Below are 115,343 nucleotides of genomic sequence, written 5' to 3'. Positions count from 1 at the left end.
GCCAAGTCTCTTGTTGTCAGCTCCGCGCCGGCTGTGTTCGTCGTGCTGTGGGCGACGGGCTTTGTGGTGGCCAGGCTTTCAGCCGGGCATGTGGCGCCCGTGTGGTTTCTGGCACTGCGGTTTCCGCTGGCCGGATTGTTCATGCTGGGGCTCGCACTGGTGCAGCGCGCTGCTTGGCCCAATGCGCGAGGGGTATTTCATGCCTTTGTGGCGGGGGCCTTGCTGCATGGGCTTTATCTAGCGCCAATTTACTGGGCGGTGGCCAATGGCTTGCCGGCCGGTGTGTCGGCCTTGATTGTGGGGTTGCAACCGCTGCTGACTAGTTTTCTCGCCAGCTGGATGCTGGGCGAAAAGCTGGCACCTAAGCATTGGCTGGGCCTGTTGGTGGGATTGATCGGCATCGTGCTGGTGATCGCGCCGAAGCTGCAATTCGCACATCTGGGCGGGATCACGCCGCTGACAGCTGGGCTTTCGGTGTTTGGCGCTTGTGCGATTTCGCTGGGCTCGGTCTATCAGAAGAAATTCGCCAGCCACATTCCTTTGGCCACCGGTGGTGTGTGGCAATATGTGGGGGCCAGTCTTGTCACTTTGGTGATCTCGCTGCTGCTGGGCGATTTCATGTTCGATCACAGCGTGGAAGCATGGACGGCACTGGCCTGGGCCGTGCTGGTGCTTTCGGTGATTTCAATCCTGCTGCTGATGATGCTGATCAACCAGGGCGAAGTGAGCCGCGTGTCGGGGCTGATCTTCCTGGTGCCTGCGGTGTCATCACTGATGACGTTTGTGTTGTTCGGCGAAACGCTGACGCTGGTTCAGCTGATCGGCATGGCCGTGTGCGCGGGTGCGGTGCTGATTGTGAACCGGGCTTAGTTCTCGCACCTCCCCACCCGTTCGTCATTCCCGCGAAGGCGGAAACCCAGCTTCTTCTCACAAGCTCGTTGTCAAACAAGCTGGGCCCCTGCCTTCGCAGGGGTGACGGAAATTAAAATGAAACTGAGTTCAAGACTTACTACGCAGCCAGACGATGGCGAGCACGATCAGGATGGCTGCGAACTGAAGCCCCACGCGCCAGCGCATCAGGTTCTGGCTGCGGCTGGCTGAGCCGCCGCGCATCATGTTGAACAGGCCCAGTACGAGCACGATGAAGACGGCACCGAGGGCTACGGCGATGATGAGATTGCTGGTCATTGGTCCGACATCTTAGCAACAAACCAGTCCAGCATCCGCTGCGGCATAATGCGCCGCGCCACACCCATGATATGGGTGGGGATGGTTACATAATAATGCGCGCGCGGGCGTTTGGCTTCCAGCGCATGGATCAGCTTTTCCAGAACGGCTTCCGGGCCAAGCTTGAAGCGGCCTGAACCGCCGCGCCCCAGACGCGCGCGCTGGCGGGCATAGGCTTCGGTATAATGCGATTTGGTTTCGTCGATGTTGCTCTCGAAAGCCTTCATCGCACTTTCCACAAAGCGCGACTGGATGGGGCCGGGCTCAATCGTCGAGACGAAAATGCCGGAGCCTTGCAGCTCAAGGCGCATTGTGTCGCTCAGGCCTTCGATAGCGAATTTCGAGGCGTTATAGGCGCCGCGCCATTTCATCGCGACGATGCCCAACACCGAAGAACATTGCACGATCCGGCCTGTGCCATGCGCGCGCATCAAGGGCAAGCAGAGCGTGGCCAATTCATGCCAGCCGAAGAAATTGGACGCGAATTGTTTCTCCAGCACGGCGCGGGGCAAATCCTCCACCGCGCCCACCTGGCCATAAGCGCCATTGTTGAACAGGGCGTAGAGCGTGCCGCCTGTACGGTTGGAAATGTCCTTCACGGCGGCTTTGAGCGAAGCGCTGTCAGCATAGTCAATCACCAGAACTTCAAGGCCTTCGGCCTCCAGGCGCTTCTTGTCGCCCAAATTGCGTACCGTGGCGAAGACGCGCCAGCCCCGGCTTTTTAACCCATGCGCGCAGGCATAGCCAATGCCGGACGAACAACCGGTGATGAGTATGGTTTTCTCGCTCATGCATGCCGCCCCAAATCAGCCCAGATTTCCGTGTGTACAGCGGATCATCCATTTGGCAAGTTGTTAACAATTGACGTGTGATTTACCGGGCATGACGTTCAAGACAAAAATTCTCTTCACGGCACTTTGTGCCAGTTTCGTTTTCTCCACCGCAGCGCGGGCTGAAGACCCGGTTTCGCTGGGCAAATCCGATGATTGGGAGGCTTTCACCTATCATCAGGATGGCGCACCCGTGTGCTATGTGATGTCAGCACCGAAGAAATCCGAATCTGACAAGAAGAATGCCAAGCGCGACCCGGCCTATTTCATGATCACGCATTTTGCGGGCAAGAAAGTGAAGGGGCAGATTTCCACCAACATAGGCTATGCCTTCAAGGAAAGCTCGATCGTGAACCTCAAGGTCGATGCCCAGAATTTCGAGCTTTATACCAATGGCGATTCCGCCTGGGCCGCCGATGCCAACACCGAAGTCAAGGTGGTGAAGGCGATGAAGACGTCCAAGTCCAGCACCTTTACCGTGGCCGGCACCAGCTTCCGCGGCACGCAGACGGTGGACACTTATTCCCTCGCTGGCATTGACCAAGCGCTGGCGAAGATCGATACCACTTGCAAATGACACTGATCCGGCTGGCCGTTGCGGCGCTGCTTACTCTGGCTTTCGCGGCTTCGGCCTCGGCGGAATGCAAAGGCATGTCGCGTGACGGGCAGAATTACACGGTCTGCACGTTCGATACGCGCAAGGAAAAAATCTCGATCTTTAATCTCGACGGCAATGGCCAGCCTTACGGCAGTTTCCTCAGCCTTGAGCGCGGGCTGGAAGCGCAGGGACAAAAGTTGTGGTTTGCCATGAATGGCGGCATGTTCGGCAACGACCTGAAGCCCGTTGGCCTTTACGTTGAAGGCGGAAAGGTGCTGCACAAGATCAACCGCCGCAATGGCGCGGGCAATTTCCACATGAAGCCCAATGGGGTGTTTTATGTGGCCGGCCAAAAGGCTGGCGTGATGGAGAGCGACGCTTTCATCAAGAGCGGCATCAAGCCCGATTATGCCACACAATCCGGGCCGATGCTGGTGATCAATGGTGCCATCCATCCGAAAATTTCGGCCAGCGGTACGTCGATGAAGATCCGCAATGGCGTGGGCATGATTGATGATCATACGATTGCCTTCGTGATCAGCGATGGGTTTGTCACTTTCCATGAATTTGCTGCCCTTTTTCTGGACGGGCTGAAATGCAAGAATGCGCTGTTCCTGGATGGCTCGGTTTCGAGTCTTTATGCGCCGGAAATCGGGCGCAGTGATTTCCTCGCACCGCTCGGGCCTATGGTGGCGGTGACAGCGGCGCAATAAGCCCCTATATGGGCCCCAATGGTTACACTTTTGAAATCAGCGGAACCTGTTGCCGCCTCCTATATCCCCAATGACACGCGCCGTTCGCTGGTCGGGCTGTCCCGCGAACAGTTGACGGAAATCCTGGGCGAAGTCGGCGTGCCGGAGAAGCAGCGCCGCATGCGCATGCGCCAGCTGTGGCATTGGATCTATAATCGCGGCTATACCGAATTTTCGCGGATGACGGATATCTCGAAAGATATGCAGCGCAAGCTGGATGAGATGTTCGTGATCGGAAGGCCCGAAGTGGTGACCGAGCAGATTTCATCCGATGGCACGCGCAAATGGCTGCTGCGCCTGGCCCCTGATGAGCGCGGCCAGCGGCATGAGATCGAAACGGTTTACATTCCGGAAGAAGACCGCGGTACCTTGTGCATTTCGTCACAAGTCGGCTGCACGCTCACTTGCACCTTCTGCCACACCGGCACGCAGAAGCTGGTGCGCAATTTGACGGCGGGCGAAATCGCCGGGCAGATCATGCTGGCGCGCGACAAGATCAAGGATTGGCCGGCGGACCTTGAAGCCAATCCGCAGCCGCCGTCTTCAGGCCGCTATGTCACCAATGTGGTGCTGATGGGCATGGGCGAGCCGCTCTATAATTTCGACAATGTGAAGGGTGCAATCGACATTGCCTCGGATGGCGAGGGCCTGTCGCTGTCGAAGCGCCGCATCACGCTGTCCACGTCCGGCGTGGTGCCGGAGATTGTGCGCGCCGGTGATGAGATCGGTTCGTCGCTGGCGATTTCGCTGCACGGTACGACGGATGAGGTGCGTAACAAGCTGGTGCCGCTGAACAAGAAATATCCAATCAAGGAATTGCTGGAGGCCTGCCGCAACTATCCGGGCTCATCCAACGCGCGCCGCATCACGTTTGAATATGTGATGCTGAAGGGTGTGAATGATACGAAGGAAGACGCCAAGCGGCTGGTGCAGTTGCTGAAGGGCATTCCGGCGAAGGTGAATCTCATACCATTCAACCCCTGGCCGGGCACGGCGTATGAGTGCAGCGAGTGGGATGTGATCGAGGCCTTTGCCGAGATCCTGAACAACGCCGGCTATGCCAGCCCGGTGCGCACGCCGCGCGGCAGGGATATCATGGCCGCATGTGGCCAGCTGAAAAGCGAGAGCCAAAAAGTGCGTGCCAGCGAGCGGACGAAGGCGGAAGCGTCGCTTTAAGCGGGGTTGTGGCGGGCTTTGAAGGCTGGTATCGACGCGCTGAAAATTCAGCGAGTTCTGTCATGGCTACCAAACCCAAGAAAGTCGTCCTTGCCTATTCGGGCGGGCTTGATACTTCGATCATTTTGAAATGGCTTCAGACCGAATATGGCTGCGAGGTTGTCACCTTCACTGCCGATCTGGGGCAGGGCGGCGAGATCGAGCCGGCGCGCAAGAAGGCCGAAGCGATGGGGATCAAGCAGATCTACATCGAAGATGTGCGCGAGGAATTCGTGCGCGATTTTGTTTTCCCGATGTTCCGCGCCAATGCACTTTACGAAGGTGTTTATCTGTTGGGCACGTCGATCGCGCGGCCGCTGATCGCCAAGCGCCTGATCGAGATTGCTGCCGAAACCGGCGCTGATGCCGTGGCCCATGGCGCCACCGGCAAGGGCAATGATCAGGTACGTTTTGAACTCACGGCTTACGCGCTGAACCCCGATATCAAGGTGATCGCACCCTGGCGTGAATGGCAATTCAAAAGCCGCACGGACCTGATCGACTTTGCTGAGAAGAACCAAATCCAGGTGACCAAGGACAAGCGCGGCGATGCGCCGTTCTCGGTCGATGCCAATCTCTTGCACTCCTCGTCTGAAGGCAAAGTGCTGGAAGACCCGTGGGTGGAGCCGCCCGCCATCGTCTATCAGCGCACCATTGCGCCGGAAGATGCGCCCGACAAGGCAACCTATGTCGAGATCGAATTCCTGAAGGGCGACCCCATCGCCATCGATGGCAAGGCCATGTCTCCGGCCACACTGCTGACCGAGCTTAATCGCCTCGGCCATGACAATGGCATTGGCAGGCTTGATCTGGTCGAGAACCGTTTCGTCGGCATGAAATCGCGCGGCGTTTATGAAACGCCGGGCGGCTCAATCCTGTCGGTTGCGCACCGCGCCATGGAAAGCCTGACGCTGGACCGCGAAGCGGCGCATCTCAAAGATTCGCTGATGCCGAAATATGCCGAGCTGATCTATTACGGCTTCTGGTTCGCGCCGGAGCGCGAGATGCTGCAGGCGATGATCGACAAGGCGTCTGAGAATGTCGAAGGCACGGTGCGCCTCAAGCTCTACAAGGGCAATGTGATCGTGGTGGGCCGCAAGTCCACGAAGTCGCTCTATAACAATGAGCTGGTGACCTTCGAGGACGACCGCGGTGCATATGACCAGAAGGACGCGGCGGGCTTTATTCGCTTGAACGCCCTGCGCCTGCGCACGCTGGCGGCGCGGAAGCGGAATACTTAAACTCAGACTCTTCTCACAGACGCAGATTTAGGCGCTAGAAGGTGGCAAACACCATCGTTTGCTTCTCCATGCTGCACATGCTAAGGGCGGCGCAAATCCGCTCAATTTGACAGAAAGTCCGCGCCTCCCATGAATTTGCGCAACATTGCCATCATTGCCCACGTTGACCACGGCAAGACCACTTTGATCGACCGCCTGCTGTCGCAGTCCGGCACCTTCCGCGACAACCAGAAGGTTGCCGAGCGTGCGATGGACTCGAACGATCTCGAAAAAGAGCGTGGCATTACCATTCTCGCCAAGGTCACTTCGGTGCAGTGGAAAGACACGCGCATCAACATCGTCGACACGCCCGGCCACGCCGATTTCGGCGGCGAAGTTGAACGCATTCTCAACATGGTGGACGGTGCTGCGCTTCTCGTCGACGCCGCTGAAGGCCCGATGCCGCAGACCAAGTTCGTGCTGCAAAAGGCCCTGAAGCTCGGCCTCAAGCCAATCGTGGTGATCAACAAGATCGACCGCCCGGACCAGCGCTTCCAGGAAGTGGTGAATGAGGTGTTTGATCTCTTTGCCGCACTCGATGCCACCGATGAGCAGCTTGATTTCCCGATCATTTACGGTTCTGCCAAGCTGGGCTGGATGTCGCACAAGCCGGAAAAAGAAGAAGACAACATGGCGGCGCTGTTCGACACCATCGTGTCGCATGTGCGGCCACCCATCGTGGAAGAAGGCCCGTTCCGCATGCTGGTGACGACGATTGAAGCCAATCCGTTCCTGGGCCGCGTGCTCACCGGGCGCATCCGTTCGGGTTCGATCAAGGCCAACCAGGCCGTGAAGGCCTTGGGCCGTGAAGGCAACATTGCTGAAAGTGGCCGCATTTCAAAAGTTCTGGCCTTCCGTGGCCTTGAACGCCTGCCGGTGGATGAAGCTTTTGCCGGCGACATTATTGCCATCTCCGGCCTCACCATCGCCACCGTGGCCGATACGATTGCTGACCCTGCCGTGACTGAGCCGATCCAGGCGCAGCCGATTGATCCGCCGACTTTGACCATGACCTTCCGCATCAATGACGGCCCGCTGGCTGGCAAAGAAGGCGACAAGGTGCAGAGCCGCGTGATCCGTGACCGCCTGCTGCGCGAAGCTGAAGGCAATGTGGCGCTGAAGGTCACGGCATCTGAAACTGAAACCGATGCTTTCGAAGTGGCAGGCCGTGGCGAATTGCAGCTTGGCATTCTCATTGAAGTGATGCGCCGCGAAGGTTTCGAGCTCACCGTGGGCCGCCCGCGCGTGGTGTTCAAGACCGATGAAGCCACCGGCGAAAGGCTGGAGCCGATTGAAGAAGTCGTCATCGACGTGGACGAAGAACATACTGGCGTGGTGGTGCAGAAGCTTTCCGAACGCCGCGCCGCGATGCGCGACATGCGCCCCTCGGGCCATGGCCGCCAGCGTATCGTGTTCCACGCGCCAACGCGCGGCCTCATCGGCTATCAAGGCGAATTGATGAGCGACACGCGCGGCACAGCGATCATGAACCGCCTGTTCCACGAATATGCGCCTTTCGTGGGCGACATTCCCGGCCGCCACACGGGTGCGCTGCTGTCGAATTCGGATGGCGAGGCCGTGGCCTATGCCATTTTCAACCTGCAGGACCGCGGGCCGATGTTCATTGAACATGGCACCAAGGTTTATCAGGGCATGATCATTGGCGAGCACACGCGCGGCAATGATCTTGAGCTGAATGTGATCAAGGGCAAGAAGCTCTCCAACGTGCGTTCCAAGGGTGCAGAAGAAGCTGTTGTACTCACGCCACCGATCAAGATGTCGCTGGAAAAGGCGCTGGCTTACGTGGGCGAAGACGAACTCGTGGAAATCACGCCGAAGTCGATCCGGCTGCGCAAGATCCATCTCGATCCGAACGAGCGCAAGCGCTTGAGCCGCGCCAAGGAAGCGGCGGAGTAAGGCGCCTTCTTACTCTCGCGCCAACCCGCTACAGGATTCCATGGTGATGCCCGGTGGGCCTACTTTGGAATCCACCGTGGGCACATCGGTCTCGCACTTGAAGTCCACCGCCAGGTCGTCGGCGGCCTTTTGCGCCTGTGCATTGGCGTTGGGATAAGAGCCCGACACATAATGCATGTGGCAGGCTTCGCCCTTTTCCAGCTTGCTTACCACCAGCCAGGTGGCCTGCTTGGTGGAATCTTCCGGATCGATTGAAACTGTCCAGCGCAGGATGGCAGCGAAAGGCTTGCCGTTCTTCACGCGCCATTCGACCGTGTTGCCTACCGAGTTAAAGCCGTTGAAGGTCTTCAGCCCGGCGCAATTGTTGCCCTTGACCTTGCCGAAGGCGGCGGATTCACGGTCATCGGCGGAGCTGACGAACACATCGTAGCCACCCAAACCTTTGCAGGCCCAAGTGCCGCCGAAGACATACTCGTCGGCTTTCTCGGTCTGCCGGCATTTCTTCAAGTCGATCTTGGTATAGACTGACTTCACCGCATCAGCCTGTGCGGTTGTGCTGATCGCTAAGGCACTCAAGGCGAGAACAAAAAATCTCATTTCTGTAACTCCGCAAAGTGCCGGATGGATTATTGCATCAGCGGCAATAGGTAGTAGATGACGGCCTGTTCAAGGAACGCCAGAAGAATGAACAGCACGATGGGCGAAAAATCCAGCCCCGAAATCGAAGGCAGGATGCGGCGGATGGGGGCCAGCACCGGCTCAGTCAGCACGCGCAGCACTTGGTCCACCTGGCGCACAAACTGGTTGCCGTAATTGATGATGTTGAAAGCCAGCAGCCAGCTCAACACGATGGTGGCGATCAACACCCAGCGATAGATCGAGATGATTTCGAGAAGCAGCCAGATAAAGGGATTCATGTACAAAGGGTCCTTGGGTTCAGCCTCGAGATTTAATCACAAGCCCTTGCACTTACAAGCCTCGGGCGGTGTTGACGCCGGATGGCGCCCGCGACTAGATTGCCGCCACCTTCAACGGCCATGTCGCGCGCCGCAGAATGGGGCGGTAGCTCAGTTGGGAGAGCGCGGCGTTCGCAATGCCGAGGTCAGGGGTTCGATCCCCCTTCGCTCCACCACTCATTTCAGTGACAATTCAAATTCGTCGCACTTTTTGGGAATGGCCCGGTTCTGCGGGGCTTTTGCTACGCTAATCTCACGGCTGTAGTCTCTGGCGGCGTCTCTGCATGGATTTTCCGCCCAATTTGTCGTCCTGGTCTCAGGCTCTCAGCAAAGTTTTCCAAATTCGGACTGGTGCTTGGGTGAATTAGCGCCGAAATTTGCCACTAACGCCACAAGTCATCGCACTTTAACTCATGGCTAAACTGGACAGCTGTCACAAGTTTTCCAATCAACTAAACTGTTTTTTTGATCCGTTAATGCAGAGAAGAACAAGTGTTCGCATAACCGGCGTTATGGAATGAGGTAAAGCGGCTTGCAGGACCGCTGCAAGCCGTAAGGTAAGATCACGAAAGCCAGCCGAGACCAACCGAAGCGCCAAGTGACGTAGCGCCACTGCCAAGAAGCGACTGGATCAGCAGGGCAAGAGCCCAGAAAGCCGGAAATTCCCAACCGCCACCTTCATTGCTGAACATCCAGCCCTTGGCGCCATGGACCGTAACGATTGTGCCAATGATGAGCGGGATGAGCGCGAGCGCGACCAGGGTGGTCGCGACCCCTAGGAGTAGCAGCATGCCGCCGCCGAGTTCGGCTGCGATAGTCATGTAAGCGACAAAGCCAGGCAGGCCCAGGGACTTGAAGTAGGCGGCCGTGCCGGCGGGCTTGAATACAAGCAGCTTCAGCAGGCCATGGGCCAGGAAGAGCACGCCGAGAGAGACGCGCAATAGCAGTGTCGCGTAGGGAATGAAGTCAGCATGTGTCATTTTGATTGATCCTTAAATTGAAAGAGCTGTTGGTTGCCGTAACGATCATTCGTCGTTCGGTAAAAAGTTGGTTAGGCTAAGTCTTCTTCGTCGGCCTCGGCAATCAGCTCATTGAGATTCAACGGGCTGTTCAGCTGGCCGATCTTCGCGCGTGTCAGATTGCCCCGCCAACGGGCCCAGGTTTCAGGGGGACGATCCCAGGCAAGCTCGATGCCGTTACCGTCCGGATCACGGAGGTAAACAGCGAGATGGCTGGTGTGGTCAGCACTGCCGTCGATCGGGTAGTCCTTGTCGACAAGGCGTTTGACGATGTTCGCGAGGTCTTTTCGTTCGGGATAATTCAGAGCGAAATGGTAAAGCCCCGACGTGTTGTCGCCGGGCGGGTTGCCATCTTTGCTTTCCCAGGTATTCAGGCCAATTTGGTGGTGATAGCCACCTGCCGACAAGAAGGCGAAGTCGCCCATGTTGAAGTTCAGATCAAAACCCAAAACATCATCATAGAAGGCGATGGCTCGATCCAAGTTGGCAACCTTCAGATGGACATGGCCAAGCTTGAAGTTACCGGGAATTCTGTATTTCGTCATGGTGTTCTCCTGCCCCTTGCGGGGCGCATTCCTGTTATTTGTTACCGCGCGAAAACTGAGTCAGCTCTTTCACCATCTGACCCACTTTCCATTTGATAGAATCCTCAAGCGGATCGCCGTTCGCATCGAAGGCACTGCTGGACGGCCCGATGCCGAGCAAAGTGGGTGCGAGAAGGGCTCCCAGCTTGCTAAGTGAGTCCCGCAGATGCTGGATGCCGGCGATGCCGCCATACTTGCCCGCTGAAACAGCGCCAATGCCCCAGACCGCATGGCCCCATTGGTCGTGCTTCTGTCGGGAAACCCAACTGATAGTGTTCACGATGAGCGCTGTCGCGCCGGCGTTGTGTTCTGGAGAAGCAATGAACACGACATCGGCCGCCGCAAACATTTTGGCGAGTTGGCCGGCTGCTTCAGGAGTGTGTTCTGCTTCCAGATCCTGATTGAAGATCGGCATCGGATAATCGGCAAGATTGAGATCAGTAACCTCGTAGCCTGTTTCACGCAGCTTCCGGCCCATGTGGAGCTGCAAAATGTGATTGTAGGAACCTTTGCGGATTGAACCAGAGAGAGTCAGAGCAGTTTTCACGATGGCCTCCAATGTGGAATTGAGGGCGCTCTCGCTGCCGAGGCAACAAGAGCGCTTGTTGTTACTGGATTTGCGACATCAGAGAGGCGTTGTCCCAGAAGAGGTATTCTTCATCCATCACGCCGGCCTTGGTCCAATGACCGATGGTCGACATCGAGAGGGTGAAGTGCTTGCCAGTCGGAGCTAGCGTCTTGCCGCCGCCAAGATCCATAGGCTGACTGAAGCTGCCTTCGATGGTGCCGATCACGCCGGTCCAGACGCCTGTGCCGAACTTGACCGGATGGGCAACAACCTTGTGATCAGGAGAGAACACGAAGAACGGCTTGAGCGCAGCGATATGAGCATCCAGGCCCTTGGTGGTGGAGCCGTCGGGATAATGTACGAGCACGTCAGCCGAATGGCTTTCCTTCAGGCGGTCCCACTTCTGGTTCGAATAGACATCGAAATCCAGGTTGTCGAAGGTCTTGATGTAGGACTTCGTAGTCGCTTCAGCGTTCTGGTAGGCCTTAAGCTGAGCCATGATTGAGGCCGGCACAGTCGTCTTGGCCATGACAGCTGCGGGAGCCATGGTGAGGGCCAGGGAAGCGACCAGGGTGGTGAGTGAGAGTTTCATATTGGATCTCCTTGTTAAGTAGTGGTCGCAATATGGATCTTTTCATGAAAGGTAATAATATGCTCAAAATTTGAAACACCTAACACCCTAGGTAGGAAATGGCTGACCGCTTAAAAGGCATTGAAGTATTCACCCGTGCGATGAATGAAGGCGGCCTTTCGGCCGCTTCGCGAAGCCTCGGCATATCACCAGCTATGGCGGCAAAGCATATGGACGCCCTTGAAGCCCGCCTAGGCGTAACGCTGGTTCATCGCACCACGCGAAAACTGAGCCTTACTGAGGCAGGCCGGCGCTTTCTGGATGAAGCCACCCGACTGCTCGCTGAACTGTCTGATGCGGAGGCTGAGGCATCAGCCAGCACCATGGCTGTTGAAGGCCTTCTGCGGGTCGCGGTCCCGGTTTCATTTGGAACCATCAACATTGCGCCCATCTTGCCCGCTTTCAGCGCGCGCTATCCATTACTGACGGTCGAGTTGGGATCGAGCGATCGTTTGGTCGATCTGATGGAAGAGGGCTGGGACGTCGCCATTCGTGCCGGCAGGCTCAGAGATAGCTTACTCATCGCTCGCAAACTGGCGTCGCTGACGGCCGTTGTCTGTGCTTCGCCGGACTATCTCAAAAAACGAGGCGTCCCTCGGACGATTGCCGACCTTAAGCATCATGTCTGCGTTGGATACACACTATCTGCCACAGGAGGCGGCAAGGTTTGGCGTTTCGGCACCAAGGGCGACATTGATGTGCCTGTCCAGGGCGTGCTGTATGCTGACAATGGCGACACTCTTGTTGCAGCTGCTGTTGCCGGCCAAGGGCTAGTGTATGGGCCAACCTTCATCGCGGCTCCAGCATTGGAAGATGGTCGACTGGAAAGAGTGGAACTGGAGGTTCCGCTGGTCGACATGGGAGCGGTCTATGCCGTAACCCATCCTAACAGGCGCCCAGCTGCCAAGACCCGCGCGTGGATCGAATATCTGGTAGAGGAGATGCCAAAGCAGCAGCACTGCTTATAGAACGCAGCGCCGCTCCGAGCTGCTGGTCAGCTAACCAGCCCTTCGCATAGGATAACATATGGAATACGCGTCTTAGATCGGTAAATGAGACCCGTTCACTCTGAACGCAATTGGCGTTAGTGACAACTGCTTGTGGCAAGTATCCACTTTACAAGAGGATGCTCCGTTGGCGAGTCCATCTGGCTCTCGCACCACCTAAAGCCCCGTGAAAGGGGGGCTTGCTGATCAGTCAAGGTTCGTCTCAATCTTGGTCACAGCAATGCTTGGTTTGCTTCGGAAATCCAGCGCCAAGTGCAACCAGTATATGATGCAGTGCATAAAGGTTGGATCAGCGAGCTTCGTGCATGCTGCATCTGTCTGACCTTTAGGATAAGCGGGTGAGCTTGCTCGCGCAACTCTTGGATGGTCATCTGGGCAAGTCATTTCCAATCGTCTAAACTGACGCATACGCGACGCGCTTACGCGTGTCGCCGAATAAGAAAAATTGTTTGCAAGGCAATCAGGTGATCAAACACAAAGTCGAGGACATTGCTAAACTGGCCGGCGTCGGGACAGCGACAGTTGACCGGGTGTTGAACGAACGTGGAAATGTCAGCCAAAAGACTCTCGAAAAGGTGTTGAGTGCGGCGCGGCGTCTGAAACTCAAACGCGTTTTACCGACTACCCATCGCCGTGTGTTGCGGATTGAAGTTTTGCTGGCTCGTGCCGAACTGCCACTTATAGCACGCATGAAGCACGAATTCGGCAGACTCTCAGAACGGATGGATCGCTCCGTGATCGTTCAGCGCACTATTCTCAAAACAGATGATCCCAAAGTGATTTCAAAGGCAATTTCTGACACAAAAGCTGATGGACTGATCATCTATCCGATGGATGATCAGATGATCTCCAACGCAATCGCCAAAGTCCATGCGCGGGGTGTGCAAGTCGTCACTATAATATCCGATATTCCGTCTTCACTTCGCCTGGCATATGCTGGCCCTGACCATTACGAAGCTGGAAGGACGTCAGGTTTCTTCATGGCGAAAATGGCAAGATCGCCAGGCGCTGTTGCAATTCTCTGCCATAACCAAAAAGTTCTTGGCCATGCCAGACGCATGCAAGGATTTAGAGACGCGCTGGCATTGCACAACAGTTCCCTGGAGATAGCCGCCGTTTTAGAAGGGGGCGATGATTCCAGAAAATCTGAATTTCTCCTAATTTCTGCCCTTAAGGGGCGGACAGATTTTGTGGGTATCTATAATGTTGGAGCTGCAAATGATGCCGTGGGTGCAGTGCTAAGGCAGACCGAAAAGCATGAGCACCCCATTTTCATCGGTCATGAACTGACGCCAGAATCTCGGCAACTTTTGCAGGAGGGCCTTATGACTTTGGTGATTGATCAAAATCCTGAGCATCAGTCTCGCTTTGCGGTTGACGTTCTCTTGCACCATTTCGGTTACACGGATCATCGTTGGCTTGAGGCACCTTACCGTTCGAACATCGCTTTCAAGCTTCACTGCTTGGAAAACATGACCGAATTCACTGCCGTAGAGCCGGCCAAAATCGCCTGATTAAAAACCATCAAAATTCTATTCGAATGCGCTGTTGACCGAAGCGCAAATCTGCTTGGTGGAGATTGGCTGCTGGGGTCATGCAGGTGTGAGGTTCGAAAATTGATGCGCTATCGTAGTTTTGGCCGGGCCGGATGGCAGATCAGCGAAGTTGGATTTGGCGCATGGCAGCTCGGCGGTGATTGGGGGCAGGTCGATGATGCCCACTCCATTGACACGCTCCACTACGCTTTTGACCAAGGCGTGAATTTTGTCGACACCGCAGAACTATATGGAAATGGACATTCCGAAGAGGTGATCGGCCAGGCACTGAAAACCTGGACAGGTTCGAAGATCTATGTGGCCACCAAAGTACGTCCAATACAGTGGCCGCGACCTGATGATGCTGCACCACAGATGCGTGGCCGCTTTCCGGAATGGTACCTCCGCGAGAATGTCGAACGCTCGCTGAAGCGTCTGGGCGTAGAGCGTATTGACCTCTACCAAATGCACAGTTTCATGGCTTCGGCCATGGTCGAGCTTGACTGGCTTGAAACGCTCCACAAGCTGACGCGCGAAGGAAAAATTGACCGGATAGGCGTTTCATTGCGCGATAATGAGCCTGATGAGGCCCTTGATGCGGCCGCGTACGGACTTGTTGACTCTTACCAGGTTATTTTCAACATGTTTGAGCAGCGCCCCGCTCAGCGGCTTTTCCCCGCTGGAGAGAAGTCAAACAGCGCCTTCATTGCGCGCGTGCCCCTGGATTCGGGCTCGTTGGTTGGCAACTGGGTATCGGATTCATACTCGCACTTCGAGCCTGGCTCGCAACAGCACAACATGTTCAGAGGAGAGCGCTTCGGCGAGACTTTGAGACGTGTGGAAGCTCTGAAGACGCTTTGCAAACCCTACTATTCAACACTGGCCGAAGCAGCCATGCGTTATGTCCTGTCGGAACCTCAACTCTCGACGCTTATCCCGGGAATGAAGAACCGCAGGGAAGTCGACATGAATATCGCCTATTGTGGCGGCCAAGTCTTTCCCGCTGAACTTAAAGCTCAGCTACAGGCTCATACTTGGGTCCGGAATTACTACCACTGACGGGTACTTGACCGCGTCCCGCAATCATTTCTGGTTTATCTTGGCGACTTTCTTTTCGTAGCGCGCTTCCATTTGGGCTTGCGATTCCTTGCTGCCGTCATGCCAAGTGCCGAATAGTTTATCCAGCGCTGTGGTGCCATCGGCATAGTTCACTTCGAAATACTTGTGATGCAGATAGTGGGCATAAGCATGCGTGTCGATGCCGCCTGCGTCGCCAACCTCTATCTTATCAAAACCGACGTGGCCGACGACCGCCCCCGTTCCAGTGACTTGCAGGCCGTACAAGAACAAGAGGGGATGGGAGGGAAGTATGAGATGGATGAGTGAGTCTGACCAATAGAGCAGATGCTCAATCGGATGCATCGACAATGATGACCAGGGGCTTGGATTGACCGAATTGTGATGCACGGAATGGATGTATTTGTAGAGCAGGGGAAAGTGAATGAGGCGGTGAATGCAGTAAAAATGGAACTCGTGATAGATAGGAATCACGAGGCCAAAAAATACCAGCCAATAAGGATGCTCTGCAAAAGTGGCCCATGGCCCGATGTGGTTGGCATAGGCCCACAGGCCCAGCACTTCATAGGCGGTCCAGATGGGAATGCCTGTTGCGAATGTCCTGATGATATTGTCAATGTTCTGGCTTTTGAACATGAACACATCGCTCGGCTGTTCTGCAGGGAACTTGCTGTTATATTTGAAATTACTTCCCTGGCCGCGCTTAATATAGAGGCGCAACTCCAGAAGGCCATAGATGATCAAAACAAGTGCGCTATTGCGCGCGAGCAGAAAGATAACCCAGCCGGGAGCCAAGGTCTTCAATGTTTCGACACTGGGCGTAAGATAGAACCACGTCAGAGCGGCCAGAGCCATGAACAGCAGGTTCCAAGGGTAGAAATAGCCCGGCAACCACTTCAAAAATTTAAGAGGACGGGGTGGAAAGACAAACAGGGGTGCGGTCTCCAGCTTGTCCTTCGGCGCCCAGTCGCCTCGCTTGTTTCGCGTTCCGAATCTTAAATCGTCCACTTTGGTTCTCCGAGGTGCATTTTGGAGGGCATCGTGTGCATTCGGCATGGATGCACAATCCGTGAATCCAGGCAGAGATTGATGTTCAACCGCTCACTGAAGGCGGATGGCCCTCATTGGCGGACATGTAGGTGGCAATTTCGGCTTCGAGTTCAGCCATGTGTTCGCCGCCGGCCATCAAGTCGGTGATTTCTTCGCGTGACCTTTCTCCTTTGCGGAAATCCGCAGCTTTGGCGCCCTTGATCAAAACAGCAAAGTGGTCACCCACGGTCAGCGCATGAATGACATTGTGGGTGATAAAAATAACCGCGATTCCCCGCTGCCTGGCCTGCAGCACGATGCGCAGCACATGTGCCGCTTCTTTCACGCCAAGGGCGGCAGTTGGTTCGTCCAGAATGAGCACGCTTGCGCCAAAGTGGACTGCGCGTGCGATCGCCAAAGCCTGCCGTTCACCACCCGAAAGGCCACCCACGAGGCGGTCCCCGTCGGTGATGCGGGTGATCCCCAGCTCACGCACGGCCTTGACGGCGATTTCATTTGCTCGAGAACGGTCATAGCGCTTGAAAGGCCCCCATCCCTTTTTGGGTTCTTCGCCAACAAAAAAAGAACGGCCGATACTCATGAGGGGGAATGTCCCGCCGAACTGGTGCACAGTGGCAATGCCCGCCCTGCTGGCATCGCGAGGGCTATTGAAGACCACAGCGCTTCCACTCATGGAAACGGTTCCGGATGTTGGGGCGTGACTCCCGGAAAGAATACGGATCAATGTTGATTTACCGGCGCCATTGTCGCCGAGCAGGCACAAGACTTCTCCGGCATGAACATCCAGTGAAATATCATGCAGAACGTCGATGGGCCCGAAGGACTTGTTGACGTTGGTCAACCTGAGCAGGGGCTGGGTCATTTTGCGGTCTTTCCCTTGGCCGGTGCGTAAGCCAGCGCAAGTCTACGGAAGGTGTTGTTCATCAAGACAGCGAGCAGCAGCAAAACGCCGATGATCAGGCTAGCCCAATTGGCATCAAAGGCCGTGTAGTAAATACCTTGATTGACGATGGCGAAGGTCAGCGTTCCCAGCACAATGCCAAACACCGATCCATATCCGCCCGTGAGCAGAACGCCCCCAACGACCACAGATATGATGGCGTTGAAGATGTAGGATTGCCCCGCGGAGACCTGCGCGCTGTTATAAAGGATGGCCTGGCAAAGTCCCACGAACGTTGCGCTGACTCCACTGCACATGAAAAGAATGATGGTAAGCCGTTCGGTAGGGATACCGGCGTTTCTCGCACTCACTTTGTCGCCGCCCATAGCGAAAATCCAGTTGCCATAGTGAGAAACATGCAAGACGAATGCGAAGGCGAGTGCGATGACCACCCACCACAGGATGATTACCTGATAGGCGCCGCCGATGAAGTGCCCAAGGAGCCATTTTGCCTCTGGAGGAGCCTTGAGTGCCACGCTGGTCGTACCAGTGAGGATCACGGACAGCCCCAACACCAGGCCGGCCACTGCAAAGAGCGTCCCCAGCGTTACAATAAATGAAGGAACCGCCGTTCGAACCACCAGCACACCATTGATGAATCCGACAATGGCACCAACCGCGAGGGCGGCAGCTATTCCGACGATGATGGAGATGCCAAAATGTCCTGAAATGATGGCGACGGTCATTGATCCTGCGGGAATGAGTGATCCGATCGAAATGTCGAGTTCGCCTGCAATCATCAGCAGGCCAATGGGAATGGCAATAATGCCCAGTGATGCGGCAACGTTCAGCCAGCTGGCAGCGCCGGTTGCGGAAAAAAAGTTTGCGCCGCCAAAGATCGTAAAGAAAATGAACACGGTCAGCAGGCCCAGAAACGAACCTGTCTCAGGTTTACGCAAGAGGCCGCCTAAAGAAAGTGGCCGCGTCAACTTTTCCATGGAGCTCTCCGGTTTCGAGGTTGCAAAATTCTCGCGGAATTCAATAAATGAGAGGATCACGCTGCAGAAATTCCGGCCCAAGCGCAAAGACTTGGGCCGGAGGGGAGTTAACGGTATCAGCGATAGCCGGCTTTCGCGCCAGCCAAGGTCGCATCAATCGTTGTCTTGTCGACAACGCCGGGGCCCGTGAGGATGGGGGCTGATGCAAGCTTGAGACCATAGTTGACGAACCCGTCTGCCAAAGTCACCGCCAGGAAGCCCTGTAGCCAAGGTTGTTGATCAATCGCGTAAGACTGCGTTCCAGCCTTGATGCGCTCGAGGCCGGCTTCGTTCATGTCAAAAGAGCCGAGCAGGATCTTGCCGGTGCCACCAGCTTGTTCGATGCCGGCAGCTGCACTGTCTGCGTCCGCGGCGGAAATCGCTGCTACGCCATCAATGGTCTTGTCCTTCAGCAAGGTTGCCTTGATGGCTTCGGCAACGGCGGTGGGATTGCCAAATGAACTTGCTGGCAGAGGCAGCTGGGTGGACTTGCCGCCACCCTTTGCAATGCCGTCGGCAATACCTTTGCAACGATCTTCGAGGTTTTGTGCGCCTGGGACGGTGTTGACGCAGATCACATTCTTTGAGCCTGTAGCCGTGAAGTGCTCGCCGCCCGCAACGCCAGCGGGATATTCTTCATTACCTACATAGTTGATGGCGCCCAATTCCTTGGCCTTGTCGCCGCCACCTGCGTTGAACAGAATGACAGGGATGCCAGCGGCCTGAGCGGCCTTGATCGCTTCGTCCTCTGAATCGGGAACCCAATCTGGAACCGCAATGACAGTGGCTTTCTGAGAAATTGCGGTGCGAACCAGATTGGCAGCATCACCGCCAATATTGTCATAGGTCTGCAGTTGCAGATAGCTCACCGTGCTGCCATGAGCCTTCGCCACAAGTGCGCCATCATCAATACCTTTTTTCACTTTGGCGAAAAAGGCGTCATCGGTTTTGCCGCCAATCACTGCGATGGTGGCACCCGCCACGGCAGCCGAAGCGCCCGCTGCAAACAAAGCTGCGGTCGCCGCAACGGTCATCAATATTTTCTTGGAATTCATGTCAGTTCCCTCCTGGTTGGCGTCTTGTGATCGATTCATGGCGTAGGGATTGGCTTGCCGTTTTGGACAGCGTGAATCATTCGCGCATGCCAATTGGGTCAATTTCTTCCCCGGGTGCGCTTACGCTTCTTCTGAGCTTTTACTACTGCACCGACCAGACGTAGAACATCTATTCCAAACCAGACGCAACATCGGACTTGATGGTTTTCAATCAAACCAAAACTGGTTGCGAAGCCATTGACCTGATAGCCACTGTGCTTTCCAAGGCAGAGAAAGATAGTCGTATGGCGGCTGGAATAGTCATCATTGGTGGAGGAATGGCAGCTGCGCGAGCCTGCGTCAGCCTTCGTGCCTCCGATTATCGGGGACCAGTGACGCTGATCTCCGAAGAAGCAGTGCTGCCTTATGATCGGCCACCACTTTCAAAAGCTTCGGTCACTGACAGCGGTGATCCTGATCCCATATGGCTTATTCAACCGGACACGCTGGCATCTCTCAATATCGACGCGCGGCTGGGCCTTGCGGCGGACCGGATTGATCGCGCGGCAAAACAAGTTCTGCTCAGTGATGGAACTTCAATCCCTTATGACAAATTACTGATTGCCACGGGTGCAAAGCCTCGCAGTCTCGGGCCTCATGCAGTGATCCTGCGCGACCACGGCCATGCGTTGGATTTGCGCCGACGGTTCCTGCCGGAAAAATCAATCGTGATCATCGGAGGCGGATTTATTGGTCTTGAACTTGCTTCATCAGCCGCCAAACTGGGCTGCAAGGTTACACTTATTGAGGCGCAGCCACGCATATTGATGCGCGGCGTGCCCGAGGCAATTGCCAGAATTGTTCATGACCGGCATCTCGCTGCTGGCATCAAGCTTCTGATCGGCACGGCTATCGCTGAGATTGGTGAAAATTCGGTCGTGCTGAAGGATGGCCGTGTGATCGAGGCGGACACGATCATCGCCGGCATCGGCGCCGCTCCCGAAGTGAGGCTGGCCCAGGAGGCTGGCCTTGAGATCGAAAATGGCATCGCCTGCAACAGTGAGATGCAAACTTCCGACTCGGATATCTACGCCGCTGGAGATTGCTGCTCCTTCATACACACTGGATTTGGAGCGCGGCGCGTTAGGCTTGAGGCATGGCGCAATGCTCAGGATCAGGCGGATACCGCAGTTGCTAACATGCTGGGCGAGCGAAAGCCGCATGCCGCAATTCCTTGGTTCTGGTCAGACCAGCATGATCTTTCACTGCAGATTGCGGGCATGCCTGATATGGGGCCTCATGTGGTGGAGCGCCGCCCAGCTGAGAGTTCCCTGATCCTGTTCCATTTGGCCGACGATGGCACCCTGATGGGCGTCAGTGGCATTGGCGTGGGCAATGCGATTGCGCGCGACATCAAGCTGTCTGAGATGATGATTGCCAAAGGCATGAAGCCAAGCCCCGATGCGCTCGCGAATCCAGCTGTGCAAATCAAATCGCTACTGAAGGGATAGATGGTCGACCTGCGCTGGCGACAAGACCCGCTGCCATAACAAAAATAATGGAGGAAAGTTTCTATGAAATTCAGTTTGAACCACATGGTCAGTCCGCATCTGAACTACGCCGAGTTCTTTGACCTGGCCTTGCGCCTTGGCGTCAACGCCGTAGAGATTCGCAATGATATCCCGACCGCCTTGATGGGGATAAAGAACGCCAAGGCCATCGGAAAATTGGCTCAGGATAAAGGCATTGAAATCATCAACGTCAACGCCTTGCAGCGCTGGAACCAATGGGACTTGAAAAAGTCCGATGAAGCCAAGCGGTTGGCTGAGTACACGGCGACGACGGGTGCCAAGAACCTCATTCTTGTGCCCACCAACGACAAGAAATTCAGTCCTGCAAGTGCTGAACGGCTGAATGGTCTCAGGGTCGCCCTTTCAGGGCTAAAGCAGATTCTGAAGGATAATAATCTGATCGGATGCGTGGAGCCTCTGGGTTTTGCGGAATGCTCTCTGCGCCTGAAGGCCGAAGCCATTGCAGCGATTAATGATGTCGGAGGCCACAAGCGCTTCAAGGTTACGCATGATACCTTTCATCACTTTGTGGCCGGTGAAGATGAGGTATTTGCCGATAGGACCGGGCTTATACACGTCTCGGGTGTGGTTGATCCCAAGCACACTGCTACCACGATGCGAGATCCTCAACGTGTGTTGGTGGACGCCAATGACATGATCGACAACAAAGGGCAATTGCGCCGTCTCTTTGCATCGGGATACAAGGGATATGTTTCCTTCGAACCCTTCGCCGCGCAGGTTCACAAGGATAGGGCCATTGCCAGGTCCCTTTCTCGCAGCATGGACTATCTAGAATCCTAATTTCGTCAAAAGGAAGAAACGATGAGCGACTGGATTGAAGCTTGTGCTGCAGATGACATCAACAATGAAGACGTCATCCGTTTTGATCACTCGGGCCGCAATTTTGCAATTTACCGGTCACCGGAGGACAATTATTACGCAACCGACGGCCTTTGCACCCACGAAAAGATAAATCTCTGCGACGGCCTTGTGATGGATCACATCATTGAATGCCCAAAGCACAATGGCCGGTTCGATTATACGACTGGCAAAGCCAAAGGTGCACCCTGTGTCGTCAATCTGAAGACCTATCCCACCAAAGTCGAGAACGGGAAAGTCTTCATCATGATCTCTTGATCGATAGCATTGCGAAAAGACAGTGGAATTCTTGATACTTTGACGGAGAATATTGATGATTAGATTTGGTGTGATTGGTGCAGGACGCATTGGCAAGGTTCATGCCAAAACCATAGCGGCCAATCCAAAAGCAAAGCTGGCTTACATTGCTGATGCAATGCCAGAGGCAGCTCAGGCGTTGTCGGATCAATATGGTGCGCGCGTTGCCACCGTTGAAGATATCATGAAGGCAAAAGACGTGGATGCTGTGCTGATTGGCTCGCCCACCGGTTTTCATGCCGAACAGATCCAGACCGCATCCAACGCCGGTAAGGCAATCATGTGCGAGAAGCCGGTCTCGCTGTCTGTGGATTTGATCACGCAAACGCTCAAAGTGGTAGAGAAAAACAAAACGACGTTGATGATCGGTTTCAACCGCCGATTTGATCCCAACTTTGCTGAGGTAGAACGGCGCATCCGCAACGGTGATGTCGGAACAGTGGAAATGGTCACCGTGATCAGCCGTGATCCGGCCCCACCTCCAGCCCAATACGTGAAGGGCTCGGGAGGCATCTTTGCCGACATGATGATTCATGACTTTGATATGGCTCGCTTCCTTATGGGCGAAGAATTTGTGGTCGTTCAAGCCTTAGGGGCTGCCTTGGTAGATAAGGAAATCGGTGAGGCCGGCGACGTTGATACGGCTGCCGTGCAAATGCAGACAAAATCCGGGAAAATTGCGGTGATCACCAATTCTCGCCGGGCCACTTACGGTTATGATCAACGCATGGAAGTGCATGGATCGAAGGGAATGGTCCACGCCAAAAATGTCCATAACAGCACCGTTGAAGTGCTCAGTGATCAGGGTTACCGCGCCGATCCAATTCAAAATTTCTTCCTGGAGCGCTACAGCGTTGCCTATGCCAATGAGCTGAATGCTTTCATCGAGGCCGTGGAGTCAGGCAATCACGATCCGAAGCCTAATGGCTTCGATGGCTTGCAGGCGCAAATTTTAGCAGAAGCGGCAACGCAGAGCTGGAAGACCGGCAAACCCGTCGCACTGTAACCGTAACCACTTTCAAGAAACGCGACGAATGAAAAAAGCATACGCACTCCGAGTGACTTGTTCTTCGACACGAGGAATTGTTGCAGCCGTTTCAGGCTATCTCGCTGGAAAAGGATGCAACATCACTGACTCTTCGCAGTTCGATGACATCCATACACGGCATTTTTTTATGAGGATGAGTTTTATCTCTGAGGAGGGCGCAGGCCTCGAGGACCTAGATCGCGACTTCATGCCAATTGCTGAAAGATTCGGAATGGCGGTCGAATTTTCTGATGAAAGCAAAAAGCGAAAAGTCATGATTATGGTATCCAAGTTTGGCCATTGTCTCAACGACCTGCTTTATCGGTGGAGAATTGGTGCGTTACCGATAGAAATCACCGGTGTGGTATCAAACCATTTCGACTATCAAAAGGTTGTCGCCAACCACGATATTCCGTTCCACCACGTCAAAATCACACCGCAGAACAAGTCGGAAGCCGAGGCCAGTCTTGTCAGATTAGTGGAGGAAACAGGGACTGAGCTGATTGTCCTGGCGAGGTATATGCAGGTTCTCTCCGACGAGCTTTGTACGAAGATGTCGGGGAAAATTATCAACATCCATCACTCTTTCTTGCCCAGTTTCAAGGGAGCGAACCCCTACAAACAGGCGTTTGAAAGAGGCGTAAAGCTCATCGGAGCTACATCGCATTATGTCACAGGAGATCTCGATGAGGGTCCTATTATCGAGCAGGATGTTATTCGAGTGACCCACGCGCAGAGTCCTGAGGACTATGTCAGCCTCGGCCGCGATGTTGAATCTCAGGTTTTGGCTCGCGCCATTCACGCTCACATACATGGCCGCGTGTTTTTGAATGGGAATAAGACAGTCGTATTTCCGGCCTCACCAGGTTCATTTGCATCTGAGCGCCTTGGCTAATGACTCAGCTATTTATTGATCTCTCGGTGTTCAGCCTCGCTACCTTTTTGGCATAGCGCGCGTCCATCAGCGCTTGGCCTTCCTTGCTACCGTCATGGAAAGTGCCGAACCATTTGTCGAACGGAATGAGGCCGTCACCATAATTCACCTCGAAATGCTTGTGGTGCAGGTAGTGGATATAGGCATGGGTATCGATGCCGCCATTGGCACCTACTTCCATCTTGTCGAAACCCACATGGCCCGGAATGGCGCCGAAGCCCGCGCGGTGCAGCTGATATAGAGCCAGGATCGGATTGGACGGAATGATCAAGTGCCAAAAGGCCATGCCCAGATAGAGCAAAAGTTCCACCGGATGCATCGCCAGCGAGGAATAGGGCGACGGATTGACCGAGTTGTGATGCACCGAATGCACATACTTATACATGAAGGGAATGTGGATCAGCCGGTGGATCAGATAGAAATGGGTTTCATGGATGATCGGCATCATTAGCAGCAGCGCGATCAGATAGACCGGGTGATCGGCAAAACTCAGCCAGGGCACGTAGCCATTGGCGAAGCAGCAGAGGATCGCCACTTCAATCGCTGTCCAGACCGGCATAGCGTTGAAGAGGATTCGCAGTATGCTGTCCACATTCTGGCTCTTGAACCAGAACACATCGCTCTTGTTCTCTGAAGGCCATTTGCCATTGTATTTGAAGCGGGTGCCTTGCCCGCGCAGAACATAAAGCCTGAGCTCGAACACGCCGAAGAAGGCAAACAGCGCTACAGTGTTGATCACGAAGAGCTTGAGGATCCAGCCCCAGGCCAAGGTTTTCATCACTTCCACATCCGGCAACACAAAGTGCCACCAAATGAAGGCCGAGGCGATAAACAGGATGTCATAGGGAAGGAAGTAGCTGGGGATCCATTTCAGCACCCTTATCGGCTGCGGCGGCCAGTGCCAGATGGGTGCGATGTCGGCGGGATTCTTTGGATCCCAATCGCCCCTTTTGTTGCGCGTGCCGTGAGCGAGTTCATCCATGTGCGTATCCTTCTGGCAATCGCCGCCAAATTGAGAAAAGATGTAAATATCTGTAATATTGAAACGCAGTCTACATTTTTATGTGGTTTTCGTGGACATATTTGCAGAATCTTCTTGCAAATTAAACTGCTTTTTGCTGCTATTTACAACTATGGACGACCAACCACGCAAGCAGGATACGCCTTTAGTGACCAGTGCCCTGGCTTCGCTGCGCGAGGTTATTTCTCTATTGCCGTTGTCCAGTGGCAACCGCCTTCCCTCAGAAACTGACCTTGCGGACAGGATTGGCGTTTCACGGCCGGTCCTGCGTCAGGCGCTTGGGGTCCTGAAGGAGGAGGGTCTGATTGAATCGCGCAAGGGTTCCGGAACGTACAAAAGTGCCAGCGCGCCTCCCGCCATGGCTTATGGCACGCCAGAAAATCTTTCTGACTTGGGCGACTGCCTTCGCTTCCGCATGGTAGTGGAAAGTGCTGCTGCTGCGTTGGCGGCCCAACGGGCTGACGCTGATAATATCTCCGAGATTCGCCGCTCAGTCGAAGCCATGGAAGACAACAGCGACAAATACAGTGTGGCCTTGGAGATGGACATGGCTTTCCACCTTGCAGTCGCGCGCGCGGCCCATAGCCGGTACTACGAAATGACGCTCGAATTCCTCATGCCGCATATCCTGTTCGGACTGAAGCTGGGGCGCCAAATGAAGCATGTCTCGCCCAACAGCACATCAAAGCGTGTAGCCAACGAGCATCGCGCCATTTTGACAGCAATTGAAAATCGGAATGCCGACGCAGCTGCCGACGCAATGAAAGAGCATTTGTCATCAGGCATTGAACGCATCTTTGGCAACCGGAGTTGGTGACTAGGAATCCACTGATTTCGACGACAGGAATACCAAGCTTTGTTCTGGATACGGCCACTGGAACAGCAGGAAATACATGGCCGGTTAGGGAGTAAAACGAAATGTCCATTATTAAGAAACTGCTTGCTGGAAGCATGATTGCCGGTGCGATGGCCTTCACGCTGCCGACAGCGTCGAACGCGCTCGACGCAGACCACAAGGACGAATGGAGCAAGATCAATATTCTCTTTGTGCCATGGTCACAGTCTTCGAATGCCTTCTTCGAAGCCGTTGTGAACGGTGCCAAGGATGCCGCCGCCCAGCAGGGTGTGAATATCGACGTGCAGTTCGGTGAAGAAGACCAGAAGCACCAGCTTGGCATTCTCGAAACCGGCATTGCCAACAAGGTTTCTGGCATCGCGGTGAACATTGCTGACGACAACGCCTATGTGAAGATGCTCTGCGATGCCGTGAATAGCGGTATTCCGGTTGTCACCTTCAATATTGACGACTCGCGTCATGGTGCACCGGGCTCGACCTGCCGTGGTGCCTTCATGGGCCAGAACTTCATCAATGCCGGCTATGTCCTCGGCAAGCGTGTGATTGCAGAAGGTCACCTGAAGAAGGGTGACGTCGTATTCACACCGGTTGAAGCGCCGCAGGCCACTTACGCTGTGGAACGTCATGCGGGCGTGGAGAAGGCGCTTGCGGAGATCGGTGCAACCACCGAGATCCTGGGCACTGGCAATGATCATGCGCAAGCCCTCAACTTGATGACCCAGTATCTGCTCGGCCATCCGAAAACAGCTGCTGTGATCGGCCTTGGCCAGACCCCGACATCGCAGGCTGTTCAGGCGATCAAGGATTCGGGCCTCAAGATCCCGGCTGGCGGCTTCGACGTCTCGAAAGAGATCCTCGACAATATCGCAGATGGCAGCTTGATCGCTACTGTTGACCAGCAGCCCTACAGCCAAGGCTTCTTCGCCGTGACCCAATTGGCACTGCAGCTGAAGTACGGCCTCTATCCGTCTGAAATGGATACGGGCGGCACGGGCTTGATTGATAAGAGCAACTACAAGTTCGCTGCAAAGTGGGCTGGCCCAGTCCGCTAAGCCGATAATTTTTCAAGAACCTGGGCTGGCGGCACCTCTGCCGCCAGCCATTTGAAACACATTCCATTTGGGGCAAACCATGTCACACAACCAGTCAGACCATATCCGCCAAGCCGTGGCGGCACGGGCCACGCGGCCTCTATTTACGAAAATTTCTGATTGGGTCAGAGACAAGCCTGAGGGCGGTATTGCCGTGATGTTTGTCCTTGTGCAGGTCATCTGCATCATAGGCGCTCTCATATTCCCTGAAGAATTCCGCTATCTGATCCCGGCCAATATCGCGGTCACCCTGAAATCAATCGCTGTCCCCGGTATCATGGCCTTGGGTGTTGGCGTGCTCATGGTTGCGGGTGAGTATGACTTGTCGGTCGGCGCACAATATTCGCTGCTCTCCATCATCTGTGCTGATCTCAGCAATTATCTGGGCGGCGACATTGCAGCCGATCCCTCGAATTGGTGGGCACCTTTCCTGTGCCTCGCCATTGCGTTGGCTCTGGGCACTATGATCGGAATTTTCCACGCCTTCATCACGCTACGCTTTGCCATCCCATCCTTTATCACCACGCTCGGTGGCATGCTGTTGTGGAAGGGCACAACGCTGCTGGTTCATGGCGCATCGGCACTTCGTTTTAAGCCCAACGAACCCTTTGCAACTCTTTTTGACAGCAGCGTTCTGCAGATTGGCAATGTCGGCGTGATCCATTCTTCGATCATCTGGTTCGCTCTATTCTCAGTTGTCTTTTACTTTCTGCTTCACCACCACAAGCTCGGCAATCATTTCTATGCTGTGGGCGGCAATCGCAATGCCGCTGTTGCGATCGGCATCAATCCGGCACGGACTAAGACGATCGCATTCGCCATTGCCGGTTTCATGGCGGCATTCTCAGGGGTTGTGGCGGCGACGCGCGTCGGCTCCATTCAGCCAGGCGGTGGTTTGGGCATGGAATTGCAAACCATCGCAGCCTGCGTGATCGGAGGTCTAGCTCTCACCGGTGGCCGGGGTTCCATTCTCGGTATCGTGCTCGGCACTTGTCTCGTCTTCACGATCCAGGACGTGCTGCTTCTCCTGCGCGCTCCCGCCTTTTACTTTGACATGTTCGTGGGAGCCCTGATCGTTATCGCAGTCATCATGAACACGGCCATCCGCCGTACCAAGGGTTGAGGTTACGCATATGAAAACCGCTCAGAAACTCCGCCAACCCAAAGCCGACGTACACATCCCGGCTGACAAGCCCATCCGGGGTGAGAAGCCTACGGAAGTGCCTTTGTTCGAAGCACGCAACATCACGAAGCGCTATGGCTCTTTCATTGCGCTCAATGACATGAATTTCCATATCGGCCACAATGAAGTTGTAGGTTTGCTCGGCGACAACGGCGCCGGCAAGTCAACTTTGGTGAAGATGATCTCTGGCATCAATCCGCCGACATCGGGCGAAATCTACGTGGACGGCAAGAAAACAGAGATTCGCAATCGTAGCGACTCCGAAGCGGCCGGCATTGAAACCATCTATCAGGACATCGCTCTGGTTGATTCAATGTCGATCACCCGCAACATCTTCATGGGCCGTGAGATCACCAACCGCTGGGGTTTTATGAACCACGCCAAAATGCAGGAAGTGGCTATCGATATTCTCGGTAGCGCTGTCCAGATTTCCGGCATCGATGACCCTGGCAAGGAAGTCGGATTCCTCTCTGGCGGTCAAAAGCAGGCCGTTGCCATCGCTCGTGCGGTGCATTTCAAGCGCAAGATGTTGCTGCTTGATGAACCCACTTCGGCCCTCTCGGTCCGTGAAACAGAACATCTGCTGGCCTATGTGCGTGACTTGAAGAAAGAAGGCACATCCAGCGTTCTTGTGACGCACAACCTCTACCACGCCTTCATGGTCTGTGACCGCTTCGTTGTGATGAGCCATGGCAAAAAAGTGTTCGAGGCGCGTAAGGAAGACACAACAATCGAAGAAGTCACCGATCACGTCATCCGCACCTAAGGCCTACATGGTTGGCGTATCAATCCCTGAGGAAAGTTTGAGTCTTTGTCCGCGTCCACACATATCAAATTTGCAATCAACCGCATGGTGGCGCCGCGTCTAAGTCTTGATGCCTTTCTGGCTCTGGCCGGGAATGTCGGTGCCGAAGGCGTTGAAATCCGCAATGATGTTGAAGGCCAGGAATTTGCCGACGGCATGAAGGCCTCCGAATTGTGCCGGAAGATCGCGGATGCGGGACTAAGTGTTGCGTCGATCAATGCACTGCAGCGCTTCAATGAATGGACGCCAGAGAGGGAATCCGAAGCGAAGTTCCTTTTCTCTTATGCGGCCGAACTGGGAGCGCCAGGTATCGTGATGTGCCCTGTTGTCGATGAAGCGCACGGTCTCAATAAGCCAGAGCTGTCGCACAAACTGCGCGAGGCGCTGCACGCTATCAAGAAGATTGCCACCGATACTGGCGTTATTGGCTATGTCGAACCGCTAGGTATGAAGGGCAGCACATTGAACAGCCAGCAGGTGGCCGCCGAAGCCATTTGTGAAGTTGATGGCCAAGGTGCGCTGCAAATCTGCTTCGATACATTTCAACATTTCCGCGCATCTGACGGTCCGTGGGTGCCGGAGCTGACCGGTCTCGTCCATATCTCCGGCATCACGCGCGACGATCTTGCACCGTTTGACTTGTCCGAGCCGGACCGGGTCTTTGTCGATGTGGCTGACCGTTGCGGCAATCTTGAAATGTTGAAGGCGTTTTACTCGGCCGGCTATGCGGGCTTTGTCTCAATGGAGCCGTTTTCTCCGGCCATCCATGCCGCCGCTGACGTAACAGATCCGCTCCGCTCTTCGTTTAATTATATACGGAGCCACTTGTGACCCAATTCTTCCCGAACTCGTTCCGCATTGGAGTGAAGCATGACCGTTGAAACTGCAGCCGCCGCATTCCCGCGCAACTATAGCCTTGAAGGCCCGCTCAATGAGCGCGCCAAGACAATCGGTCTCGCCAATGCTGAATGGTATAAGACTGATATTCCTCGCGCGCGCATGAAAGAATTGATGCAGCGTTCCGATGGCCCGGCCACGCGTGATACCATCATCTGGATTGTTGCCATGCTCGTCACTGGAGGGCTTGCCACCTATTTCTGGGGCACATGGGCTTGCGTGCCCTTCTTCATCATTTACAGCGTGTTCTATGGCTCGGGTGGGGATTCCCGCTGGCATGAATGCGGGCACGGCACGGCCTTCAAGACCTCTTGGAAGAATCAGGCTGTTTACCAGCTGGCCTGCTTCCTGACCGTGCGCAATCCCGCCGTCTGGCGCTGGTCGCACGCTCGCCATCACACAGATACGATCATTGTGGGCCGTGATCCGGAAATCATCCTCATGCGGCCACCCGATATCGCCAAGGGCCTTCTCAATGTCTTCGGCATCTTGATGGTACCGCAGGCGTGGTGGGCGATGCTGCGTTATGCTTCCGGCACCCTCACTAATGCAGAGAAGGATTTCATCCCCGAGGGTGAATGGCCGAAGGTATTCTTTGTCGCCCGCGTCTGGACCGCAATCTATGCAGTGGTGATTGCAGCATGTTTTTACTTGCATTCTTTCCTGCCGGTCATGCTGATTGGCCTGCCGGCCATGTATGGAGCGTGGCACATGGTGATGACCGGCTTCACGCAACATATAGGCCTGGCCGAGGACGTGCTGGATCATCGCCTGAATTGCCGCACCATGTATATCAACCCCTTCAGCCGCTTCGTTTATTGGAACATGAACTACCACGTGGAACATCACATGTTCCCGATGGTGCCCTATCATCGGCTGCCGGAGTTGCATGCCGAGATCAAGAATGATTGCGCGCCGCCCTACAACGGGTTCCTTGCAGCCTACCGCGAAATCATACCCACGCTGTGGCGCCAACGCAAAGACCCTGAGCACTTTGTGCATCGCAAGCTGTTGCCCACGGCACGGCCCACTCCACCTCTTCCCGCCGCCATGCGCGGCTAATACGAACAGGAAACATCATGGCCAAGAAGAAACCGACCCTCGCTGATATCCGCGCCAACAAAGGAAAATATCAGTATTCCAAGCTGCATATTGACACGTGGGATGAAATCGCCGCCTGCGAGGCAGCCGGCATTGACATGCTTTCGGTGGCCACAGAGTTCATCACCGATCCGCGCTTCCGGCAGATGACGCCTTCCACCTTTGCAGTCGTCGGACGCTCTCTTTACGACAATGAAGGCACCCCGGATGGATTCTTGCGGTGGGGGTATCAGGCGATGCGTCATGGTGCCGATGCCGTTTATTGCCCTACATCTTTCGGCAACATTCGCAAACTGGCTGATGAGGCCATTCCGGTGATTGGCCATGTTGGTCTGATCCCCTCCAAAGCCTCATGGACAGGCGGCTTCAAGGCCGTAGGCAAGACGGCTGAAAGTGCCATGCAAGTCTGGGATCTGGTACGCCGCTACGAAGATGCCGGCGCCTTCGGTGTAGAGATCGAAGTAGTGCCGCCCGACATTGCGGCGGAAATCTCGAAGCGCACATCATTGTTCATGATCTCAATGGGCTCGGGCACCGGCTGCGATGCGCAATATCTCTTCACCTGCGATGTGCTGGGCGAAACCCGTGGCCACATTCCAAAGCATGCCAAAGTCTATCGTAATTTCGCCAAGGAGATGGATCGGCTGCAAAATGAACGCATCGCGGCTTTCAAGGAATTCCACGGCGATGTGCAGACCAGCGCCTTCCCGGAAGCAACCCAAGTCACGCAGGCCCAGCCGGGCCAATTTGAAAAATTCCTGAAACTTCTCGAAAAAACAAAGCACGCGTGAATCATGAAGATTGCCCTCGATCCTCATATGCATCGGCATCTCAGCTTGACTGAACTGCCTCGTCTCGCTGCTGATATGGGATATGAATATCTCGAGCTCAGCCCGCGACCGGATTTTCTGGCCTGGTGGGTGCAGCCGCGCGCTTACCCGGAGCGCATGAAAGAGTTCAAGAAGGCCCTGAAGGATCACGGCGTGAAGCTTGCTTCGCTTCTTCCGATGTATCGCTGGGCCAGCCCGCACGAGGACGAGCGTAAGGCGGCGGTGCAGTATTGGAAGAAGGCTATCGAAATTGCCGTCGAGATGGATTGCAATGTGATGAATTCGGAATTCGGCCGGGGGCCATCGCCGGATCGTGCATCGCATTCCAATTGCTGCGGCGGGCACTATTCCGTCGAGGCCAGCGAGGCCGCCTGGTGGCGCTCGATGGAAGAGCTGGTTCCTGTGTTCGAAAAGGAAGGCATAAACCTTCATATCGAACCGCATCCTGAAGACTGGTGTGAAACGCTGCACCCGGCCATCGACATGATCAAGATGGTCAATTCGAAGAACGTAAAGTTCCTCTACTGCGCGCCACACACATTTTATTTTGGCGACAACATGGAACAGATGATCAGGGATAGTGCATCAGTATTAGCTCATGTCCATGTTGCGGACACGATGAACCATAAGGCGTCATCCGGGCTGCGCTACATTGTCAATCCACCGGGCGCTAAAGTCACGGTGCATCAGCATCTCGACATGGGGCAGGGCGAAGTGAACTGGGATGTCTTCTTCAAGACCCTGGCCGAGGTGAAATTCGATGGGATCATGACCGCCTGCGTTTTTGCCTGGGAAGAACGGGCCGAAGATTCTTCGCGCTTCATGCGCAAGGAAATGCAGCGCTACGTTGATCAATATTGGAAATAAACGCGCCGTTTTAGCGCCATCTGGCTAGGAGAGAATGATGGACGACATGCTGCTGGGCTCGCGCAACAAGCGCGGAGATTGGAAGCCAAATCGCAAGAATGAAATTGCACCGATCTGGCAATTTCCCTGGAAAGGAAGTGCCATCCTTGGTTTCCTGAAAGGGTATCTCTTCCCGTGGAACATTACTTGGTTTGCGACTGCAGTTTTCATGTGGTTTGTGGTGGTTCCTGATGCCTCGACCATGAAGACACTGGCTCCAGGGTGGATCGGGCTCATTTTTCTATGCAACTGCGCAGCAGCTCTCATTCTGTATGGATCGGTTGAGCTTCGCCTTTATGTGAAGCGGGCGCAGGGAAACAAATTCAAATACAACGGCCAATTTCCGGGCGACAAGAAGTCAGATGTTTTTTGGTTCAAAAGCCAGGCCATCGAGGGCGCGTTGAGAACTTTCTTGACTGCAGTTCCGATCTGGACCGCATACGAGGTGCTTCTCCTATGGTCTTATGCCAATGGTTTCGGGCACTGGACGACACTGCAGGATCATCCCTATCTGCTAGTTTTGGTGTGGGCGCTCATTCCGTTGTGGCATGAAACACATTGGTATATGGGGCATCGTTTTCTGCATCTGCCGTTCTTCTACAAGCATGTGCATTCCATTCATCACAACTCCGTAAATCCCAGCCCATGGTCATCGCTGTCCATGCACCCGGTTGAACAGATGATGTTCTTCTCGGCCGCCTTGATTCATCTTGTGGTCCCTTCTCACCCCATCTTAGCCATGTACTCGCTCATGTTTTCGGGTCTTGGTGCGATCGTCGGGCACATCGGTTACGAGAAAATTGAGACTAAAAGCGATGGCGCTGCGATCGATACACACGCCTATACCCATTACCTTCATCACAAATATTTTGAGGTGAACTACGGTGATGCTCTGATCCCGTTAGACAAGATTTTCGGAACCTGGCACGACGGAACTGAAGCGGGAGACGAGGCCCTTGATGCGCGAATGGAAAAGAAGAGAAAGCGAATCAACTCGTAGGAAGTGCGGGATTGTGGCTGATTTCATAATCAAGACTGAATTTTCTTCAACATGAGCCAGGGAGCTGGAATATGCGTATAGGCGTCGTAGGTTATGGGTCTGGAGGACGTTACTTTCACGCGCCATTCATAGCCGCGGCTCGCAATTGCGAATTATCGGGCATTGTGGCGCGCGCACCAGAAACCATTGCGGCGGCCAAAGCAGATTGGCCGAATGTGCCAATTTTCCGAAGTCTAGCTGCCATGATTTCTGCCGGTGTTTGTGATGCAGTAACGGTTACCACCCCACCGCAGACCCGTCGTGAATTGGTACTAGAGGCTATTGCTGCTGGATTGCACGTTGTTGCGGACAAACCATTCGCCCCAGACGCAACGGGAGCAATTGAACTTGATGCTGCAGCGAAAGCCAAAGGCGTGGTTTTAGGCGTCTATCACAACCGGCGCTACGATGCGGACATGCAGACTCTATCGCAGCTTGTGGAAGCAGGGCGCCTCGGGAAAATCTGGAGTGTCTATTCTCGAATGGATCTGGACGAGCCCGGTTCATTGGATCCCGGCCCGACCGGTGGCTTACTGAGAGATTTAGGCAGCCACGTGGTTGATCAGATGCTTTTTCTGCTTGGACCAGTTGCTTCAGTCGACGCGCAAATGGATTTTATCGACTTACCCGCCGGCCTGACCGATGCCAGCTTTAACATTACCCTGAGGCATGAAAGCGGCGCGCATAGCCACGTGTCCGCGAGCAAAGTGAATCACATCGCTGCTCGCGAGTTTCGAGCTTATGGCGCGCTAGGCAGTTACGTGTCATCGACTACCGACGTACAGGTGCAGTCAATCTTGGCAGGCAAACGGCCAATCGACAATCTCGCGTATTGGGGTTTCGAACCCGAGGCCAACTGGGGAACGCTGCACACATATGCCGGCGCGGCGCAAATCCCGTCTGCTCAAGGACGTTATCACGACTATTACGAATCGTTTGAATTAGCCGTGCGGACAGGCTCACCGCCTCCTGTAACTGCAGAAGCCGGTTCAAGAGTCCTAGCTGTTCTGGACGCAGCCAGGAAAAGTGCAAAAGAGGGCAACTCTGTTGAGCTGTAAAGGAAAAGATCTCGCATTGGACTTGAAAAGAAATCAGTTAGCAACGTGTATGGAATCAACGGACGCCTGCCGGTTTTGTTGAAATGGCTTGAAGAGCCACTGTGCTCATCATCCCTTGGACTGTGCAATTGTAGGTGGCATCGAGGCGCTCCATGACGATTGCCTTCCCGGAACCGCTGGATATCAAAAATCCGAGGCGCGCAACAGGCCAGTATTCGAGTTGATGGCCGCTAAGGAAGCTGCCGTGCGTGAATGTAATTTCGCTAATCGGCAGCTCATTGCCAAGCTTTGCAACATTCTTACCTGCTGAAAATCTCTGCGGCGTCGGAAGCCTAGATTTACCCTGCGCATCATCGCAATGAAATTTCAGAGGGGAGTTACCCAAAGCGGCAGTTGCACTGCGCAACACCACCTTTCAATGGTGCAAGATGACCTCTTCCTAGACGCAGCATTAGTAAGACGTGCAATGATTCTGATTGAGATAATGCTGGCAGTCGGTTGTGAGTGGCTTTGCTGGCGCCGGAATTTGATAGGTGGCAGGTGGAGGAGGGCGCCTCTGCGCATTGTTGATGGCCATAAGCGCGGCTGCGGCAGAAGCTCTATTGCTTGCTTCTCGTTGTGCCCACTCCTCGCTTAGTTGGTGCTTGTATTCTGCAATCTCAAGTTCACCCTGCGCTTTGCTGATCTGGCCGCTTTGAACCCGCTCCTGCACCGACGCTGCTTCAAGGGCTATCAGATCGTTGATCGGCCTTTCTCTGTTGTCACGTTCTTGATAGCCCGCCGTACCCGGTAAGCAATCATCATGGAGGGCACCGAGACTTCCACACATGGCACAGTCCACCGGGTGATGCGCACAGCCGTTCAGGCACAGGAGAGCGATTAGCATCAAAATGGATCTTAACATCCCTGAATCCTCATAAACCCAGTTCCAAGCCCGACATTCCTGTCACGTTGCCATAGTATAAATATGAGATCAACGGTCCGTGTATTTAGAGGGTCATTACTGGCGATCTGCCGGAATGAACGTCCGCAAAATCGTCGGCTTGAACCTGAAACGGATACGGGTGGAGCAGAACATCACCCAAGAGCGGCTTGCTTTGGAGGCCGTGATTGACCGTGCTTATGTTGGTAGGATTGAGCGTGGCCTCGAGAACGTCACCCTCGACCGCCTGGAAACGCTTGCGGGTGTTTTAAAGGTCCCAGTATCAGCACTGTTCGAGGCCGTTCAGCGCAAAACGCCGGTGGATGGTCTCCGAGCAGGGCGGAAGCCCATGAAGAAGCCGCGCTGACTGCCAGGCAGGTCGGCCATTGACCAAACTGCGCTATTTGTCTTCTTTCCCATCCCTTTCCAATTCTGCGATGAAAGCGGGGTCTGGTGACACAAAGCGGACATGGATCTCGTTGCGCGGCTCCAACCGCTGCTGTACTTTGTGTATTTCTGCCATGTGCAACAGCAGAGCGGCGGCGCGAGTATCACCTTTGAGCGCCTTGAAGCGCATCGCTTTGAAGATGCCATCTAGGGCGATGATTTCCTTCATCTCGCCGTTTTCTCGGATGGTGATTTTGCCGTACAGAACGTTCCCAAGGCTTTTGGCAAGCGATGGGCCATTTTTGGGGCGACCTTTTGGATTGCCTGACTTGCCAGGCTTAAACCGCGTTTCAACGGGAGGCTTCCCGTAGCCAATGTCAAAATCCGCCGGCAGCAACGGGTAAGCGCGATGCGGTTTCGGCTTCTCGGGGGTATCAGTCATGGCTGTTCACCTCGTTCAGCTTCTCTGGGCTGCTCCCACGCGGCGCCGGCGCCGCACCAGGTTCCGTGTTTCTGATCTTCAGTTGCATCGCCCTGCGTTGGTCGAAGGTTTCACCCGTGCTGACCAAAGTCGCATCATCCTTGGCGCATGCCTGGTAACGGCGGATGATCAGGTCGCAGTAGGCTTCATTCAGTTCGCAGAGAAAACCGCGGCGGCCGGCCTTCTCGGCCGCGATGAGCGTGCTGCCGCTGCCGCCGAAAAGGTCCAGCACGATGCCGCCACGGCCGGACACATCTTTGATGGCGTCGGCTATCATGGCCACGGGCTTGACGGTGGGATGAGACTCCAATGCGGCGTCGCGCCCCGCGCCGAAAGAGTTCATGCCGCGATAAGCCCAAACGTTGGTGCGGTATCGGCCGCGCTGGCCCAGCCCAAAATTGTTGATGTGTGGCGCTGTGCCATTCTTGAAGGCATAGATCAGCTCATGGCGGCTCCGATAAAAGCTGCCCATGCCGCCGTTGATTTTATCCCAGACAATCACGTTCTTGAGTTCACTATAGGTCCGCTTGCCGGCCTCCGAGATTTCGGCCTGATGCCGCCAGTCCATGCAAACAAAATGGATCGAGCCGTCAATGCTGTGTTTGACCAGATTTCTGAAGGCGGTTTCCAGGAACGAGGTGAATTGCTCTGGAGCCATCTCTCCTGAGGCCATCGCGAACTCAGGATGCTCGGTCTTGCCGAGCCCGCTGACGTTGGCGATTTTGACGTTGTAAGGTGGATCCGCAAAAACCATCTGGGCCAGGTCCCCAGCCATCAAGGTCTCGACCACTTCCGGGTCCAGCGCATCGCCACAGATCAGCCGGTGGCGCCCCAGGATCCAGACATCACCCTTCTGTGTGACCTTTTGGTCCGCATCCAGCGCAGGCAGTCTCTCATCTCTCGGATCCCCTGCTTCATCAACGCCGAGTCCCTCAATGACGCCGTCGATCTCCGCCAAAGTGAAGCCTGTGTCAGTAATGTCGAACGTGGCGTCTGTCAGGATGTCCTTGAGCTCTTGGGCCAGCAACTCCTCATCCCACCCGGCGTCGAGCGCGATTCGGTTGTCGGCCAATGCCAGGGCTTTCTTCTGCGTGAGGTTGAGGTGAGCCAGCCGGATACATGGCACATGCGCCAGCTGCAATTCTTTGGCGGCCGTCAGCCTTCCATGGCCCGCCAAGATGACATTGTTCTCGTCAATGAGAACCGGCGAGGCGAAGCCAAAGGACCTAATGCTTTTGGCAATTTGCTGGATCTGCCTGCGCGAGTGGGTGCGCGCATTGCGCGGATTCAGGACAAGCGATTCAAGTTTGATGGATTCGATTTGAAGACCGGGCATGACGATGCCTTTCCCCGCAGGGTGGAGTGCGCAACTTCCCGGTTGCTTCATCAGTGCGCGAAACCGCGCCCAACTTGAGTTTCCCTTAACTCGGTTTAGGAAATCCTGTCAAGCTGTTGTTTAATAGGAATAATATTATCAGGTCCCGGTTTGGAGGACTTTGCCTGTTTGCGTAAATGGGGTTCGCTGCATCTGTGGAACAGATCCCTGCTTGGGCTTCGAAAATTCCCTGTTCCGGTTTGGCGCCAACATCGGTGGGATTGCGCTATAATGGGCGAAAGCGCCCTGAAACTGAATATCCAGCCTGCACCTTCGCAGAGTTTCCCTGCTTTTTTCCCTGATACCTGGGAACAGGACGCAGAGACAGGTTCGTCACCGACTGCGTCCGCCACCATCTTCCCACTTCGATTATTTCTTCGCCCGCAATTCCGCGGTGGCCTTTTGCAAGGCGACCAGCATCTGGTCGCGTTGGTGAGACAATTCTGATTGCGATTGTCCGTGGGCTTCCTCTTGCACGCCTGAAACCAGCTTGGCTGCGATTTCTGGAGTGAGGTGTAACACGCCGAGATCGTCCCACCATCGGTTGAAGCTGGCGGTGTAGCGTTCGCAGAAGGCTTCGAGCCCGCCTTCGCCGGCACCCAGATGGAACAGCAGGGTTGGGCCCATCGCGGCCCAGCGCAGGCCGGGGCCGGCCCACATGGCCTTGTCCACATCGTCCACGCTGGCCACGCCGGTGGTGACCAGATGGATCGCAGCACGGAAGGGATCGATGAAGGCCATCGTCGCCGCGAGATTGAAGTTCGGAGTGACGATGACGAGAATCTGCAAGCGAAATCCATCTCGGTGAGAAGGTCTTGCGGTGCAGCCTGAACCAAGGCCTGTGCGCGGGCAAGAGCCACGCGCTTCAAAAAAACGCCCGCTCGTCACACGTCCTTTTCAGGGCGGGGAAGAGCGGGCGAATTTTAATGGATATTGAAAATCAGTGATGAAAGAAGATGGCCAGAAGAATGATCACCGGAATCGGCACACCCAGCAGCCAGAGCAGAATTCCACGTCCCATAGCATCCTCCTTGTTGGAAATTGTATGAGAAGGAAACGATTCAGATGGGCGAAAGTTCCTTGGCGATGGCAAGCGATGCAGTAAGGCCGGGGGATTCAATGCCGAACAAATTTACCAAGCCGGGCACGCCGTGGTGTGCGTCACGCTGGATGCTGAAATCCGCAAAACTCTTGTCGGGGCCGTGAGTTTTGGGGCGCACACCACAATAGCTGGGCGAAAGGGTGCGGCTGCGCACGCCGGGCCAATAAGTTGCAATGGCCTCAGTGAAGATTTCCGGCAGCCCGTCCTGCAATGTGTAATCTAGCGTGTCGATCCATTGGATGTTGGGGCCGAAGCGTACAGCACCCGCCAGATCCAGCGTGGCATGAATGCCGAGCGCGCCAGAGACGGGCACGGGATAAATCAGATGCTTGAAAGGTGAGGAGCCGGAGAGGCTGCAGTAATTTCCGCGGGCGAAGAATTTGGGTGGAAGGTGGCGTGCATCATAACCGGCGATTGCCGCAGCCGCTTCGTGCGCACCATGCCCAGCGCAGTTGAAAATGCTGGCGCATATGAGTTCGGTTATTTCGCCGTCAGCGCCTTGCGCGGTCACAACGAAATTTCCGTCCTGCCGCGCTGCGCCTTTGAAGCTGGTGTTGAACGCGATACTGGCGCCATGGGCTTCCGCCTCGCCCTGCAAAGACAGCATGAAGCCGCTGGCATCGACAATGCCGGTGGAGGGCGACAGCAACGCCTTGGTACAAGACAGTTCGGGCTCAAGCGCGGCAGTTTCCAAAGCCGAAAGCCAGCGCAGATCCGTCACGCCATTGGCATCAGCCAATGCCTTGATGCCTTGCAGCTTGGTTTCCTCGGCGGGGGAACAGGCCGCGATGATCTTGCCGAGGCGCTTTGTCTCCACGCCATGTGCTGTGCAATAGTCATAGAGCAGCTGGCGGCCTTCCACACAGAGCCGTGCCTTCAGCGTGCCGGTGGGATAATAAATGCCGGCATGGATCACTTCCGAATTGCGCGCCGAGGTTTCGGTGCCGGCGCGCGCCGCCTTTTCCAACACCAAAACCTGCTTGCCCTTGAGAGCAAGCTCACGCGCGACAGCCAAGCCGACCACGCCGGCCCCAATCACCAAGGCATCAAAATCAGGGCTCATGGCGCAGCTGAGTTCAATCCTTGATCTTGTTCAGCGCCAGCGCATTCATGCAATAGCGCAGGCCGCTGGGCGGGGGGCCATCGGGGAATACGTGGCCCAGATGGGCGTCGCACACATTGCACAGTGCCTCGATGCGCTGCATGCCATGGCTGAAGTCGCCCTCATAGGCTACAACATCCTTGGCAACGGGGTCGCTAAAGCTGGGCCAGCCGGTGCCGCTTTCAAATTTGGTGGCTGAGTCAAACAGCTCGGTGCCGCAGCAGGCACAGGCATAACGCCCGGGCTCGAACAGCGAGCACATTTCGCTGCTGAATGGCCGTTCGGTGCCCTTCAGACGAGTTACCTGAAATTGCTCCGGTGAGAGTTGCTTGCGCCATTCGGCATCCGACTTTTCTACCCGCTTCGGTGGTGGCACATTGCCGTTCTTTGCGAGGCCTACCACTTCGTTCCAACCGGTCATTGATCTGTCTCCTGCGTGCTTGGGTTCAATCTAGCCACGATGTGGGGCCAAGGCGATGGAAATCAATATGCACGCACTTTCACATGCGCGTGAGCAAGTTGCTTGAACTCCTACGAAAATTCTGTTGAGGTTCAGGAACGGCAACCTACCCAACAGGCAGGACACTATGGACGTTTTTACGCTTACCTTGATTCACACGGCACTCAGTTTTCTGGCCTTGGCGCTGGGTTGGGTGGCGCTGCGCGCCTACTTTGCTACCACGCCGCAAGTGTGGACCGATCTTTTCATTCTTGGTGTGATTCTAGTGGATGTGACTGGCTTCCTTCTGCCGATCAAAGGATTTACCCCCGCAGTTGGCACGGGGATTGTGTCTTCGATTATCATCATCCTGATGTTGCTGGCGCGGTTTGGCTTTGGTCTTAAAGGCTGGTGGGGCAAGCTCTACGCGCTGGGCATCGTGGCCAATGTGTTTTTCCTGGTGCTGGTCACCATTGCGCAAAGCTTCCTGAAACTGCCGGAGCTGAAAGCCATTGCTGCACCTGATGGCACCGGGCCTTGGTTCCTGCTGGCGCAAGTGATCAATCTGGTGGTCTTCGCCTGGATCGGATTCAAGATCATGCGGAAGCTGAAGCGCGCCTAAGGCATCTTCCGGCGGAATACCGAGACGAGCTTGTCGCCATCAACCTGCGCCTGGTAATAGAGGTCGTGGGTTTTCAGCATCGCCGTGTCATCGCGGCTGGGGACGATCTGATAATTGTTCAGAATATAAGTGGTGAAATCCGCATAGCGCAGGACGTGAATCCGGCGCTTCTGTTCGTCGGTCAGCATCAGCAGCGCGTTTTCCAGCGGCGTATTGCTCATCGGCGCGATGGAAATGAAGGGTGACGCATCATGCGCCAGGATGTATTCCACGGCGGCGCGATTGGAGAGGCCCCACACATCGTGCTCAAACCTGTCACCTGCACCCGGCCCGGCAAGCGCGTTGAAATAGACATGTTGGTTCGGATGGGTTTTCCACATCCAGATTCCCGTGACGGTAAAAAGGCTGGCGAGAATGACAAGCGCGGCGCCTGCGGCCATGCGGTGCTGGCGTAATCTATTCCAGATGATGAAAGCGCCGCGCACAGCGATGAGGATCATGAAGGGATAGATGAAATAGAGATGGCGCCAGCCATTATAGATGATCGCATGCAGCACGATCACGGCCAGGACGGGTGCCACGCACAGGCCAAGCGAGGTGATATCCTCCAGCGTTTCGTCAGTCCATTTGAGCAGCACGTTGCACGCGACAGCGAAAATACCTGCTGCGAATAACAACAGAACCAAGGGCGGCGTGGTGACGCCAATCCAGACCAGTGCGAAATGCCAAGGCGGCCTGGTGCCGTCGATCATTTCGCCCAGAAAGAGCTCCGGCCCAGTCCAGCGGAAATGCGCCATATGCTGGAACACCGCGATGAAATTGCCGAACGGATCAGCCCAAAGGAACGGGAAGGTCGCAACGTGGAAGGCAAAAGTGGCTGCCAACCAGCACGTGAACAGCACGGATAGCCTTGCAGCCAAGTCGCGCTGCTGGAATGCCCTCGCTGCCAGCACGAACAATGTGGCCGGAACCATCACTATGGCCATGATGCGGATATCCAGCGCCCAGGCCGTGGCCAAGGCATGCCAGAACGCACTTTTGAAATCTGGTTTGCGGAACAAAGCTAGCATCGTACAAGCGGCCAAGGCGAAGGCGGCCATGAAGATGATGTCCTTGTCGTTGTAAAAGGACTCAGCGAAAATTCTGGGGCTGAAATAGAGCAGCAACGCCGCGAGAAGCCCAGCCTGCCATGCACCATGCCGGCGCGCCGCCATGCTGTAAGTCGCGCCAACGCCGATCAGGAAAACCAGATAGTTCAGAAGGTGACGGAAGAAATAGATGCTTTGAGTTGAAGTGAGGCCGAGCAATTTCTCGGCGGCGAAGGCCGGGAGTTCAAAGCCCACACCATAGTCCCGATCGGCAAAATCTTGCAGATCAGGCAATTGCTGCAGATCACCGGTCATCGCTTGGGGTGCAATCAATGACAGCACATATTTTAGGGAGACAGCGCCAATGTTGCGTTGCTGCGGCTCGTCCCAGGAAATGCCGTAATCCCGGAACACCAGCAGGCCGATCGCCAGCATTGCCAGAAAGGTGAAAGCCGGAACGGCTGTCCTTAGGCTCAGCCGAATTCTTTCCACCAATGCTTGGCGATGTCGATGCGGCGGGGGATCCACACCTTTTCCTTCGCGCGGATGTAATCGATGAACTTTGCAAGCCCCAGCGCGCGGCCTGGCCTGCCGACGAGGCGGCAATGCAGGCCGACACTCATCATCTTCGGCGCGCCCTGTTTGCCCTCTTCATAGAGGCAATCGAACGAGTCCTTCAGATACTGGTAGAAATGCTCGCCGGTGTTGAAGCCCTGCGGGGTGGCGAAGCGCATGTCATTGGCATCGAGCGTGTAGGGAATGATCAAGTGCTTCTTGCCGTCTGGCTTTTTCAGGAAATAGGGCAGGTCATCGGCATAGTCGTCGGACGTGTACAGAAAGCCGCCTTCTTCGACGACCAGCTTTGTCGTGTGCATCGAGCAGCGGCCGGTATACCAGCCGAGCGGGCGCTCACCAGTGATCTCGGTATGGATGCGGATCGCTTCGGCCACACATTCGCGCTCCTGCGCCTCGGTCATGTCCTTGTGTTCGACCCATTTCAGGCCGTGGCTGGCGATTTCCCAACCGGCGTCCATCATCGCCTTCACCTGCACGGGTGAGCGCTGCATGGCGGTGGCCACGCCATAGATGGTGACAGGCACATTGCGTGAGGTGAACATGCGGTGCAGGCGCCAGAAGCCGGCGCGCGCGCCATATTCGTAAATCGATTCCATGTTCCAGTGGCGCTGGCCGACCCAAGGGGCGGCACCAACGATCTCAGAGAGAAATGCCTCCGAAGCCGCATCGCCGTGGAGGATGTTGTTCTCGCCGCCTTCTTCGTAGTTCAGCACGAATTGCACGGCGACATGCGCCCCGCCCGGCCATTTGGCATCAGGCGGGTTGGGGCCATAGCCCAGCATGTCGCGCGGATAAGGCGTGTTCTCAGTCATGCTTGGCATTCATTGCCCAGGGGCCGTGATGTGCGCCTTCTTCGCCGATGCGCTCGAAGCCATGCGCGCCGAAGAAATCGCGCTGCGCCTGAATGAGATTGGCGGTACCGCGGGACTGCCGGTAGCCATCGAAATAAGACAGCGCGTTGGCCAGGGCGGGAGCAGGGGCACCACTCAACGCGCTTTGTGCCACCACGGCGCGCAGGGACGTATGGTCCTTCTGCATCATCTTGGCGAAGGCCGGGGCCATCAGCAGATTGCCGCCCTTCTTGGAGAACGCCTTGGTGATCTCGCCCAGGAATTGCGAACGGATGATGCAGCCTTCGCGCCAGATCGCGGCGATGGTGCCCAGCGGCAAGTTCCAGTTGAATTCCTTCGAGGCGGTTTCCATCACCGCAAAGCCCTGCGCGTAAGCGGCGATCTTGCCGGCATAGAGCGCACCTTCGAGCTGCTTCAGGAAAGCGGCACGCGAAGTGACCTTCAGTTTCTTCTTCGGAATCTTGTAGGCCTTCTCGGCCTTTTCACGCTCAGCCTTCAGCGACGACATGATGCGCGCATCGACAGCGGCTTCGATGGCGCTGGCATTCACGCCGAAATTCTGCGCCTCGATCACTGACCATTTGCCGGTGCCCTTCTGGCCGGCCTTGTCGAGAATGATATCGACGATCGGCTTCTTGGCTTTCTTGTCGGTCACGCTCAGCACCTTGTGGCTGATCTCGATGAGGTAGGAATTCAGGCGGCCCTTGTTCCAGTCGCCGAACACCTTGGCGATTTCGGCGGCTTTCATGCCCAGACCGTCGCGCATCAGGCCATAGATTTCCGAGATCATCTGCATGTCGGCATATTCGATGCCGTTATGGATGGTCTTGACGAAATGGCCAGCGCCATTGGGTCCCATATAGCCCGCACAGGACTCGCCCTTGTATTTGGCGGAGATGGCATGCAGCACCTTGGCGATGCGGTCGAAGCTGGCTTGCGTGCCGCCGGCCATGATCGACGGGCCGTGGCGGGCCCCCTCTTCGCCACCCGACACGCCCATGCCAATGAAGGTCAGGCCGGTGCCGTCAAGTTCACCGAAGCGGCGCATCGTGTCGCGGAAATTGGCATTGCCGGCATCGATGATGATGTCGTTGCCCTTGAGCAGCGGGCGCAAAGCCGCAATCGTCTGGTCAACGGCCTCACCGGCCTTGGTCATGATGATGATCGGGCGGGGTGCGCGGATGGCGCCCACCAATGCTTCCATCGTTTCGCAAGGCACCACATTGGCCGCCAGCTTGCCCGCATTGGCGTAAAAATCTTTAGTGACTTGGGTTGTGCGGTTGAACACCGCGATCTTGAAGCCTTTTTCGGCGATATTCAGCGCCAGATTGGCACCCATGACTCCGAGGCCGATCAGGCCAATTTCTGCATCCGACATTTTCGCTCCCGCATTTTTGCGAAGCTTGCCATGGATTCGGAGGGGGCGAAAGGTCTAGCTCTGCTTTTCCCAACGCGCGGCGGCCTGCTCGTCGCTGGCCTTGGCTTCGACCCAGCCCACGCCCTGGCTGCTTTCCTCCAGCTTCCAGAACGGGGCCTTGGTTTTGAGGAAGTCCATCAGAAAGGCGCAGGCGTCGAAGGCGGCGGCGCGGTGGGCGGAGGCCGTGATGACGAGCACAATGTCATCGCCCGGATGCAGGCGGCCATAGCGGTGGATGATCAGCGCATCCTGCAGTTCCCAGCGGGCGCGGGCTTGGGTTTCGATTTCGGCCAAGGCGGCTTCGGTCATGCCGGGATAATGTTCCAGCGTCATCGCCGTCACATCCTTGCCGCCGGAGAGATCGCGCACTGAGCCTACAAAGAGCGCAAAGCCGCCAATGTCAGTGCGATGGCCTTTCAGCGCCGCAAGTTCCGCCCCCACATCGAAAGCTTCAGTTTGAACTTTGATCATGGCGCAAGATTGCGCCGCCTGAGGGTGGAATTCAATGCGCTCCTGCGCACTCTTACTCCGCCAGAACGCGGGTCGTCGGGAAGGTGATTTCGATCAGGGTGCCCTTCCCGGGTTCGCTGGTGATATCGAAGCTGGCGCGGTTGGCTTCCACCAGCGCCTTGGTCAGCGGCAGGCCTAAACCAGTGCCCTGACGTTCGCGCCCGGCGGTGGTGACGCGCGCGAAGGGCTGCAGTGCTTGCTGCAACTCCGTCTCGTCCATGCCAATGCCAGTGTCTTTCAAGCGCAAGATCAGGGCGCCATGTGCTCCCACTTGCGCGGAGACGATGATCTGCCCGCCTGCATCTGTGTACTTGATGCCGTTTGAGAGGAGATTGAGCATCACCTGGCGCATGGCGCGCTGGTCGGCCACCACGCGGGGCAGATTGTCGGGGAAGGATTTGCGCAGCAGCACACGAGCGCGGGTGGCCTGGTCCTGCAGCAGATTGGCGGCGTGATCGAAACAATCCACCAGGCTTACCGCAGTGAAGTTCAGCTCCATCCGGCCTGACTCGATCTTGGAGAAATCCAGTAGGTCATCGATCATCGACAGCAGATGGCTGCCAGAGCCATGAATATCATTCAGGTAGGCGCGGTATTTCTCATTGCCGATATCGCCGAACTGGCCGGTGCGCATCACGTCGGCAAAGCCCATGATGGCGTTGAGCGGTGTTCTCAGTTCATGGCTGACCCGGGCGAGGAAATCCGACTTGTGGCGGCTGGCCTGTTCGGCAGCGTCCTTGGCTTCGCGCAATTCCTGCTCGGTGCGCTTCCAAGACGTAATGTCACGCACCACGGCGCAGAAGCTGGTGCTGCCTTTCGACTGCAGATGGCCGATATTGAGGAACAGCGGCACGCTGCCGCCCTGCTTGACGATGCCGGTGACCTCGCGGCCATCATTGAACACCGAGGCCAAGCCCTGGCCTTCAAGGCCGGCCAGATATTCCTTCACGGTGGCCGCACCTTCAGCGCTCAGCAGGCTGGCAAAGGGCTTACCCACCAGCTCAGCATTGCGGTAGCCGAAAATGGCTTCAGCCCCGGCCGACAGCATGATGATATGGCCCGCGCTATCCAATGTGATGATGCCGTCAGACGAAATGTCGAGGATGGAGCGCAGCTCCTGCTCGCTGGCGGCAGACGTGTCTGCTTCCTCCAGCTCATCTGCTTCGTCGGCAGCCTCTATGTCGTCCACAGCATAGATATTGTCCGGATCGTGTTCTGCTGCCGTGGCTTGTTCCGCTTCCAGCGGAGGAGCGACAAGCTCAAGTTCGGGCTCATCTGCGATGGCTTCGACTTCCGGTTCACTGACCGGCAAGTCAGCTGGAATATTCGCCGGATTTTCCGGGATGATTTCAAAACGAAATTGATCTGCCTTCCCGTTCTGCCATGGCATGGCGTTGCGACTGATGATGAATTGGCGCATCTCGCCGTCGGCCAACGGCAATGTTGCGCGGTTACCCTCCGGGCTGGACAATGCGAGCGCCTGCCAGAATTTCAGATCCTGCATCAAGTCTGACACGCTTTCATGCCCCAGCACGCTGGCCAGATTCTGGTTGGCGTAAGCAGGCCTTCCATTCTGGCTGATCGCCATGGCGACGGGGATTTTCTCGAATGCTTCAGAGAGCGCACGCGGGAAGCTGGCTTCGTTGAGTTTGGAACTCGGCGTGGCCTTGACCTCGGGTGCAGCTTCGACGGGCTGCTCATCCTGTTGAGGCGGGGCTTCAGCGGGCATTTCAGCATAAGGGGTTGCGACTTCCGGCGTGGAAGCAGCTGCGAGCGTGCGGCCCAAGGTTTCGAAGGCCTGCTTCTCCTGCGGTTCAAGCTTGGCTACCGGAGCAAGCGTCATGCGGCGCTCAAGCTGGCGGCGCTCGGTCACGTCTTCCATCGTCATCAAAGCGAAAACGCCGGTGCCTTCGGTGGCACGCTTCAAGGTGAAGCGCGCTTCGCGTGTGCCATAAGGGCTGGCATAGGTAGAGATGAAGCTGACCAGCCTGGTCGCCTGCAGACGCTTCAGCAGCGGTTCCACTTGCGTGTCGGGCACAAGCAGCTGGCTGAGCTGTGTGGTGTTGGCGGCGTCAAAAAGACCGCGCGCCATTTCATTGCTGAACAGCAGGCTACCGCCTTCAGAGATGCCGCAGGTGGCAGCGGGCAGGCTTTCCAAGAGGTCGGCTTGCGTGACCGCGATTTCCTTTTTCGGCGGGCGCGCTACAGTGACCATGCCGTCACGGCCATCGGCGAGATCATAGAGCCAGCATTCGCAAACCAGCGATTCCGTTTTGCCCAGCGAAGGGAAATCCAGCGTGGCTGTCTGCGTCAGTCCGCGCGGCAGGCTTTCGGTCAGCTGCGCCAAAACCTGCAGGCCCGGTTCCTTGGGATCAAAGGGACTGTCGATCAGATCAAAAAGCGAGTTGGCGTTGAAGGCGGCAATGCCAGCCTCATTGGCCCAGACCAGGCGCCTTCGGGCCACATCCCAGAGCCAGGCCGGTTCCGGCGACTGTCGCAAATCTTCTAATGTTTGCAGTGGCTTGGTCATGGTACTCAACTGAACTGATAAGACAGGCCGCACTAAACAGGGTTTTTCCTTAAAGGTCTAGCCCCGGTTAAGGATTTGATAACCAATCAGAGGCCGTTAACGCCGCGCCACGACATGGTTTTTTGAAGGTTGAAATCCACCAGGCTTTTCGGCTAACAGGGGGCCGAAATCTGCTGCGGGATTTCTGGATGGCTTTGCCTTCGCCCCGACAGTCAGTTGTGCCGCCTTAGCTCAGTTGGTTAGAGCACTAGATTGTGGATCTAGGGGTCCCCCGTTCGAGCCGGGGAGGTGGTACCATTTCCTTCAAGCCGGTATGAATGTTGTCCGCTCAGCGGCAGGCGGTTTGCGCCGCGCTTTCGGCGGTGAGCGATCCCGCAAATTCTCCGCCACTAAAGCAGGGCTTTTGAATTGCGGTGTCTTGGCATCGCGCAGCCAAGCGGTAATCAGCACTTCCGTGCCCGGATATTTGCTCTTCAGTTTTTTCGACAAATGAAGTGTCAGTCGATCATCGAATGAAAACAGGCTGGCCAGGATGACTGGCGCGCCGGCATTCGATTTGGGCTGCTGTTCAAGGGCGCGGCTGGCATCGCCAAAACGCACCACCTCGCTGGCAATGGTCTTGCTGCGCAACAGTGCTGCAAAGCTGAGTGCGGCGCAATGGTTCAATGCCCCATGGCTGGCGATGATGAGCACGGGGCGTGGCTGTGTGGTTTCCGTCTCTTCCTCGGGGATCACCGCTTCCAGCATTTCTTCCAGCGTGTCCTTCACTTCTTCGAGCTGGGCGCGGCTCATTTCGCCATCATCCATATCGCGCGAGATGCGTTGCAGAGCGGGGATCACCAGCGCGTCGAGGAAGGTTTCGGCATTGCCTTCGGTGATTGCGGCGTTGGCCATGGTGGCGAGGCCCGCCACATCACCGACAATCAGCCTGCCATGGAAAGCATCTTCTGGGGCAAGAACCGGGGCTTCACCCAGAAGGGACGCCACCGCCCGCCAGGAACGGATGTGCTGGCTGAAGGCGAGCAGGCAGATGGTGATAGGGGTGGAGACAATGAGGCCGATCGGCCCCCAAATGGCAACCCAGAACAGCGCCGCAACAATCAGGGCCGGAGGCCAGAGGCCAGACATCTTGCCAAGGATCACCGGTTCAATGATCTGCGCGGCGGTAAATTCTGTGACCGCGATGATGGTAGCCACTGTGACCGCAAGCCCCCATCCATCGCCGACGGCCAGTGCCGTCAATATAGGGAAGGCCGAGGCTATGAAAGTGCCGAGAAAGGGCACGAAGCGCAGCAATGCCGTCAAAACGCCCCACATGATGGCGCCGGGAATGCCTAAGAACCAGAGCGCGGCACCGATTACGGTGCCCACCAGCAGGTTGAGCGACAGCACGCCCAGCATCAGTCGGCTCAGGCGCCTTGCCGATTCATTTAGCGCCAACGCCGAGCGTCGTGTGCCGATGAGCAGGATCAGGCGGTCGCGCATTTCCTCATGGTAGAACAGCATGAACAGCAGCAGGACGAAGATCGTCGCGAGCTGCAAGAAAGGATGGGCCAATGTGCGCAGGGTGGATTTTACCACCGTGAGGCCCAAGCCGTCCTCGCTGCCGGCAATAACTGCGGGCGCGGACTGAACATTCGCATCCGGTGGGGTGGGCGAGATTTCTTCCTGCAGACGTTTCACCATCCGTGCGGCATTGTCATAGGTCGTGCTGGTGGTAACGGATTTCAGAGCTTCTGCCTTGGCCCGCAGCTGCTGCTCGTATTTGGGAAGATCGGAAACAAGATCCATCGCCGTGCGGCCCATTAGGCTGCCAGTCGCCAGGATGACGCCGAGCGCCAGACATACGGCGAGCAGCGTGGCCAGGATGCGCGGCACATGGATGGCAATCAGAAAGCCCACCAGCGGCAGCAGGATCACCGCCAGGATGCCGGCGATGACGAAGGGGATGATGATGTCCTGGCCGATATAAAGTGCACCCACCAGCCCCGCTGCGATGATTACGGCATGGGCCAGAGAGGCATATTTGGTCTGGACGGCCGCACGCATGTTTTTAGTCACCTGTTAGGGGCTGAGCCTCAAAATCGGGCTGATGGCGTTAAATGCCGACCTCCCGGAATTGTTCCTGAGGCCAACACTCCACGAAATTGATGTCGAAACGCGTTTCGTTGATTCGCGAGGCTTGTGCGGGGCTGGAGCCGCAAGCGAGGTTTGGGGGTCTTTGCTTAAGGCATCGACATTCTCAGGTTGCGGGCAAGGTTGGCGTTTCGCAACTGAAAATTTAATGGGTGGCGGAATTTAGGAGAAATGCACGTGGAGGCTGCAGTTTAGGCCCTAAGGTACTTTAATGAAATGTAAATCCCCCGTTTCAAAAAAACCGGAAACTGCCGCTTTTAACCGTTCATTAACGGCAAAATCTTAGACCGCCTTAACCATTAGTCCCGGAGATCGCCGGACTTTTTGGGTTTGGGGGCAAGCCGATTTTCTGAGTTTCTTGCGCTCTTGTTTGTCAGCGTCAGTATTTTCACGCCAAGGAACAAGAAATTGAAACCGGGACCACATTCATCTCCATTTTGCCATGCCTTGCGCCAACGCGGGCGTCCCGAAATTCCTTTTTGGCAGCCTAATTTAGCCTGTCCACCCTTCCTTTTCGAGACAGCCCTCCTTCATTCATCCCGCAAGGTGAGTTCAAATGACCAGTAAAACATCAGCTCTCTTCAACGCCTACCTCTGGGCGCGGCGCGCCAGGGTTGTCACTGTCACAGCCCTGACAGGCACGCTCGTTGCGGCACAAGTCACACCGTCCTACGCGACGATCGACAACACCGCGAATGCCGTGGGTACTTATAATTCATCGCCCGGCAATTACGGTTCATCGAGCCAGAGCGTGCCGGTTGCCCCGGCCACACCAACACTCACCATCGTGAAGACGGCGGGAACGCCGAGTGTTTCTTCCGGTACCGACACAAGCCACACCGATAGTGGCGACACGATCACCTACACCTATCTGGTGACCAATACCGGCAACGTGACCATGAGCAATGTGGTGCCAACCGATCCAGGTCCTACCTTCTATGGTTATGCTGAAGCAGCCACCCTTGGTGCCTTCAGCCCGACCAGCGCCACGCTGGCCCCGGGCGCCTCGCAAAGCTTCACAGCGACCTATACGCTGGCCACACTGGACGTCTATCACGCGGCTGATCAGGCCAACGGCGTTTCCAATACGGCCGGTGCAACCGGTACCTACGGCCCCAGCAACACGGCCTACAGCATACCGACCATCAACAAGTCCACCGCAACGACCACCATCACCGGCAACCCGAATCTTACAATCACCAAGACTTTCGTGATCAAGGATACGGGTGGCGCCACGCTGACCACCGCTTCGGTGGGCTCGATCGTGACCTACACCTATACGATCTACAACAGCGGCACAGTGACGATGACCAATGTGAAGGTCAACGACGTCCACTTCGGTTCAGCTGTCGCGATTGGTGGTTCTGGCATCACCAACGAAACGCTGAGCAGCAACGGGCCGCTGGGTGCTGCCGCCTCGTCTGACGGTGCCACCAATAACGGCATCTGGAGCGTGCTGGCACCCGGTGCGACCGTCACCATGACTTGGGCGCATACTGTCACCCAAGCGGAATTCGATCACGGGTAACCCGCTCTATGAGACTGTTTAAGGGGGGAATTATACGGGGCGGTCGCGAATGACTGCCCCGGCCCAGAAGAGGAAAATTCCTCGGGCGCCGAGAAGCCTCGCGAAAGCGGCGGCTTCTTTGGCGTTTCTAATGGGTGCTTTTCTGGGCCCGGAATTTTCCTCTTTCGCCGCCATTACCAACACCGCAACGGCAGTCGGATCAGGGCCCAGCGGGCCGCTGAATTCGGCACCAGTGACGGCTGCTGTGCCGGTGGCAGGCGGTTCACCTGCGCTTACGCTTTCGGTGGTGACAACCGCCATGACCGACAACAACGGCAACGGCCAATACGATGCCGGCGACACGATCAACTACGCCTACACCATCACCAATACGGGCAATGTGACGCTAAATCATATCACCATTACCGACACCGGCGTTACCGTCACAGGTGGGCCAATTGCCAGCCTGGCCCCCGGCCAGTCCGACGCCGTGACCTTTGCCGGCGCGCACAGTGTAGGCTTGCTGGATATCCTGGCCGGCAGCTATCACGATGCTGCAGTTGCTGCAGGCATGTCGGCCAGTGGCGGCGCCCAGGTTTCGGCCAATGGCTCGGTGACGACTGCACTGCACTACACGTCTGGCCTGTCGCTCACGGTAGCGGGCGCGTTCACCACGGCGCATCCGAAAGCCGGGGATATCGTAAACTACACATACACGGTCAAGAATACCGGCCTTTCGCTGCTCACGAATATCGTGCTCAATGATCCGCTGTTTGCCTTTAACGACGCACGCGGCAATGACCGGATGATTGCGTTGCTGGACGGGGCATCAAATCCAGCCGCACCGGAATTCGCTACGGCCAGCCTGGGTGGCAAGCAGCATCGCTATGGCGTGGTGGAAAGTGCGCACCGCCGCCTTGCCGCGAAGCGTGGCATGACGGGGCTGGTTGCTCCGGAGTTCAATACCGTGCGGCAATTGGTGCGCATGTCGGGCAAGACCGGCCCTGTGGAAGCCGGCGAGAAGATCGGCTTCCTGTTCAACCTGACCAATGCGGGCGACGCGCCCTTGACTGGCATTCGCATCGACCAGCCCGATAGTTTCGCTTTCGGCAGCGCCGTGAGCCTCCTCAATCCTAACGAGACTGATGCCGCCAGCATCATCTTCACGAGAGACCTGACGGCGGAAGAACTTGCCGCTGGCGAAGTGAAATCCAATGCCTATGTGACCTGGCATGTGCGCGGACACGAAAGCTTGCTGGCACTGCAACAGGGCCTGCCACTGTCCGGCATCAAGACCTATGATGATTTCAAAACGGCCTCGCTGTTTCCGATCACCATTCCGCTGCTAAACCCGGGTCAGTCGCAAGACACGCTGGTGCCTTACACGCTGACCCAGCATGACATGGATGCGGGCACGACCTCGACCACGGCCACAGCAACAGCGCTTGACCTTGCAAGCTTGACGCTGAGCCAGAGCGGCAGCACTAGCCTGCCGCTGACCCAAGACCCGGCCATCGGCATGGTGAAAACCGGCACGATCACTCCGACAGACGGTGTGAGCGCCAAGCCCGGTGACAAGATCAGTTATCATCTCGCCATCACCAATACCGGCAATGTAACGCTGACCAACGTGCTGGCCACCGACACCGGAGCCGTTGTTTCAGGCACCCCGATTGCCTCGCTGGCCCCGGGCGTGACCAACAACAGCAGTTTCACTGCGCAATACACGCTGACCCAGGCCGACATTGACCATGGCTTGTACCAGAACCAGGCCAAGGCGCAGGGCACATCGCCGGCGGCGGTTGATGTGACTGCAGATTCCGATAATGCCGATCCGGCCCAGCACCGGCCTACAGTGACCCCCATCACACCAGTTCCCGTGATTGGCCTGCTGAAGCAGGTGACGGGCGTGACCGATACCAACCACAACGGCTTCAACGATGTGGGCGACGTGATCGGTTACAAGTTCACCATCTACAATCTTGGCAATGTGACGCTGAGCGACATCAACATCACCGACACGCCCGGTGGTGGTGCACTTGTGGTGATCGCCGGCAACCCGCTGGCCAGCCTCGCGCCCGGCGCCACCAGCACCGCCATTTCCGGCAGCTATGCGATCACCCAGGCCGATGTAGATGCAGGCCATGTCGACAACACCGCCACCGTCACCGGCACGGCACCGGATGGCACCAAAGTTTCGCATGACTCGGATCCCGGCGTGCCCACCCAAAGTGCACCCACGGTGTTGACCATCACGCAGCAGCCGCAAGTGGCGCTGTACAAAAAGCAGGCCAGTGTTGAAGACAAGAACAGCGATGGCATCGTGGATGCCGGAGACGTAATTCATTACAGCTTTATCGTGCAGAACACCGGCAATGTGGCGCTGGCCAATGTGATCATCACCGATCAGCTGGCGGGTGCAACAGTGACCGGCAGCGCCATCACACTGGCGCCGGGTGCCACGGATGCAACCAGCTTCACGGCCGCCTACACGATCAGTGCGGCCGACGAGCAGGCGGCCATTGTGCATAACCGCGCCAAGGTGGACGCCGTGCAGCAGGGCACGAGCACGGCGGTGAGTGCTGTTTCGAAGAGCGGCGATCTCACCACATCGGCTGATACGACGACGGATACGGTGGTTTCGCCCACACCTGCGATCGGCCTGTTGCTGCAAACGCCGTCCTATGCCGATACCAACAGCAACGGTCTGGCCGATGCCGGGGATACGCTGACCTATAATATCCAGGTCAAGAATCTGAGCAGCGTTGCCTTCAACAGCATCGTGCTGACCGACAATGCCGCGGGCCTGAGCTTAACGGGCAGCTTGACGGGAACGTTGTTGCCGGGTGCGGTTGACACCACGACCTTCAACGCCAGTCACGCGCTGACTGCGGCGGACATGACAGCCGGACGTTACGATGCCCAAAGCAAGGTGACCGCCGCGCTGGCATCGGGCGCGGGCACCCAGATCAGTGCGCTTTCAGACCTGTCTGATTTCGCCCAGCACCGCATCACGCCCTATGTGATTGCGGCCAATCCACAAGTGGCGCTGTACAAGAAGCAAACCAGCTTCGATGACACCAACGGCGATGGCGTAATCAGCGCAGGCGATGTGCTGCATTACAGCTTCATCGCGCAGAACACTGGCAATGTAGCGCTGGATCATATCAGCCTTACCGATGCGATGGCAGGCGTGACTGTTGCGGGCAATACGAATTCTGTGGCGCTTGCTCCCGGTGCGAATGACGCCAGCACCTTCACCGCAACCTATACGGTCACATCAGCCGATGCGGCGGCGGGTGCTGTTCATAACCGTGCCCGCATTAATGCCACACAGGTGGGCATCGCCACCGCTGTGACAGCACAGTCGCTGAGTGGTGACCTCGTTTCGTCCACCAACACGACAACTGACACTGTGATCGTGGCAGCACCCACCATTGCGGCCCTGCTGCTGGCACCCAGCTACGCTGACAGCAATGGCGACGGGGTGGTCAATGCCGGAGACACGCTGACCTATCAGGTGCAGGTGAAGAATACCGGCGTGGTTGCGCTTGGCACGATCACGCTGGCCGACAATATTGCGGGCCTAACCTTCAATGGCAGCTATAGCGGTAGCCTTGCGGCAGGCGCGACGGATACGGCCACCTTCACCGCCACGCATGTGATCGCTGCCGCTGATCTGACCGCCGGTCATTATGATGCGCAGGCGAAAGTGTCGGGAACCGCCGGCAGCCTGGTGGTCAGCGGGCTTTCGGATCTGTCGGACTTTGCCCAGGCGCGCGTGACGCCCTATGCGATCACCGCCAAAGCGCAAATTGCCCTGTACAAGAAGCAAGCCAGTTTTGATGACGCGAACAGCGATGGCGTGGTTGATGCCGGTGACGTTATTCACTACAGCTTCATCGTCAAGAATTCCGGCAACGTGCCGCTTGATAATATTACGCTGAGCGATACGCTTTCCGGCGTCACTCTCACTGGCAACGGCAATAGCGTGGTGCTGGCACCTGCCGCCACCGACGGCACCATCTTCACCGGCACCTATACTGTGACCGCCGCTGACGAGCAGGCGGGCATCGTGCAGAACCGCGCGCATGTCATTGCCGCACAAGCCGGCTCGGCGATCACCGCCTCTGCCGCCTCGCGCAGCGGCGATCCGGCCTCCTCGACTGATGCCACAACTGATACCGTGATTGCATCTGCCCCCGCTTTGTCCGCCCTGCTGCCCGCACCCAGTTATGCCGATACCAACGGCGATAATGTTGTCAATGCGGGTGACACCTTGACCTATCAGGTGCAGATCAAGAATACCGGCATCGCGGCGCTTAATGCCATCACTCTGACGGATAGCAGCGGCGGCTTGACCATCACTGGCAGCTTCAGTGGCGCGCTCGCACCCGGCGCAACCGACACGACCTCTTTCACTGCGCGCCATGTGATCACCCTGGCTGATCTGGTGTCGGGCCATTACGATGCACAGATCAAGGTGGCAGGTTCAACCGGCGGCCAGCCAGCCACCGCCCTCACTGACGTGCTGGATTTTGCGCAGCACCGCATCACGCCTTATCTGATTGCTCCGATGCCGCAGATCGCAGCCTTGCAGCAGTTCGATCATTTCGAAGATGCAGCCGGTGCGGTGGTGCCTGCTGCCGTCTCGGATGGCTATGCGGTTTACAGGATCACGGTGCACAATACCGGCAATGTGGCTTTTGACACGGTGAACCTTGCCCTCAATGGCAGCTTCAGCGGCACGGTGATCGGCTCAGCCATACTGGCCCTTCCGGCGGGTGCGGTGAATGACACGCAATTCAAGTTGCGCCACAAGATCATGAATGCCGAAATTCTGGCGGGCCAGATTGACAGCCAGGTGCTGGTGACGGGCAACAACACCGCCGATGGCGTCTCTGCGACGGACGCGACCGATCCTGCCGCCTTCTCGGCCAATGCCGTGACTATCGTGCCAGTGGCCGTTGATCCCGGCATTGGTCTCGTCAAGACTTTCACGGTTGAGGATGTGAACGGCAACAAGGTCAATGATGCGGGCGACATCATCCACTACGCCTTCAATGTCGTGAATACCGGCAACATTGACCTTACCAATGTGAAACTGATTGATGCGGGTGCCGCGCAGCCTTCGCCTGCGCCGGAGATCACAGCACTTGCCGCCGGTGCCAGCGATACGACAAGCCTCACCGCAAGCCACGTCATCATGGCGACGGATGTTGCAGCTGGAAATTATACGAACCAGGCCAAAGTGTCGGCGCGCTATGACGCGACCCAGCCTGATATTACTGCGCTGTCCGACAATGCCAGCATTGACGCCAGTTCAAAACGTGCCACGGTCACGCCGCTTGAACTGTCCAAGGCCAGCTTCACCAAGACGGCGGCGCGGTCGCAAGTGAAGCGCGGCGAGCCTGTTGTTTACACGATTTCTGCCGCCAGCCTGTTGGGCGATGCCTATCAGATTGCCGACATCATGCCGCCGGGCTTTGCCTATGTGACCGGTTCCGCCAAGGTGAATGGCGTGGCGGTGAAGCCGTTGGTGAAGGGCCAGGTATTGACCTTCAACAGCCTGGTGCCGCAAGCCGGCAAAATCAGCGTGGTGCTGACGCTGAATGCTTCATCCACCTCAAGTGCCGGCAAGTTCGTCAACAATGCCAAGCTGGTGGACCAGAGCAACAATGCCCTGATTGCCAGCGCGCAGGCCGTGGTCGAAGTGATGCCCGATGCCAGCTTTGATTGCTCCGACATTATTGGCCGGGTGTTTGATGACTTGAACGGCGATGGCTACCAGCAGGATGGTGAGCCGGGCCTTCCCGCCGTGCGCGTGGCCACCGTCAATGGCCTGCTCATCACCACCGATGCACAGGGGCGCTTCCATGTGCCATGTGCTGCCATCCCGGATGCGGCGATTGGTTCCAACTTCGTGATGAAGCTCGATCCGCGCAGCTTGCCTGCTGGTTACAATATAACGACAGAAAATCCGCGCGATGTGCGGCTCACCCGCGGCAAGGCCACCGAGCTGAATTTCGGTGCGGGCCGCCTGCATCAGGTGAAGCTTGATTTCTCTGGTCAGGCCTTTGTGGATGGCACGGCCAATCTCACCCCGCGCTGGACCGGCGGCATCGGCAAGCTTGTTGGCGTGCTGAAGAGCCGCCGCTCGGATCTGATTCTGGTCTATCACCAGGGCAAGGAATCGGGCGAACTGGCGCAGTCGCGTGTCGATGCGGTGATGGCGCGGGTGCGGCAGGCGTGGAGCAACAGCGGCAATGCCTATCCGCTGGGCATCAAGTTTGACATGGAGGGTGCGCAATGACCCTTCATCTGAAGCGCAGTGTTGCCATGCTGGTTTTGCTGGGCGCGCTGGGTTTTGCTAGCCCGGCTATGGCCAACAAGGACACGCCCTTCTCGATCAGTGTCGATGGAGAAAAGCTGGATGCGAGTGCGCCCATTGCCGTGGACGCGCCGGTTGATGCGCCCATTCCGGGTGATGTGGATATCCAGGTGAAGTTCGATGGGCTGGGGGTGAAACCGCAGCTCAATGTTTCGACCTTCCCAATTCAGGTCAATTTCCGCTCCGGCGAAAAGCTCCGCTTCCTCGCCACCTGCAATTATGCGGCCTGGATCAAGCGGGCTGAAGTACGGGTGTTTGACCGGACGGCGGGCGGCAGCATCACGCCGATTGCCGTGTTGCCGATTGAGCCGCTGGGCGGCGCTGAATGGCTGATGCCGGAGAACGCGCCACAAGAAATGGATTACGTGTTGCGCGTCTATGATGAGCATGGCCGCTTTGATGAAACCAAAGCCCTACCATTGAAGCATTCAGCGACAGCTTTGCCGTTGCATCCGGGCGCGGATGAGGCTGTAGCACCCGGCTATGGCGAAGACCGCGCCGCCATTCGCAACATTCAGGTGTTTGGCGGGGCTGTCACGGTTTACGGCAAGAACATCCCGAAGGGCCATGATGTGCGGGTGATGGGCGAACCTGTGCCGGTGGATGGCAGCGACGGCTTTGTGACCCAGCGGCTGTTGCCGCCTGGTCAACATTCAGTGGCCATCTCCGTGCTGCAGGATGGCAAGGGCTTGAACTTCACGCGGGACATTGTTGTGCCCGCCAATGAATGGTTCTCGGTGGGCCTGGCCGATCTCACCATCGGGCACAATTTCGGCAATGGCATCGTCGAGCATACGGGTGTGGATGAATATCCCGGCACATGGACGCGTGGCCATGCGGCCTTCTATCTGAAGGGCAAAATCAAGGGTAAATATATCCTCACAGCGGCGGCTGACACGGGCGAGGACACGCTGCAGAATATGTTCAGTGGCATGGCGGGGAAAGATCCGCGCGCCATGCTGAAGCGCATCAGCCCCAATGACTATTACCCGGTTTATGGCGATGACTCGACGGCCATTGATGATGCGCCGACCAGTGGCAAGGTCTATGTGCGGCTCGAACAAGGGCCAAGCTCGGTCACCTGGGGTAATTTCAAATCCAATATCACCGGCACGAGATTCCTCGCTTCGCAGCGCGCGCTGTATGGCGCCAGTGGGGTTTACCGTTCTGAATCCACCACGCAGGACGGCGAGGCAAAGCGCGCCGTCGATGCTTATGCCGCCCAACCCGGGACGGTACCCAACACCGAAGTGTTCCGCGGCACCGGCGGCTCGGCCTATTTCCTGATCCACCAAGACATCACCATCGGGTCTGAAATCATCAGTGTGGAAGCGCGAAATCCGGTGACTGGGTTTGTCGCTTCGACCACGCAGCTGCAGCCGGGTGCTGATTACCGCTTTGATCCGGTCAATGGCATTCTGATCCTGAATGCGCCGCTGCCATCAGATTCAGGCGGCAAGCAGAATTTCCTCATCGTGCATTATGCCTATCAGCCCATCGCGTCGGATGGTGATGCCTATGCCTATGGCGGCCGGGCTGAAACCTGGCTGGGCAATCATCTGCGCTTGGGCGTTTCGGCCTTGCGCGAAAAAGTGCAGACGGCGGATCAGACCGCAGGCAGTGCCGATCTCCGCCTGCAGACTTCGAAAGAAACCTATATCGAGTTGGAAGTGGCGCATTCCGAAGGGCCGGGCTTTGGCTCCGCCTATTCAGTCGATGGCGGCCTCACCTCGCAAACCAGCGCCGGGGCCGGAACATCGGGCATTCCGGCCAATGCTTGGCGGGTGGAGAGTGGCGCATCGCTGGACGAGGCCACGCATGGCCGCGTGCAGGGCAGCTTGCATGGTGCCTATGAACATGACGATGCCGGCTTCTCCACGCCGCAAATGAATGCCACGACTGAGAAAACCAAATGGGGTGTTTCCGGCGATGCCAAGCTGCCGGGCGACAGCCAGGCCAAGGGTGAATTCAGTGAGAACAATGCACTCGGCCAATCGCTGACGCGGTCAGGCAAAGGCAGTGTGCTGGTGCCGGTGGGGCGTGGCTGGTCGGTGGAGCCTTACGGCAAATATACCGAACAGACCGGCACCTCCGTGGCCAGCACACAAAATGGAGCGCGCGGTGACGCCGGCGCGCGGCTGATCCATGATTTCGACAAGGACCATCAAGTCTATGTGTTTGGCCAGGGCACGTTTGCCCTGCGTGGCAGCATGCTGGATGACAATCGCGGCGGCATCGGCGCATTGGCGAAAATCACCGATCGCATTACCGCGTCGGGCGAAATCTCCGGTGGCAACCAGGGGCCGGATGCGACAGCCTCGCTGAATTACGCGCCAACCGCCGATGACAGCTATTCACTGGGCTATCGCCGCGATGCCTTCCGCAGTTCATCGCCAGGCCAACCCTATTCACTGAGTGGGGATGATTATGGCACCGTGACCTTGGGTGCTCATCACCGGTTCAATGAGCAATGGTCGGCGTTCAACGAAAACAATTTTGACCTGTTCGGCAACCGCCGGGCGATCACCAATGCCTATGGCATAAGCTACACGCCCGCACCGGCTTGGAGCATCGACATCGCGGCACAAACAGGCCGCGTGTTTGATAATACGCTCAACAGCACCACTCTGTTGAAGAATCCGGATATCTACCGCGATGCTGGCTCGCTTGGTGTTTCCTATCACGACAAGAACGGGCTGGACGGCAAGGCCAAGGGCGAAGTGCGCTGGGATTATGCCGATGATGGTTCCAGTGAGATCATGTCCTATCTCCTGCAGCTGGGCGTTGGCGCCAAGATGTCGGAAGACTGGCGCGCCTTGGCCAATCTGGATGTGGTGATTTCCGATGCGTCTGCCGATACCAAGAGCTCGGCCTATATCAACGGCGTGGGCGGCATTGCCTACCGTCCGGCAAAGAATGACCGGGTGAATGCCTTGGTCAAATATAATTACGTCTACGACAATCCGGGTGACGGCCAGTCCACCTCTGATGGCACCACCACCAGCCCGTCGCAGATTTCCCACATTGTCTCTGGCGATGTCACTTACAATGTCACTGAAAAGCTCGGTATTGGCGGCAAATATGGCGTGCGCCTGGGCAAGATCAAAGACCGCATCAGCAGTGCCACCTGGACGGATTCCGCCGCGCATCTCGGCATTGTGCGCCTCGACTATCACATCGTGAAGGAATGGGACGCAATGCTGGAAGGCCGCGTGCTGTGGTCGCCCACCAATGAGAGCAAGGACTTTGGCATGGTGGCTGCGGTTTACCGGCAGTTCGGCGAGAATTTCAAATTCGGTGTGGGCTATAATTTTGGCGATTTCAGCGATGACCTGAGCCACATCGCCCATGACAATCACGGCGTGTTTGTCAACCTGATCGGGAAATTCTAGAGCGCATTGAATCTGCGCACCGGGCGCGTTAATGCTGGTCTATGCTCACCCCCGCCCAAGCCCCCGCCATCGAAGACCTGTACCGTATTTACAAGAAGCGGGTGCCACGCGTTTTCCATGATTATTGCGAGACGGGCTCGTACACCACGAGCACCTTCATTGAGAACACCAAGGCTTTCCAGAACTATCATTTGCGCCAGCGGGTGGCGGTGAATATTGATAACCGCTCTACTGAATCCACCATGCTGGGCGAAAAAGTTGCGATGCCAGTGGCGCTGGCGCCGATTGGTTCGGCGGGCATGAACCATGCCGATGGTGAAATCCTCGCCTGCCGCGCGGCTCAGAAATTCGGTGTGCCCTATACGCTCTCCACCATGAGTGTGTGCTCGATCGAGGAAGTGGCAGCGCATGTTGAAAGGCCCTTCTGGTTCCAGCTCTATGTGATGCGCGACCGGGATTTCACCCGCCGCATGATCGCGCGCGCCAAGGCGGCGAAATGCTCAGCCTTGGTGCTGACGCTTGATCTGCAGGTGCTGGGCCAGCGCCATCTGGATTTGAAGAATGGCATGTCGTCGCCACCCAAAATGACGCTAGCCAATATCGCCAACATGATGACCAAGCCGCGCTGGGCGCTGGGCATGCTGGGCACCAAGAACCGGACGTTTGGCAATATTCAGGGCCATGTTGCTGGCGTGGTGAATATGGAGGAACTGGCCGAATGGACCAATCACCAGTTTGACCAGACGCTGGATTGGTCTTCGATTGATTTCATCCGCAAGGAATGGGGCGGCAAGCTGATCCTCAAGGGTATCAACGATGTCGAGGATGCCAAGATCGCTGCCAAGAAGGGCGCTGATGCGATCATCGTTTCCAATCATGGTGGGCGTCAGCTGGATGGCGCGCCGGCCACCATCAACATGCTGGGGCCGATTGTGGACGCCGTGGGCAAGAATGCAGATGTGTGGATTGATAGCGGCATCCGCACCGGCATTGATGTGATGCGCGCGCTGGCGCTGGGCGCCAAGGGCACGATGGTGGGGCGCGCCTATGTTTACGGGCTGGGTGCTGCCGGTGAAGCGGGCGTGACTCGCGCGCTGGAAATTCTGCGGTCGGAACTCGATATTACCATGGCCCTGTGCGGTGAACGGTTGATCAAGAATATCGGCCGGCACAATCTTCTCGATGCCCCTGCAAAATCGCGTTGATCCCTGGGGTGAGCTTCACGCTGTAGCCGCGCGCGGCACGATGATGGGCAATCGCGGCGGCAAGTTCCACCGCCATGATCAGACCTTAGGCAAAAGGCGCTGGGCCAGCCAGCACTGGATCTGTTGCGAACTGCATTACAAGAACGCCCATCACGAGGCGATGGGGCAGGGATATACGTCGCTTTTTTTTCTGGACGAGGTCACGGCGCTGGCCGCCGGGCACAGGCCATGTTTTTATTGCAGACGGCAAGACGCGAAGGATTTTCTGGGCGGTGAAAAGGTCGAAAGCTTTGACCGCCGCGTGCATGTGGAACGCACAGAGCCCTCATCCGGCCTTCGGCCACCTTCTCCCATCCTTCGGACAGGAGAAGTCGAATGTGGGGAAGCTTTCAATCTGTCGCCTTCGCCCGTCGCGCAGCGATGGGAGAAGGTGCCGAAGGCGGATGAGGGCTCTTTGCCGGATGGCTGCATGCTTGAAATTGATGGCGAGGCTTACGCGGTGAAATCCGGCCAGCTTCTGCATTGGACCTTCACCGGTTATTACTCACCCGTGCCCATGCAGAGCGCATCTCGCCTCCTCACGCCACCGTCGATCATTGCAATTTTGGCCAGAGGCTATAAACCGCGCTGGCATCCATCTGCGCAACAATGGGATAAATCATGAAGCTTCTGCGTTACGGCCCGAAGGGCAAGGAAAAGCCTGGCATTCTCGATCAGCATGGCCATATCCGCAGCCTGCACAAGGTGATCAAGGATCTCGATGGCGATGCCGTTTCGCCCGCTGGCCTCGCCAAGCTTAAGAAGCTCGATATCGCCAAGCTGCCGAAGGTGCCGGGCAAGCCGCGCATCGGTGCCTGCATTGCCAATCCGCAGAAATTCGTTGCCATCGGCCTCAACTATTCCGACCATGCGGCCGAGAGCGGCCTGAAGGTTCCGCCGGAGCCAGTGGTGTTCACTAAGCACACATCGTGCCTATCCGGCCCCAATGACGTGGTGACCATTCCGCCGCGCTCGCAGAAGTCGGATTGGGAAGTGGAACTGGGCGTCATCATCGGGCGCAAGGCCAAGAACATCACCGAGAAAGACGCGATGAAGCATGTGGCCGGCTATTGCGTGGTCAATGATCTTTCCGAGCGTGAGTTCCAGATCGAACGTTCCGGTCAGTGGACCAAGGGTAAGTGCTATGACACGTTCGGCCCCGTCGGCCCGTGGCTGGTGACCAAGGACGAGGTGAAGGACCCGCAGGATCTGCATCTCTGGCTGGAGCTGAACGGCAAGCGCGTGCAGGACGGCTCGACCAAGACGATGGTTTATGGCGTGGCCTTCATCGTGGCTTACCTGTCGGAATTCTTCACCCTGATGCCGGGCGACATCATCACCACCGGCACCCCGCCCGGCGTGGGCATGGGCATGAAGCCGCCGCAATATTTGAAGCCCGGCGACAAGATGGTTATCGGCATCGACGGCCTGGGCATCCAGCGCCAGGTGGTGAAGCGGGACAAGTAGTTTCAGCCAGCGCGCTCGCCGGTGAGTGCCATCGCTTCCGCCGCGGTGAAACGCGGCGTGATATGTTGTGGGCAGTTCCAGTCAAATCCTTCCATCGTGATAATGATTCCGCGCTGGACGCGGGCCTTGTAGCCATCGATGGCGAGCTTCGCCATTGTAGCTGTGTCACTTTCGTTGACCACGCGCGCATGACCGAGAATTTTCAGGCGTGTGCGATGGGGGTAATCCATCAGGAAGAGTGAGACACGGTCATCGCCCGCCAGATTGCCGGTGCTGATGAATTGGCGATTGCCGGAATAGTCGGCAAAGCCGATTTCAGTTTCGCTGAGAACTCGCAGGAATCCGGCCGGTCCGCCACGGTGCTGGATGTATGGCCAGCCGTTTTCGCTCACTGTGGCCATGTAGAAACTGTCACGCGCGGCGATGAAGGCGGCTTCGGCAGGGCCAATCCTGTCGATCGTTTCTGGCCCGCTTTCAAATCTGGCATAGGCTTTGCGGCTGCCGTCACGCTCCTGCAGGTCACGAACCGGGGCTGTGAAGGCGATCTTGCTGAAACCACGGGGCATGTTACACTCCTAATAACCGAACGATCGGTAAAATACTCGTGACAACACGATTGTCAAGTTGTATTTGACTGATCGTTCTGAAATGGGGTGATCCCGATTGGATAGGAGTGATCAGATGGCGCGTCCCTCGTTGGTTAGCGATGCCGATCTTGTCGAAAGACTGGCGGATGTTTTCAAGGCGGAAGGGTTTGAAGGCTCTTCGCTGGCTGAGCTGAGCCGGGCCAGCGGGTTGCAGCGGGCCAGCCTTTACCATCGGTTTCCAGGCGGCAAGGAACAGATGGCGGAAGAGGTGCTTCGGGTGACGCAAGCGGTCATGCAGGCCCACGTGATCGACATGCTGGGGCAGGACACATCCCCGCAGGAACGGGTGAAAGAACTCGTCCGGCAGTTGGATGCATTCTACAATGGTGGGCGAAAGAACTGCCTGCTGAACAAGCTTGTTTCGAATGCGCCGGGCGAGGCGCGACACAACCGGCAGATTGCCGAGATGACCCGAGGCCTGCTCGCGGCGCTGGCAAAATTTGCTGAGGGTGCCGGTGCCAGAAAAGATGTGGCCGCCAGCCGGGCCGAACGTGCGATGACCCTGCTTGAGGGCAGCCTTGTTCTGTGCCGCAGCCTTGGCACCACGGCGCCGTTCCAGAATATGTTGCGGCAGCTGCCGGGCGAATTGCTAGGACAGCAGGAAAGCTGAATTCCTTTGGTATTGAGCGTGGCGGATTGATCGACTACAAGCCGCCCCATGAGCGACAAAGCCAAAACATCCCGCCCCAAGGCCCGCGTGGCCAAGGGCTTCCGTGACATTGACGCCGATGAAATCCGCGGCGTGCGTGCCATGCTGGCGACGATCCAGCGGGTCTATGAATCCTATGGCTTTGAGCCGGTCGAGCAGCCCTTCATTGAATATACTGATGCGCTGGGTAAGTTCCTGCCGGACCAAGACCGGCCGAATGCCGGCGTGTTTTCCTTCCAGGACGATGACGAGCAGTGGCTTTCCCTGCGTTATGATCTGACCGCCCCCTTGGCACGTTATGTAGCAGAGAACCATTTGAAGCTGCCCACGCCTTTCCGGAGCTACCGGCAGGGCTGGGTGTTTCGAAACGAAAAGCCGGGACCGGGGCGTTTCCGTCAGTTCATGCAGTTTGATGCCGATACGGTAGGCTCAAGTTCGCCCGCAGCAGACGCCGAAGTCTGCATGATGGCGGCCGATACGATGGAAGCGCTGGGCATCGCGCGCGGGTCCTATGTGCTCAAGGCCAACAGCCGCAAGATTCTCGATGGCGCACTTCAGGCCATCGGCCTTGGCGGTGATGAAAATGCTGCGCGGCGCCTCACAGTGCTGCGCGCCATGGACAAGCTCGACAAGCTTGGCCTGGTGGGCGTGAAGCTGCTTCTCGGTGCAGGCCGCAAGGACGAGAGCGGTGATTTCACCAAGGGTGCCGAGCTCAATGATGAGCAGGCCGCGCAAGTGATGGTTCTGCTGGAAAACCCGTTCGACGCGTTGCGCAGTAGTGATAAAGCCGCAGCATTTCGCGCCAACGAAATTTTCGCGTCGGGTTTGAACGAGCTGTCTGCGATGCAGGTGATTTTTGATGCGGCAGGTTATGGTGCCGACCGTGTGAAGGTTGATCCTTCCGTGGTGCGCGGGCTCGAGTACTACACCGGTGCGGTCTTCGAATGCGAACTCCTGATGGAGACCAAGGACGAAGACGGCAATACCGTGCGCTTTGGTTCCGTCGGTGGCGGCGGGCGCTATGATGATCTTGTCGCGCGTTTCACTGGGCAACAGACTCCAGCTACTGGCTTTTCAATTGGCGTGTCGCGTCTTTATTCGGCGCTGAAGCTGGTCGGCAAGGCCGCCACGCAGGATACGCTTGCCCCGGTCATCGTGACCGTGATGGATAAAGACCGGCAGGGCGATTACTGGAAATTCGTGCAGCTTCTGCGCACCGCTGGTATCCGCGCCGAGATGTTCATCGGCACCGGGAACATGGGCAAGCAGATGAAATATGCCGACAAGCGCGGAGCACCTTTGGTTGTCATTCAAGGCGGTGACGAAAAGGCCAAGGGCGAAGTACAGATCAAGGATTTGCGTTTGGGTGCGGAATTGGCCGCCAATATAACCAGCCATGAAGAATATGCCAGCCAGCGCTTGGCGCAGGTTTCCGTGCCGGAAGCGCAGATGGTCGAACAAGTAAAGAAGATGCTGGGCTGATATGGCAGGCCGCACGTCGCAGCAGCGCGAGGCGCTGTCCAAGCAGAACACGGCCATCATGGCGGTGCTGGAACGTGCGGGCTTTGAACAGATTGCGCCCGACATCATTCAGCCGGCCGATATTTTTCTGGAACGTTCGGGCGAAGACATTCGCGCCCGCACCTTTGTGTTCAGCGATCCCGATGGCAATGAACTTTGCCTGCGGCCTGATCTCACCGTGCCGGCCTGCCGCTTTCATTTGAGCCATGCGCCCGCACCTGAAAAAGAAGCACGCTATTCTTATCTCGGCCCGGCTTTTCGTTTTCCTGATGAGCGGCTCAGCCCACAGGAATTCACCCAGGCAGGCCTCGAATGGTTTGGCGCGGGCAATGCTGTCGCTGCCGAAGCGCGCATGTTGAAACTGGCGATCTCGGCGCTGGAGGCGGCTGGCCTTTCCAATCTCAAGGTCACGATTGGCGATGTGGGCCTGTTTGCGGCCTTGCTGGCCGATACGCCGATGCCGGATCGTTGGCGCCGCCGGTTGAAGCACCAGTTCTGGCGGCCATCCGCGTTCCGGACTCTGCTACAATCTTTCACCGATGGCGGCACCAAGGCGCGCAGCAGTATTTCCGCAATCATCGACACGATCGGCACGCAGTCGGCATCAGTGGCTTCACGAGTCTGGCTGGAAAAAAATGATTTGCCGCAACAGGGCGCGCGCGCCTTAAGCGACGTGGCCGCACGCCTTGCGGAAAAATTGGCCGACAGGTCGGAAGCGCCGCTTCCGGCCAAGGCGGTGACGGCGCTTGAATCCTATCTGGCGCTGGAAGGCGGAGCAGAAGACATCGCTGCCAAGTTGGGCAACGTTCCGGGTGCAGAAAATTTCGCGGCGGCCGCTGCCTCTTTCAGCCAGCGCCTCGCCGCGCTGGAAGAGCAGGGGCTCAATCCCAAGCGCTTTCATTTCTCAGCGAATTTCGGCCGCGAGATTGAATACTATACTGGCTTTGTGTTCCAGGTGGAAGCCGGTGGCATCGCCATTGCCGGTGGCGGCCGTTACGATGACATGCTGTCTGACCTTGGCGCATCCACACGCATCCCCGCCTTAGGCTTTGCCATTCACACTGAGCGGGTGCAGGCGGTGTTGGCATGAAAACGCTCACCCTGGGTCTGCCTTCCAAGGGCCGCCTGATGGAACAGGCGCAAGCGCTAATCGAAGAGGCCGGGTTCAAGATCGAGCGCATCGGGTCTGATCGCGGCTACCGCGGCATTCTTTCCGGCCTGCCGGATGTGGAAGTGGCCTTCCTGTCGGCATCCGACATTGCCAGCGCGCTCAAATCCGGCGAGATCGATGCCGGCATTACAGGTGAAGACCTGTTGCGCGAGAAAATCGCACCGGATGCGCAAGTGGCCGATGCCGTTTTGCGGCTCGGTTTTGGGTCCGCCAATGTGGTCGTCGCGGTTCCGGATTTCTGGCTGGATGTGGCCCATATGGCTGATCTTGATGAAGTGGCGCAGCAGTTTTATGCCAGCCAGGGCAGAAGGCTCCGGGTCGCTACCAAGTATCTCAATCTCACTCGCCGTTTCTTCGCAAAAGCGGGGGTCACCGGATACCGTATCGTCGAAAGCTTAGGAGCCACCGAGGGTGCGCCAGCAGCAGGCAGCGCAGAGCTGATTGTGGATATTACCACCAGTGGAGCCACGCTTTCCGCCAACCATCTCAAGATTCTGGATGATGGAGTTATTTTGCAATCCTGTGCCGTGCTGGCGGTTAGAAAATCGGCGGAATCCGACCCGCGCTTCCAGGATTTCAACAAATTGCTCGCTCGAAAACTGCATCACTAAAGCGCTTTGGCTTTCTGCCTTTGCGTAACTGGTGAACACGGATTGCATTGGGTTATTTTTTCTGTCAGGTTGCGATCAATTAATAAATCGGAACTTGACGTCGGCTTGACTTGTTAGACCCATGTCAGCTTTGCTGAGGTATCGCCCCCGGTCCCGGCACGGTTTGACAAGGATTTAGTGTCGCCGCGTTCAAGAGGAGGCCTGCGGGAAACCGCGGGCCTCTTTTTTTGAATCGACATGTCCGCCACATTTTCGCTCATCCCTGTTGTCATCGAATATTTGACCTGCCGCGCACTTGGCCTTTTGATGGTCCACATTGATTCGAGGAGCTCTTCATGAAATTTTCCGCCGCACTTTTCGGGCTTGCCATCGGCCTCGCCTCGTCCTCCGCCATGGCTGCCAGTTGTGGAAATACCGCGCAGGGTTTTGATGGCTTTCTGGCGCAGGTGAAGAAGGAAGCGGCAGCCAAGGGCATTTCGCCCACCGCGATGGCGGTGCTGAGTGCCGCGAAGTATGACCCCGGCATCATCAAGCGTGACCGGGCGCAGAATGTATTCGCCACCAGCTTCTTGCAGTTTGCTGGCAAGATGGCCACCGATGGCCGCGTCACCAAGGGCCGCGCGCTGATTGCCAAGAACAAGGCCACCTTTGATGCCGTGCAACAGCAATTCGGCGTGCCTGCGCCGGTGATCACCGCCTTCTGGGCTTTGGAAACCGATTTCGGCGGCTTCATGGGCTCTTCGCCTACGGTGCAGTCGCTGGTGACTTTGGCGTGGGATTGCCGCCGCCCGGAAAAATTCCGCCCGCAGATCATTCCGTCTCTGCATCTGATCGACAAGGGCTGGCTGTCGCCGGAAGAAATGCAAGGCGCCTGGGCCGGTGAAATCGGCCAGACGCAATTCATGGCCTATGATTATGATACGAGTGGCGTTGATTTTGACGGTGACGGCAAAGTGAACCTGCGCGATTCCGTGCCGGATGTGATCGCCTCCACCGCCAATCTTCTGAAAAAGAGCGGCTGGGCTGCGGGCCAGCCCTGGCTGCAGGAAGTGAAGATCACCGCTGATCTGCCCTGGGATCAGGCCGATCTTGCCATTACCCACAGCCGCGCCGAATGGGCCAAGTGGGGCATTGCCACGCGCGATGGTCAGCCGATCAAGGCTGATAAAATGCCGGCCGCTCTGTTGTTGCCGATGGGCAAGGATGGCCCGGCGTTCCTCGCCTATCCGAATTTCCTGAAAGCCTATCTGAAGTGGAATGAGAGCCTGATCTATTCCACCACTGCGGCCTATCTCGCCACGCGTATTGCTGGCGCTCCGCCAGTTTCTGCGGGGCGCGCACCGGTGACGCCACCGACTTATGAGCAAGTTGTGGCGTTGCAGAACTATCTTGATGGCCATGGCTATGATGTGGGCAAAGCCGATGGCAAGATCGGTGCTGGCACACGCGCTGCGGTGAAGGCCGAGCAATTGAAAATGGGCTGGCCGGCGGATAGCTATCCGACGCCCGCCTTCATTGCGAAGCTGATGGGGCAATAGTTGCCGCCGCATTCCTCTTGCCGCTGCCAGCAGGGAGCGGTGTGAGCCTTCTTCTGTTCAAGCTGATCGTGCCGCCGGTGCTGATCGTGATTGCCAGCCTGGCCGGGCGGCGCTGGGGCGATGCGGTTGGCGGCTGGTTTGTGGGCCTGCCGCTCACGTCGGGGCCGGTCGCGATCTTCCTCGCCATCCAGCATGGGGCTGATTTTGCGGCTGTGGCCAGCAATGGTTCGTTGATCGGCACAGCGGGGCAGGCCTGGTTCGGCCTGGCTTACGCTTTGGTGGCGCAGTTGGGCTGGGGTGTTGCGCTGTTTGCAGGCTCCGTGGCCTATGCGATCTGGGCGCTGTTGATGACCTTCGCGCCCTTCTCACATCTGGGATATTTCGCCATTGCGCTTGCCACGCTCACCGTAGTGGCGCGGTTCATTCCGCACCGGAGTGTAGAGCGTAGCAGCCTGCCGCCGCCCTGGTGGGATTTGCCAGCGCGCATGATCATCGTGATTGTGCAGGTTTTGTCATTGACGGCGTCGGCGCAATTCACCGGAGCCAAGCTGACTGGCGCGCTGGCAAGTTTTCCGGTTTTTGGCGCGATCCTGACGGTATTCGCGCATCGATTGCAGGGCGATGAAATGGCCCGGCAGGTTTTGCGCGGGCTGGTGTTGGCGCTTTATGGCTTTGCCACTTTCTTCTTCATCACGGGATTGGCTCTGCCCAAACTTGGAATCGTGTTGGCGTTTTCATTAGCCATCGCCGCCACGCTAGTCGTGCAGGGCGTGGCGCTGAAATTTATTCGTGCCTGAGGGCTTCAATCGGATCTAGGCTGGCGGCGCGGCGCGCGGGGAAATAGCCGAAGACCAAGCCGATCAATCCTGAAAATCCAAACGACAGCGCGATGATGCCGGGCACGATGACGAAGGGCACCGACAGCGCCATGCTGCCGATGAAGGCGATGCTCAAGCCCAGTGTGATGCCGAGAAGTCCACCCAGCAGACACAGCACCACGGCTTCGACCAGGAACTGCGTCAGCACCTGATTGGCGAGTGCGCCGATGGCCAGGCGGATGCCGATCTCGCGTGTGCGCTCGGTCACCGAAACCAGCATGATATTCATGATGCCGATACCGCCGACCACGAGACTGACGGCCGCTACGGCCGCAAGCAGCCCGGTCATCACTGTGGTGGTGGAAGTGAGCATGGCGGAGAGCGTGGACATGTCGCGCACGCTGAAATCATCTTCCCCGCTGTCGCCGATGCGGCGGCTTTCGTGCAAAATCGCAGTCATACTATCGACCACGGCGGCAATGTCTTCCTGCGTGCTGGCGGAGACAGCGATGTTAGCGATGCGCGTATTGCCGGCTAGTTTGCGCTGGAAGGCGCGCAGCGGCATGACCACTGTATTGTCCTGATCGCTGCCGAAGGCCGATTGGCCCTTGGATTCGAGAACGCCGCTCACGGTGCAAGTGAAATTGCCCAGGCGCAGTGCCTTGCCGATTGGGCTTTGGCCGTCGAACAAATCGGTCTTCAAGGTTTGCCCGATCACGCAGACGCTGGTGCCGGCTCTCGTGTCATTGTCGGTGAAGGATGTGCCTTCGGAAAAGCCCCAATCCTGCACCGTAAAGTAATCCGGCTCTGCCCCCGTCACCGTGGTGGTTTCGGAATTCACGCCATAGACGGCCTTGGTGGATTTTGTGCTGGTCGGCGAAAGGCCGCGAATGTTTTTCAACCCATTGCGCAGCGCCTCCACATCACGCACCGCGAAACTGCGCGCTTCATTGCCGGTGGGCGGGCCCGGCTGTTGCGAGCCCGGCCTGGCGATCACGATGTTAGTGCCCAGCGAAGACAGATCAGCCGTCACCTTGGCTTGCGTGCCTTGGCCTATCGTGACGAGGGCAATCACGGCTGCCACACCGATCACGATGCCGAGCAGTGTGAGCACTGAACGCATGATGTTGCGGCTGATGGTGCGGATCGCCAGTTTTACGGATTCAAGGATCATCGCATCCATCAGGCCACATGCTCCTGCGCGATATGGCCGTCGGCGAAATGGATCTGGCGCGATGCATAGGCCGCCATGTCAGGCTCATGCGTCACCATGATGATGGTGATGCCCTGTTCCTGGTTCAGTTTTTGCAGCAGCTTCATGATGTCATGGCTGCGGGCGCTGTCGAGATTGCCGGTGGGTTCATCGGCCAGCAGAACCTGCGGGTCGCTCACAATGGCACGCGCAATCGCCACGCGCTGCTGCTGCCCGCCAGACAGTGCTGAAGGCACATGATCTTCGCGCCCGCCGAGGCCCACGCGTTCCAGCGCAATGGCTGCCTTTTCTTCGCGCTCAGCCTTGGGCGTGCCGCGATAGGTGAGCGGCAGTTCCACATTTTCGAGCGCCGTGGTGCGGGCCAGAAGGTTGAAGCCCTGAAACACAAAGCCCAGATAGTTGCGCCGGAACAGCGCGCGGCCCGTATTGTCGAGGCCGGTGATATCGACGCCCTGAAATTGATATGAGCCGGTGGTTGGCCGGTCGAGGCAGCCCAGCACGTTCATCGCGGTGGATTTGCCGGAGCCGGATGGCCCCATCACCGCGAGGAATTCGCCCTGCGCGATATCAAGATCAATGCCCGCGAGTGCGCGCACTTCACTCTCGCCTTCACCGTAAACACGGGTGACGCGGCGCAGGGAAATCAGCGGCTGCTTCTTCACTTTCGGTATCACGAGGCGCCAGCTTGTTTCTGCGCGGTGACGACCAAGTCGCCTTCCTTCAAGCCCTCGCCCTTGACGATGGTGACCTTGCCGTCGCTCGCGCCGAGTTCGACGGGAACAGCCACCGGCTTGCCATCCCGCAACACATAGATCTTGCGGCCCGTGTCAGAGGCAGTAACTTTCTTCGCCGCATTGTCGCGCGGCGGGCGCGGCATGATCAGGCTGGTGATCGAGAAGTTGCGGGTGCGTGTGGCCACGGGTGGCTTGTAACGCAAGGCTTCATTGGGCACCGCGAGCGCCTGCGGATAAGATGCCACGGTGACATAGGCGGTGGCCGTCATGCCGGGGCGCAAAGCGAGGTCGGGGTTGGCGGCAGACAGAACCGAAGTGTAAGTCACCACGCCATCCACCGTCAGCGGCGAAAACGAAATGCGCTGGATCTGCGCGGGGAATTGCCGGTCGCGGTAAGCATCTACAGTGAAAGAAGCATCCTGGCCTTCTTTCACCTGGCCCATATCGGCTTCATCGATATTGGCGTTGAGTTCGAGTTCCTTCAGGTCACCCGCGATCTGGAACAGCACGGGGGCTGACAGCGAGGACGCTACGGTGTTGCCGGGCTCCACGCTGCGTTTCAGCACGATGCCGTCAATGGGTGCAGTGATCACGCTATTGGCGAGGTCCGTATCAATGGTGGCGAGATCAGCCTTGGCGGAAATCACTTGCGCTTCTGCTGATTGCACGGCGGCTTCGGCACGGTCCACGCTGGCTGCAGCACTGTCCAGTGTCTGGGTTGCGGCGTTGCCGGTTTTGGCCAGAGCTTTCTGGCGCTCAAGAATCTGGGATTGTTCAGACAGCGTGGATTTTGCTGTGGCAGTCGCGGCTTCAGCCACCGCCAATTTGGCGGCGCTGCCGGCGCGCTGCGTATTCAGGCGCGTCTGATCAAGCATGGCCAGAACATCACCCTTTTTGACCTGGGCATTTTCTTGCACGCGCACTTCGCTTACCACGCCGGAAAGCTGGCTGGAAATATCAACCTCGGTGACGGGTGCGATTGTGCCGGTGGCGGCGACCTTCACGGTCACATCGGTGCGGGTGATCGGCGTCGTGTCATAAGTGATCGCTGCGGTGGATGCATTGTGGCGCTGCCACAGGAAATAGCCACCCGCGGCCAGCGCAAGCACCAGTAGCATCCACAGCCAGCGCTTGCGCCGGGCAGAGGATTTGCGCCGTGCCGAAAGGCCCAGGGCTTCTTCGATATCCCCTTTGGCGGGGAGGGTGGTCGGGGTCATGAGGTTACAATCATTTCATTAAGTGACGTAGCGTCACGTCAAATCCGTTGCCGCATATGGGAAACGAGCGAGGCGGATTAAAGGCTTATTCCGCCGGTTGTTGCACCTGGCGCAAGCGCCGCGGCTTCTTTTCCGGCGGCGTTACAGTGGCTGGTGCCGTGCCGGTCAGCCAGTTCGAAAGGCCTTCCATATAGATGTAGAGCACCGGCGTGATGAACAGGGTGAGCGCCTGTGACACGACCAGACCGCCGACCACCGCCACGCCCAAAGGCTGGCGCAGTTCCGAGCTGGCACCTGCGGCGAGTGCAATTGGCAGCGAGCCCATCAGTGCCGCCAACGTGGTCATGATGATGGGGCGGAAGCGCATCAGGCAGGCTTTGTGAATGGCATCACGCGCGCTCATGCCACTGCGTCTGAGATGCAGCGCCACGTCAATCATCATGATGGCGTTTTTCTTCACGATGCCGATCAGCATTAGAAGCCCAATCACTGCGATCAGCGAGAGATCGAAACCGAAAATATAGAGCGCGCCCAGCGCACCCGCCGCCGCGGCCGGCAGGCCCGACAGAATGGTGAGCGGGTGGATGAAGCTTTCGTAGAGAATACCCAGTACGATATAGATCGTGAGGATGGCACCGAGGATCAGCCAGCCTTGGCCAGCGGTTGAATCCTGGAAGGTCTTGGCCGTGCCATAATAGGCGGTGGTGACAGTGGTGGGCCAGCCGATATCAGATTTCAGCTTGGTGATTTCATCCGATGCCGTGCCCAGTGCTACACCTTGCGGCAAGTTGAAGGAGACGGTGACGGCTGGCAGCTGGCCCAGCTGGTTGACGGTCAGTGCGCCCGCACTGCGTTCAACATGCGCGAAGGAGCCCAGCGGCACCAGCGTACCATTTGTGGTGGTCACTTGCAGCGTCTCGACGCGTTCCGGCGTCCAATCCACTGCGGGGTCCAACTCCATCACCACTTCATAATTGTTGCCGCCATTGTAGATGGTGGCCACCTGCTGGCCGCCGAGGCCGGCATAGAGTGTCGAGCGCAACACATCCGAGCCCACGCCCAGCGCCTGCATCTTGTCGCGGTCCACCACCAGCTTGGCTTGCAGTGAGGTGTTCTGCGCGTCAGTCAACACATCGGTGAAGACAGCACGGTCCTTGGTCATAGCGTCTGCCAGTTTCTGGGCCCAGTCATACATCTGGGCTGAGTTGAGCGATTGCACCACCAGCTGGTTGGCGCTGGCGCCCTGTCTCGCACCAATATTCAAATTCTGCTGTGGCGAGGCGGTGGCGGTGATGCCGGGCACAGAATTCAGAATGCGGCGCATATCGGTGAGCACGGTGTTGAGATCGCCGCGTTCAGCCTTGGGCTTCAAGTCCACAAACATGCGGCCCGTATTCATTGCACCACCAGAGGAGCCGACAGCGGAACCCACATGGTCCACGCCGGGATAGGCCTTCACCTTTGCGGCCAGTTCATCCTGCAGCTTCTTCATGGTGGTGTAGGAAATGTCCTGCCGGCCCTGGGTGGAAATCGAAAGCTGGCCGATGTCTTCCGTAGGGAAGAAGCCCTTGGGCAAGGCCTGGTACATAAATACAGTGGCGCCGATGGACAGCACGAAGACGGCAAACACAACGGGGTGGAACTTGAGACAGATCCCCAGCAGCCAGGCATAGGCAGAGGTGAGGCCATTCAGCAGGGTTTCAAAAAAGCGCCCCAGGGCGCCCGGCGTATGATCTTCACTCAGGATGCGCGACGACATCATGGGCGTCAGCGTGAGCGAGACAAACATCGATACCACGATGGCCACGGTGACCACCACGGCGAATTCATTGAAGATGCGGCCGATCACGCCGCCCATCAGCAGCACGGGGATGAACACCGCGACCAGCGAAACCGAGATCGACAAAATGGTGAAGCCCACTTCAGCAGAACCGGCGAGTGCTGCCTCGAACGGGCCTTTGTGCTCTTCTTCCATGTGGCGCACGATGTTTTCCATCATCACGATGGCATCATCGACGACGAGGCCCACGGCCAGCGTGATTGCCATCAATGAAATATTGTCGATGGAGAAATTGAGCAGGTACATGATGCCCAATGTGCCGATCAGCGAAATGGGCACGGCCACGGCGGGGATGATGGTGGCGCGGGCCGAGCGGATGAAGACGTAGCAGATCACGATGACCAGCACGATGGTCATGGCCAGCGTCAACAGCGAGTCATGCAATGAATCGCGGATCGACGTGGCGCGGTCGCTCATCTTCACCACCGTTGCGGTGGCGGGAAGTTCTTCTGCGATGGTGGGCAGCAAAGCCTGAACCTTGTCCACCACGTCCACCGTATTGGCGTCCGGCTGGCGCTGGATGGCGAGGATGATGGCGCGCGTGCCGTCATAGCTGGCGGCGGACTGGTTGTTGGCGACGCTATCAATCACCTTGGCCACGTCACGCAGTTTCACGTCATTGCCGTTGCGGCTGGCGATCACTTGATTTCCGAATTCCTCGGCATTGGAAAGCTGGGTATTGGCCACCAGCGTGAGCTGCTGCGGGCCAGCGACAAGCGTGCCCAAGGGTGTGAGCGCATTGGCCGATGATACCGCCTCCTGCAATTGGCCCACCGTGATGTTCTTGGCGGCTAATGCATCGGGATCAATCTGGATGCGCACCGCATATTGCTGCGAGCCGAAAATCAAAACCTGCGCCACGCCATCCAGCGTGGAGAGCGTGGGCGAGATCACGTTTTCGGCAATGTCGTTGAGGTCGGTCATTGACGCGATGCTGGATTTCAGTGCGATCAGCATGATCGGCGCATCCGCCGGGTTCACCTTCCGGTAGCTGGGCGGCTGCGTCATGTTCTGCGGCAGCTGGCGCTGGGTGCGCGAAATGGCAGCCTGCACGTCAGCGGCCGCGGCATCGATGTTGCGGCTCAGTTCAAACTGGATGGTGATGTTGGTCGAGCCCAGCGAGTTCGAGGTCGAAATGGCATCAATGCCGGCAATGGTGGCGAACTGTTTGATCAGTGGCGTTGCGACCGATGTGGCCATGATGTCCGGCGAAGCGCCGGGAAGATTGGCGGAAATGTTGATCGTTGGGAATTCAGCGCGCGGCAGTGCCGCTACGGGGAGAAGCTTCCAGGCAAAAAGGCCGCCCAGCAAAACGGCCACCGACATCAGGATCGTTGCAACCGGCCGGTTGATGCAGAAGCGGGAAATATTCATGGCTGGGTGGCCTCGGTCGTGCCGGTGGTTTTCTTCTTCGTCATCGCGCCGCCGGTATCCGGTGTTGCGGCTTCAGCTCCACCCGAAGCAGCCTCGTCCTTGGCAGGCTTGGCTGCAGTCGCGTCCGGCGTCTTCTGATCCTTGCTTGCACCAGTGCGGACTTCGCCGCCATCCTGCAATTTGGCCTGTCCTTCGATGACGATTTTCTGGCCGACCGTCAGCCCATCAGAAATGGCAGCCTTCTCGCCCTCATAGCGCGCCACTTTGACAGGCGTGGCCTTGACCTTGTTGTCGGCGCCGACCACCCAAACGTAAGCGCCGATCTGACCCTGCTGGATCGCAACGGTGGGCACGGTGGTGGCACCGGTGATCTTGTCATATTCCAATTCCACATCGACGCGCTGACCCGGCCATTGCGACAGCTTGGTATTGGCCATTTCACCGGCCAGCGCGATGGTGCCTGATGCGGCATCCACGCTGGAATCGATGAAGGTGAGCTTGCCAGTGTCGAGCAGATCATGCGTGCCCGAGCCATAAGCGCGCACCATAACGGAATTGTCAGTGGCCGCACCTGTGGCATCAGTCTTGGCGCGCAAGGCGGTGAGGGCCTGTTCCGGCAGGCGGAAATTCACTTTCAGCGGCTGCATCTGGGTGATGGTCATCAGCGCGCTGGTGGCGACTGAATTGGTGGAAGCGGCAACCAGCGCTCCCGTCACGGCGTTCACCGTGCCGAGCTTGCCATCAAAGGGTGCGCGCACTTTGGCGAAATCCAGCTGCAGCTTGTCGGCATCAATCACTGCCTGATCGGCATCGACGGTTTTCTGTGCGGCCTGTTGGGCTGCGGTCGCCGTATCCACGTCCTGTTTCGCGCCCGCACTTTTGCTGAACAACAACTGCGCGCGGTCGAGAACGATCTGGGCATTGACCAATGCGGCTTGGTCCTTGGCGAGTGTGGCTTGGTCCTTGGCCAGCGTGGCCTGCAAGGTGCGGTCATCCAATTCGACCAGAACGTCGCCAGCTTTTACCAATTGCCCATCCTGCACATTCACCTTGGTGATCTGGCTGGCCACGCGGGCGTTGACGTTGACGACTTGCGGGCTCGCCATGGTGCCATAGCTGCGCTCAATCACGGGGAAATCGCTGGTGGTTACGTCAGCCAGCTTAACCAGAGTGGGCTGGGCGGCCCGCTTGGCGCCTGCCTTCGGCGTGGTGCCTGTGGTTGTGGTGGATGTCTGCTGGGTGGCATCGGCAGCGGGCAGGGTGCTTGTATGGTATTTCCAATAACCAGCACCCAGCAGCGCCAGAACAGCGATGCCGCCAATAACAACTCTCGTACGTGCCATGCCGGTCCCAGCTTTCATGTTGCGAAGCAAAATATAGACGTTGAATACGGCATCAATCCGTCCAATTCAAAAAGGACGGGTGACGAAAACCAATTACGTTTTGGTCATGCATATGGTTGCAGAGAATCTGAGCACTTGACACATACCAACCGGTCGGTATATAGCGTAGGTATGAACCAGCTTGCATCACCACTTCCTGCACGAGACCGGCTTTTGGGCGCAGCGCTTAAATTGGTGCGCGAGGAAGGTTATGATTCAACTTCGGTCGATGAGCTGTGCCGCGCTGCGGGCGTAACCAAGGGGGCATTCTTCCATCATTTTCCGAGCAAGGAACAACTGGCGGTGGAGGCCACAAAGTTCTGGACCACGGTCACCAGTGCCGCATTCGAAAGCGCCGATTATCGCAAGTTTGAAGACCCGCTCGATCAGCTCATCGGCTATGTGGAATTCCGTCGTGATCTGCTGAAGGGCCGCAGTCTCGCTGAATTCTCCTGTTTCCTTGGCACCATGGTGCAGGAAAAATATGCTTCAAGCCCCGCCATTCGCGAAGCCTGCCTGGTCGGCATCATGACCCATGCCGGAAGCGTGGAAGAAATCATTGCCGCCGCCAAAGCCAGGCATGCGCCGGAGGCTTCATGGTCCCCGCAATCACTGGCGCTGCATACACAAGCTGTCATCCAGGGCGCTTATGTTCTGGCGAAAGCCACCAATGACGGTGCCACCGCTGATGCGATGATTGTGCATCTGCGGCGCTATATCGAACTTTTGTTTCATCACGCCAACGAGGAGTAACACAATGCAAAATCCATTTGTCTGGCACGACCTGATGACGCCTGATGTCGAGGCGGCAAAGAAATATTACGCCGATGTGGTGGGCTGGACTTATTCGCCCCAGATGCCGGAATACACGGTGGTTGAAACCCAGAAGCTGGGTGTGGGTGGTATCATGGCCACGCCTGTGAATTTGAAGGGCATGCCGCCATTCTGGTCCGGCTATATCTACACGCCGGATGTGGACGCAGCATGCGCCAAGGCCAAGTCACTCGGTGGCGTAGTTCACCGCGAGCCTTGGGACGTGCCGGGTGTGCTGCGCATGGCGGTGCTGGGCGATCCGACCGGTGCCAACTTCAACATCATGTCTCCGCTCTCCACCGAGGAGCGCAAGGTCCCGGAAGTGGGCAGCCTGGGCACCATCGGCTGGAACGAGCTTCATGCCGGAGACCTGAACAAGGCCTGGGATTTCTATTCCAAGATGTTCGGCTGGACCAAGGGCATGACCATGCCGATGGGCGAGCATGGCGATTATCAAGTCTTCCAGATCGACGGCCAGGATGCGGGCGGAATGATGAAAAAGTTTGACGCCATGCCGATGGCGGTCTGGGCTTATTATTTCTGGGTCGATGGCGTTGATGCTGCGATCACCCGCCTCACCAAGGGCGGCGGCAAAGTGCTGATGGGCCCGCATCAAGTGCCCGGCGGCTTCTGGATCGTCAATGCCCAGGATCCGCAAGGCGCGTTCTTCTCGCTGCTCAGCAAGACAAAATAACAATTTCAAATCGGAGGAAACACCATGCCCTACACACTCACTTTTCACCGCGTCCTGAAAGCGCCGCCGGCGCGTGTCTACAAGGCCTTCATCGATGCCCAAGCGATGTCAAAATGGCTGCCGCCCGCCGGTTATACAGGCACGGTGCATACCCATGATCCCAAAGTGGGTGGCACGTCGAAAATGAGCTTCACTGAATTTGACAGTGGCAACAGCCACAGTTTCTTCATCACCTATAAGGAAATGGTCCCCGGCGAAAAGCTGGTCTATGTCGACAAGTTCGATGATCCCAACATGCCAGGTGAAATGCCGGTCACTGTCACCCTGAAAAAGGTGATGTGCGGAACCGATCTGGTCATCACCCAAGCCGGAATTCCGGATGCCATCCCGCAAGAAATGTGCAATCTCGGCTGGCAGGATTCACTGAAGCAGCTGGAGCAGTTCGTCGAAATGCTCACCGCACCGGGCGTCTAAGCCATGGCGGTTCAGCACTATCAAGGTGGCTGCCAATGCGGCGCGGTGCATTATCAGGTGGATGTCGATATCGATAAAACCGTCACCTGCAATTGCTCGCGCTGCCAAAGGCTGGGCTCGGTTCTCGCTTTCACGCCGATTGAGAATTTCAAGCTTGAACGCGGCGCAGAGAACCTGACGGAATATCTGTTCAACACGAACAGCATCCATCATCTGTTCTGCAAAACCTGCGGTATCCAGAGCTATGCCCGCGCCGTCACCAAGGCCGGCGTGGAAATGGCGGCGGTGAATGTGAACTGCCTGGAAGGTGTCGAGCCGCGCCAGTTGAAGTCACATCATGTGGATGGAAGGGCAATGTAAGCCGTCTCGACGGAAAGCTTCTGCCGCTCTATCGTGCTGGAATGAAACGCGTCATTCCCATTCTTGTCATCGCGCTGGCTCTGGCCGCGTTTTATTTCCGCAGCGCCTGGCTTCCGGCAGCGCCGGGAAGCAATGCCTGGCTGGGTGCGGTTGATGCGCGAATGGTGCTGGTGGCTCCGGTTGCCACTGCGCGCATCGTGGGAATGAAGGCCGCAAAAGGTGAGCGCATTCTCTCAGGCCGCGTCCTGTTCGCGCAGGATGATGCCGCGGCCAAGGCGCAGCTGGCGCAGGCGCAAGCCAGTTTTGATGTGGCTGCCGCCAATCTGCAAAATCTCCTGAAAGGCCAGAGGCCGGAAGAATTGGCGGTCTATGACCAGCAGCTGGCGGAGGCAAAATCCAGCCTGGAACTGGCGCAGACCAATTTCAACCGGACTGACTCGCTCAATTCACGCGGCATTGCCACGCAGTCGCAGTTTGATGCCAACCGATCGGCCGTCGAAGTCGCCAAGGCAAAAGTCGCCGAGATCGAAGCGGTCAAGAAGGTGGCGCAACTTCCGGCGCGCGTTGAGGCTGTTGCGGCGGCAAGGTCCAGTGCGGATCAGGCGCAAGCCGCGGTCAATCAGGCACAGGCGCAGCTGGACAATCTGGCGGTTCATGCGCCTGCCGATGCGATTGTCGACGATGTGTTCTTTAATATTGGCGAGGTTGCCATTGCTGGCCAGCCGGTGGTTTCGTTGCTCACCGATGATGCCTTGGTGCTTCGCTTCTTCGTACCCGAACCTGCGCGCGTAAAATTGCAGCCGGGAACAGAGGTGCAATTTTTCTGCGATGGTTGCGCCACGGGTTTGAAGGCCAAAGTCTCGCATATTTTCGCCCAGCCGGAATTCACCCCGCCGGTGATCTATTCTGAAAGTGCGCGCGGCAAATTGGTCTATCAGGTGGAAGCCAGGATCGAGGGCGCGCATCCGGAATTGCAGCCGGGCCTTCCCGTGCAGGTCGATGCGCTGCCATGACAGCGGCCATTGACGTCACCGGCTTGATCAAGCGCTACGGCACGCGCACAGTCGTCGATCAGGTGGACCTGAAGCTGGAGCAGGGGCGCATCTGCGGGTTTCTCGGGCCCAATGGGTCCGGCAAGACCACCACGCTGCGGATGATCTGCGGCTTGCTCACGCCGGATGGCGGCAGCGGTACGGTGCTGGGCCAGGATCTCATTCAGGGCCGCGAGATCATCAAGCGCCAGACCGGTTACATGACGCAGCGCTTCGGCCTGTATGAAGATCTCACCATTTCGGAAAATCTGGAATTCGTGGCCCAGCTCTATGAGCTGCCTCAGGTGGCCAAAGTGGTGAGTGGTGCCATTGACCGCTTGGGCCTGGGTGACAGGCGCAATCAATTGGCCGGCTCACTCTCCGGTGGCTGGAAGCAGCGGCTGGCATTGGCGGCCTGCGTGTTGCATCAGCCTAAATTGCTGCTGCTCGATGAGCCCACCGCGGGGGTGGACCCGAAGGCGCGGCGCACCTTCTGGGATGAGATCCATGCGCTGTCGGCCGAAGGCATGACGGTGCTGGTCTCCACGCATTATATGGACGAGGCCGAGCGCTGCCACGAGATTGCTTACATCGCATATGGCAAGCTGATGGCGCGAGGCACGGCGGCGGAGATCATTGCCGCATCCGGCCTGCATGCCATGGTGGCCACCGGTGATGGCGCTGACCGGTTGGCGGTGCAATTGGGCCGTGAACCCGGCATCACCGCCGCTGCGGCTTTCGGGAATTCATTGCATTTGTGCAGTCCGGATATGGCCGCTCTCAAGCGCGCGGTGGATAGCATCAAAGATAAGAACATCAAATGGCGCGAAGCCACGCCCACACTGGAAGACGTGTTCATCCACCTGATGGGCCAGGCGCAAGACAATATGGCGGCGGCATGAGCAGCCTCAAACGTTTGCTGGCGATGATCATCAAGGAAACGCGGCAGCTCAGCCGCGATCCACTCACCATGGCGATGATGTTCGCCATGCCGGTGATGCAGCTGGTGTTGTTTGGCTATGCAATCAATTCTGATCCCAAGTCGCTGCCTGCGGCGGTGCTATCTTACGATCATTCACCGCTGTCGCGCGCCATCATTCGCTCGCTGGGCAATACCGGCTATTTTGCCGCCAGCCGCGAAGTGAATTCCGAGGAAGAAGCCAACACGCTGATGCAGGCGGGCGAGGTGCAGTTCATCATTACCATTCCGGATCAGTTCTTCCGCAGCCTGGTGCGGCGTGAACAAGTGGCAATTGATGTGGAAGCCGATGCCACAGATCCCGCCACTGTGGCGCCTGCGATTGCGGCGGTGAACGGCGCCATTGCACAAGTTTTGGCAACAGAACTCACCGGGCCGTTGTTGACTTTGCGGCCGCAGGCGCAGCCGGTGAATGTGATCCTGCAGCGGCGTTATAATCCGGAAGGCCTGACGCGTTTCAACATTGTGCCGGGACTGCTCGGTGTCATCCTGACGATGACGATGGTGATGATGACGGCGCTCGCCGTCACCCGCGAGTATGAGCGTGGCACGATGGAAAATCTGCTCGCCATGCCGGTCAAACCCCTGGAAGTGATGATCGGCAAGATCGCGCCCTATGTGATGATCGGCACGGTGCAGGTGCTGGTCATTCTCGGTGCATCGAAGCTGCTGTTCAACGTGCCCTTCCTCGGCAGCGTGCCGCTGTTTGCGGTGGCGACCTTGCTGTTCATCAGCGTCAGCCTGGCCATCGGCTTTACGTTTTCGACAGTGGCGCGCAACCAGCTGCAAGCGATGCAGATGTCATTCTTCTTCATGCTGCCATCCATTCTGTTGTCGGGCTTTGCTTTTCCGTTTCGTGGCATGCCCTTCTGGGCGCAGGCGCTGGGGGAATGCATTCCGGTCACTCATTTCATTCGCATCACGCGCGGGCTGATGCTCAAGGGCGCGAGCTTCACCCAGATGGCGCCGGAGATTGCGGTGCTGGCACTTACACTGGTGATCGTGTCGGCGGTGGCGATCAGCCGTTACCGCGTCACGCTGGATTAGCTGCTCACCCGCAATGTTGCCGTCAGTGGCAGATGGTCGGAGGCACGGCGCGACAACCGGCTGTCATGCACGGCGATGTTTTCGAGGCGGCTGCGCGGATGGCACAGGATGCGGTCCAGCGCCAGGATGGGAAAGCGCGCCGGAAAGCTGGGCACGAATTCAGTAATCGCACCGAAGATCGGTTCCAGCCCATTCAGGGCCGAGCGTTTGCCGCGCCGCCATTCATTCAGGTCGCCCATCAGGATGGTACAGAACGGATTTGTGTCTTTCGCCATTTCCAGCACACGCTCCACCTGTTGCGCGCGCGAGCGGCGCAGCAGGCCGAAATGCGTGGCGATGATGCGCAAGTGCTGCTTCCGGATCAACATGTCGACGACGACGGCGCCGCGCGGCTCGACGCCCGGCAGGATGATTTGCTCGGTCTTCAACACCATGGATTCCCGCGACAGAACCACATTGCCGCGCCAGCCATGGTTCTTGCCGGCATTGGGCATTTGCGCCGGCACCAGTCCGGTCATTTCACGCAGCTGTTCGAGGTTGAGCAGGCCGCGCTTGTCGCCGAAACGCAGGTCGGCCTCCTGCAGCGCCACGATGTCGGCATCAATTTCGTGCAGCACTTTCAAGATACGATCGGGCGAAAACTTGCCATCCGTGCCGATGCATTTGTGAACATTGTAGGAGGCGATCTTGAGCACGGATCAGAGCATCCATTCCAAAGGCAGTTTGCTGATCAGCCACACCATGATGCGGCGGCTAAGGCCCGTATCCGGTTCGCGGCCAAGGACCCCGATTTTCCGGCGTTGCAGGTCAAGCCAGATAAGACGGTGGCCGTCGAGGAGTTCCAGCCGGTAGGAATTGCGGCGCAGCTGCTGTTCGACCTGGCGCAATTGGTTGCGGGCCAGGACAGCGCTTTCCATCAGGATGCCCATTTCGCAGTTGAGAAAGATCGAGCGTGGATCAAAGTTGAAAGAGCTGATGAAAAGCTTCTGCCGGTCCAGGATGAACACCTTGGCATGAAGCGTGGAACTTGATGCACCGAAGAATTTCTTCACCCGCGAAGTCTTGGCATCTTCTTTGGCCTTTTCGGTTTCGGTTTTGCGGTTGGCCTTGAGTTCGTAGAGCTCAACGCCTGCGCGCAGCAATTTCTTGCGGTAGCGCGCATAGCCGGAATGAACAGTGATCAAATTGTTGGACGAAAGCGAATTGGTGAGGATCTGCACGGCAAGACCGCGTTTCGCAAGGCTTTGCAGGAAACGCGTGCCGCCTTTGCCGGGCACGAAATAAGCCGAGGCCACTTTAAGTTCGCGCTGGCCCCGGGCGAGGACCGGCCGCAACTGATCGGCCACCAGATCGGTGGTCTTGGCTTTGCCCTGGCCCTTTTTCGGATGATCGACCAGCAACCGCGCCGGTGCCCATTCCAGCGCCAACTTGCCCCGGCTGATCTGGCGGCTGGAAGAAAATTTCGCCATGTCGCGGTTCAGCGCCATGGCTTGCGGGCTCTGGCTGCTTTCCTGCAGGCGCTGGCGCAGGGCATCGAGATCACCGCGCTTGATGATGGCGCGCACATCATAGACCGAAGCACAGGTCCAGTAGCTGTCAAAGGCTTTCGCCACATGCGGCACCACTTCGCCAAAGGCCAGCACATCCACATCCGTGAAATGCGGGCCCGTGCTTGCGGCAAAATAATTGTCGCCCACATTGCGCCCGCCCACGATGCAGGCCACGCCATCGACGATAAAACTCTTGTTATGCATGCGGCGGTTGAGGCGCATGAAATCAACAAAGTAATTGATGGTGCGGAAACGCCGGATGCGGAACGGGTTGAACAGCTTCACGCTGATATTGGCATGCTGGGCCGCGGCCGCCCACACCGCATCGGTGCCGCCGGTGGTGTTGTCATCCATGATGATGCGGACTTTCACGCCACGGTCAGCCGCATCGACCAATGCACTCAAAAGCAGCTGACCGGAGAGATCATCGTTCCAAATATAATATTGCGTGTTGATGCTGTGGTTGGCCATCTTCGCCAGTTCCAGCCGGATGGCCAGCGCTTCCTGCCCGTTGGAAATGGGATAGAGGCCGGATCTCTTGGGCGTCTGTCGCGCGCGCGGGCCATAGCGGCGGCCCAGCTCGCTCGGGCCTTCATGGTTGTGCGTGGCGCGGCTGCCATGGGATTTGGGCAGCGGAAACAGCGCACGCGTGGCGACGATGGCCAGCGCGCAAATCAATGCAACAACAAGGATGAAGAAAATCAAGAACACGGCGCCAGCGTATCAGATTTTACGCTGCCGCCAAATCCTCACGCCAGAATGCCCGGCGCTTCATAGCCGGTGCGTTCAACATATTCGGTATAGCCGCCATCATAGCGGTGGATGCCTTCGGGGGTGAGTTCCAGCACGCGGTTCGACAGCTCGGCGAGGAAATGCCGGTCATGGCTCACGAACAGCATGGTGCCTTCGAAATCCTTCAGCGCGTTGATCAGCATTTCCTTGGTGAACAAATCGAGATGGTTGGTGGGCTCGTCCAGCACCAGGAAATTCGGCGGATCATAGAGCATCTGCGCCATCACGAGGCGCGCCTTCTCGCCACCTGACAGCACGCGGCATTTCTTCTCCACGTCATCGCCGGAGAATCCAAAAGCACCGGCCAGGTTGCGCAGCGAGCCTTGCGTGGCTTGCGGGAAAGCATGTTCGAGCGATTCAAACACCGTGTCTTCGCTGTCCAGCAATTCCATGGCGTGCTGGGCGAAATAGCCCATCTTCACGGAAGCGCCGATCTGCACATTGCCTTGGTCCGGCTCGGCCGCACCGGCAATCAATTTCAGCAAAGTGGATTTGCCCGCGCCATTGATGCCCATCAGGCACCAGCGCTCTTTGCGCCTGATCTGGAAATCCAGATCTGCATAAATGTTGCGCGCACCATAGGATTTGTGAACCTTGGAGAGCGTGGCCACATCTTCGCCGGAGCGTGGTGCGGCCGCAAATTCAAACGCCACCGAAACGCGGCGCTTGGGCGGCTCCACCCGGTCGATCTTTTCCAGTTTCTTCACGCGGCTTTGCACTTGTGCGGCGTGGGACGCACGCGCCTTGAAGCGTGCGATGAAATTCAGCTCTTTGGCCAGCATGGCCTGCTGGCGCTCGAAGCTGGCCTGCTGCTGCTTTTCAGCCAGTGCGCGCTGCTGCTCATAGAATTCATAATCGCCGGAATAGGTGGTGAGTTCGCCACCATCGATCTCGACGATCTTGGTCACGATGCGGTTCATGAATTCGCGGTCATGGCTGGTCATCACCAGCAAGCCCTCATAGTCTTTCAGGAAATGCTCCAGCCAGATCAGGCTTTCGAGATCGAGATGGTTTGACGGCTCGTCGAGCAGCATGGCATCGGGCCGCATCAGCAGGATGCGCGCCAGAGCCACGCGCATTTTCCAGCCGCCCGAAAGCTTGCCCACATCGCCATTCATCATCTCCTGGCTGAAGCTCAGGCCCGCCAGCACTTCACGCGCGCGCGCCTCCTGGGCATAGCCGTCGAGCTTTTCGAAATGCGCCTGCACCTCGCCATAGCGCGCGATGATCTCATCCATCTCACCCACGCGCGCCGGATCGGCCATCGCGTCTTCCAGCACCTTCAGCTCGGTGGCCACCGCACTGATCGGGCCAGCACCCTCCATCACTTCGGCCACCGCCGAGCGCCCCGCCATCTCGCCCACATCCTGATTGAAATAGCCAATCGAAATGCCGCGATCAATGGAGACCTGCCCCTCATCCGGCTCTTCGCGGCCCGAGATCATGCGGAACAACGTCGTCTTGCCCGCGCCATTGGGCCCGACAAGCCCGATCTTCTCACCGCGATTGAGCGCGGCAGACGCCTCAACAAAAAGAATCTGATGGCCGTTCTGTTTGGAGATGGAGTCAATGCGGATCATGATGAGGGGCGTTTAGGGGAGGGTGCACCGCAGCCGCAAGGCTTTTCACCACACCTTTCAAAGTGCACCATTCTGCATGCGGAAGACGAGGCTTGTTTGCTTCCGGTGCGTTTGAAGACCATTGAATATTGTGTATCATGCGCAGAAAGGCTGGTCCGGTTGACCCCAGAGAGGGAGGCCCTGTTGTTCAGATCTTTGTCCGATCCTGCGAAAGCCGTGATCTTTTATGTGATCGCTTTCGTAATGGTGTTCTTGATTGCCGCCAATCCGCAAATTTTCCGCCAGGGCAGCGGCGCGGTATCGATGATGACGTCGATTTCTTCCGTTCTCATCATGATGCTGATCCTCACTCGAGAAGGCTGGTCAGTTGAAGGTTGGCGCCGTATTGGCCTGCTGACCGCTGGGCTGCGCGGCTGGTGGCCTGCAGTCTTATTTCCTGCCGCCGTGCTCATTGGCTCGGCCGCGCTCTTGGTGGCCACGGGTCTCGCTACGTTCCATGGCCCGGCTGGCGAAGCGAGTGCACTGCACATGACAGGCAATTTGTTCTTTGCGCTTCTGGTTAGCATCGGCTTTGCCTTCTGTGAGGAAATTGGTTGGCGTGGCTATATGTTGAGTAAGCTGTTGGGTCTGGGTGCCGTCACCGCAACGCTTGTGGTCGGCCTCATGCAGGGGCTCTGGCATCTACCTCTCATGCTAATGACGTCCTATTATCACGCCAGCGGCAATGTATTGATTGTGGTGCCAATGTTTCTTCTCACGCTGACACTGGCTGGTCTGTTCTTCGGTTACCTGCGCTTGTCGACCGGCAGCGTGTGGCCTCCTGCCATCGCACATGGGGTCTTCAACCTGATCTGGGGCGTGGGCTCGGAATTGCTCACGCCAGATCGGGCGGAGACCATGGAGTATATCGGCGGTGAAAGTGGCTTGTTAGTCATCTTATCACTCATTGTGACAGCCGCCATTCTGGTGCCGAGGTTGAGGAGCTTTCAGGTTCCAGCGAACTAAGTCAAATGGTCCGAAAACAAAAACCCCGGGCTCATCACCCGGGGTTTCTTATTTCGTATCAGCCTAAGCTGGCTGAGCGTCGAACTTCTTCTTAGAAGTCCATCCCGCCCATGCCGCCGCCCATGCCGCCTGGGCCGGGCATCGCGGGCGATGCGGCCTTGGGCTTGTCGGCGATCATGGCTTCGGTGGTGATCAGCAGGGCGGCAACCGAAGCTGCGTCCTGAAGTGCAACACGCACAACCTTGGTCGGATCGATGATGCCGGCGGTGACCATGTCGACATATTCTTCCGTCTGAGCGTTGAAGCCGAAGTTGCCGGTCTTTTCGAGAACCTTGCCAACCACGATCGAGCCTTCCACACCGGCGTTTTCCGAGATCTGGCGGATCGGCGCTTCCAGCGCCTTCGACACGATCTTGATGCCGGCCATGATGTCGGGATTGTCGGAATGCAGGGCTTCAACCGCCTTCTTGGCGCGCAGCAGCGCAATGCCGCCGCCCGGAACCACGCCTTCTTCAACGGCTGCACGCGTGGCGTTCAGCGCGTCGTCAACGCGGTCCTTCTTTTCCTTCACTTCGATTTCGGTCGAGCCGCCAACCTTGATCACGGCAACGCCGCCAGCAAGCTTCGCGAGACGCTCCTGCAGCTTTTCCTTGTCGTATTCAGAGGTGGTTTCTTCGATCTGGGCCTTGATCTGGGCGATGCGGCCCTGGATGTCGGCCTTCTTGCCAGCACCGTCAACGATGGTGGTGTTTTCCTTGTCGACGCGGATTTTCTTGGCGCGGCCGAGCATGTCGAGCGTGACAGACTCAAGCTTGATGCCAAGGTCTTCAGCGATCATCTGGCCGCCGGTCAGCGACGCGATGTCTTCCAGCATGGCCTTGCGGCGGTCGCCGAAGCCAGGGGCCTTCACGGCAGCGATCTTGAGGCCGCCGCGCAGCTTGTTCACCACCAGCGTGGCCAGTGCTTCGCCTTCGATGTCTTCAGCGATGATCAGCAAAGGCTTCGAGGTCTGAACCACAGCTTCGAGGATCGGCAGCATGGGCTGCAGCGACGACAGCTTCTTTTCGTGCAGGAGGATGTAGGCATCTTCCAGGTCCACGATCATCTTGTCGGCATTGGTGATGAAATAGGGCGAGAGATAGCCGCGGTCGAACTGCATGCCTTCAACGACATCGAGTTCGGTTTCGGCGGTCTTGGCTTCTTCCACGGTGATGACGCCTTCATTGCCGACCTTCTGCATGGCCTGGGCAATCATGTCGCCGATTTCCTTGTCGCCATTGGCAGAGATGGTGCCAACCTGGGCCACTTCTTCCGTGCCCTTGACCTTCTTCGAACGCTTCTTGATGTCGTCAATGGCGGCAGCCACAGCGAGATCGATGCCGCGCTTCAGATCCATCGGGTTCATGCCGGCAGCCACGTTCTTGGCGCCTTCTTTGACGATGGCCTGGGCCAGCACGGTGGCAGTGGTGGTGCCGTCGCCAGCGAGATCATTGGTCTTCGAGGCCACTTCGCGCACCATCTGGGCGCCCATGTTTTCGAACTTATCCTCGAGTTCGATTTCCTTGGCAACGGTCACGCCGTCCTTGGTGGTGCGCGGGGCACCGAAGGACTTGTCGATGACGACGTTGCGGCCCTTGGGGCCGAGGGTGACTTTTACAGCATTGGCGAGAATGTCGACGCCACGGAGCATCTTTTCGCGGGCTTCGCCGCCGAAGAGCACTTGTTTTGCAGCCATGTTTGAATTTCCTTATAAGTATTCAGTGTACGGATTAATTCGGAAAGGGCGGAAAATTATTCCAGAACGCCCATGATGTCGGATTCCTTCATGATCAGCAGCTCTTCGCCGTCGATCTTGACTTCCGTGCCAGACCATTTGCCGAACAGGATGGTGTCACCCTTCTTCAGGTCAATCGGGGTCAGCTTGCCGGCTTCGTCGCGGCCGCCGGGGCCCACAGCGACAACCTTGCCCTGCATCGGCTTTTCCTGGGCGGTTTCCGGAATGATGATGCCACCCTTGGTCTTGGTGTCTTCTTCAACCCGCTTCACAACCACGCGGTCATGCAAAGGACGGAATTTCATGAGCAGTGCTCCTCTAGAACATTGATTTTGTTAGATTTGTTGGGCTCATCCCAACTGCTGTTAGCACTCACAGTTTGAGAGTGCCAATAGCTGAAGCGGGAGATAGGTGGCCCATGGGCCGGAGTCAAGGGCGAATGGGTTAACAGCGCTGTTCCGGAGGGGCGCCACTTCCTCATCGGTTTTGGCGTTAAAGTCCGGGGCGTGGGCCCGCGCTTCATTGACAGCGCCGCAAACCTGGCCACATCATCTGCTGCATGCGCTGCCTCATCGTTGCTGATCTGCATTATTCGCTGCCACAGTATGACTGGCTGGTGGCACAGGCGCCCCGCTATGACCTGGTGATTATCGCCGGCGACCATATCGACATGAGTTCTGCAGTGGATGGTCGGGCGCAGATGGTGGTGGTCGGCAAGTATCTCGATCTTCTCAAGGAAAAAACCCAGGTTTACACCTGCTCGGGCAACCATGATCTCGATGGCCGCGACAGCGAAGGCGAAAAAGTATCGCAATGGATCAATGAGCTGAACAGCCGTGGCATCGGCTCTGACGATACCTCTGTCGAAAGCGACGGCACGCTGTTCACTTTGTGCCGCTGGTGGGATGGGCCCAAGGCGCAAATCAAGCTGCGTGAACAATTGGCCCGCGATGCAGAGCGCCCGAAGAAAAAGTGGTTCTGGGTGCATCACGCCCCGGCAGCGGATTCCCCCGTCAGCTGGTCGGGAAGCAAATTTGTTGGCGACACGGTGCTGATGGACTGGGTCAAGACGTTCAAGCCTGACATGGTTTTTTCGGGGCATATCCATCAATCGCCTTTCACAAGTGCAGGTTCGTGGGTGGACCGAGTGGGCCAAAGCTGGGTTTTCAATGTTGGCCAACATCCCGGTGCGCCGCCCGCGCATCTGGTGTTTGACAGTGTGGCCAACGAAGTCGTCTGGTTTTCAATGATGGGCGTGCAGAGCGTGAAGCTTGACGCCCCGCTGATCCGCCCGCTCCCCATGCTGCGGGCGCTGCCGGATTGGCTTACATCTGGAGATCAGGCTCGCGGTCAGAGCCCGGATCGTAGTTCTTTGCCGGTTGGTTGACGAGGCTGGCCAGCACGCTGCTCACCATCGAGAGGTGGTTGCCTGAGTCCGCATACTGGTTTTTCACATCGGCAAGATAGGTGGTCGCATTGTTCAGGCGCTGGGCCAGCATGGCGGCAATGGCCAAAGCAATCTCAGCATCCTTCGCCATAAAGGCTGCGGCGTCTTCGTAAAGATATGTCTCGCAATCGGTCAGCGCCCGCACGGTGGCCGTATGAGGTGTGCCGAGGAGCACAGACATTTCACCGAATACGGCGCCTTCATCGGAAATCACGGCCACCTGTGTTTCGCCGCGCAGGATCTCCACAGTGCCGGATTTCAGGATGTGCAGCTTTCCGGTGCGCGCGCCTTCCGGCAGCAGCACTGTGCCATTCGGGAAATTCTGCAAGCGCTGCGGGTCGCATTTATCAAGAATAGAAGTCATCGGTTCACACCACAACGCCATCACGCGCCTGTTGCAAGTACGAAATGCAATTGCGAATTCAAACGGGATTTTGGGGATTAGGGCTCTCTAACAGAAGCACCGTACGCTGTCAAGCTTAAATTCCTATTAGATGGATTTCTCTTCCGGCCGTCCGATCAACTTCTTGAACAAGGCGGCCACGTTGTCCTGTGTCTCTGCGACGAAAGCTTCGGTGCTGGAAATATCCGGCTGCCCTGCCGCTTGTGACAAGGCCTTGAGCAAGGGGGCGGGTGCTGTTTTGGGATTGAAGCTGCCGTCAATGCACAGGCGTAGCACATGGGTGAGGCGCTGGAACAATTGCAAGGCTGAGAGCAAGGCATCGGAGTCAGCCGCAGCCAACACATTCGCGTTGCGCGCCGCAGTCAATGCCGCTGCCGTATTCGAATTCAGCAATCCGGCATGAATGAGTTCAAGCCATTGCGCGATGAATTCGATTTCAACCTGGCCGCCCTTGGCGCGCTTCAAATCCCACAAGCCTTCAGACTTGTGTTCCTTCAACATCAGCGCACGCATGTCGGCGATATCGGATTTTGTCTGGGCGGCATCCCGCGGCGCTTGCAGTGCGCCATTGAGGATATTCTGCACGCGCGCAGCCAGTGTTGGGTCACCAGCAATGGCACGGGCGCGGGTCATCGCCATGCGTTCCCACGTCCAGGCCTCGTGGTGATGATAGATTTCAAACGCACTGCGGCCAACGGCGATTGGGCCCATTGAGCCCGACGGGCGCAACCGCATGTCCACATCATAGAGCTTGCCCTCCGCCGAATTAGCGTTGAGTGCGGTCATCAGGCCTTGAGTGATCTTGGCATAATATTGCCCGGGTGCGAGAGACCGAGGTCCGTCGGAAGTTTCCGCGTCTTCGGCGTGATCATAGATCAGCATGATGTCGAGATCGGACGCGGCGGTCATTTCGCGCCCACCCAATTTGCCGAGCCCGAGGATCACGCAAGCGCCGCCCTTGATGGCCCCATGCTTGGCGGCGATGTCCTGCTCAACAGCGCCGAGCAGTCGGGCCAGCACAACATCGGCCACGCTGGAAAAACCAATTCCTGCTTCTTCGGCACTGATCGTTTCAGAGAGAATGCGCACGCCGACGCGGAAATTTTTCTCACGGGCAAAAATACGAGAAAGATCCATTGCCTCTTCAAGGCTGAGGCCCGCGGGGATCAGCGTATTGATCTCGCGCGCCAACGTTTCCTTGTCAGGCAAGGCCGAGAAAAAATCCGGCGCTGTTACCGCTTCCAAAATGCGCGGCTGGGCGCTGATCTTTTCGGTCAGGCGCGGCGCGGAGCCCAGCACTTGTGCGATCAAAGCCAGCATAGGCGCGTTTGCCTTCAGCATGGAAAACAGTTGCACCCCGGTGGAAAGGCTTTCGAGAAATTTGTCGAAAGCAAAAAAAGCACGATCAGCATCGCCACCTTCCGACAGCGCCTTCAGCAGCTGCGGCATGATCTCGGTCAAGATTTCGCGCGCTCTCGCCGTGCGTGTGGCGCGGTAGCGGCCGAAATGCCAGGCGCGGATGGTGGCGGCCACTTCCGTCACCTGCGCATAGCCCATCAGCCGCAGGGTTTCCAAAGTGGCCGGGTCATCATCGCCGCCGGTGAAGACGAGGTTGCCTTCACTGGCCGAAAGCTCGCCGGCGGATTCAAACAAAGCGGCGTAATGGCCCTGCACGCATTCCAGCGTGGCCCGCAATTTTTCTGCGAGCGCCTCACTATTTTCAAATCCGGCGAAGCGGGCGTAGTTTTCAAACTTCGCCGGATCAGACGGCGTCTCATGCGTCTGCTGGTCATTCACCATCTGGGCGCGATGTTCGAGCATGCGCAGGAAGGCGTAAGCGTCTTTCAATTCGCGCGCGGCTTGTGGCGTGATCCATTTTGCATCGGCCAGCGCATCCAGCGCGTCGCAAGTGCCGATGCAGCGCAAAGCCGGATTGCGCCCTCCCGCGATGAGCTGCTGGGTTTGTGCGAAGAATTCAATCTCGCGGATGCCGCCGCGGCCCAGTTTGAGATTGTGCCCCATGATGGCGATTTCGCCATGGCCCTTCACGGCGTGGATTTGCAGCTTCATCGATTGCACGTCAGCGATCGCCGCATAGTCAAGGTATTTGCGCCAGATATAGGGCTTCATGCGCGCGAGGAATTCGGCACCGAGTGCGGGATCGCCGGCGCAGGCACGCGCCTTGATCATCGCAGCGCGCTCCCAGTTCTGCCCCTGGGTTTCGTAGTAATTGGCGGCGGCTTCAATATCGATAGCCACTTGCGTGGCACGCGGATCAGGGCGCAGGCGCAAATCCGTGCGGAAGACGTAGCCGTCTTCGGTCGGGTCCTGCAGCAGGGAGACAAGGCTGCGCGTGAGTTTCACAAAGAAGGTGGAAGGCTCTACGTCTTCGCGCAAATGCGCGTTGGCGCTGTCATCCAGAACGATCAGATCAATGTCGCTGGAATAATTGAGTTCGCCCGCGCCCATCTTGCCCATGGCGAGAACGAGGTAAGCTTTCCCGGGCGGTGCCTCCGCGTTGATTGTTCCTTTGGCCTGTTCCTGCCGCCACAGAAATTCCAGAGCCGATGATACGGCCTTGTCGGCAAATCGGGTGAGCGCGCCGGTCACTTTCGCCAAAGGCCAAATCCCACTCAGATCATAAAGTGCCACCATCAAGGCAAGCTTCTGCTTGGACTGGCGCAGGACGCGCATGGCTTCGTCCTTGCTCTGCGCATGGGCGGCAAGATCAAGTCCGTCACAGAGTGCGGCGAGTTCTTTGTCCGGATCGCTTGCCATCACGCGGTCGGCAAATTCCGCATGGGACTCGCGCAGACCCTTCAGAAAGGGCGAGCAGGCATCGATCAAAGCGAAAGTTTCAGCAGGACTCATGGAGCCTCAATAGCAAACATGCTAGCACCTGCGCCATGACTCCGCGCAGCTACAATGCCTTTTGCAAAAGCCTGCCCCACAGCACGCATGTGGTGCAGTGGGATGGGGCTGATGTGTGGAAGATCGGCGGCAAGGTGTTTGCGATCTACGCGCCTGAAAGCTGGGGCAAGCATGCTGGCATCACCTTCAAGACTTCGCCGATGAGCTATGAGTTGCTGAAGAACCAGCCGGGCTTGCGGCCCGCACCGTATTTCGCCTCGCGCGGAATCAAATGGATCCAGCGGCAGAGCGATGAGAGCATGAGCGATGCCGATTTGAAAACCTATCTGCGCGCCAGCTACGACCAGGTGCTGGCGGGCTTGAGCAAGAAGAAGCAGTCCGAGCTCAGTCCGCCGCTGCAAAATGCGCGATCTGGTCGGCGCGCGCCTTCTGGAAAGCCGGCCGTGCGGTCGCGCGCTTGACGTAGGCTTGCGCGCCAGGATGCTTGTTCAAGCCGTCGAAGCGGTCCACCACCCGCAGCACATCCGCCATCAGAATGTCGGCCACCGAGAATGAACCCGCCAGCCATTCGCGCTTCGACAGGACAGGCTCCATCCGGTCGAGCCGCAGTTTGAGAAAATCCTCGTTCCATTTCACCGGCGGCGCGTCGGATTCAAACTTCATGAATTTATACATGGTCCAGGGCAAAGCCGGCATCTCGACGGAATTGAGCGCGGCGAACACCCATTCGATCACTTCGCTGCGCCCGGTTGGTGTTTTCGGCATCAGCTTTTCGCTGAGCTCGCCCAGATGCAGCAAGATGGCGCCGCTTTCGAAAATCGATAGATCGCCATCCATCAGATAGGGCACCTGCGCGAAGGGTTGATGCTGAATGTGTTCCGGCGTGCGTTCCTTGAATGGAACGCTTTTCACGCTGTAGGGCAGACCGGCCTCTTCAAGTGCCCATCGTACGCGCACGTCACGTACATAGCCGCGTGGCAGTTCGGGAACCCAATCATAAGTGAAGAGTGTGAGTGCCATGATGTTTCTCTTTCGTGTATGGGCTGCCAGCATCGGGGAAACGCAACAGAAAGGCAAAGGTTCACTGCTGACACAATTTGACAGCAGGGCATGTCACAAGGCACCATCATGACCTACGCACAAAATGTCTGGCTTTATTTCGTCCTGCTGTTTGGCATCATCATCGTGCCGGGCATGGATATGTTCTTTGTGATCGCCAATTCCTTGACCGGTGGCCGGCGCGCCGGGCTTGCTTCGGTGCTGGGCATCAATCTGGGTGGCATCTGGCACACTTTGTTTGGTGCGTTCTTCGTCGGAGCGCTGACCACGCTGGCGCCCAATCTGATCACCATCATCCTGATCGCCAGTGCGGCTTACATGGCGTGGATCGGTTTCACGCTGATCCGCAGTTCAATTACCGTGGATAGTATTGGGGCCGCACCACAGCGCAGCATCGCCTCGGCCTTCACGCAAGGGTTCGTGACCTGCATCCTCAACCCCAAGGCCTATATGTTTGTGCTCGCGGTTTACCCCACTTTCATCCAGCCGCGCTTTGGGCCGGTCTGGATGCAGGCGCTGGTCATGGGGCTGCTCACGCTGGTCACCCAGTTCGTCATTTACGGCGGGCTGGGGGTGGCGGCGGCGAAAGCGCGTGAATTTCTTACGGGCAACCCAGCTGTTACCATCACCATCGGGCGGGTCTGCGGGGTGATTTTCTTCGTGGTGGCCGGTTTCACGGTTTGGCACGCCCTTAACGCGTGAACTGGCGCATTCCGCTCGCCCGCCATCCCTGCTAGGTTAGACTCCAAGCCATTATCAGCAGGAGTCTGCCGCCATGAACAAGCCCGTCTCGTCCAATCAGTGGGAACCGTCGCCGAACAATCTGGAAGCGTTCTGGATGGGCTTCACGCCGAACCGCGCTTTTAAAGCCAAGCCCCGGATGATCGCGCGGGCGAAAGACATGCATTACTATGACATCAAGGGCAATGCGATCCTCGACGGGTCGGCTGGCCTCTGGTGCACCAATGCCGGCCATTGCCGTGAGCCAATTGTAAAAGCCATTCAACAGTCAGCTGCTGAACTCGATTTCGCACCGACGTTCCAATACGGCCATCCCAAGGTGTTTGAACTGGCCTCGCGCCTGTCCACCATGGCGCCGGGCGATTTGAATTATGCCTTCTTCACCAATTCCGGTTCGGAAGCCGCTGATACGGCGTTGAAGATTGCGCTGGCTTATCACCGCGCCCGTGGCGAAGGCACCCGCACCCGCCTGATTGGGCGTGAGCGTGGCTATCATGGCGTGAATTTCGGCGGCATCGCTGTCGGCGGCATGGTCGCCAACCGCAAGTGGTTTGGCGCGATGATTGCTGGTGTTGACCATCTGCCCCACACCTATAACCGCAAGGAACAGGCCTTCACCCGTGGCGAGCCGAATTGGGGCGCCCACTTGGCTGAGGATCTGGAACGCCTGGTTGCGCTGCATGACGCTTCGACCATCGCTGCCGTTATTGTCGAGCCGATGGCGGGTTCGACCGGCGTGCTGCCGCCGCCCAAGGGCTATCTCAAGAAGCTGCGCGAGATTTGCACCAAGCATGGCATCCTGCTGATATTCGATGAAGTGATCACCGGCTTCGGCCGTCTCGGCGCTGCCTTTGCCGCAGAGCGTTTCGGCGTGATCCCTGATCTGATGACCTTCGCCAAAGGTGTGACCTCCGGCACGGTGCCGATGGGCGGCGTGATGGCGCGCCAGGGCATCTATGATGCGTTCATGAATGCCCAGGACCACGTGATCGAGCTGTTCCACGGCTATACTTATACCGGCCATCCGATGGCTGCGGCTGCCGGCGTTGCCACGATGGATCTCTACCGTGACGAGGACCTGTTCGCCCGTGCCGCCAAGCTGGAAACCAAGTGGGCCGATGCCTGCTTCACCCTGCAGGGCAACCCGCTGATCGAAGACATCCGCACCATGGGTCTGGTCGCCGCCTTCGACATGAAGCCGATTGAAGGCAAGCCGGGGCTTCGCGCCTACAAGGCCATGGAAAATGCCTTCCACGATCATGGATTGCTGATCCGCATCACCGGCGACACGATTGCCCTTTCACCGCCGCTGATCATTACGGAAGCTCAAATTGACGAACTTTTGGGCGAAAGGTTGCCTGCAGTCCTGAAGTCAGTGGCAAACCTCTAAAAAAAGCTCCGCATACGGATTCACACGGCCTCTCCAGAAGGCTACGCTTACCCTTGTGATTCGCGCATGGATGGGTTGCATGGCGGGCAGTGCCAGCAATCTGGGGCGTGAACTGGGTTTGCACATGGGTGGTGTTGGGGCTCGCCCAGCATATCCGTGATCTAGGGGCTGGATTGAAACAGGATTGGGCGCTGCTGATCGGCTTTGGCCTGGCCATTACGGGCTGTTGTGGCGCATTGGCCTATGTGGCCGCAGGTGGCATCGAAGTAACCTTCACGCTGATGGCCGGATTGGCCTTCCTGGCGGCAGGCCACATTCTCCTCCTCATCCTGATGGTGCGCCAACGCGACAGCTTCCATGAAAGGCTGGCCAATGTGACGCGTGCGTCCGCTGATCTGCGGGCCGAAGTGCGTAGCAAAATGGAAGTGGCGCTGTCGCGTATCCAACAGGTTCAAACCGAAACCCGCAGCCGCACAGATTCAATGATCGGCGGCATTTCGGATCTCAAGACTTCATATTCCGCACTCCGCCAATCGCTGAACGATCAGGTGGCCAATCCACCCATCCTTACCCGCAAGGCGGAAGTGAGCAAAACGGAAGTGAGCAAGCCATCGGCGCGCAAGATGCCGCAGCTCGAAGAATCCGTTGCTGCGCGTTCTGGCGAGACAACAGCCTTGGCGGAACGGATCAATTTTGCGTTGGAGCCGGTGGTAGATATGCGCACGCGCCACACCGCACACTACCGCCTGCATATGTCATTGCCGCTTGGCAAGGTTGAAGTCAGCGGTGAAGCACTGCTGGAACAGGTTTCGCGCAGCGGCCTGCGCCCGCAGCTGGACAGCGTGGCCGTCAATGAAGTTCTGCTGCTGTTGCAGCGGTTGCGCCAGCGTGATGGCGATCTCTGCATCATCATGCCGATTGGTGCTCAAACCCTGGCGGACCCGCAAACGGTGAAGCGTATTGCCGAAGCCACGCATGCTGCCGGTTCTGCCGGACAGGGTCTGGTTCTCGAATTGCGGCACGCCATGCTGCCGCTGCTGACGCCGCCCGGGCTGGAGGGCCTGGCGCAATTGTCGCGGCAAGGCCAATCCTTCGCTTTGGCTGATGCCGCACCGGGTGCGCTTGATCTGGCCGCGATGAAAACGCTCCATGTGAAAATGGTGGGCATTGAAGCGAGTGAATTGATGCAGGCCCAGAACCAGCCATCCCTGACGCGCTTTGCGCAGGAAGCCAGGTTGCATGGCATCAGCACGGTCATTATCGGCGTGGAGGACCCACAGCTGGTGTCCCGTCTGACCCAGGTCACGCCGCTGGCTTGCGGGCCATGCTTTGCCGCACCCCGTCGTGTGAAGCGGGCGCATGGCGAAACACAAGACAAGCACCAGAAACTCGTTCAAGCTGCTTAAACTATGAAGCAACTTTCGGCGCGTTTTCCTATCTGGCTTTGTGATGTCTGGGGTGTGGCCCATGACGGGCGCAAGCCCATTCCGCATGCAGTTGACGCACTGATCCAGCATCGCCGCGCTGGCGGCAAGGTGGTCTTCATCACCAATGCGCCCACGCCCAAGCTGAATGTGCAGGCTTTCATCGACAAGATCGGCGTGCCGCGTGAGGCTTATGACGACATGGTGACCTCGGGCGATGTGACCCGCGAATTGATGGTTGAGCTTGGTGATCATGGCCTTTATCACCTGGGGCCGCCGGAAGACCTGCCGATTTTCAAGGGCCTTGAAGTCAAACGCGTGCCGCTGGAGCAGGCGGGCGCTGTGCTCTGCACTGGCTTTATCGATGAGGTGGCGCGCGCCGGCATGAAGATCGATCATGCTCTGCTGGAGCAATTCCTGTCACGCGGCCTCACGATGATCTGTGCCAATCCAGACAAGGTGGTGAGCATCGGTGGTGTGCTGATCCCCTGTGCCGGTGCCATTGCCGAAGTTTATGGGCAGATGGGCGGGCGCGTCATGATGGCGGGCAAGCCCTTTGCGCCGATCTATGATGTGGCATTGAAGCATGCGGGCCATCCAGATCATATCAAGGTTCTGGCCATTGGCGATGGGCCTGACACGGATGTGAAAGGCGCCATGCAGAACAATTTGCCTTGTGTGTTTGTCTCAGGCGGTATCAACAAAGGTGCTGACCCGGAGGCCGAGGTGCGGGCCCGATATCCCGATGCGCGCATCATGAAGGTTATGCCTGAACTTTACTGGACGTAACAATTTGGCTACCTGTGAGAGCCATGTTTGAAGTCACTTCCGAAAATCCCCTGCCGGACAAGCTGCGCGGTGGCATTGCCGCCATCGGCAATTTTGACGGCGTGCACCGGGGCCACCAGGCCTTGCTGGCGCAGGCCAAGGCGATTGCCGCCAAGGAAGGCAAGCCTTGGGGTGTTGTCACCTTCGAGCCGCATCCGCGCGCGTTTTTCCGGCCGGAACAGCCGGTGTTCAGGCTTACGTCGCAAGCACTGAAGCTGCGCCTGCTAAAGGCATTGGGCGCGGATTTCGTTTCAGTCGTCACGTTTGACAGCGAGTTGGCCTCGCTGCGGCCGGAAGCCTTCATCGTGCAGGAACTGCAGGAAAAGCTCGGCGCGTCGCAGGTGATCGCCGGGTTTGATTTTCATTTCGGCGCAGGCCGCAAGGGCAATGCCGATACGCTGCGCACGATGGGCCTGAAAGTCACTACCGTAGCGGAAGTGACCGATGAGGGTGCCGGCCACATGGCCTTTTCCTCCAGCAATATTCGCAACGCGCTGCATCAGGGGCAATTGCGTCAGGCGGCGCGCGAGCTGGGTTATGACTGGATGATCGAAGGCACGGTGGTGCAGGGCGACCAGCGCGGCCGCACCATTGGGTTTCCTACCGCCAACATCATCGTGGAGCCCGGCGTTGAACCGGCACGCGGCATCTATGCCACTTTCGTGCACGAGGCGGGCAAGGCGGCACCGATCTGGATGGGGGCGGGTTATTTCGGCGACCGGCCAACATTCAATACTAACCGGACATTCTTCGAGGTTTTTCTGCTGGACCAGACGCTGGATCTTTACGGGCGCGAATTGCTGGTGAGCTTTGTCGAGTTGATCCGGCTGGACCAGAGCTTCACTTCGGTGGAAGCCTTGATTGCCCAGATGACGGCCGATTGTGAATCAGCGCGGCGGATTTTGAGCAGATATGTTCCGGCTAATTTGCCGCTGGCCAGACTGCAGGCCGAGGGGAAAATCTAGTCTTCCTCTGCCGGGTCCAGGAACCTGTGCAGATGCACGATGAAATAGCGCATCTGGGCGTTGTCGATGGTTTCGCGGGCCTTGCCGAGCCAGGCTTGGTGCGCGGCTTCGTAGTTGGGATAGAAGCCCACGACATCGAGGCGGGCGAGATCCTTGAAGGTGATGCCGCTCACATCCGAAAGCTCTCCGCCAAATACCAGATGGATCAATTGTTCCTGTGGAAGTTTGGGCTTCTTCATGTTCTCTCCAAAAAGGTCATCACTGCAGCATGGCGCGCGGCCCCAGCTGCTACAAGCCCGTTCTGCTTGGGGTCATTGCGGCCGAATATCATATCATGGCCTTGCTCGTCGCTGATCTTGCCACCCGCTTCTGTGACGAGCAACGCGCCGGGTGCGATATCCCAATCATGTTTGGGGCCGAGCGAAACGACGATATCAACCTCGCTGCCTGCCAGCATGGCCAGCCTTGTGATTTGCGGCGTATAGGACACATTGACAGGCTCGGCGCCTGAACCTTGCAGTTTCTGGCGGGCCTGTGAACGCGCGGCGAGGCGGGCGTGATTGAGATCGGGCGCGTCTGACATATGCAGGGTTTCGCCGTTACAGGTGGCTCCCTTGCCATGTTCGGCCAGATAGAGAAGGTGTCTCGTGGGCTGGATCACGCCGGCAACAATGGGCTTGCCCTGTTCACACAGGCACAGCCCGATGCACCATTCATGGCGCATATCGGCAAAGCTGCGCGTGCCGTCGATTGGGTCCAAAATCCAGCAGCGCTGGCGGGTGAGGCGGGTGGGATCATCCGGGCCTTCCTCCGAAAGCCAGCCATAATCCGGACGCGCACTGGCCAACATCTCACGCAGTGCATCATTGACCGCGAGATCACCAGCGGTGACCAGCGAGCCATCGGGCTTCTGCTGCTTTTCCACATCGGTGCGGTAGAACTGCATGGCCACCGCACTGGCGCGCGTCAACGCGGCCTTGAGGAGATCAACGTCCTGCAAGGGTCATGCCCTCGACGAGGCAGGAAGGGGCGTTGGTGGAGGAGCGGAATTCCAGATCCGTTGCGGGGGTGAGATTGAGGAACATGTCGATCAGGTTTCCCGCCACGGTGATTTCGCTGACCGGATATTGGATCTCGCCATTTTCGATCCAGAAGCCACCCACGCCACGGCTGTAGTCGCCAGTGGCACCATTGATCGACGATCCGATGAAGTCGGTGATCAGCAAGCCTTTCTTGATGGACTTGATCATGTCTTCCTTCGACTGGGTGCCGGGCTCCATATGCAGGTTCGTCGTTGATGGAGAGGGCTGCGAGGAGAGGCCGCGCGAGGCGCTGCCCGTCGATTGCAGATTGAGCTGCCGTGCGGCGCGCAAGTCGAGTACCCAGGAGGTGAGCACGCCCTTGTCGATGAAGTTGCGGCGCTGTGTTGCCAGGCCTTCGCCGTCGAAGCTCTTGGACGCAAAGCCGCGCAATCTGTGCGGATCATCCACAATGGTGATGCCCGGCTTGAACACTTGCTGTTCCAGCTTTTCCTTCAGGAAGGAAACGCCACGCGCGATGGCTGCGCCATTGATGGCACCCGCCAAGTGACCGAGCAGGCTGGCGGCCACGCGGCGATCAAAGATCACCGGCACGGCCTGGCTTTTGAGTTTCTGCGGGTTCAGTGCTTTCACAGTGCGTTCAGCGGCCATCCGGCCAACATAGGCTGGATTTTCCAGATCGGAGAAATGGCAGGCTGATGTGCCGTAATAATCGCGCACCATGTTGGTGCCTTCGCCGGCGATTAGCGTGGCATGCAGACCAAAGCCGGTGCGGCGGTAGCTCTTAGCGAAGCCGTTGGATGATGCGAGTGCAATGTCGCTCGATGAAGATGAAGCGCCCGCTGCGCCGCTTTTGGAAATGCCTTTCACGGCGAGGCCTGCGGCTTCGGCTTCTTCCGTCATCTGCTTCAGCTGGGCGGCAGTCGGATAAGTCTGGGAGACGAGATCGAGATCAAGCTCGCTCTTTGCCAATTGCTCGGGTGCTGCGAGGCCGCTGAATGGATCAGGCGGGGCCAGCTTGGCCATCGCCACGGCGCGTTCAGCCAGTGTGCGGCGCGCATCCTTGGTGAGTACGCTGCCGGCGATTGTGGCCGAGGATTGCCCGGCGAAAATGCGCAAGCCCACGCCGCGGCTTTCGGATTGTTCCAGCTCTTCGATCTTGCCTTCGCGCATGCTGATTGATGAGTCGCGCTGTTCCACCACCATGGCATCGCCAGATGTGGCACCGGCCTTCAGGGCAAGGGCGAGCGTGTCTTCGGCCAGTTCGAGCAGTTCTTTATTCATCGGAGGAAGCAACCTGCAATCATGCCAACGAGGATGAGAAGACCGAAATTCCGGTTGGCGCGGAACAGGGAGACGAGGCGGGCACCATCAGTGTCATCAAATTTTCTGACTTGCCAGAAGGCATGGATGGCAGCGCCGAGAACCCCGATATGGGCAATCAGCGGGGCGGATGCAAGCTGCAAGGCGACGTCGATAGCGATGAGGGCGGCAGCGAAAAAGCCGGTCAGCCAATAGGGGGTGGACTTGCCGAACAGCAAGGCGGTGGAGCGCACGCCGATCAGCGCGTCGTCATCCTTGTCCTGGTGGGCGTAGATCGTGTCATAGGCCAGCGTCCAGAAAATTCCGCCGATATAAAGCGCGAAACAGGCGGGCGCGAAGGCGTTGGTTTGCGCGGTGAAGCCGACCAGTGCGCCCCAGTTGAATGCGAGGCCCAGCACCAGTTGCGGCGCGTCGGTGATGCGCTTCATGAAGGGGTAGATGGCGACGATGACCAGCGAGGCGATGGATGTATAAATGGTCAGCAGGTTGAACTGCAGCAGGATGATGAAGCCGATCGCCAGCAGTCCTGCAAGGAAGGCAAAGGCCTGTTTGCGCGAGACGCGGCCTGAGGGCAGCGGGCGGTTCCGGGTGCGGTCAACCTTCGCATCGAAATCCTGATCGGCGAGGTCATTCACCACGCAGCCGGCGCCGCGCATGACCACGGCGCCGATGAAGAACAGAAATCCATGCCAGAGATTGGGCATGCCGCCGCCTTGCGCGAGCTGCGCCAGCGCCAGGCCCCACCAGCAGGGCAGCAGCAGCAGCCACCAGCCGATGGGCCGTTCCAGGCGCATCAACTGGGCATAGGGCACCAGAGGCGCTGGAAGGCGCTCGGCCCAATGGGCTTTCACCGCATCACGGATGGTGGTGGAAGAAGGCATTGGCGGCGTGATACACGGCTCTCATGGCAAAAACCACTCCCCGCTTGTTTGTTGATCAGAAACTTGAGGCCAAGGCTGAGGTGACTCTCGCGCCTGAGCAGAGCCATTATCTTGCCAATGTGCTGCGCCTGCAGCCGGGTGATGCAGCTTCGGTATTCAATGGCGCTGATGGCGAATGGCTGGCGCATCTGGCAGAGGCTGGAAAAAAGAAAGTGGTGCTGCGGCTGGAACAGCTCACCAGCGCTGCCAAGCCGCCGCCGGATATTGATTATCTATTCGCGCCGCTGAAACATGCGCGGCTGGATTATCTGGTGCAGAAGGCCACGGAGCTTGGCGCGCGGCGTTTGCGCCCGGTGATGACGGCGCGCACCATTGCCGAGCGCGTCAACTTGGAACGCATGCGCGCCAATGTGATTGAGGCGGCCGAGCAGTGCAATCTGGTGTTTGTGCCAGAGGTGCTGGAGCCCATTTCGCTGAATGCAGCATTGCAAGGCTGGGATGCGGGCCGTGCATTGATCTATTGCGACGAGACGGCGGAGATTGGTGATCCACTCAAGGCGCTATCCAAGGTAACCGCCCCCGCCGCCATCGTGGTCGGGCCGGAAGGCGGTTTCACCATTGAAGAACGGGCCATGCTGAAAGCGTTGCCTTTCGTCACCGCCGTTTCCCTCGGGCCACGCATCATGCGCGCCGATACGGCGGCGGTTGCAATCCTGAGTGTGGTGCAGGCTGCCATCGGCGACTGGAGGTAATGGTAACCACGGCAGTTTTATTTGACTTGCCGCTGTCACCGGGAATGCCTATTTCAGCACCTCCACGGGGAAGAGCAACTTGAGCGGACCTACACCGGAAACTGAAGCTGGGCGCGCGCGTATCAGTTCGAAGGCACAGATGATTGCCTATTTCGAACAGGGCGTGAAGCCGCGCGCCGATTGGCGCATGGGCACCGAGCATGAGAAGTTTCCGTTCCTCAAAGACACGCTGCGGCCCGTTCCCTATGCCGGCAAAAGCTCGATCAAGGGCCTGCTGGAGGGCTTGCGTGACCGTTATGGCTGGCAGGGCGTTTATGAGGGCGAGAATATCATTGCGCTTTCGAAGCCGAATTCCCTCGCCAATATTTCGCTGGAACCGGGCGGGCAGTTTGAGCTTTCCGGCGCGCCGCTGAATACCGTCAATGACACGTGCGGCGAAGTCACCGAGCACTTGGCCGAGGTCAAAGTCATCGGCGATGAGCTGGGCATCGGCTTCCTCGGCCTCGGTGCCTCGCCGGTCTGGACACGGGCGGAAACGCCGGTCATGCCCAAGGGCCGCTATGGCATTATGTCAGCTTACATGGACAAGGTGGGCACGCTGGGGCGTGACATGATGTTCCGCACCTGCACGGTGCAAGTGAATCTGGATTTCGGTTCGGAAGCCGACATGGTGCAGAAGCTGCGCGTGTCGCTGGCGCTGCAGCCGCTGGGCACCGCTCTGTTTGCCAATTCGCCTTTCCTGGAAGGCAAGCCCAATGGCTATCTGTCGTTCCGTAGCCATGTCTGGGAAGACACTGACAATGCGCGCGCAGGCATGCTGCCTTTCGTGTTCGAGCAGGGTTTTGGTTTCGAGCAATATGTGGATTATGCGCTCGATGTGCCGATGTATTTCGTCATGCGCGACGGCAAGTTTGTGAATTGCGCAGGCCAAAGCTTCCGCGCATTCCTCAATGGCCGCCTGCCGCAATTGCCGGGCGAATTGCCGACGATGCGTGATTGGGGTGACCATCTCACCACAGTGTTCCCGGAAGTGCGGCTGAAGAAATATCTCGAAATGCGTGGGAGCGATGTGGGTAAGGGCGGCATGCTTTGCGCGCTTCCGGCGCTGTGGGGCGGATTGTTCTATGATCAGAATGCGCTCGATGCGGCGTGGGATCTGGTGAAGGGTGCCACGGCTGAACAGCGCCAGAAGCTGCGCCATGATGTGCCGAAGCTGGGCCTGAAGGCTGAGTTCATGGGGCGTTCGTTACAGGATATTGCGAAGGAAGTTTTGGGCCTCGCGCGTGCCGGATTGAAAGCGCGCGGCTTCGGCGAAGAGCCGTTCCTTGATGTGCTCGATGAAATCGCCCAGAGCGGCAAGACCCATGCCGACCGGTTGCTTGATCTCTATCACAGCGCCTGGAAGGGCGATATCAAGCCGGTTTTCAAAGAGACAGCGTTTTAGTTTTACTCCGCTGCCATCAGGCGGGTGTTCATGCCCTTGCTCGTCAGGCTTTCGCGCACATGCTGGGCCAGAGCTTGCGCCCCGCGGCTGAGCTGACCCGGACGCTGCATCATGCCGATGTCGAAAGCACCCAGTGCCGGGAAACCTTCTGCTTCGGTCAAAATCCGCATTCCGGGCTTCACACAGATCATCGGCATGGCAGAGACGGCCAGGCCCTGCTGCACGCAAGCGGCGATGGTTGAAAAATTGGGGCTGGTATAGGCAATGCGGTAAGGCCTGGTGATATTGACCAGCGCCTTCTCCACCAGCCTGCGCCAAGAGCAGGAGGATGAGGCCGCAGCGACAGGCAAGACATCCATCGAATGGGTCGCATGGCGCTGGGAGGTGACCCAGACGAGTTCAGCACTGGTCAAGGCTTCGCCATAGACGTCACCGCCATTGAAGGTCACGGCGGCCACATCGAGCTCGCTGTTGCGGATCCGTTCGGCAAGGATATCCGAGGGGTGGCACTCCACTTCGACATTCACGGCCGGGTGGGTGCGGTGAAAACGGGCCAGAATTTCTGGCAGGAAAATATCGGCATAGTCATCCGGGGTGCCGAAACGCACGGTCCCGGCAATATCGGGCTTGGTGAAATAGGACACCGCCTCGTCACTGAGTGTGACCAGCTTTCTGGCATATTCAATCAGCCGCTCGCCATCCACGGTGAAGCGGATGCCCCGGCCTTCCTTCACGAAAATCGGCCGGCCCAGCGTTTCTTCCAATCTTTTCATCTGCATAGAGACGGCGGACTGGGTTTTGTTTACCTCTTCGCCGGCGCGGGTAAAGCTGCCGGTATCGATGATCGCGAGAAAGGTCTTGAGCTGGTCAATGTCGAGATTGGGGGTCATTTCAGCCATCCATCACATTTATTGATGGGAGTTATAAAATACATTCGTTGGATAAATCAATCTATTTCTGCGATGAATGCTTATCAACACATCACGGAAAGGAATAGATCATGGACAACTTCGCATACCACCAGGCTCAGCAGTTTGGCTCAGTTGAAGGTTATGGTCCTCTGGCTCAGCTGATCGAAGTGATCAGGCGCCGCTGGGAGAAGAAGCGCTAAGCTTCTTCACCAGGCTCCAGGCCATGAAAACCGACACCACGCCAAACACGATCCCGCCTAACGCAATCCCCACCATGATCCCCTCAGCGCCGGCGATGGCAGCGCCTGCTATCGCAAAGGGGATCGTGCCGATGGTGGCTTTGCCCCAGTTCACCAGCGTTGAATAACCCGGCTTGCCGAGGTTGTTGAAGGCCGCCATGGCCACGAACTGCGCGCCCACAAAGGCCCAGCTTGCCGCGATATAGGTCGCGAAGAACACCACCAGCTCAGCCGCACGGCCCGTCACACTGAAGGCGGATGCCATTTCATGCCTGAACAGGAACAGGATGAAAGACGTGACCAGCGCGTAGAGAAACGCGAAGGCGATGCCATCCCGCAATGTGCGGTTCACCCGCGTGAAATTCCGGGCGCCAAAGTTCTGCCCGATGATGGGCCCCACTGATCCTGATAAAGAGAAGATGATCCCGAAGGCCACTGGCACTACGCGGTTGACCACCGTGCCTGCCGCCACGATCTCATTGCCGAAGGGCGCGAAAGTGTAATTCATATAGGCAGCTGCAAAAGGCGTGGCGAGCTGGGTGAGGATTGCCGGCAAGGCGATGCTCAGAATTTCCGGCAAGTCGCGCTTCAGGCCCGACCATGAGGCAGGCGGCAGGAAATCGTGCACATGGCGCAAAGCGTAATAGCCCACGCCGAAGGCCGCAATGCATGAGATGGCATTGGCAGCGGCGGCACCCTGAATGCCCCAGCCGAAATAGAAAATGAAAATCGGATCGAGGATGATCGTCACGGTGGCGGTGACCATGGTGATATACATGGCGCGCTTGGCATCGCCCAGGCCGCGCAGGCTGAACGAACAGGCGAGTGCGCCGCCCAGAAAGATGAAGCCGGGCGACAGCGTCCAGATGAACAGTTTGGCCAGGCGTGCGGCTTCACCAGTGGCACCCAGCAGGGAAAGGATGGGGCCGATGAAGATGGCAATGAGGATCGTGTAGGCGGCGCTGAAGGCGAAGGACACCAGCATGGTCGAAGTGGCGAATTCGCGGGCGCGCTGCGGGTTGCCAGCGCCCAGATAGCGCGCCACTAAAGCGGCGGCGGCAATGCCAGAGCCAATCGACAAGGACAGATTGGCGAAATCAAGCGTGCCGGCAAAGCCGATGGCGGCGGTGAGATCGGTGTTGCCCAGCCGGCTGAGGAAATAGAGATCGGCGAGATCGACGACGAACAGCGTCATCAGGCCCAAAGCGCCAGTCAGCGTCATGATGACGACGTGGCGGAAGGTAGAGCCGTGCAGGAAGCGCGCTTGTGTGTTTGTCCCGGTCGCCGACGAATTGGTCAAAGTTCAAACCCCTGGGCGGCCGCTTCACTCGCGAACTTCGCAAAGCCCGTATAGTGATGTGCGCGCAGGCCTGCAATGCGGGCTCCTTCGACATTGGATTTCTTGTCGTCGATGAACCAGCATTGCGCGGGTTCGCGGTGCAGGGCCTTCAAGAGGCGGCGGTAGCTTTCGGGGTCGGGCTTCTTGGTGCCGAATTCATAGGAGCAGAAGCGCATGTCGAAAATGGCGGCGGCTTCGGGAAACAAAAGATCGAGGTGGTTTTTCACCACCGGGCCATTGTTGGTATAGATCGCCAGCTTGGCCTGGGTTGCGATTTTCTGGGCCACGGCGAGGACCTCGTGGTTCGGCGTCATCGCTTCGCTGCGGGCGGCGATCCATTGATCCAGAGTGATGGTGCGGCCAATGCGCTTGCTGAATTCGTTCAGGTAATGCTCGATCTCGCTATAGCCGCCCTGGTCGGCGAGGTCTTCGAAGCCTGAATCCCACACGGCGGCGCGCACATCGCGGGCGGTGACATCGGCCAGCTTGGCCAGCGCGCGCAGACGGCGGCCTAGATCATAGTGGCAGAGCACATCGTCCATGTCGAAGATCACGAGTTCGGGGCGGGTCATGGGATGCGCATTACGGTTTCATTGTTTCAGTTCCGTCACCCCCGCGAAGAGGGATGGCGGAATGAAATTGGATCATATCAAGTGGCGGTACCGCCGACAGTCAGGTTGTTGATGCGCAGGCTGGGTTGGCCGACGCCGACGGGCACGCCCTGTCCGGCCTTGCCGCAGGTGCCGATGCCGGGATCAAGCGACAGGTCATTGCCGACCATGGCGATGCGCTTTAGGGCGTCAGCGCCTGAGCCGATCAGGATGGCGCCTTTGACCGGGCGGCCGATCTTGCCGTCTTCGATCAGATAGGCCTCGGTGCAGGTGAAGACGAATTTGCCGGAGGTAATATCGACCTGGCCGCCGCCGAAGCTCTTGGCATAGAGGCCCTTCTTGATCGAGGCGCGGATCTCATCCGGGTGGTGCTTGCCGTTCAGCATGTAAGTGTTGGTCATGCGGGGCAGGGGCACATAGGCATAGGATTGGCGGCGGCCATTGCCGGTGGGTTTCACACCCATCAGCCTCGCATTCAGCCTGTCCTGCATGAAGCCGACGAGCTTGCCGTTTTCAATAAGGGTCGTGCAGTTGGGGGCGGTGCCTTCGTCGTCAATCGAGATCGAGCCGCGCCGGTCCGGGATGGTACCGTCATCGACGACGGTGACTTCATCTGAGGCGATCATCTGGCCCATCAAGCCGGCAAAGGCTGATGTGCCCTTGCGGTTGAAATCGCCTTCAAGGCCGTGGCCGATGGCTTCATGCAGAAGAATGCCGGGCCAGCCGGGGCCGAGCAGCACATCCATTTCGCCAGCGGGGGCCGGATCGGCATCGAGGCCCACCAATGCCTGGCGCACGGCTTCCTCGGCGCACTCTTTCCAGTTGGCTTCGGTGAGATAGGTCATCGGATCGGCGCGGCCGCCAAAGCCGTGATTGCCCTGGCCGGAGGTGCGGTTGTCGCTGGTTGTCACGGATACGCCGAAGCGGGTGAGCGGGCGCACATCGTGATAGAGGCTGCCATCGCCACGGGCGATGGTGACTTTTTGCCAAGACGAACCCAGCGAGACGGAAACCTGACTGACGCGCGGATCGATACTGCGGGTAAAGGCATTCACTTCTTCGAGCAGATTGATCTTCTTGGCGAAGGCCATGCTCTCGACCGGGTTGAACTGGCCGTAGAGTTTCTTGGTGGTGGTTGCCGGTGCCACATCGACCTTGGCTTCCTGGCCGGCATTGAGCACGGTGGCGCAGGTTTCAGCCGCGCGCTTCAGCGAGGCGGCATCGAGGATTGAGGAATGGGCATAGGCGGCGGTTTCGCCAGTGACGGCGCGCAGGCCGAAGCCCTCGCCCTGATCGAAAGTGGCGGTGCGCAGGCGGCCATCGTCGAAGACCAGGGCTTCGGATTGCGAATGCTCGATAAAGAGCTCGCCATCATCAGCGCCTTTGAGGGTTTCAGCGACAAGCTTCAGGGCCTTTTCGTCGCCCAGGGCTTGCAGATCATCATGTGCGGGGTGTGTCATGCCCCCTAGATAGGCAAAAAGGCCCGCCGGTGAAAGGGCGGGCCTGATGAAAGTCGTTTGCTGGCCTTACTGCTTCGGTGGCGTTGGCGCGTTCTTGTCGAGATCGGCCAGCCCGTCGACAAAGCCCGGCAGCGGGAACTTCACCGGGAAGCCATGGCCCGGGCGGTCATAAAGGTAGAAGGTGATCTGCTTGCCCTTGGCAAATTTCTTCAAGGTTGCTTCGCTGGCTTCACCGAAGGCGATGCACACGCCCTGCGGCAGGCAGCGGGTGAAGGCGAGGCGGCCTTCAAGTGCCGTGCCATCAATTTCCATGGCAACGCCGGTAGGCAGGTAAACGCCGATGGGGGCCCAGGCATCCATGGTGGTGGAGGCCTTGCCGGTCTGGTCCTTCTGGCGCTTGACGATCAAGGTCAGGCCGATCTTCTGTTCGTCGGTGTTGTTGCCGGTGCGGGTCATGCCGCAGGCCTTCTGCGGGGGCTGGTCCTTCTGGGCGGGCACGTCACCGCATTGGACGATCCAGCCATTGTGGGTGGCGATGGTTTCAACCGGCGGGCCTTGGGGTGCGCCACCAGCGGCCTGCTGACCGCCAGCGCGGGGGCCCAGATTGGCGGGCGGCGGCGGCGATTGGCCCTGGGTGTTTCCACCCGCGTCTGATTTGGGCTGCTCTTGCGTTTGACCCTGGGTCTGGTCGGTCTGGGCAAAGCCGGTGGACGACGTGGCAGCAAGGGCGGCCAGCAGGCCTGCCAGAAGCAGAGTTTTACGGACGTTCACGGTTTGATTCCCTAGACTGTTGATGGAGGGGGAAATAGCCGCTCGAAATTGCAAACACAATATTGAATTTCAGGGCGGTTTTGTTGAATAATCAGCTGTGGAGAGAAACTGGAAATGCGGCAGAATTCCGGCGCAACTGCACTGTGGTCCAGCGCAATGACGTTTTGCCGCGCCCGCGCCCGTTGCGGGGCGCTTGGATATGTGGTTCACCACGCAATTGGCAGACTCTGCCCAAAAAATTCGAGGTTTTGTATATGACACAGATCAAATTGCGCCTTTTGTTCCTGATCGCAGGTATTTTGGCGCTTCCGGCCGTGGCTTTTGCAGGCTTGGGCCATCCTGATCCGTGGCAATACTGGTTGCAGGATGCGGCAACCCCGGTGCAGGAATTCATCATCACCTTTCATAATTGGATGGTGGTGCTAATCACCATCATCACGCTCTTCGTGCTGGGCCTGCTGATCTATGTGATGGTCAAGTTCAATGCCAAGGCGAACCCGGTTCCCTCCAAGACCACCCACAATTCGCTGATCGAAGTGGTGTGGACCATTGTGCCGGTGCTGATCCTGGCCGCCGTTGCCATTCCGTCCTTCAAGCTGCTCTATCTGGAGCGCAATATCCCCAAGGGCGACATGACGATCAAGGTCATCGGCAACCCGTCGTGGAACTGGACTTATGAATATCCTGACCTGGGCGTGAATGAAGATAAATCCGCCAAGGTGTCTTTCACCTCCTATCTGCTGCCGGAAGACAAGGCCAAGGCCGCCGGCGTGCCTTACCTGCTCTCCACCGATGTGCCTGTCGTTGTACCCGTCGGCAAAGTGGTGAAGCTGATCGTGACCTCTGATCCTGAAGGCATCATCCATGCCTGGGCCATGCCCTCCTTCGGCATCAAGATTGACGCCATTCCCGGCCGCCTGAACGAAGATTGGTTCCAGGTGACCAAGGAAGGCGTGTTCCATGGCCAGTGCTCAGAACTGTGCGGCAAGGACCATGCCTTCATGCCCATCGAAGTGTGGGCCGTTTCGGAAGACAAGTTCAAGGCCTGGTCCGATCTCGAGCTGAAGGGCCCGAAGCCGGAAGAGCTGACCGATTTCCTGAAGACCATCCGCCCGGCGGACAAGGTTGCTTCCAACTAAGATTCGAGGACGAACCCACATGGCTGACGCTCACGCACATCACGATGATCATGCTCACCAGGATCCTTCGGGCATCCTGCGCTACATCAAGTCCACCAACCACAAAGACATCGGCACGATGTATTTGTATTTCGCGATCATCGCGGGTGTGCTGGGTGGCATTCTCTCGATCCTGATGCGCATGGAGCTGATGGAGCCGGGTATCCAGTATTTCACTGGTCTGGCCCAGATGGTGTATGGCGTTCCGGCTGATGCCGCGCTTGATAACGGCAAGCAGATGTTCAACGCCTTCGTGACGGCGCATGGCCTGATCATGATCTTCTTCATGGTGATGCCTGCGATGATCGGCGGCTTCGGCAACTGGTTCGTGCCGCTGATGATCGGAGCACCCGACATGGCCTTCCCGCGCATGAACAACATTTCCTTCTGGCTGCTGGTTCCGGCCTTTGCCCTGCTGTTGATCTCGATGTTTGTCGAAGGCCCCTCGGGCATGCATGGCGTAGGTGGCGGCTGGACGATTTATCCGCCGCTGTCATCGACCGCTGGCCAGCCTGGCCCTGCCATGGATTTTGCCATTCTGTCGCTGCATATCGCCGGTGCATCGTCGATCCTCGGTGCGATCAACTTCATCACCACCATTTTCAACATGCGCGCGCCCGGCATGACGCTGCACAAAATGCCGCTGTTTGTCTGGTCGGTGCTGGTCACTGTATTCTTGCTGCTGCTGTCGCTGCCGGTTCTGGCTGGTGCCATCACCATGCTGCTCACCGACCGCAATTTCGGCACGTCATTCTTCGTGCCGTCCAAGGGCGGTGATCCGCTGCTGTTCCAGCATCTGTTCTGGTTCTTCGGCCATCCGGAAGTTTACATTCTCATTCTTCCCGGCTTCGGCATTATCAGCCAGATCATCTCGACCTTCTCCAAGAAGCCGGTGTTCGGCTATCTCGGCATGGCTTACGCCATGGTCGCCATCGGCGTGGTTGGCTTCGTGGTCTGGGCGCATCACATGTATTCCGTTGGCATGGATGCCGACACGCAGGCTTACTTCACCGCCGCCACGATGATCATCGCCGTGCCAACGGGTGTGAAGATCTTCTCGTGGATCGCCACGATGTGGGGCGGTTCGATCGAGTTCAAGGCGCCCATGCTGTGGGCCATCGGCTTCATCTTCCTGTTCACCGTTGGTGGTGTGACCGGCGTGGTGCTGGCCAATGCCGGCCTCGACCGCGACTTGCAGGATACTTACTACGTGGTGGCTCA

The 115,343-nt window shown here is 57.7% G+C and carries 105 protein-coding genes, 2 tRNA genes and 1 pseudogene (2 of these 108 cut by a window edge); 59 read left to right on the top strand and 49 right to left on the bottom strand.

Annotated elements, in window-relative coordinates; genetic code table 11:
- Window positions 1-870, top strand: partial view of a DMT family transporter gene (locus F8B91_RS14455; protein WP_196504551.1) — the 3' portion only. It extends 15 nt beyond the left edge of the window; 870 of the gene's 885 nt are visible here — the last part of the coding sequence; its start codon lies beyond the left edge, outside the window; its stop codon occupies window positions 868-870.
- 129 nt (window positions 871-999) lie between these two features.
- Here the strand turns inward: F8B91_RS14455 and F8B91_RS14450 are convergent, their stop codons facing one another.
- Window positions 1,000-1,188 (bottom strand): twin transmembrane helix small protein, encoded by a 189-nt coding sequence (locus F8B91_RS14450; protein ID WP_196504550.1) that lies wholly within the window; start codon window positions 1,186-1,188, stop codon window positions 1,000-1,002.
- Window positions 1,185-2,018 (bottom strand): SDR family oxidoreductase, encoded by an 834-nt coding sequence (locus tag F8B91_RS14445; protein WP_196504549.1) that lies wholly within the window; start codon window positions 2,016-2,018, stop codon window positions 1,185-1,187. Before F8B91_RS14445 ends, F8B91_RS14450 begins: the two co-directional genes overlap by 4 nt.
- Before the next feature lie 91 nt (window positions 2,019-2,109).
- On the opposite strand from F8B91_RS14445, the gene F8B91_RS14440 reads away from it, so the two are divergent.
- The 5 genes from F8B91_RS14440 (at window position 2,110) to typA (ending at window position 7,819) form a co-directional block, all read left to right on the top strand.
- Window positions 2,110-2,634: an invasion associated locus B family protein gene (locus F8B91_RS14440; RefSeq protein ID WP_196504548.1), complete on the top strand. Its 525-nt coding sequence runs from the start codon at window positions 2,110-2,112 to the stop codon at window positions 2,632-2,634.
- Window positions 2,631-3,368 (top strand): phosphodiester glycosidase family protein, encoded by a 738-nt coding sequence (locus F8B91_RS14435; protein ID WP_196504547.1) that lies wholly within the window; start codon window positions 2,631-2,633, stop codon window positions 3,366-3,368. Before F8B91_RS14440 ends, F8B91_RS14435 begins: the two co-directional genes overlap by 4 nt.
- An 18-nt stretch (window positions 3,369-3,386) precedes the next feature.
- On the top strand, window positions 3,387-4,583 hold the full coding sequence (rlmN, locus tag F8B91_RS14430) for a 23S rRNA (adenine(2503)-C(2))-methyltransferase RlmN (RefSeq protein ID WP_196504546.1): 1,197 nt from the start codon (window positions 3,387-3,389) through the stop codon (window positions 4,581-4,583).
- Window positions 4,584-4,645: 62 nt separating this feature from the next.
- Window positions 4,646-5,863, top strand: coding sequence for an argininosuccinate synthase (locus tag F8B91_RS14425; protein ID WP_196504545.1), 1,218 nt, complete (start codon window positions 4,646-4,648; stop codon window positions 5,861-5,863).
- A gap of 129 nt (window positions 5,864-5,992) precedes the next feature.
- Window positions 5,993-7,819, top strand: a complete 1,827-nt coding sequence (typA, locus tag F8B91_RS14420) for a translational GTPase TypA (protein WP_196504544.1) — start codon at window positions 5,993-5,995, stop codon at window positions 7,817-7,819.
- 9 nt (window positions 7,820-7,828) lie between these two features.
- Here the strand turns inward: typA and F8B91_RS14415 are convergent, their stop codons facing one another.
- Both F8B91_RS14415 and F8B91_RS14410 read right to left on the bottom strand, forming a co-directional pair.
- Window positions 7,829-8,416 carry a hypothetical protein gene (locus F8B91_RS14415; protein ID WP_196504543.1) on the bottom strand — a complete coding sequence of 196 codons (588 nt, stop codon included), beginning with the start codon at window positions 8,414-8,416 and terminating at the stop codon, window positions 7,829-7,831.
- A gap of 29 nt (window positions 8,417-8,445) precedes the next feature.
- Entirely contained in the window at window positions 8,446-8,736 is a 291-nt protein-coding gene (locus F8B91_RS14410; protein WP_196504542.1) for a YggT family protein, read from the bottom strand.
- Window positions 8,737-8,875: 139 nt separating this feature from the next.
- Here F8B91_RS14410 and F8B91_RS14405 point away from each other — a divergent pair.
- A tRNA-Ala gene (locus tag F8B91_RS14405) sits at window positions 8,876-8,951 on the top strand.
- Between the two features lie 387 nt (window positions 8,952-9,338).
- Here F8B91_RS14405 and F8B91_RS14400 read toward each other — a convergent pair.
- The 4 genes from F8B91_RS14400 to F8B91_RS14385 form a co-directional block, all read right to left on the bottom strand.
- Entirely contained in the window at window positions 9,339-9,755 is a 417-nt protein-coding gene (locus tag F8B91_RS14400; protein WP_196504541.1) for a DoxX family protein, read from the bottom strand.
- A 71-nt stretch (window positions 9,756-9,826) separates the two neighbouring features.
- Window positions 9,827-10,339 carry a VOC family protein gene (locus tag F8B91_RS14395; RefSeq protein ID WP_196504540.1) on the bottom strand — a complete coding sequence of 171 codons (513 nt, stop codon included), beginning with the start codon at window positions 10,337-10,339 and terminating at the stop codon, window positions 9,827-9,829.
- A 34-nt stretch (window positions 10,340-10,373) separates the two neighbouring features.
- On the bottom strand, window positions 10,374-10,925 hold the full coding sequence (locus F8B91_RS14390) for an NAD(P)H-dependent oxidoreductase (protein WP_196504539.1): 552 nt from the start codon (window positions 10,923-10,925) through the stop codon (window positions 10,374-10,376).
- A 61-nt stretch (window positions 10,926-10,986) separates the two neighbouring features.
- Window positions 10,987-11,538, bottom strand: coding sequence for an ester cyclase (locus F8B91_RS14385; RefSeq protein WP_196504538.1), 552 nt, complete (start codon window positions 11,536-11,538; stop codon window positions 10,987-10,989).
- 98 nt (window positions 11,539-11,636) lie between these two features.
- On the opposite strand from F8B91_RS14385, the gene F8B91_RS14380 reads away from it, so the two are divergent.
- The 3 genes from F8B91_RS14380 (at window position 11,637) to F8B91_RS14370 (ending at window position 15,178) form a co-directional block, all read left to right on the top strand.
- The gene (locus tag F8B91_RS14380) at window positions 11,637-12,545 is read left to right on the top strand and encodes a LysR family transcriptional regulator (protein ID WP_196504537.1); all 909 of its coding nucleotides are present in this window, start codon (window positions 11,637-11,639) and stop codon (window positions 12,543-12,545) included.
- Between the two features lie 503 nt (window positions 12,546-13,048).
- The gene (locus F8B91_RS17020) at window positions 13,049-14,098 is read left to right on the top strand and encodes a substrate-binding domain-containing protein (RefSeq protein ID WP_196504536.1); all 1,050 of its coding nucleotides are present in this window, start codon (window positions 13,049-13,051) and stop codon (window positions 14,096-14,098) included.
- A 105-nt stretch (window positions 14,099-14,203) separates the two neighbouring features.
- A complete protein-coding gene (locus F8B91_RS14370) occupies window positions 14,204-15,178 on the top strand; it encodes an aldo/keto reductase (protein ID WP_246715335.1) in 975 nt (324 codons plus the stop codon).
- A gap of 24 nt (window positions 15,179-15,202) precedes the next feature.
- On the opposite strand, the gene F8B91_RS14365 is transcribed toward F8B91_RS14370, so the two are convergent.
- From F8B91_RS14365 to F8B91_RS14350, 4 genes are all read right to left on the bottom strand, one after another.
- Window positions 15,203-16,204 (bottom strand): sterol desaturase family protein, encoded by a 1,002-nt coding sequence (locus F8B91_RS14365; RefSeq protein WP_196504995.1) that lies wholly within the window; start codon window positions 16,202-16,204, stop codon window positions 15,203-15,205.
- Between the two features lie 85 nt (window positions 16,205-16,289).
- Window positions 16,290-17,108 carry an ATP-binding cassette domain-containing protein gene (locus F8B91_RS14360; protein WP_196504534.1) on the bottom strand — a complete coding sequence of 273 codons (819 nt, stop codon included), beginning with the start codon at window positions 17,106-17,108 and terminating at the stop codon, window positions 16,290-16,292.
- A complete protein-coding gene (locus F8B91_RS14355; RefSeq protein WP_196504533.1) occupies window positions 17,105-18,124 on the bottom strand; it encodes an ABC transporter permease in 1,020 nt (339 codons plus the stop codon). Before F8B91_RS14355 ends, F8B91_RS14360 begins: the two co-directional genes overlap by 4 nt.
- A 116-nt stretch (window positions 18,125-18,240) precedes the next feature.
- Complete coding sequence (locus tag F8B91_RS14350) at window positions 18,241-19,218, bottom strand: substrate-binding domain-containing protein (protein ID WP_196504532.1); 978 nt, start codon at window positions 19,216-19,218, stop codon at window positions 18,241-18,243.
- 284 nt (window positions 19,219-19,502) lie between these two features.
- On the opposite strand from F8B91_RS14350, the gene F8B91_RS14345 reads away from it, so the two are divergent.
- The 5 genes from F8B91_RS14345 (at window position 19,503) to purU (ending at window position 23,866) form a co-directional block, all read left to right on the top strand.
- Entirely contained in the window at window positions 19,503-20,708 is a 1,206-nt protein-coding gene (locus F8B91_RS14345) for an NAD(P)/FAD-dependent oxidoreductase (protein ID WP_196504531.1), read from the top strand.
- Window positions 20,709-20,771: 63 nt separating this feature from the next.
- Window positions 20,772-21,569 (top strand): TIM barrel protein, encoded by a 798-nt coding sequence (locus F8B91_RS14340; protein ID WP_196504530.1) that lies wholly within the window; start codon window positions 20,772-20,774, stop codon window positions 21,567-21,569.
- A gap of 21 nt (window positions 21,570-21,590) precedes the next feature.
- Window positions 21,591-21,905 carry a MocE family 2Fe-2S type ferredoxin gene (locus F8B91_RS14335; protein WP_196504529.1) on the top strand — a complete coding sequence of 105 codons (315 nt, stop codon included), beginning with the start codon at window positions 21,591-21,593 and terminating at the stop codon, window positions 21,903-21,905.
- A 55-nt stretch (window positions 21,906-21,960) separates the two neighbouring features.
- Window positions 21,961-22,950 carry an inositol 2-dehydrogenase gene (iolG, locus tag F8B91_RS14330; RefSeq protein ID WP_196504528.1) on the top strand — a complete coding sequence of 330 codons (990 nt, stop codon included), beginning with the start codon at window positions 21,961-21,963 and terminating at the stop codon, window positions 22,948-22,950.
- 28 nt (window positions 22,951-22,978) lie between these two features.
- A complete protein-coding gene (gene purU, locus F8B91_RS14325; protein ID WP_196504527.1) occupies window positions 22,979-23,866 on the top strand; it encodes a formyltetrahydrofolate deformylase in 888 nt (295 codons plus the stop codon).
- Window positions 23,867-23,870: 4 nt separating this feature from the next.
- Here purU and F8B91_RS14320 read toward each other — a convergent pair whose 3' ends face one another.
- Window positions 23,871-24,887 carry a sterol desaturase family protein gene (locus tag F8B91_RS14320; protein WP_196504526.1) on the bottom strand — a complete coding sequence of 339 codons (1,017 nt, stop codon included), beginning with the start codon at window positions 24,885-24,887 and terminating at the stop codon, window positions 23,871-23,873.
- Window positions 24,888-24,978: 91 nt separating this feature from the next.
- Here F8B91_RS14320 and F8B91_RS14315 point away from each other — a divergent pair, with 91 nt between their 5' ends.
- The 10 genes from F8B91_RS14315 to F8B91_RS14270 all read left to right on the top strand — a co-directional run bounded on the left by F8B91_RS14315 (window position 24,979) and on the right by F8B91_RS14270 (window position 34,692).
- Entirely contained in the window at window positions 24,979-25,743 is a 765-nt protein-coding gene (locus F8B91_RS14315; RefSeq protein ID WP_196504525.1) for an FCD domain-containing protein, read from the top strand.
- Between the two features lie 101 nt (window positions 25,744-25,844).
- Window positions 25,845-26,834: a substrate-binding domain-containing protein gene (locus tag F8B91_RS14310; protein ID WP_196504524.1), complete on the top strand. Its 990-nt coding sequence runs from the start codon at window positions 25,845-25,847 to the stop codon at window positions 26,832-26,834.
- 79 nt (window positions 26,835-26,913) lie between these two features.
- Window positions 26,914-27,996 carry an ABC transporter permease gene (locus F8B91_RS14305; protein WP_196504523.1) on the top strand — a complete coding sequence of 361 codons (1,083 nt, stop codon included), beginning with the start codon at window positions 26,914-26,916 and terminating at the stop codon, window positions 27,994-27,996.
- A gap of 10 nt (window positions 27,997-28,006) precedes the next feature.
- The gene (locus F8B91_RS14300) at window positions 28,007-28,822 is read left to right on the top strand and encodes an ATP-binding cassette domain-containing protein (RefSeq protein ID WP_196504522.1); all 816 of its coding nucleotides are present in this window, start codon (window positions 28,007-28,009) and stop codon (window positions 28,820-28,822) included.
- Between the two features lie 45 nt (window positions 28,823-28,867).
- On the top strand, window positions 28,868-29,692 hold the full coding sequence (locus F8B91_RS14295) for a TIM barrel protein (protein WP_196504521.1): 825 nt from the start codon (window positions 28,868-28,870) through the stop codon (window positions 29,690-29,692).
- A gap of 39 nt (window positions 29,693-29,731) precedes the next feature.
- On the top strand, window positions 29,732-30,820 hold the full coding sequence (locus tag F8B91_RS14290) for a fatty acid desaturase family protein (RefSeq protein WP_196504520.1): 1,089 nt from the start codon (window positions 29,732-29,734) through the stop codon (window positions 30,818-30,820).
- 17 nt (window positions 30,821-30,837) lie between these two features.
- On the top strand, window positions 30,838-31,650 hold the full coding sequence (locus tag F8B91_RS14285; RefSeq protein WP_196504519.1) for a 3-methyl-2-oxobutanoate hydroxymethyltransferase: 813 nt from the start codon (window positions 30,838-30,840) through the stop codon (window positions 31,648-31,650).
- A 3-nt stretch (window positions 31,651-31,653) separates the two neighbouring features.
- Complete coding sequence (locus F8B91_RS14280; RefSeq protein ID WP_196504518.1) at window positions 31,654-32,556, top strand: sugar phosphate isomerase/epimerase family protein; 903 nt, start codon at window positions 31,654-31,656, stop codon at window positions 32,554-32,556.
- A gap of 37 nt (window positions 32,557-32,593) precedes the next feature.
- Entirely contained in the window at window positions 32,594-33,595 is a 1,002-nt protein-coding gene (locus F8B91_RS14275) for a sterol desaturase family protein (protein WP_196504994.1), read from the top strand.
- 71 nt (window positions 33,596-33,666) lie between these two features.
- Window positions 33,667-34,692 (top strand): Gfo/Idh/MocA family protein, encoded by a 1,026-nt coding sequence (locus tag F8B91_RS14270; RefSeq protein ID WP_196504517.1) that lies wholly within the window; start codon window positions 33,667-33,669, stop codon window positions 34,690-34,692.
- A 55-nt stretch (window positions 34,693-34,747) separates the two neighbouring features.
- Here F8B91_RS14270 and F8B91_RS14265 read toward each other — a convergent pair whose 3' ends face one another.
- Both F8B91_RS14265 and F8B91_RS14260 read right to left on the bottom strand, forming a co-directional pair.
- Window positions 34,748-35,101, bottom strand: coding sequence for a hypothetical protein (locus F8B91_RS14265; protein WP_196504516.1), 354 nt, complete (start codon window positions 35,099-35,101; stop codon window positions 34,748-34,750).
- A gap of 42 nt (window positions 35,102-35,143) precedes the next feature.
- The gene (locus tag F8B91_RS14260; RefSeq protein WP_196504515.1) at window positions 35,144-35,596 is read right to left on the bottom strand and encodes a hypothetical protein; all 453 of its coding nucleotides are present in this window, start codon (window positions 35,594-35,596) and stop codon (window positions 35,144-35,146) included.
- A 115-nt stretch (window positions 35,597-35,711) separates the two neighbouring features.
- Between F8B91_RS14260 and F8B91_RS14255 the strand changes: the two genes are divergently transcribed.
- On the top strand, window positions 35,712-35,981 hold the full coding sequence (locus F8B91_RS14255) for a helix-turn-helix domain-containing protein (RefSeq protein WP_196504514.1): 270 nt from the start codon (window positions 35,712-35,714) through the stop codon (window positions 35,979-35,981).
- Window positions 35,982-36,014: 33 nt separating this feature from the next.
- Here F8B91_RS14255 and F8B91_RS14250 read toward each other — a convergent pair whose 3' ends face one another.
- The 5 genes from F8B91_RS14250 to msrB form a co-directional block, all read right to left on the bottom strand.
- Window positions 36,015-36,443, bottom strand: coding sequence for a DUF5681 domain-containing protein (locus tag F8B91_RS14250; RefSeq protein ID WP_196504513.1), 429 nt, complete (start codon window positions 36,441-36,443; stop codon window positions 36,015-36,017).
- On the bottom strand, window positions 36,436-37,818 hold the full coding sequence (locus F8B91_RS14245) for a site-specific DNA-methyltransferase (RefSeq protein WP_196504512.1): 1,383 nt from the start codon (window positions 37,816-37,818) through the stop codon (window positions 36,436-36,438). Before F8B91_RS14245 ends, F8B91_RS14250 begins: the two co-directional genes overlap by 8 nt.
- A 408-nt stretch (window positions 37,819-38,226) precedes the next feature.
- Window positions 38,227-38,646: a 3-hydroxyacyl-CoA dehydrogenase family protein gene (locus F8B91_RS14240; protein WP_246715268.1), complete on the bottom strand. Its 420-nt coding sequence runs from the start codon at window positions 38,644-38,646 to the stop codon at window positions 38,227-38,229.
- Between the two features lie 272 nt (window positions 38,647-38,918).
- Window positions 38,919-40,022 (bottom strand): NAD(P)/FAD-dependent oxidoreductase, encoded by a 1,104-nt coding sequence (locus F8B91_RS14235; protein WP_196504511.1) that lies wholly within the window; start codon window positions 40,020-40,022, stop codon window positions 38,919-38,921.
- A 13-nt stretch (window positions 40,023-40,035) separates the two neighbouring features.
- Window positions 40,036-40,482, bottom strand: coding sequence for a peptide-methionine (R)-S-oxide reductase MsrB (gene msrB, locus F8B91_RS14230; protein WP_196504510.1), 447 nt, complete (start codon window positions 40,480-40,482; stop codon window positions 40,036-40,038).
- Between the two features lie 166 nt (window positions 40,483-40,648).
- On the opposite strand from msrB, the gene F8B91_RS14225 reads away from it, so the two are divergent.
- Window positions 40,649-41,122 carry a hypothetical protein gene (locus F8B91_RS14225; protein WP_196504509.1) on the top strand — a complete coding sequence of 158 codons (474 nt, stop codon included), beginning with the start codon at window positions 40,649-40,651 and terminating at the stop codon, window positions 41,120-41,122.
- On the opposite strand, the gene F8B91_RS14220 is transcribed toward F8B91_RS14225, so the two are convergent.
- The 5 genes and pseudogenes from F8B91_RS14220 to F8B91_RS14200 all read right to left on the bottom strand — a co-directional run bounded on the left by F8B91_RS14220 (window position 41,119) and on the right by F8B91_RS14200 (window position 48,094).
- A complete protein-coding gene (locus tag F8B91_RS14220) occupies window positions 41,119-42,645 on the bottom strand; it encodes a glycosyltransferase family 39 protein (RefSeq protein ID WP_196504508.1) in 1,527 nt (508 codons plus the stop codon). The two genes, F8B91_RS14225 and F8B91_RS14220, sit on opposite strands and share 4 nt — an antisense overlap.
- A gap of 56 nt (window positions 42,646-42,701) precedes the next feature.
- Window positions 42,702-43,598: pseudogene (puuE, locus tag F8B91_RS14215) on the bottom strand (allantoinase PuuE); the annotation flags it as partial.
- Window positions 43,591-45,051, bottom strand: a complete 1,461-nt coding sequence (gene gndA / locus F8B91_RS14210; protein WP_348641814.1) for an NADP-dependent phosphogluconate dehydrogenase — start codon at window positions 45,049-45,051, stop codon at window positions 43,591-43,593. The gene gndA and the pseudogene puuE, both read right to left, overlap by 8 nt.
- Window positions 45,052-45,069: 18 nt before the next feature.
- Window positions 45,070-45,525 carry a molybdenum cofactor biosynthesis protein MoaE gene (locus F8B91_RS14205; protein ID WP_196504505.1) on the bottom strand — a complete coding sequence of 152 codons (456 nt, stop codon included), beginning with the start codon at window positions 45,523-45,525 and terminating at the stop codon, window positions 45,070-45,072.
- 52 nt (window positions 45,526-45,577) lie between these two features.
- Window positions 45,578-48,094: a sensor histidine kinase gene (locus F8B91_RS14200; RefSeq protein WP_196504504.1), complete on the bottom strand. Its 2,517-nt coding sequence runs from the start codon at window positions 48,092-48,094 to the stop codon at window positions 45,578-45,580.
- 220 nt (window positions 48,095-48,314) lie between these two features.
- On the opposite strand from F8B91_RS14200, the gene F8B91_RS14195 reads away from it, so the two are divergent.
- Window positions 48,315-48,391, top strand: a tRNA-His gene (locus F8B91_RS14195).
- Window positions 48,392-48,397: 6 nt separating this feature from the next.
- Here the strand turns inward: F8B91_RS14195 and F8B91_RS14190 are convergent.
- Complete coding sequence (locus F8B91_RS14190; RefSeq protein WP_196504503.1) at window positions 48,398-50,143, bottom strand: AI-2E family transporter; 1,746 nt, start codon at window positions 50,141-50,143, stop codon at window positions 48,398-48,400.
- Window positions 50,144-50,786: 643 nt separating this feature from the next.
- Between F8B91_RS14190 and F8B91_RS14185 the strand changes: the two genes are divergently transcribed.
- The 6 genes from F8B91_RS14185 to F8B91_RS14160 all read left to right on the top strand — a co-directional run bounded on the left by F8B91_RS14185 (window position 50,787) and on the right by F8B91_RS14160 (window position 64,231).
- The gene (locus tag F8B91_RS14185) at window positions 50,787-51,758 is read left to right on the top strand and encodes a DUF7507 domain-containing protein (protein ID WP_196504502.1); all 972 of its coding nucleotides are present in this window, start codon (window positions 50,787-50,789) and stop codon (window positions 51,756-51,758) included.
- A 130-nt stretch (window positions 51,759-51,888) separates the two neighbouring features.
- Window positions 51,889-58,050, top strand: a complete 6,162-nt coding sequence (locus F8B91_RS14180) for a beta strand repeat-containing protein (RefSeq protein ID WP_196504501.1) — start codon at window positions 51,889-51,891, stop codon at window positions 58,048-58,050.
- Window positions 58,047-61,520 (top strand): autotransporter outer membrane beta-barrel domain-containing protein, encoded by a 3,474-nt coding sequence (locus F8B91_RS14175; protein ID WP_196504500.1) that lies wholly within the window; start codon window positions 58,047-58,049, stop codon window positions 61,518-61,520. The genes F8B91_RS14180 and F8B91_RS14175 overlap by 4 nt, the downstream gene beginning before the upstream one ends.
- Window positions 61,521-61,561: 41 nt before the next feature.
- Window positions 61,562-62,725: an alpha-hydroxy acid oxidase gene (locus F8B91_RS14170; RefSeq protein ID WP_196504499.1), complete on the top strand. Its 1,164-nt coding sequence runs from the start codon at window positions 61,562-61,564 to the stop codon at window positions 62,723-62,725.
- Entirely contained in the window at window positions 62,703-63,389 is a 687-nt protein-coding gene (locus tag F8B91_RS14165) for a hypothetical protein (protein WP_196504498.1), read from the top strand. The genes F8B91_RS14170 and F8B91_RS14165 overlap by 23 nt, the downstream gene beginning before the upstream one ends.
- Window positions 63,386-64,231, top strand: a complete 846-nt coding sequence (locus F8B91_RS14160) for a fumarylacetoacetate hydrolase family protein (RefSeq protein ID WP_196504497.1) — start codon at window positions 63,386-63,388, stop codon at window positions 64,229-64,231. Before F8B91_RS14165 ends, F8B91_RS14160 begins: the two co-directional genes overlap by 4 nt.
- Window positions 64,232-64,233: 2 nt before the next feature.
- Here F8B91_RS14160 and F8B91_RS14155 read toward each other — a convergent pair whose 3' ends face one another.
- Window positions 64,234-64,797 (bottom strand): pyridoxamine 5'-phosphate oxidase family protein, encoded by a 564-nt coding sequence (locus F8B91_RS14155; RefSeq protein WP_196504496.1) that lies wholly within the window; start codon window positions 64,795-64,797, stop codon window positions 64,234-64,236.
- A gap of 115 nt (window positions 64,798-64,912) precedes the next feature.
- Here F8B91_RS14155 and F8B91_RS14150 point away from each other — a divergent pair, with 115 nt between their 5' ends.
- From F8B91_RS14150 to F8B91_RS14125, 6 genes are all read left to right on the top strand, one after another.
- Window positions 64,913-65,488: a TetR/AcrR family transcriptional regulator gene (locus F8B91_RS14150; protein WP_196504495.1), complete on the top strand. Its 576-nt coding sequence runs from the start codon at window positions 64,913-64,915 to the stop codon at window positions 65,486-65,488.
- A 48-nt stretch (window positions 65,489-65,536) separates the two neighbouring features.
- The gene (gene hisS, locus F8B91_RS14145; RefSeq protein ID WP_196504494.1) at window positions 65,537-67,009 is read left to right on the top strand and encodes a histidine--tRNA ligase; all 1,473 of its coding nucleotides are present in this window, start codon (window positions 65,537-65,539) and stop codon (window positions 67,007-67,009) included.
- Between the two features lies 1 nt (window position 67,010).
- Complete coding sequence (locus F8B91_RS14140) at window positions 67,011-68,138, top strand: ATP phosphoribosyltransferase regulatory subunit (protein ID WP_196504493.1); 1,128 nt, start codon at window positions 67,011-67,013, stop codon at window positions 68,136-68,138.
- Window positions 68,135-68,830, top strand: coding sequence for an ATP phosphoribosyltransferase (hisG, locus tag F8B91_RS14135; RefSeq protein ID WP_196504492.1), 696 nt, complete (start codon window positions 68,135-68,137; stop codon window positions 68,828-68,830). Before F8B91_RS14140 ends, hisG begins: the two co-directional genes overlap by 4 nt.
- 335 nt (window positions 68,831-69,165) lie before the next feature.
- Complete coding sequence (locus F8B91_RS14130) at window positions 69,166-70,368, top strand: lytic murein transglycosylase (protein ID WP_196504491.1); 1,203 nt, start codon at window positions 69,166-69,168, stop codon at window positions 70,366-70,368.
- 41 nt (window positions 70,369-70,409) lie between these two features.
- Window positions 70,410-71,165, top strand: coding sequence for a hypothetical protein (locus F8B91_RS14125; protein ID WP_196504490.1), 756 nt, complete (start codon window positions 70,410-70,412; stop codon window positions 71,163-71,165).
- Here F8B91_RS14125 and F8B91_RS14120 read toward each other — a convergent pair.
- The 5 genes from F8B91_RS14120 to F8B91_RS14100 form a co-directional block, all read right to left on the bottom strand.
- A complete protein-coding gene (locus F8B91_RS14120) occupies window positions 71,152-72,360 on the bottom strand; it encodes an ABC transporter permease (protein ID WP_196504992.1) in 1,209 nt (402 codons plus the stop codon). The genes F8B91_RS14125 and F8B91_RS14120 overlap by 14 nt on opposite strands.
- Window positions 72,361-72,368: 8 nt before the next feature.
- The gene (locus tag F8B91_RS14115) at window positions 72,369-73,061 is read right to left on the bottom strand and encodes an ATP-binding cassette domain-containing protein (RefSeq protein ID WP_196504489.1); all 693 of its coding nucleotides are present in this window, start codon (window positions 73,059-73,061) and stop codon (window positions 72,369-72,371) included.
- Between the two features lie 8 nt (window positions 73,062-73,069).
- A complete protein-coding gene (locus F8B91_RS14110; protein WP_196504488.1) occupies window positions 73,070-74,350 on the bottom strand; it encodes an efflux RND transporter periplasmic adaptor subunit in 1,281 nt (426 codons plus the stop codon).
- An 85-nt stretch (window positions 74,351-74,435) separates the two neighbouring features.
- Window positions 74,436-77,564 (bottom strand): efflux RND transporter permease subunit, encoded by a 3,129-nt coding sequence (locus F8B91_RS14105; RefSeq protein WP_196504487.1) that lies wholly within the window; start codon window positions 77,562-77,564, stop codon window positions 74,436-74,438.
- On the bottom strand, window positions 77,561-78,907 hold the full coding sequence (locus F8B91_RS14100; RefSeq protein ID WP_196504486.1) for an efflux RND transporter periplasmic adaptor subunit: 1,347 nt from the start codon (window positions 78,905-78,907) through the stop codon (window positions 77,561-77,563). The genes F8B91_RS14105 and F8B91_RS14100 overlap by 4 nt, the downstream gene beginning before the upstream one ends.
- Window positions 78,908-79,078: 171 nt before the next feature.
- Between F8B91_RS14100 and F8B91_RS14095 the strand changes: the two genes are divergently transcribed.
- The 7 genes from F8B91_RS14095 to F8B91_RS14065 are packed head-to-tail and all read left to right on the top strand — an operon-like array spanning window position 79,079 to window position 84,344.
- A complete protein-coding gene (locus tag F8B91_RS14095; protein WP_196504485.1) occupies window positions 79,079-79,699 on the top strand; it encodes a TetR/AcrR family transcriptional regulator in 621 nt (206 codons plus the stop codon).
- A gap of 4 nt (window positions 79,700-79,703) precedes the next feature.
- Entirely contained in the window at window positions 79,704-80,453 is a 750-nt protein-coding gene (locus F8B91_RS14090) for a VOC family protein (RefSeq protein ID WP_196504484.1), read from the top strand.
- A 24-nt stretch (window positions 80,454-80,477) separates the two neighbouring features.
- Entirely contained in the window at window positions 80,478-80,927 is a 450-nt protein-coding gene (locus F8B91_RS14085; RefSeq protein ID WP_196504483.1) for an SRPBCC family protein, read from the top strand.
- Window positions 80,928-80,930: 3 nt separating this feature from the next.
- The gene (locus F8B91_RS14080) at window positions 80,931-81,287 is read left to right on the top strand and encodes a GFA family protein (RefSeq protein ID WP_196504482.1); all 357 of its coding nucleotides are present in this window, start codon (window positions 80,931-80,933) and stop codon (window positions 81,285-81,287) included.
- A 41-nt stretch (window positions 81,288-81,328) separates the two neighbouring features.
- Entirely contained in the window at window positions 81,329-82,300 is a 972-nt protein-coding gene (locus tag F8B91_RS14075; RefSeq protein ID WP_196504481.1) for an HlyD family secretion protein, read from the top strand.
- On the top strand, window positions 82,297-83,220 hold the full coding sequence (locus F8B91_RS14070; protein ID WP_196504480.1) for an ABC transporter ATP-binding protein: 924 nt from the start codon (window positions 82,297-82,299) through the stop codon (window positions 83,218-83,220). The genes F8B91_RS14075 and F8B91_RS14070 overlap by 4 nt, the downstream gene beginning before the upstream one ends.
- Complete coding sequence (locus F8B91_RS14065; protein WP_196504479.1) at window positions 83,217-84,344, top strand: ABC transporter permease; 1,128 nt, start codon at window positions 83,217-83,219, stop codon at window positions 84,342-84,344. The genes F8B91_RS14070 and F8B91_RS14065 overlap by 4 nt, the downstream gene beginning before the upstream one ends.
- On the opposite strand, the gene F8B91_RS14060 is transcribed toward F8B91_RS14065, so the two are convergent.
- From F8B91_RS14060 to F8B91_RS14050, 3 genes are read right to left on the bottom strand one after another with little or no spacing between them, the layout of a single operon-like run.
- Window positions 84,341-85,039 carry an endonuclease/exonuclease/phosphatase family protein gene (locus tag F8B91_RS14060; protein WP_196504478.1) on the bottom strand — a complete coding sequence of 233 codons (699 nt, stop codon included), beginning with the start codon at window positions 85,037-85,039 and terminating at the stop codon, window positions 84,341-84,343. The two genes, F8B91_RS14065 and F8B91_RS14060, sit on opposite strands and share 4 nt — an antisense overlap.
- 3 nt (window positions 85,040-85,042) lie before the next feature.
- On the bottom strand, window positions 85,043-86,599 hold the full coding sequence (locus F8B91_RS14055; RefSeq protein WP_210324397.1) for a phospholipase D family protein: 1,557 nt from the start codon (window positions 86,597-86,599) through the stop codon (window positions 85,043-85,045).
- A 44-nt stretch (window positions 86,600-86,643) separates the two neighbouring features.
- Window positions 86,644-88,266, bottom strand: coding sequence for an ABC-F family ATP-binding cassette domain-containing protein (locus tag F8B91_RS14050; RefSeq protein ID WP_196504476.1), 1,623 nt, complete (start codon window positions 88,264-88,266; stop codon window positions 86,644-86,646).
- Between F8B91_RS14050 and F8B91_RS14045 the strand changes: the two genes are divergently transcribed.
- Window positions 88,228-89,271, top strand: a complete 1,044-nt coding sequence (locus F8B91_RS14045) for a type II CAAX endopeptidase family protein (protein ID WP_196504475.1) — start codon at window positions 88,228-88,230, stop codon at window positions 89,269-89,271. The genes F8B91_RS14050 and F8B91_RS14045 overlap by 39 nt on opposite strands.
- Window positions 89,272-89,362: 91 nt before the next feature.
- Here the strand turns inward: F8B91_RS14045 and groL are convergent, their stop codons facing one another.
- Both groL and F8B91_RS14035 read right to left on the bottom strand, forming a co-directional pair.
- Window positions 89,363-91,006 (bottom strand): chaperonin GroEL, encoded by a 1,644-nt coding sequence (gene groL / locus F8B91_RS14040; protein WP_196504474.1) that lies wholly within the window; start codon window positions 91,004-91,006, stop codon window positions 89,363-89,365.
- A 56-nt stretch (window positions 91,007-91,062) separates the two neighbouring features.
- The gene (locus F8B91_RS14035; protein WP_196504473.1) at window positions 91,063-91,350 is read right to left on the bottom strand and encodes a co-chaperone GroES; all 288 of its coding nucleotides are present in this window, start codon (window positions 91,348-91,350) and stop codon (window positions 91,063-91,065) included.
- A 254-nt stretch (window positions 91,351-91,604) separates the two neighbouring features.
- On the opposite strand from F8B91_RS14035, the gene F8B91_RS14030 reads away from it, so the two are divergent.
- Window positions 91,605-92,432, top strand: a complete 828-nt coding sequence (locus tag F8B91_RS14030; protein ID WP_196504472.1) for a metallophosphoesterase family protein — start codon at window positions 91,605-91,607, stop codon at window positions 92,430-92,432.
- On the opposite strand, the gene F8B91_RS14025 is transcribed toward F8B91_RS14030, so the two are convergent.
- Complete coding sequence (locus F8B91_RS14025; protein ID WP_196504471.1) at window positions 92,371-92,856, bottom strand: cyclic nucleotide-binding domain-containing protein; 486 nt, start codon at window positions 92,854-92,856, stop codon at window positions 92,371-92,373. The two genes, F8B91_RS14030 and F8B91_RS14025, sit on opposite strands and share 62 nt — an antisense overlap.
- Window positions 92,857-92,982: 126 nt before the next feature.
- On the bottom strand, window positions 92,983-95,766 hold the full coding sequence (locus F8B91_RS14020) for a bifunctional [glutamine synthetase] adenylyltransferase/[glutamine synthetase]-adenylyl-L-tyrosine phosphorylase (RefSeq protein WP_196504470.1): 2,784 nt from the start codon (window positions 95,764-95,766) through the stop codon (window positions 92,983-92,985).
- A gap of 35 nt (window positions 95,767-95,801) precedes the next feature.
- On the opposite strand from F8B91_RS14020, the gene F8B91_RS14015 reads away from it, so the two are divergent.
- Window positions 95,802-96,227 carry an MmcQ/YjbR family DNA-binding protein gene (locus F8B91_RS14015; protein WP_196504469.1) on the top strand — a complete coding sequence of 142 codons (426 nt, stop codon included), beginning with the start codon at window positions 95,802-95,804 and terminating at the stop codon, window positions 96,225-96,227.
- Here F8B91_RS14015 and F8B91_RS14010 read toward each other — a convergent pair.
- Window positions 96,151-96,789, bottom strand: a complete 639-nt coding sequence (locus tag F8B91_RS14010; RefSeq protein ID WP_196504991.1) for a glutathione S-transferase N-terminal domain-containing protein — start codon at window positions 96,787-96,789, stop codon at window positions 96,151-96,153. The two genes, F8B91_RS14015 and F8B91_RS14010, sit on opposite strands and share 77 nt — an antisense overlap.
- Before the next feature lie 105 nt (window positions 96,790-96,894).
- On the opposite strand from F8B91_RS14010, the gene F8B91_RS14005 reads away from it, so the two are divergent.
- The 5 genes from F8B91_RS14005 to F8B91_RS13985 all read left to right on the top strand — a co-directional run bounded on the left by F8B91_RS14005 (window position 96,895) and on the right by F8B91_RS13985 (window position 102,173).
- A complete protein-coding gene (locus tag F8B91_RS14005) occupies window positions 96,895-97,527 on the top strand; it encodes a LysE family translocator (protein ID WP_196504468.1) in 633 nt (210 codons plus the stop codon).
- A gap of 73 nt (window positions 97,528-97,600) precedes the next feature.
- The gene (locus F8B91_RS14000; RefSeq protein WP_196504467.1) at window positions 97,601-98,956 is read left to right on the top strand and encodes an aspartate aminotransferase family protein; all 1,356 of its coding nucleotides are present in this window, start codon (window positions 97,601-97,603) and stop codon (window positions 98,954-98,956) included.
- Window positions 98,957-99,045: 89 nt separating this feature from the next.
- Window positions 99,046-100,362, top strand: coding sequence for an EAL domain-containing protein (locus F8B91_RS17085; RefSeq protein ID WP_196504466.1), 1,317 nt, complete (start codon window positions 99,046-99,048; stop codon window positions 100,360-100,362).
- 3 nt (window positions 100,363-100,365) lie between these two features.
- Window positions 100,366-101,169 (top strand): TIGR01459 family HAD-type hydrolase, encoded by an 804-nt coding sequence (locus F8B91_RS13990; RefSeq protein WP_196504465.1) that lies wholly within the window; start codon window positions 100,366-100,368, stop codon window positions 101,167-101,169.
- Between the two features lie 23 nt (window positions 101,170-101,192).
- Window positions 101,193-102,173 (top strand): bifunctional riboflavin kinase/FAD synthetase, encoded by a 981-nt coding sequence (locus tag F8B91_RS13985; protein ID WP_196504464.1) that lies wholly within the window; start codon window positions 101,193-101,195, stop codon window positions 102,171-102,173.
- On the opposite strand, the gene F8B91_RS13980 is transcribed toward F8B91_RS13985, so the two are convergent.
- Genes F8B91_RS13980 through ubiA form a run of 4 tightly spaced genes read right to left on the bottom strand, consistent with a single transcriptional unit; the run spans window position 102,170 to window position 105,417 of the window.
- Window positions 102,170-102,412 carry a DUF4170 domain-containing protein gene (locus F8B91_RS13980; protein ID WP_196504463.1) on the bottom strand — a complete coding sequence of 81 codons (243 nt, stop codon included), beginning with the start codon at window positions 102,410-102,412 and terminating at the stop codon, window positions 102,170-102,172. The two genes, F8B91_RS13985 and F8B91_RS13980, sit on opposite strands and share 4 nt — an antisense overlap.
- Window positions 102,409-103,173 carry a 3'(2'),5'-bisphosphate nucleotidase CysQ gene (locus F8B91_RS13975; protein ID WP_196504462.1) on the bottom strand — a complete coding sequence of 255 codons (765 nt, stop codon included), beginning with the start codon at window positions 103,171-103,173 and terminating at the stop codon, window positions 102,409-102,411. The genes F8B91_RS13980 and F8B91_RS13975 overlap by 4 nt, the downstream gene beginning before the upstream one ends.
- Window positions 103,160-104,497 (bottom strand): TldD/PmbA family protein, encoded by a 1,338-nt coding sequence (locus tag F8B91_RS13970; protein ID WP_196504461.1) that lies wholly within the window; start codon window positions 104,495-104,497, stop codon window positions 103,160-103,162. The genes F8B91_RS13975 and F8B91_RS13970 overlap by 14 nt, the downstream gene beginning before the upstream one ends.
- Window positions 104,494-105,417 (bottom strand): 4-hydroxybenzoate octaprenyltransferase, encoded by a 924-nt coding sequence (gene ubiA, locus F8B91_RS13965; RefSeq protein WP_196504460.1) that lies wholly within the window; start codon window positions 105,415-105,417, stop codon window positions 104,494-104,496. The genes F8B91_RS13970 and ubiA overlap by 4 nt, the downstream gene beginning before the upstream one ends.
- Before the next feature lie 23 nt (window positions 105,418-105,440).
- Between ubiA and F8B91_RS13960 the strand changes: the two genes are divergently transcribed.
- Window positions 105,441-106,169: a 16S rRNA (uracil(1498)-N(3))-methyltransferase gene (locus F8B91_RS13960; RefSeq protein ID WP_196504459.1), complete on the top strand. Its 729-nt coding sequence runs from the start codon at window positions 105,441-105,443 to the stop codon at window positions 106,167-106,169.
- A 79-nt stretch (window positions 106,170-106,248) separates the two neighbouring features.
- Window positions 106,249-107,613, top strand: a complete 1,365-nt coding sequence (locus tag F8B91_RS13955) for a glutamate--cysteine ligase (RefSeq protein WP_281432942.1) — start codon at window positions 106,249-106,251, stop codon at window positions 107,611-107,613.
- Window positions 107,614-107,615: 2 nt separating this feature from the next.
- Here F8B91_RS13955 and F8B91_RS13950 read toward each other — a convergent pair whose 3' ends face one another.
- The 5 genes from F8B91_RS13950 to F8B91_RS13930 all read right to left on the bottom strand — a co-directional run bounded on the left by F8B91_RS13950 (window position 107,616) and on the right by F8B91_RS13930 (window position 112,944).
- On the bottom strand, window positions 107,616-108,503 hold the full coding sequence (locus F8B91_RS13950) for a LysR substrate-binding domain-containing protein (RefSeq protein ID WP_196504458.1): 888 nt from the start codon (window positions 108,501-108,503) through the stop codon (window positions 107,616-107,618).
- A 192-nt stretch (window positions 108,504-108,695) separates the two neighbouring features.
- Complete coding sequence (locus F8B91_RS13945; protein ID WP_196504457.1) at window positions 108,696-110,063, bottom strand: MATE family efflux transporter; 1,368 nt, start codon at window positions 110,061-110,063, stop codon at window positions 108,696-108,698.
- Window positions 110,060-110,674 carry an HAD family hydrolase gene (locus tag F8B91_RS13940; RefSeq protein WP_196504456.1) on the bottom strand — a complete coding sequence of 205 codons (615 nt, stop codon included), beginning with the start codon at window positions 110,672-110,674 and terminating at the stop codon, window positions 110,060-110,062. The genes F8B91_RS13945 and F8B91_RS13940 overlap by 4 nt, the downstream gene beginning before the upstream one ends.
- Before the next feature lie 77 nt (window positions 110,675-110,751).
- Window positions 110,752-112,173 carry a metalloprotease TldD gene (gene tldD / locus F8B91_RS13935; protein ID WP_196504455.1) on the bottom strand — a complete coding sequence of 474 codons (1,422 nt, stop codon included), beginning with the start codon at window positions 112,171-112,173 and terminating at the stop codon, window positions 110,752-110,754.
- A gap of 66 nt (window positions 112,174-112,239) precedes the next feature.
- Entirely contained in the window at window positions 112,240-112,944 is a 705-nt protein-coding gene (locus F8B91_RS13930; protein WP_196504454.1) for an invasion associated locus B family protein, read from the bottom strand.
- Between the two features lie 254 nt (window positions 112,945-113,198).
- Here F8B91_RS13930 and coxB point away from each other — a divergent pair, with 254 nt between their 5' ends.
- Window positions 113,199-114,083 (top strand): cytochrome c oxidase subunit II, encoded by an 885-nt coding sequence (gene coxB / locus F8B91_RS13925; RefSeq protein ID WP_196504453.1) that lies wholly within the window; start codon window positions 113,199-113,201, stop codon window positions 114,081-114,083.
- A gap of 19 nt (window positions 114,084-114,102) precedes the next feature.
- A protein-coding gene (gene ctaD / locus F8B91_RS13920; RefSeq protein ID WP_196504452.1) for a cytochrome c oxidase subunit I crosses the window boundary here: on the top strand, window positions 114,103-115,343 show its 5' portion. The gene runs 418 nt beyond the window's last position; the window shows 1,241 of its 1,659 coding nt (coding positions 1-1,241); it begins with the start codon at window positions 114,103-114,105; the stop codon falls past the right edge of the window.

This window comes from Aestuariivirga litoralis (genome assembly GCF_015714715.1).
Taxonomy (GTDB): Bacteria; Pseudomonadota; Alphaproteobacteria; order Rhizobiales; family Aestuariivirgaceae; genus Aestuariivirga; species Aestuariivirga litoralis_A.
This window is presented reverse-complemented; position numbering and strand designations above follow the sequence as displayed.

Coding starts and splice junctions, on each gene's coding strand:
- groL (WP_196504474.1), bottom strand. CDS start 91,006: ATGGCTGCAAAACAAGTGCTCTTCGGCGGCGAAGCCCGCGAAAAGATG.
- F8B91_RS14250 (WP_196504513.1), bottom strand. CDS start 36,443: ATGACTGATACCCCCGAGAAGCCGAAACCGCATCGCGCTTACCCGTTG.
- rlmN (WP_196504546.1), top strand. CDS start 3,387: ATGGTTACACTTTTGAAATCAGCGGAACCTGTTGCCGCCTCCTATATC.
- F8B91_RS14200 (WP_196504504.1), bottom strand. CDS start 48,094: ATGACCAAGCCACTGCAAACATTAGAAGATTTGCGACAGTCGCCGGAA.
- F8B91_RS14425 (WP_196504545.1), top strand. CDS start 4,646: ATGGCTACCAAACCCAAGAAAGTCGTCCTTGCCTATTCGGGCGGGCTT.
- msrB (WP_196504510.1), bottom strand. CDS start 40,482: ATGACCGGTTGGAACGAAGTGGTAGGCCTCGCAAAGAACGGCAATGTG.
- F8B91_RS14090 (WP_196504484.1), top strand. CDS start 79,704: ATGCAAAATCCATTTGTCTGGCACGACCTGATGACGCCTGATGTCGAG.
- F8B91_RS14190 (WP_196504503.1), bottom strand. CDS start 50,143: ATGCGTGCGGCCGTCCAGACCAAATATGCCTCTCTGGCCCATGCCGTA.
- F8B91_RS14450 (WP_196504550.1), bottom strand. CDS start 1,188: ATGACCAGCAATCTCATCATCGCCGTAGCCCTCGGTGCCGTCTTCATC.
- F8B91_RS14290 (WP_196504520.1), top strand. CDS start 29,732: ATGACCGTTGAAACTGCAGCCGCCGCATTCCCGCGCAACTATAGCCTT.
- F8B91_RS14155 (WP_196504496.1), bottom strand. CDS start 64,797: ATGCCCCGTGGTTTCAGCAAGATCGCCTTCACAGCCCCGGTTCGTGAC.
- F8B91_RS14180 (WP_196504501.1), top strand. CDS start 51,889: ATGGGTGCTTTTCTGGGCCCGGAATTTTCCTCTTTCGCCGCCATTACC.
- coxB (WP_196504453.1), top strand. CDS start 113,199: ATGACACAGATCAAATTGCGCCTTTTGTTCCTGATCGCAGGTATTTTG.
- F8B91_RS13960 (WP_196504459.1), top strand. CDS start 105,441: ATGGCAAAAACCACTCCCCGCTTGTTTGTTGATCAGAAACTTGAGGCC.
- ubiA (WP_196504460.1), bottom strand. CDS start 105,417: ATGCCTTCTTCCACCACCATCCGTGATGCGGTGAAAGCCCATTGGGCC.
- F8B91_RS14245 (WP_196504512.1), bottom strand. CDS start 37,818: ATGCCCGGTCTTCAAATCGAATCCATCAAACTTGAATCGCTTGTCCTG.
- F8B91_RS14285 (WP_196504519.1), top strand. CDS start 30,838: ATGGCCAAGAAGAAACCGACCCTCGCTGATATCCGCGCCAACAAAGGA.
- F8B91_RS14350 (WP_196504532.1), bottom strand. CDS start 19,218: ATGAATTCCAAGAAAATATTGATGACCGTTGCGGCGACCGCAGCTTTG.
- F8B91_RS14070 (WP_196504480.1), top strand. CDS start 82,297: ATGACAGCGGCCATTGACGTCACCGGCTTGATCAAGCGCTACGGCACG.
- F8B91_RS14030 (WP_196504472.1), top strand. CDS start 91,605: ATGCGCTGCCTCATCGTTGCTGATCTGCATTATTCGCTGCCACAGTAT.
- F8B91_RS14095 (WP_196504485.1), top strand. CDS start 79,079: ATGAACCAGCTTGCATCACCACTTCCTGCACGAGACCGGCTTTTGGGC.
- F8B91_RS14120 (WP_196504992.1), bottom strand. CDS start 72,360: ATGATCCTTGAATCCGTAAAACTGGCGATCCGCACCATCAGCCGCAAC.
- F8B91_RS14280 (WP_196504518.1), top strand. CDS start 31,654: ATGAAGATTGCCCTCGATCCTCATATGCATCGGCATCTCAGCTTGACT.
- F8B91_RS14175 (WP_196504500.1), top strand. CDS start 58,047: ATGACCCTTCATCTGAAGCGCAGTGTTGCCATGCTGGTTTTGCTGGGC.
- F8B91_RS13980 (WP_196504463.1), bottom strand. CDS start 102,412: ATGAAGAAGCCCAAACTTCCACAGGAACAATTGATCCATCTGGTATTT.
- F8B91_RS14080 (WP_196504482.1), top strand. CDS start 80,931: ATGGCGGTTCAGCACTATCAAGGTGGCTGCCAATGCGGCGCGGTGCAT.
- F8B91_RS14025 (WP_196504471.1), bottom strand. CDS start 92,856: ATGACTTCTATTCTTGATAAATGCGACCCGCAGCGCTTGCAGAATTTC.
- F8B91_RS14380 (WP_196504537.1), top strand. CDS start 11,637: ATGGCTGACCGCTTAAAAGGCATTGAAGTATTCACCCGTGCGATGAAT.
- F8B91_RS14395 (WP_196504540.1), bottom strand. CDS start 10,339: ATGACGAAATACAGAATTCCCGGTAACTTCAAGCTTGGCCATGTCCAT.
- F8B91_RS14170 (WP_196504499.1), top strand. CDS start 61,562: ATGCTCACCCCCGCCCAAGCCCCCGCCATCGAAGACCTGTACCGTATT.
- F8B91_RS14355 (WP_196504533.1), bottom strand. CDS start 18,124: ATGGAAAAGTTGACGCGGCCACTTTCTTTAGGCGGCCTCTTGCGTAAA.
- F8B91_RS14415 (WP_196504543.1), bottom strand. CDS start 8,416: ATGAGATTTTTTGTTCTCGCCTTGAGTGCCTTAGCGATCAGCACAACC.
- F8B91_RS14275 (WP_196504994.1), top strand. CDS start 32,594: ATGGACGACATGCTGCTGGGCTCGCGCAACAAGCGCGGAGATTGGAAG.
- F8B91_RS14130 (WP_196504491.1), top strand. CDS start 69,166: ATGAAATTTTCCGCCGCACTTTTCGGGCTTGCCATCGGCCTCGCCTCG.
- F8B91_RS14205 (WP_196504505.1), bottom strand. CDS start 45,525: ATGATCAAAGTTCAAACTGAAGCTTTCGATGTGGGGGCGGAACTTGCG.
- iolG (WP_196504528.1), top strand. CDS start 21,961: ATGATTAGATTTGGTGTGATTGGTGCAGGACGCATTGGCAAGGTTCAT.
- F8B91_RS14435 (WP_196504547.1), top strand. CDS start 2,631: ATGACACTGATCCGGCTGGCCGTTGCGGCGCTGCTTACTCTGGCTTTC.
- F8B91_RS13970 (WP_196504461.1), bottom strand. CDS start 104,497: ATGAATAAAGAACTGCTCGAACTGGCCGAAGACACGCTCGCCCTTGCC.
- F8B91_RS14270 (WP_196504517.1), top strand. CDS start 33,667: ATGCGTATAGGCGTCGTAGGTTATGGGTCTGGAGGACGTTACTTTCAC.
- F8B91_RS14065 (WP_196504479.1), top strand. CDS start 83,217: ATGAGCAGCCTCAAACGTTTGCTGGCGATGATCATCAAGGAAACGCGG.
- purU (WP_196504527.1), top strand. CDS start 22,979: ATGAAAAAAGCATACGCACTCCGAGTGACTTGTTCTTCGACACGAGGA.
- F8B91_RS14340 (WP_196504530.1), top strand. CDS start 20,772: ATGAAATTCAGTTTGAACCACATGGTCAGTCCGCATCTGAACTACGCC.
- F8B91_RS14220 (WP_196504508.1), bottom strand. CDS start 42,645: ATGCTGGCGATCGGCCTGCTGGTGTTCCGGGATTACGGCATTTCCTGG.
- F8B91_RS14345 (WP_196504531.1), top strand. CDS start 19,503: ATGGCGGCTGGAATAGTCATCATTGGTGGAGGAATGGCAGCTGCGCGA.
- F8B91_RS14320 (WP_196504526.1), bottom strand. CDS start 24,887: ATGGATGAACTCGCTCACGGCACGCGCAACAAAAGGGGCGATTGGGAT.
- F8B91_RS13940 (WP_196504456.1), bottom strand. CDS start 110,674: ATGACCCGCCCCGAACTCGTGATCTTCGACATGGACGATGTGCTCTGC.
- F8B91_RS14105 (WP_196504487.1), bottom strand. CDS start 77,564: ATGAATATTTCCCGCTTCTGCATCAACCGGCCGGTTGCAACGATCCTG.
- F8B91_RS14015 (WP_196504469.1), top strand. CDS start 95,802: ATGACTCCGCGCAGCTACAATGCCTTTTGCAAAAGCCTGCCCCACAGC.
- F8B91_RS14310 (WP_196504524.1), top strand. CDS start 25,845: ATGTCCATTATTAAGAAACTGCTTGCTGGAAGCATGATTGCCGGTGCG.
- F8B91_RS14000 (WP_196504467.1), top strand. CDS start 97,601: ATGAACAAGCCCGTCTCGTCCAATCAGTGGGAACCGTCGCCGAACAAT.
- F8B91_RS14005 (WP_196504468.1), top strand. CDS start 96,895: ATGACCTACGCACAAAATGTCTGGCTTTATTTCGTCCTGCTGTTTGGC.
- hisG (WP_196504492.1), top strand. CDS start 68,135: ATGAAAACGCTCACCCTGGGTCTGCCTTCCAAGGGCCGCCTGATGGAA.
- F8B91_RS14385 (WP_196504538.1), bottom strand. CDS start 11,538: ATGAAACTCTCACTCACCACCCTGGTCGCTTCCCTGGCCCTCACCATG.
- F8B91_RS13990 (WP_196504465.1), top strand. CDS start 100,366: ATGAAGCAACTTTCGGCGCGTTTTCCTATCTGGCTTTGTGATGTCTGG.
- F8B91_RS13985 (WP_196504464.1), top strand. CDS start 101,193: ATGTTTGAAGTCACTTCCGAAAATCCCCTGCCGGACAAGCTGCGCGGT.
- F8B91_RS14400 (WP_196504541.1), bottom strand. CDS start 9,755: ATGACACATGCTGACTTCATTCCCTACGCGACACTGCTATTGCGCGTC.
- F8B91_RS14410 (WP_196504542.1), bottom strand. CDS start 8,736: ATGAATCCCTTTATCTGGCTGCTTCTCGAAATCATCTCGATCTATCGC.
- F8B91_RS14360 (WP_196504534.1), bottom strand. CDS start 17,108: ATGACCCAGCCCCTGCTCAGGTTGACCAACGTCAACAAGTCCTTCGGG.
- F8B91_RS13950 (WP_196504458.1), bottom strand. CDS start 108,503: ATGACCCCCAATCTCGACATTGACCAGCTCAAGACCTTTCTCGCGATC.
- F8B91_RS14235 (WP_196504511.1), bottom strand. CDS start 40,022: ATGAGCCCTGATTTTGATGCCTTGGTGATTGGGGCCGGCGTGGTCGGC.
- F8B91_RS14370 (WP_246715335.1), top strand. CDS start 14,204: ATGCGCTATCGTAGTTTTGGCCGGGCCGGATGGCAGATCAGCGAAGTT.
- F8B91_RS14160 (WP_196504497.1), top strand. CDS start 63,386: ATGAAGCTTCTGCGTTACGGCCCGAAGGGCAAGGAAAAGCCTGGCATT.
- F8B91_RS14165 (WP_196504498.1), top strand. CDS start 62,703: ATGCCCCTGCAAAATCGCGTTGATCCCTGGGGTGAGCTTCACGCTGTA.
- F8B91_RS14045 (WP_196504475.1), top strand. CDS start 88,228: ATGGCCGTTCTGTTTGGAGATGGAGTCAATGCGGATCATGATGAGGGG.
- F8B91_RS14020 (WP_196504470.1), bottom strand. CDS start 95,766: ATGAGTCCTGCTGAAACTTTCGCTTTGATCGATGCCTGCTCGCCCTTT.
- F8B91_RS14225 (WP_196504509.1), top strand. CDS start 40,649: ATGGACGTTTTTACGCTTACCTTGATTCACACGGCACTCAGTTTTCTG.
- F8B91_RS14255 (WP_196504514.1), top strand. CDS start 35,712: ATGAACGTCCGCAAAATCGTCGGCTTGAACCTGAAACGGATACGGGTG.
- F8B91_RS14445 (WP_196504549.1), bottom strand. CDS start 2,018: ATGAGCGAGAAAACCATACTCATCACCGGTTGTTCGTCCGGCATTGGC.
- F8B91_RS14335 (WP_196504529.1), top strand. CDS start 21,591: ATGAGCGACTGGATTGAAGCTTGTGCTGCAGATGACATCAACAATGAA.
- F8B91_RS14075 (WP_196504481.1), top strand. CDS start 81,329: ATGAAACGCGTCATTCCCATTCTTGTCATCGCGCTGGCTCTGGCCGCG.
- F8B91_RS14305 (WP_196504523.1), top strand. CDS start 26,914: ATGTCACACAACCAGTCAGACCATATCCGCCAAGCCGTGGCGGCACGG.
- F8B91_RS14100 (WP_196504486.1), bottom strand. CDS start 78,907: ATGGCACGTACGAGAGTTGTTATTGGCGGCATCGCTGTTCTGGCGCTG.
- F8B91_RS14035 (WP_196504473.1), bottom strand. CDS start 91,350: ATGAAATTCCGTCCTTTGCATGACCGCGTGGTTGTGAAGCGGGTTGAA.
- F8B91_RS14085 (WP_196504483.1), top strand. CDS start 80,478: ATGCCCTACACACTCACTTTTCACCGCGTCCTGAAAGCGCCGCCGGCG.
- F8B91_RS14260 (WP_196504515.1), bottom strand. CDS start 35,596: ATGTTAAGATCCATTTTGATGCTAATCGCTCTCCTGTGCCTGAACGGC.
- tldD (WP_196504455.1), bottom strand. CDS start 112,173: ATGACACACCCCGCACATGATGATCTGCAAGCCCTGGGCGACGAAAAG.
- F8B91_RS14300 (WP_196504522.1), top strand. CDS start 28,007: ATGAAAACCGCTCAGAAACTCCGCCAACCCAAAGCCGACGTACACATC.
- hisS (WP_196504494.1), top strand. CDS start 65,537: ATGAGCGACAAAGCCAAAACATCCCGCCCCAAGGCCCGCGTGGCCAAG.
- F8B91_RS14150 (WP_196504495.1), top strand. CDS start 64,913: ATGGCGCGTCCCTCGTTGGTTAGCGATGCCGATCTTGTCGAAAGACTG.
- F8B91_RS14140 (WP_196504493.1), top strand. CDS start 67,011: ATGGCAGGCCGCACGTCGCAGCAGCGCGAGGCGCTGTCCAAGCAGAAC.
- F8B91_RS14110 (WP_196504488.1), bottom strand. CDS start 74,350: ATGACCCCGACCACCCTCCCCGCCAAAGGGGATATCGAAGAAGCCCTG.
- typA (WP_196504544.1), top strand. CDS start 5,993: ATGAATTTGCGCAACATTGCCATCATTGCCCACGTTGACCACGGCAAG.
- F8B91_RS14050 (WP_196504476.1), bottom strand. CDS start 88,266: ATGATCCGCATTGACTCCATCTCCAAACAGAACGGCCATCAGATTCTT.
- F8B91_RS14440 (WP_196504548.1), top strand. CDS start 2,110: ATGACGTTCAAGACAAAAATTCTCTTCACGGCACTTTGTGCCAGTTTC.
- F8B91_RS14185 (WP_196504502.1), top strand. CDS start 50,787: ATGACCAGTAAAACATCAGCTCTCTTCAACGCCTACCTCTGGGCGCGG.